Origin of the sequence: Stenotrophomonas sp. 2694 (genome assembly GCF_040548715.1) — a bacterium.
GTDB lineage: Bacteria > Pseudomonadota > Gammaproteobacteria > Xanthomonadales > Xanthomonadaceae > Stenotrophomonas > Stenotrophomonas indicatrix.
The window spans coordinates 339768-452510 of record NZ_JBEPSG010000002.1; the positions used below are offsets into that span (position 1 = coordinate 339768).

A 112743-nucleotide genomic window follows, 5' to 3' on the forward strand; every position below is an offset into this window, starting at 1 on the left:
CAGCAGCGACGGCCTGCCGCTGGGAACCCTGTGCGTGTTCGACGCGCGGCCGCAGCAGCTGGCGACCGACAAGGCCGAAGCGTTGGCCGCGCTGTCGCGGCAGGTGATGGTGGTGATGGAGCTGCGCCGTTTCGCCCTGGATATCCAGCGGCACATGCTTGAGCGCAACGATTACGAACGCCTGCTGTCGGAGTATCACGATGTGCTGCTGGCCCAGAATGCCGACCTGGCCGAACAGAGCCGTACCGACGCCCTGACCGGCCTGCCCAACCGGCGGGCACTGGCAGCGGCGCTGGACGAGGCGGTGATTGCCGTCGATGGCCGCGACCGGCAGACCTGCGTGGCCCTGCTGGACATCGATCATTTCAAGCACATCAATGATTTCCAGGGCCACGCGACCGGCGACCGGGTGCTGGCCGAACTGGGGGCGCTGCTGCGCTCGCACTTCGCTGGTGGGGGTCTGGCCGCGCGCTATGGCGGCGAGGAATTCGTGGCACTGATGCCGGACGCGGACCTGCGTACCGCCGAACTGCAATGCGAGTTCCTGCGGGTAGCCGTGTCCAACCTGCCGCTGGGCTTCCCGGTGACCATCAGCATCGGTGTGGCACAGCACCAGCCCGGTGAAACGTCTGACCAGACCCTGGCCCGTGCCGATGCCGCGCTGTACCGGGCCAAGGGCGCCGGCCGCAACCGGGTGGAAGTGGCGCCCTGACCGCCCGCGCGGCTGCGGTGGATCCACGCCATGCGTGGATGGCCCGGGCCTTTGCGTGCAGTCGCAGCCATTGCGATACCCATACGGCACCCTCAACGTCTCACCGCAAGGACGTCGACCATGCTGCAGACCCTGGCCATCGCCAATTACCGATCGCTGCATGCGCTGGTCCTGCCGATGCAGCGGCTCAACGTGGTCACCGGCGACAACGGCAGTGGCAAATCCAGCCTGTACCGCGCGCTGCGCCTGCTGGCGGAAACCGCCCAGGGCGGTGTTGCAGCGGTCCTGGCGCGGGAGGGTGGATTGGGCTCGGCGCTGTGGGCCGGTCCGGAAAAGATCGACCGCCGCGTGCTGGCCGGTGAGATCCCGCTGCAGGGCGGGCCGCGCCAGGAATCGGTGGGGCTCAAGCTGGGCTTCGCCACCGATGAATTCGGCTACGCCATCGACCTCGGATATCCGCCACCGAGCCGATCAGCTTTCGCGCTGGACCCACAGATCAAGGCTGAAGCGATCTGGGCAGGGCCGTTCCTGCGCAGCGCCAATCTGCTGGTCGACCGCCGCGGTGCGCTGGTGCGGCAGCGGCACGGGCATGGCTGGGATGTAGTGGATGATCGTCTTTCACTGTTCGACAGCCTGTTCACCCAGGTGGGCGATCCGCAGCGCATGCCGGAAGCCATCACCTTGCGCGAGTACATCCGCCGTTGGCGCTTCTACGACCACTTCCGCAGCGATGCCGATGCACCGGCGCGACAACCGGCGATGGCGACCCGCACCCCGGTGCTGCACCACGACGGCCGCGACCTCGCCGCCGCCTGGGTGACGATCCTCGAAATCGGCGATCCGCAGGCGCTGGCGCGGACGATCGAGGATGCATTCCCGGGGGCGACGGTCAGCTTCGAGGAACTGGATGGCCGACTCGCGCTGCGCTTCCACCAGCCCGGTCTGCTGCGGCCACTGTCGATGGCCGAGCTGTCCGACGGCACGCTGCGGTTCCTGTTGCTGGCCGCGGCCCTGCACACGCCACGGCCGCCGCCGCTGCTGGTGCTCAACGAGCCGGAGACCAGCCTGCATCCGGACCTGCTGCCGGCGCTTGCACGGTTGATCATCGCCGCCAGTGCACGCAGCCAGGTCTGGGTGGTATCGCACGCCACGCGCTTGATTGCCGCGCTGGAACAGGCACCGCAGTGCCATTCAATGCACCTGCACAAGGAATACGGGCGTACGCTGCTGAGCGGGCAGGGCCTGCTGGATGCACCGGCCTGGCATTGGCCGCAGCGCTGAGACGGGTGCCGGGAAGATCCACGCAATGCGCGGACGCGCTCAATCGGCGATGTTGCGCGCTTCGGATGTTCCGAGGATTTCCGGATGCTGCACGCGCTTGCGGCGGTTGAGCAGCGGATGCAGGAACACGGCACCGACGATGATCGCCACGCCCAGGTAGAACCACGGGGTGACTTCATGCTGCTCGCGCAGCAGCACCACGGCCAGCAACACGGCGTAGACCGGTTCCAGGTTGGTGACCAGCTGCACGGTGTAGGCGCTGAGGTGGCGCAGCGCGACCAGGGCCAGGGCGAACGGCAGCAGCGTGCAGACACCGGCCAGCACCAGCAGCAGGATGCCGTCGTGCAGGTCGGGAACGATCCACAACGGGCTGGCCAGCGCTGGCAGCAGGTACGGCATCAGCGGTGCCAGCAGGGTCAGGGTGAGCGTGCCCGCGCCAAGTTCCAGTGCGGTGACCGTCAGCGGATCGGCATGGCTGACCATGCGCTTGTTGAGCGAGCCGAACACTGCCACCAGCAGGGCCGAGAGCGCACCGATCAATACGCCCAGACGCATGCCGTCGGGCACGCCGCCCACCACCAGCGCCACACCGGGCAGCACGGCCAGGCCGAAGGCCAGTTCGCGCAGCTGGAAGGGACGCTTGGCCACCCAGGGCTCGATGATCGAGGTGAACACCGGTGCCAGGGCGATGCAGGTGGCGGCAACCGAGGCATTGGCCAGCTTCACCGCGCCGTAGAAGGTCAGCCAATGCAGGGCCACCAGCGCGCCGATACCGGCATAGCCGGCGACCAGCCGCAGCGGCAGCGTGCGCAGCCCGCGCCAGACCCGCGGCAGCAACGCCAGCATCGCCACCACCAGCAGCATCCGCCACCACACCAGCGGCAGCGCCGGCAGGGTGATCAACTTGCCGAGGATGGCGGTGACGCCCCACAGCAGGACACAGAAGTGGATCTGCCAAAGCGCTTTGCGGGTGTCGGGTGTGCTCATCGGCGTATTGTGAGGCAAGCCGCATCGGCGGGCGATGCCTGTGGCATGCTCGCGGCGTTGCCACGAGGGAGCCGTGCATGCCTGCTGCCCGTTTTCTTCTGCTGCGCGGCTGGGCGCTGTTGACCGCGCTGGTCGCGGCAGCATCGCTGCTGCTGCAGTTTGCCCTGCTGATGCGCGGCATCGGCGCCAGCCTGGGACCCGGCGTGGCGAGCCTGCGCTTCTTCAGCTACTTCACCATCCTCAGCAATCTGGCCGTGTGCCTGGGCTGCCTCTGGCTCTGCAGCGGCCGCGCACTGCGACCTACGGTAGCCGCCACCCTGGCACTGTGCATCGGCGTGACCGGCCTGATCTATCTGCTGGTGCTGCAGGGGCTGTGGCAGCCAACTGGCCTGCAATGGTGGGCCGATGCCGGCTTGCACTACGTGGTGCCGCTGCTGTATCTGGCCGGTTGGGCGGGGCTGCTGCCACATGGTGGCCTGCGCTGGCGTGCGTTGGGTGTGGTCCTGCTGGTGCCGCTGGCCTACCTGGGCTGGGCGATGCTCACGGCCTCGTGGCTGGGCAGCGCACCGTATCCGTTCCTGGAAGTACAGCGGATCGGTTCGCGTGCATTCGGCCTCAGCGTGCTGCGCGTCGGCGGGGTGTTCGTGCTGGGCTGGACACTGCTGTGGGCAGTGGACCGCTGGCGCCGTCGATGACCCGCTGCAGTGCCATCGCCGCCGCCGGATTGCGCACCTTGCCGGCGCCGATGCACAGCAGGTAGACCTCGCGCGGCGCGGCCGGGGACGGTGCGGCCAGGCAGGGCAGGTCGTCCACCGCCTCACCCCGGGCCCAGCACCGCGCGCGCGTGGCCCAGCGCTGCTGCATCGGCTGGGGAAGACCTTCGGCCAGTCGGGCCTGGCTGCGTTTGATCCGTGCATAGACGAAGCCCGCGGTGATGTCGCCATGCAATGGCGATTCGTCGCTGTCTTCGATCACCAGGGCCACGCCATGCCGGCGCGCCGCTTGCACCAGTTCCGGCCCATGGACGCTGGCGTTGCGCACCTCCAACGCATGCTGCAACCCCGTTCCATCCAGCTGCCTGGGCAGCTGTGCCATGAAGGCATCCAGTGCCGCGGCATCGGCCGGGTGCTGCGGGTCGAACTGCCAGAGCAACGGGCCCAGCCGGTCGCCCAGCGCGAGGGCCGCCTGCAGGAACGCGCTCGCCGCCTCGATCGTGGACGACAGGTCGCGACGCTGCACCAGATGACGCGGGGCCTTCATCGAGAACCGGAAACCTTCCGGCGTCTGCGCTGCCCATTGCGCGCACTGGGCCGCTGTCGGGGTGCGGTAGAAGGTGCCGTTGATCTCGATGCAGCGCAACGCACGACTGGCATAGGCCAGCTCTTCGCGCTGGATCAGCCCTGGCGGATAGAAGGCGCCACCACGCCATTGCGGGAACACCCAGCCGCCGATACCGCAGCGGACCGGCGCTGCAGACGCTTGCCGTGCCGTCATTGCGTGTGTTCCGCCCGCCACGGATCGTAACTGCCGAACCACCACAGGTAGCCTTCCGGGTCGGCGCAGGCATAGCCACGTCCACCGTAGGCCTGGTCGGCAATGTCGATGACGATGCGCGCACCGGCAGCCGTGGCCCGGGCATAGTGGGCGTCGACATCGGTGACGATCACGCAGGGACTCTGGGTCTGCCGGCCGCCGACTTCATCGGGCATCACCGCCAGCTTGGCCCATTCGCCGCTGTTGCTGGCAGATCCGAGCATGATCATGCCCTGGCCGAACACCAGCTGCGCGTGATGCACTGTATCGCCGTCGGCATGCACGGCCTGCGCGTGGAAACCGAACGCGCGCTGCAGCCAGTCGATGGCCGCCAGCGCATCGCGGTAGCGCAGGCACGGAATGATGGTGGAGCCGTTGTTGCTCTGGCCGTTCGCACCCATGGCACCCCTCCTATGGCACAGGGCAGGCTGCACCCGGGGCCGTTACCATCGCGCGAAACCCCGGTGACGGCCTGCACATGGCCGCTACCCCTGTTCGGAGATGGTGCTGGATGAAAACCTGGATCGGAGGAGCCGTGCTGCTTGCGTGCACGACCATGGCCAATGCGGCGACCCCGCAGCAGCTGCAGGACCTGGATGCGACCGTGGAGCGCGTGCGCGCGCAGTTCGACGTGCCCGGCATCGCCGTGGCCGTGGTCAAGGACGGGCAGGTGGTGCTGGAACGCGGCTGGGGCGTGCGTGAGCTGGGCAAGCCGGCGCCGGTCGAGGCCGATACCCTGTTCGCCATCGCCTCCAACACCAAGGCCTTCACTGCCACCTCGCTGAATCTGCTGGCCGAGGACGGCAAGCTGAAGATGGACGACAAGGTGATCGACCACCTGCCATCGTTCCGCATGTCCGATCCGTTCGTGACCGGGCAGATGACGATCCGCGACCTGCTTTCCCACCGCAGTGGCCTGAGCCTGGGCGCAGGCGACCTGCTGTTCTGGCCGACCACCTCCTACAGCAATGCCGAAGTCGTACAGCGCCTCGGCCAGGTGCCGCTGAAGGGCGGTTTCCGCGAGCGCTATGCCTACGACAACATCCTGTATGCAGTCGCCCAGCAGGTGATCGAGCACGTCTCGGGCATGAGCTACCAGCAGTTCCTGCAGACACGCATCTTCGACAAGGTCGGCATGGCCGGCACGCGCTACAACGCCGATCACCTCAAGGCCGGCGACAATGCTGCGGTCGGCCACGCCAAGTACGATTTCAAGGACCTGCGCACCGTTGCACCGTTGACCTGGTCGAACAATGCCGGTGCCGGTGGCATCTATTCCAGTGCCCACGACATGGCGCGCTGGATGCAGGTGCAGCTGGCCGAAGGCAAGCTGGCCGATGGCACTGCGCTGTTCACCGCCAAGAGCCAGCAGCAGATGTGGCAGATGATCACGCCGCAGACGATCCCGGCGCCGAGCGTGCCGGAGCTGGCACCGGCGCGGGCCAACTTCGCCGGCTATGGCGAGGGCTGGAGCCTGAGCGACTATCGCGGGCAGAAGCTGGTCTGGCACACCGGTGGCTGGCCGGGCATGGTTTCGCGGCTGACCCTGGTGCCGGGCGAGAAGCTGGGCGTGGTGGTGCTGACCAACCAGGAAGTGGGTGCGGCCTTCAATGCGATCACGCTGAGCGTGCTCGATGCCTACCTTGGCGGTGAAAAGCACGACTGGGTGGATGCCTATGCCAAGGGCGTGGCCAAGGGCCAGGACAAGGCCGACGAATCGTGGGCCAAGCACCAGGCCGAGCGTGACAAGGGCAGCAGGCCGTCGTTGCCGCTGGCCGGGTATGCGGCCACCTACCGCGACCGCTGGTATGGCGACATGGTGGTGACGGCGGAAGGCAAGGGCCTGCGCCTGCGCTTTGCGAAGACCGCACAGCTGAGCGGCCGCCTGGAGCACTGGCAGCACGACACCTTCATCGTGCGCTGGGACGACCGCTCGCTCAATGCCGATGCGTTCGTCAATTTCAGCCTGGACCCGGACGGAAAAGTGCGCGAGGTGCGCATGCAGCCGATCTCGGACCTGACCGATTTCAGCTTTGATTTCCAGGACCTGCTGTTCACGCCGGTGAAATGACGCCGCCGGGCGCGGCGCTACCGTTTGGCCGAGCGGACGGGTAGCGCCGGACCACGTCCGGCGAGCGCGTAGCGCGGTTGCAGGCGATCCGCCGGGCATGGCCCGGCGCTACGCGGAACCGGTGGTGATCGTCGGCCGGCGTACACACGCGGCGTGGGATACTCCGCCGGCTATCGATGGCGAGGGAATGCGATGTTCCGTTGGTTTGAATCCCTGATTCCGGTGTTTCCGCCCATTGACGGGCGCATGCCGCCGCGCACCGTGGTGCCGTTCTACCTGCACTACCTGCGGCCGGTGTGGCCGGTGCTGCTGGCCACCCTGGTCGCCGGCCTGCTGCTGGCGCTGGTGGAAGTGGCGATGTTCGATTTCCTCGGTCGCATCGTCGACATGGTTGCCGAGCAGCCCGGCGCGGACTTCTTCCAGCGCCATGCCGATACCCTCGGCTGGATGCTGTTCATCACCGTCATCGCGCGCCCGATCCTGGTCGGCCTGCACAACCTGCTGGTCAATCAGGCCATCGTGCCGGGGCTGAGCAATCGATCGCGCTGGCTGATGCACAACTACGTGGTGCGGCAGAGCCTGAGCTTCTTCCAGAACGACTTCGCCGGCAGCATGGCCAACCGGGTCATGCAGACCGGTACCTCGCTGCGCGAGTCGGCGGTGCAGATGGTCGATTCGCTGTGGTACATCGTGGTCTATACCGGCACCGCGCTGTACCTGTTCGCGCAGGCCGACTGGCGGTTGATGGTGCCGCTGATCCTGTGGCTGCTGGCCTACGTGGTGATCATGATCTACTTCGTGCCGCGCGCGAAGGAAAGGGCCTGGATCGCCTCGGAGGCGCGCTCCAAGGCGATGGGACGCATCGTCGATGGCTACACCAACATTCCCACGCTGAAGCTGTTCGCCCACGGCGGCCGCGAGCAGGCCTATGTCGCCGATTCGATCCAGGAGCTGGCGGTCAAGCACCGCGCGCAGACCCGGATCACCACCGGCATGGACCTGACCATCGCCATCGTCAATGGTTTCCTCATCGCCGGCACCTGTGGCCTGGCACTGTGGCTGTGGAACGGCGGACACATCACCGTCGGCGCGATCACCCTGGCAACCGGCCTGGTGATCCGAATCCACAACATGTCCGGCTGGATCATGTGGACCATCAACGGCATCTTCGAAGACATCGGTACCGTGCAGGATGGCATCACCACCATCGCCCAGCCGCTGACCGTGCAGGACCGCGAGGATGCGGTGCCGCTGCAGGTGACTCGTGGCGGTGTGCACTTCCAGGATGTCCATTTCCATTACGGCAAGAAGGGCGGCGTGATCGCCGGCCTGGACCTGGTGGTGAAGCCGGGCGAGAAGATCGGCCTGGTCGGCCCCTCCGGTGCCGGCAAGTCGACGCTGGTGAACGTACTGCTGCGGCTGTATGACCTGGAAAGCGGTCGCATCCTGATCGATGATCAGGACATCGCCTACGTCACCCAGGAAAGCCTGCGCCAGCAGATCGGCGTGGTCACCCAGGACACCTCGCTGCTGCACCGTTCGATCCGCGACAACCTGCTGTACGGCCGTCCCGATGCGACCGACGCGCAGCTGCGCGCGGCCGTGGCCAAGGCGCGCGCGGAGGCCTTCATCGACACGCTGGTCGACGGGGAAGGGCGTCGTGGCTACGACGCGCATGTCGGCGAGCGCGGGGTGAAGCTGTCCGGTGGCCAGCGCCAGCGCATCGCCATTGCCCGTGTGCTGCTGAAGGACGCCCCGATCCTGGTGCTGGACGAGGCGACCTCGGCACTGGACTCGGAAGTGGAAGCGGCCATCCAGGACAACCTGGACGAGCTGATGGGCGGCAAGACGGTGATCGCGATCGCCCATCGCCTGTCGACCATCGCGCGCATGGACCGGCTGGTGGTGATGGACCAGGGCCGCATCGTCGAGACCGGCAGCCATGCCGAGCTGATCGAGGCCGGTGGACTGTACGCGCGCTTGTGGGCACGGCAGACCGGTGGTTTTGTCGCGGCGGAGCAATGACCAACGCCGCACGGTGGATGCGCAACAGTAGATCCACGCCATGCGTGGATGCTGTGCCACACGGATAAAGAAACGGCCCGGGTCTCCCCGGGCCGTTTTCATTCAACTCACACCCGATCCATCACTCGATCGGCTGGTCCAGCATCAGCTGGCGTGCGAAGCGCACCGGCGGGGCACCGTAGGACAGCATCTGGTCGTGGTAGGCCTTGAGGTTGAACTTGTCACCCAGCTTGTCCTGCATCGCCTTGCGGGTGTCGAAGTGTTCCTGCGCACCGACGAAGTAGGTCGGCAGCTGAGCCGAGGTCAGCTGCGCACGCACCCACTTGCCCGAGGCTTCGCTTTCCTGCTGGAACGCGTCGTGGGTCATCAGGTGCATCGCCTTTTCGCGATCCCAGTTGTCCACGTGCACGCCCTGGTCGAGGATCGCGTTGGAGATCGTGCGCAGGTAGAACTTCAGCTGCACCAGGTGGAACAGCGGGTCGTTGTTGAGGTACCCCTGCTCCTGCATCATGCGCTCGGTGTAGACCGCCCAGCCTTCGGCGAACAGGCCCGAGCGCAGCACCGCGCGCAGGGTGGAGGGGAACTTGGCCGAATGCCAGCCTTCCAGATAGTGGCCCGGGGTGCCCTCGTGGATGCTCAGCAGGTGGATCATGCGCGAGTTGTACTCACGCAGGAACGAATCGACCTGCTTGTCGTTCCAGTCATCCGGAATCGGCGAAACCGCGTAGAAGGTCTTCAGGTTCTTGTCCAGCGGGCCAGGCGAATCGCAGTAGGCCACGGCCACGCCACGCTGGAATTCCGGCATCAGGATGATGTCCACCGGCGCGTCGGGCAGGGTCATCAGGTCGTGCTCGCGGACGAACGCAGTGGACTGCTCCAGTGCGGCCTTGGCGTCGTCGACCACCTTGTCGCGCGCCGGCTTGTCAGCGTAGGCCAGCTCCAGCGCGGCCTCGATCGCCTTCTGCTGCTGTTCGTCGGTCGGCTGCGCCGGCATTTCCGGTGCGCCCGGCTTGTCCTTCAGCACGGTCTGCGCGATGCCGTACATGTCCTCGCGCACGCGCTTGAGTTCGGCGCGTGCACGCTCACCGATCTCCTGCCGCGACAGCGAGGAATTCAGCGCGAACTTGAGCTTCTGGTCGTACTTTTCCGCACCGATGCGGAAGTCGCCCTTGGCGTTCGGCACCAGGGTCTTGTCCAGCCAGGTCTGCTGTTCGTCCACGGCCTTCTTCAGGCCGTCGATGGCGGCCTGCAGGCGCTGCTGGTCGGCCTGCGGCAGCTCGCCGATGTGCGGGGTGATGAAGGTATCGACGATGCTGAGGATGCCCTTGTTCTGCTTGGCCACGGTCTCGGCATGGATCTTCGGCACGCGCGCCGGATCCAGGTTTTCGCGGGCCTGGGCGAAGATCGCCGGCAGTTTCTCCATGCGCGCGGTGGCCGCCTTCAGGCGCTCGGGCAACGGCGCGAACTCGCGTGCCATCAGGCCGTAGATCGCGCTGCCGGCAACGCCGTTGTACAGCTGCGGATCCCACTTGCCGGACTGCATGACCTCGGCATTCCAGATTTCCGACTGCAGCTGGTTGCGCAGGATCGCTGCATCCACCTGGTTTTCGCGGCCCAGCTTGGCCACCTCGATCTTGTCCAGCTCGCCCAGCAGGCCCTTGTAGGCGTCCACGGTCTTCTGCTGGCCGGCCGCGCTCAGGTCGTCGATCTCGCTGTCATAGCGGTGGTCGCCGATCTGGGTGGCGCTGACCGGGGACAGCTGCATCCAGGTATCCAGGGCACGCTTGGACAGGTCGGCGAAGGCGGCGTCGACCGCCGCATCTCCGGCCTGCTGGCTGGCGGCCGGGGTGGAACCGCTGGTCGGGGCATCGGCCGGCTGGCAACCGGCGAGGGCGGCGACGAGGGCGAGGGCAAGAAGATGCGGGCGCATCGGCATTCCTGTACGGGGTCAATCCTCGAGCATAGGCCCCCGGGGCTGCTTTGTCCCCGTGCCATAGGATTACCATGGGCGCATACAAGGACTCTCCAGCGGAGCGCGGGACATGGAATACCAGGGAAGCTGCCATTGCGGCAGGATCGCATTCACCGTGCAGGCCGACGCCCCCATCAAGGACGTCATCGACTGCAACTGCTCGATGTGCCGCCGCCGCGGCAGCCTGCTCTGGTTCGCCCCGCGCGAGGCGTTCCAGCTGGGCACCGATATCGCCGACGTGGCGACCTACCAGTTCAATACCCATAACATCGATCACCATCACTGCCGCGAGTGCGGCACCGCGCCGTACAGCGAGGCGGTGGATCCGCGCAGCGGCCTGCCGATGGTGGCGATCAACGTGCGCTGCCTGCCACAGGTCGAGCTGGGTGGATTGTCGATCACCTCGTTCGACGGAGCCTCGCGATGACGGCGCCTCGCGTGTGGACGCGCGTGGTTATCGTGCCGGCATTGCTGCTGGCGCTGGCGGCCTGTGCCAAGAACGGTGAGCGAGCGCAGGAGGCCGGCGCAGTCGCTGCCGATGCCGATGCCGCTGTCGCTTCGCCGGAAGGCGCTTTCCTGGCCTACGAGCACGATGTGCAGGTGCAGCTGGAAGCAGCGCAGATCGCCCCGCGCATCCAGCAGGTCGCACAGGCGTGCCAGAACGCGAAGTTCGGTGAGTGCGCGGTGCTGCAGGTGGATCAGCGCAGTGGCGAACAGCCCAGTGGCGAAGTCAAGGTACGCATCGCGCCGAAGGGCGTGGAATCGCTGATCGGCCTGGCCGGCGAGGGCGGCAAGCTGCAGGCGCGCAACACGCGTGCCGAGGACCTGGCCCAGCAGGTGGCCGACACCGCGCTGACCAAGGCTCGGCTGGAGAAGGAGCACGCGCGGCTGCTGTCCTACCAGGACCGCAGCGATCTGAAGATCGAGGATCTGATGGCGATCACCACGCGCCTGTCGGAGATCGAGGCGGGTGTGGAGCAGGCCAACAAGGACGCCGCCCAGCAGCGCAGGCGCATCGATACCCAGCTGGTGACGATGCATTTCGACACCACCTCGGGCCAGCGCAGTCGCAGCGAGATCGGCGAAGCCCTGAGCGAGTCGGGCAGCATTCTCAGCACCAGCGTGGCATTTTTGATCCGTGCCGCGGCCGCTTTGCTGCCGGTGGGCGTGGTGGCGCTGGTGATGGCCTGGATCGTCCGTGCGCTGATCCGTCGCCGACGCCGCAAGCCCTGATCGAACCGCGCCGCGTATTCGCCGGGCATGGCCCGGCGCTACCGGAACAGACGGCGCATGGCCGACGCTACCGACGTGCCTCGAGCATCGGGTAGCGCCGGGCCATGCCCGGCGGACGCTCAGCCTTCGTCGGTCTCGTATTCGACGAACACATCCAGTTCCAGCGCCAGTTCCTGCACCGCATCGCGCACTTTCTGCGCGGTGCTCTCGTTGCCCACTTCCACTTCCAGTTCGTGGGTACCCGGGCCGATGTCGTCGGACAGCCCGGCCGAGCTGGAATCATCGTCATCCATGTGCGGCATCAGGTCGTCGGTCTCTTCGACGTGTTCGATGCCTTCCAGGCCGAGCAGCAGGTCGCTGATCGCGCGGGCATCATCTTCGGTTCCGGTAATTCTCAGTCGCAGCAGGGCCATGGCGGAAGCACGTTGTGGGGTTCGCCTGCAGCCTAGCCAGCGCTGGGCAAAGATCGGGTGAGGGCGCAGTCAGCCGGGTGTGCTCGGGCGGCCCAGCAGGCTGTCCGGCAACGCCGGCACCGGCGTGCGCTCATCCGCTGCCTGGCCCAGCAGCCAGTCGATGAACAGCCGTGCGGCGGGGCTGGGCGGTCGCCCTTCGGCATGCACCACGTAATAGGCATAGCGTGCCTTCAGTGCAGGGCCAGGCAGGCGTACCAGCTCATAGCGCTGCAGGTACGGCTGGGCGACGTGGGTGCGCGCCAGCACCGCGCCCATGCCGTACACCGCCGCGCGCATCGCATCGGTACTGTCGGCAAAGGTGTGCATTGCCGGCAGCGGTGACGGCGGACGCACGCCGGCATGGCGGAACCAATCGCGCCAGCCTTGTGGTGACAGATCGCTCAGCAGCGGCAGCTCGGCGATGCGTGCCGGGTCCTGCAGTGCTTCGACTCCCGGCAGCGCCGGGGACGCGACGGGAAACAGGTTGTCGTCCATCAGGTGCTGCGCATGCAGTCCGGGCCATTGGCCCAGTCCGTAGCGGATGCCGACCTCCGGGCCGTTCTCGTCGTAACGGTCCAGGCCACTGCCGGTGTGCAGCTCGATGCGGATGTGTGGATGGGCCTGGGTGAAACGCGGTAGCCGTGGCAGCAGCCAGCAGTACGACAGCGAGCGCAGCGTCGCGATCCGCAGCGGCACGCTGTCCGCGTCCGGCTGCAGATGGTGGGCGACGGCGGCGACATCGGTGAACGCCGCGCTGGCGGCGTCGGCCAACTGCCGGCCTTCGGCGGTCAGGCGTACCCCGCGTGCATGGCGCAGGAACAGGCGCGTGGCCAGCACCTCTTCCAGGCGTCGCACATGGTGGCTGACCGCGCTGGCGGTCAGATGCAGTTCCTGCGCGGCCTGGGCGAAGTTCTGATGGCGCGCAGCGACCGCGAAAACGGCCAGGGCGGGAAGCAGGGAAGGGCGTAGCAGCATGTCCAGCCTCAAACCATATTTGTGGCTGGCAGCGATACTACGCGCTTGTGCAGCGGGCGTCTGCGGCTGATCCTGTGTGGCCGGAACAGCGCCACGATGACGAACGGACAGAGCACATGAATGCGATACCCCAAGCGACCGAGCGTGATTGGCGCACACCGCTGGAATTGACCCTGCTCGGCGCGATCTGGGGCTGCTCGTTCCTGTTCATGCGGGTGGCGGTGCCTTCATTCGGGCCGTTCGCCCTGGTCGAGGTACGGCTGGTGCTGGGCGCACTGGTGTTGCTGCCGTTCCTGTGGCGCGCACGCGCGCAGTTCCCACCGCGCCGCTGGTTGTGGCTGGCGCCGATCGGCCTGGTCAATTCGGCGTTGCCGTTCGTGCTGTTCGCGTACGCCGCAGAGCGTGCGCCGGCTGCGATCGGTGCGATCTGCAATGCGATGACGGTGCTGTTTGCCGCACTGATCGCCTTCCTGTTCTTCGGCGAGAAGATAGGTGTACGCCGCGCCGGCGCGCTGCTGGTGGGTTTTGCCGGCGTGGTGGTGCTGGCCACGGCCAAGATCTCGGGGCTGAGCATCGGCACGGCCGTACTGGCCGGTGCCGCCGCCTCGCTGCTGTACGGCTTGGGCGTGAACCTGGTGAAGCGGCACATGACCGGTCTGCCTTCGGCTGCTGCCGCCGCTGCCACGTTGTCGTGCGCCTCATTGTGGTTGTTGCCGATGGCGCTCACGCATCTGCCGCAGGGTCCGATCCCAGGCAAGGCCTGGGGCGCGGCGATCGCGCTGGGCGTGGTCTGCACCGGATTCGCCTTCCTGATGTTCTATCGCCTGATCGGCCGCATCGGCCCGTCGCGCGCGTCAACGGTGACCTACCTTGTTCCGTTGTTCGGTGCTGCGTTCGCCTGGTTGTTCCTGGGCGAGCCGGTGACGCTGCAGATGCTGATTGCGGGTGCGTTGATTCTCGGTAGCGTGGCGGTGAGTCAGAAGGGCTGAGGGCGCCGACACACGGGTAGTGCCGGGCGATGCCCGGCAGCCTTTTCCCGCGCCTGCGGGGAGGCGTCACTTTCTTTGCTCGTGCAAAGAAAGTAACCAAAGAAACACGCCGCCAGGTCGCGAGCCGGTGCTGCGCACCGGTGCCCTGCGCTCCTCGGTCCGTCGAGAGACGGCGCGCAGAAGTCAGCCGACTAACAGTCGGCTCTACAGGACATCGGCGCCTCTTCGCCCTCGCCGGACCTGCGGTGCTCGGCTCGCTCAAGGCGGACTGGAAGGTCAAGACCAACAGCAAGAGCATCCACGCATGGCGTGGATCTACTGGGTGCAGCTGCGGCCTTTGATCTGGGTCCGCCTTGAGCGAGCCGAGCATCGCAGGGGACCGACGTGCGAAGCACGGCGGCTCGCGACCGGCGGAACGTTTCTTTTGGTTACTTTTCCTTGCGTACAAAGAAAAGTAACGCCCATGAACGGTGAAGCACCTTCAGCACGCGTCACGCGAGGAAAGCATCACCGCACCGGCACCGGAATATTGCACAGGTCGATATGCCCGGCCGGGCGCTTGTAGAAATCATCCACGCGGTTGCGCCGCGCTTCGACCGTATCGGCGAAGGTCTTCGAGTCGGTGCGCAGCACCTGGATCGGCGTGCGCTCGGCCGCGGGTACATCGCTGACGCGACGGATCGACACGATCGGTGTGCGCAGCTTCGGGTCGGCGTAGAAGCCCATCGGTGCCGGTCCGCGCGGGATCGCGCTGAGCAGTTCCATGCCCTTCAGCACGCGGCCGACCAGGGTGATGTTGCGGTCCAGCTGGCGCGGCGATTGGCCAGTCACCACGTAGAGTTCTGCACCGATGCTGCTGTCTTCCTCGTTGCTGCGGCCCGCACCCAGCATGCCGTAGCAGTGCGCCAGCCAGGCCTTGCCGGCCTGCGGGTCCTGGCCGACCGGGAAGCCGTCGACGAAGCCGGTCTGCGCTGCCCATCCATCGCGGTCGGGTAGCATGCTCACCTTCAGGCCGGCGCTGGCACGCTCGAACTCGGCCGGCAGCTTGCGCTGCGCGCTGCCGAACGGCTTGGCCTTGGCGGCATCGTCGGCGTCGGCATCGCCGAACTGCACCACGAAGTTGTCCTGCGAACGGTAGATGCTGGTGCCGTCCCAGAAGTGTTCGTGGGCGAAGGTCTGGATGTTGGCGACATGGCGCGGGGCGAACTGCGGCGCCAGCTCGATGATCACCCGCCCGGCCGGCAGATCCATGTACAGCAGGTTGGCCGGGTCCGGCGTGCGCCAGTCGCTGGCCGCGGAGGCATCGAGGATCTGCTGCGGGCTGCGGTAGGGCGTGGCTGCGCTGGCCATTGCGGGCAGCAGGCAGGCCAGGGCAAGGGCGGTCAGGGCAAGGCGTCGACGGTGCGGCATGGGATCCCCGGAACATGAACGAGGTCTCGATTCTGCGCGAGAGTGCGTGCCTGCGCCACGGTCGCGTGCTGGCCGTGTCCATGTACGTGCGGCACGATGGTCATTCTCCTTAATGGAAGCAGATGATGTTGATACCGCATCCGGAGGCCCCCGAAGCCGCACTGAGCGCCAGAATCGACCAGATCCTGAAGGCGTTCGTCGATGAAGGGGGGAATCGTGTGCATTGGTTGCAGACGTTGTCGCCACGTGGGCTGTTCGATCTTGATGAGCGTCGGCGCAGTTGGTGGGCTGCCAACGATGATGGCCTGCTCGCCTGCCTGAAAGCCTGTGCAGCGGCGCCGGTTACTGTGCAGACGGCGGCACTGTTCCTTGCGGGCTCCGATGGCAATGGCCGCACGCGTGAGGCCGCGTTGCAGATGATGCGCTCGGTGCCCAGCCATTTGACGTTGTCCTGTGCCTTGCTCCGCTGCAATGACTGGGTGGCTGAAGTGCGTGCGGCGGCGCAGGATTGCGTGATGTCCCTGCTCGGGCAGTGCGCGGTGCAGCACGTACTGGCGGCCTGGCCGGTCGCCGTGCGCCTGCGCCATTCCCAGCGCGTTGACCGGGCGTGGCTCGAGGGCACCCTGTTCGCCTGGTTGTCATCGCCCTCCAGCCGCATAGTGCTTGAAGGACTGCTGGGCCATCCCGACGCACGCACCCGGCTGATGGCCTACGCCGTCGCCCTGCACAGTCATCCGGATCGGGCAGCGTTGCGCGTGCGCGCGATTCTGGACAGTGATCCGCACATCTCGCACTTGGCACTTGCCGATCTTCTGCACCACGGTGAGCCTGCGGATGTCGAGGCGAAGTGCGCGCTGGCATTGTCCGCGCCTGCGAGCGGGGTACGTAGTGCCGCGTTGCGTGCGCTGGTCGAGCGCGAGGTGGCCGGCTTGGATGCGCACATCGAAACCGCGGCATTCGACCGTTCGAGAGGCGTGCGCCGGTTGGCGATGTGGCTGCTCCAGCAGCGGCAGGCCACGCCGGCCATCGCGTTGTGGCGAGACGAGCTCAAGCACCGTCGACGCGCGCGATGGCGCGAAGCATTGGAAGCGCTGGCCGATCACGCCGAGGCAGAGGATATGCCTGCATTGCGCGCCTTGTTGCCCCAGGTATCGGCGCGCCATCAGCGCAACTGCCTGCGCGGCTGGGTGCGGGCCGAGGGCGGTGCCCGTCTGGCATTGCTGCGCGAGGCACTGGAAAAGCCGGGGCGGACCGTGAATGCGTTGCTGGCCAGCGCCACCGTGCTATGGGCGGCAGAGCTGGACCCGCCGCGCCTGCTCGCCTTCTGCCACGACGGTCCTTCGCCGGTGGCACAGGCTGGCCTGCTCGGGCAGCTGACCCGGCTGCCCTTGTGGCAACACCTCGACCTGCTGCTGGATGCGGTACCGCAGCGCGAGGATGAACGTGCCTGGCACCTGCGGCTCGTGCATGGCTGGCTTCGGGTGAGCGGGCATTACTCGCCGCTCGGGGCCGACCGTCGGCAGGCCCTGCTCAGCCGGCTTGAAGAGGGCAGGCACGCTTTGCCGCAGAACGTTGCGGCCCAAGTGCGGACTGCCGTCCATCATGCCTGAAGGCCCCTTCCGCACGGCAGGATGACTAACGACACATTCGCTATACCGAACTTCGCACTACTGTGGACTTCAACGTAGTGGAGGGCCGGTCATGTCCGAGGACGATGTCCACCTGAAGAAGTTCCAGAAGGAGCTCAGCGCCGGCACCGTGTCGCTGGCCCTGCTCGCAGTGCTGGCCCGCGCCGGTGAGCCGCTGTACGGCTACCTGATCGCCAAGGAGCTGGAACGGGTGGGCGAGGGCGTGCTCAGTGGCAAGCAGAGCGCGCTGTACCCGGTGCTGCGCAACCTGGAGGGCGCCGGCCTGCTGGAGAGCCATGTGGAGCCGTCCAGCAGCGGGCCGCCGCGCCGCTACTACCGCATCAACGCGCGTGGACGGGAGGTGCTGCAGCAATGGCGCCAGGCCTGGCGCGACACCCGTGATTCCGTCGATTCCGTGTTGGAGGGGATACCGCAATGAACGACCTGGACCTGGCAGGCAACCGTCTGCCCAGCACCATCCCGCAGTACCTGGCGCAGCTGCGTGCCGCGCTGGACGGTGCCGATCCGGCGATGGTGCAGGACGCCCTGTACGACGCCGAGGAATACCTGCGCTCGGAACTGGCGGCGCAACCCGGCCGCAGCGAAGCCGAGGTCATCGCCGACGTCGCCGGCAGCTACGGCGCACCGGACGAGGTGGCGGAGATCTACCGCGAAACCGAGCTCACGGTGAACCGCGCGCTGCGCACGCCGCGGGCTGACACGGGCCCGGTGCTGCGTGCAGCGGCCGAGGCCAGCGGTGCTGCACCGGCGGCACAGCCCGCAGCGCCCGTGCAACGCTCGCTGCTGGCGCGTTTCTTCGGCGTAGTGACGGACCCGCACACCTACGGCGCGCTGTTCTACATGCTGTTGTCGCTGGCCACCGGCATCTTCTTCTTCACCTGGGTGGTCACCGGTCTGTCGCTGTCGCTGGGCCTGCTGATCCTGATCATCGGCGTCCCGTTGACCGTGCTGTTCTTCGGCTCGGTGCGTGGACTGGCGTTGCTGGAAGGGCGGCTGGTGGAAGCGCTGCTGGGCGAGCGCATGCCGCGCCGGCCGCAGTACACCGACCGCAGCCGCAGCTGGCTGCAGCGTATCGGCGACATGTTCACCGATGGCCGCACCTGGCTGACCCTGCTGTACTTCGTGCTGATGCTGCCGCTGGGCATCATCTACTTCACCATCGCGGTGACCCTGCTGTCGCTGTCGCTGGGCTTGATCTGGGCACCGGTGGCGGCGATCTTCAGCGGCGACATTCCCGGCATCTACATCAACGACGTGAACGTGCTGCCGATGGCAGCCTCACCGCTGGTGGCGATCGTGGTAGCAGCGGTGGGTGTGTTGCTGCTGCTGCTGACGATGCACCTGGCACGCGGCATCGGCAAGCTGCACGGCATGCTGGCCAAGAACCTGCTGGTGCGCCTGTAAGGCAGCGATTTTTTCTCTGGTGGGTGCCGACCTCGGTCGGCACTTCGCCATGGTAGGTGCCAACCTTGGTTGGCACGAACCATCAGGTGTCAGTACGCTTGAAAGAGCGCCAACCAAGGTTGGCATCTACCGAAAGCGCCAACCAAGGTTGGCATCCACCAGGGGCGTGCTACCCCGCCTTGCGGCGCAGCGGGGTGACGTTGCTCTTCTTCTTCGTGGCCTTCGCTGCCGGGGCTTCGGCATGCGCGGCGAAGAAGTCACGCACCTTCGGGTACACCACTTCGCGCCAGCGGCGGCCGCTGAAGATGCCGTAATGGCCTGCACCATCCACGATGAAGTGTTCACGGCGTTCGGCCGGTATACCGCTGCACAGTGCCTGCGCCGCTTCGGTCTGGCCGAGGCCGGCGATATCGTCCAGCTCGCCTTCGATGCTCAGCAGCGCGGTATCGCGGATTGCCGACGGGTCGACCTTTTCGCCGTTGACCACCCACTCGCCACGCGGCAGCAGGAAGTCCTGGAACACCACGGAGATGGTGTCCAGGTAGTACTTGGCCGGCATGTCCAGCACCGCGTTGTACTCGTCGTAGAAGCGACGGTGCGCGTCGGCATCTTCCAGGTCGCCCTTCACCAGGTCGGTGTAGAAATCCCAGTGCGAGCTGAAGTGGCGGCTGGGATTCATCGACAGGAAGCCGGCGTGCTGCAGGAAACCGGGATACACGCGGCGGCCGGCACCGGGATAGCTGGCCGGCACGGTGTGGATGACATTGTTCTCGAACCACGACAGCGGGTTCTGCGTCGCCAGGTTGTTGACCGCGGTCGGGCTGCAGCGCGCATCGATCGGCCCACCCATCATCACCAGCGTGCGCGGCGTCGGTTCGCCGCGGCTGGCCATCAATGAAACCGCGGCCAGCACCGGTACGGTCGGCTGGCAGACACTCACCACGTGCAGGCGCTCCACGCCAAGGTGGCGGATGAACTCCTGGATGTAGGCGATGTAGTCGTCCAGCCCGAACTCGCCCTCGCTGCCGGGCACCATGCGCGCGTCCACCCAGTCGGTCACATAGACGCGATGGTCGCGCAGCAGCGTGCGCACGGTGTCGCGCAGCAGCGTGGCGTGATGACCCGACAACGGCGCCACCACCAGCACGAACGGCTGGTTGAGCATGGTGTGCAGCTGGTCGGCTTCATTGCTGTGGCGCTTGAAGCGCAGCAGCTTGCAGAACGGCTTGCTGAGTTCCTCGTGCACCACGATCGGCACGCGCTCGCCCTCGACCTCGATTTCGTTGATGCCCCATTCGGGCTTCTCGTAATCCTTGCCGATGCGATGGAACAGCTCATTGACCGCCGCCAGACGATCAGCGCCGGGCATCTGCGACCACCAGTGCCCCTGGTTGGCGAAGAACTTGGCGTTGGCCTGGGCCTGGTGCACCCAGGGGGCGAGCAGGTTGCGGGTCAGTTCGTGCAGTTGATAGAGCATGCCGACCGAATATGTATGGTCTTATGTTGCCGCGCAGCATAGCGCATCCGACTGTCCCGGACGTTAAGCAGACGCACTGATCGTATTCAGCGGGCCGCCTGTTCCAGCGCAGTCGCTTCAGTGGCCAGCGCTGGCCCCAGCCAGAGGTGGGAGCCGACTGCCTGGAGGCCTTGCCGGGTCAGCTCGCGCCGGTACCAACGGGCCGGGCGCGACTGGAAGCCGTCATGGTCGCCCTCGAATTCATCTTCGGCGGCAAAGGTCTCCAGGAAGGCCACCCCTGCGGTCAGTTCGGCCAGCCCGGCCAGGCCCGCGCGCAGTTCGCGGTTGGGCACGTAATGCATCACGTCCGAACAGATCAGCAGGTCGACCGGGGCGCAGGGGCGCAGCCAGGCGAAATCGCCGAAGCTGGCCAAGTGCAGGTTGCGGGTCCGGCCGTAGCGGCGCACAGCGTACTCGCTGCTGTCGAAACCGAGGTATTCGACCTTCGGACGCAGTTTCAGCAGCGGCGCGCGCCAGGCGCCTTCGCCACAGCCGACGTCCAGCACGCTGCGGATAGGTCGTTCGAGGTAGTACTCGGCCGTCGCCACGGCGAGGGCGACCTTGCGCGCCAGGCGCGCGCTGCCGCCGATGTCGGCGTGCCGGTACCAGCGCTGGAAGTAGGCGGCGTCGTAGGTCTTGTCCATGGCGGTCCGGTGCAGTCGTGAAATCGGCGCCTATCGTACGGCGTTGCAGCACGTCATGCGTCGATGTGTCGCGGCGGTTGCACGTGAGGTGGCCTCGTCAGCGCATGCGAGAATGGCGGACATCCACGCCAGCCGCCGGAGCGAGCGCATGCAGAGCTATTACTGGGTCAAGACCTTCCACATCGTGTTCGTGGTGGCATGGATGGCCACGGTGTTCTACCTGCCGCGCATCCTGGTGAACCTGTCCGAGACGGCGGGGCAGCCGGCGGTGGTCGAGCGCCTGCAGCTGATGGGCATGCGCTTGTACCGCTTCGGCCATTCGATGTTCGGCCTGGCGTTCGTGCTCGGCCTGGTGCTGTGGCTGGGCTACAAGGTGATTCCGGATTTCCCGACCATGGTCGCCCCGGGTGGCGCGGGATGGCTGCACGCCAAACTGGGCCTGGTGGTGGTGCTGCTGGCGTACTTCATCTGGATCGGGCGGCTGCTGAAAGGCGTGGCCAAGGGCAGGGCCCTGCCATCCTCGCGCGCGCTGCGCTGGATCAACGAGATCCCGCTGCTGGCCTTCATCCCGATCGTCTGGCTGGTGCTGGCCAAGCCGTTCTGAGGGGGCGTCATTTGCCTCTGGTAGATCCACGCCATGCGTGGATGCCGCGCGAGGCACAAACAAAAAGAGCCGGGCATCTGCCCGGCTCTTTCGTTTCTGTAATCCCCTGCATGTTGCCGGCCAGCGGCCGGCACTACCAAGCTTGTCTAGCGGCTGGCAGCACGGGGCTTACGCCGCCTCGTAAGTACCGTAGCTGCGCAGGCGCTTGTAGCGCTGGTCCAGCAGCTCTTCGGTGGACAGCGCATCCAGCGCGTCCAGCTCGTTCAGCAGCACGGCCTTCAGTCGCTTGGCCATCTGCGTCGGGTTGCGGTGGGCGCCGCCGGTCGGCTCGCGCACGACCTTGTCGACCAGGCCCAGGCCCTTCAGGCGCGGCGCGGTCAGACCCAGCTGCTCGGCAGCATCCTTGGCCTTGCCGGCATCCTTCCACAGGATCGAAGCACAGCCTTCCGGGGTGATCGTCGAGTACACCGCGTATTCCAGCATCACGGTACGGTCGCCCACGCCCAGCGCCAGTGCGCCGCCCGAGCCGCCTTCACCGATCACGGTGCAGATGATCGGCACCTTCAGTTCGGCCATCTCGATCAGGTTGCGCGCGATCGCCTCGGACTGGCCGCGCGACTCGGCATCGATGCCCGGCCAGGCGCCGGCGGTATCGATCAGGGTCAGCACCGGCAGGCCGAAACGCTCGGCCATCTTCATCAGGCGCAGCGCCTTGCGGTAGCCCTCGGGCTTGGGCATGCCGAAGTTGCGCTTGATCTTTTCCTTGGTGTCGCGGCCCTTCTGGTGGCCGATGACCATCACCGAGCGGCCATTGATGCGGGCCAGGCCGCCCATGATCGCCTTGTCGTCGGCGAAGGCACGGTCGCCGGCCAGTTCCTGGAACTCATCGCAGATGATGCGGATGTAGTCGGCGGTGTACGGGCGCGACGGATGGCGGGCCAGCTGCAGCACCTGCCACGAGGTCAGGTTGCGGAAGATCTGTGCGGTGCGCACGCGCAGCTTGTCCTGCAGCGCATGCACTTCGGCCTCGACATTGACCGCCGGCCCGGCACTGGCGTTGCGCAGTTCCTGGATCTTGGCTTCCAGGTCGGCGATGGGTTGCTCGAAGTCGAGGTAGTTCGGATTCATCGGAAGCCGTCGTGTAAAGAAGAGGGGAATTCTAGCCGAATGCGCAGGAACGGCCCGTACGCCTTCGTCTGGAAGCCGACGGTAGCGCAGTGGGGGCCGGCGGCGCCAGTCGGTCCGCCGGCCGCCGGTTCAGGGCAGGACCAGCGCGCTGCGGGCCATTTCGGTACTGCGGATCGTCACGAAGTCGTTGTAGGCCTGGTTGGCTGCCACCGGCAGCTTCGCGCCCAGCGTCATGGTGGCTTGGGTGAAGGCCATCTGCGCCTGGAAGTCTTCCTTGCGCAGGGCCTTCTGCTCGCTGGCCGTGGTGGCCTTCAGCCAGCGGGCATAGATGTCGCGCACCGGACCGGCATGGGCCTCGAAGGCCGGGTCCAGCGCGGGCAGTGCCGGCGCGGGTTCCAGCGTGTAGGCCGGGGCCACGTAGCCGGCGGGCTGCTCGCGCTTGTAGGCACCGGGTTCGCCCATGCTGGCCTCGATGTAGGTGATGAATTCCGGCGCGGTGAAGATCTTGGTGCTGATCCGGCCGCCGGTCGAGTCCACGTGCGCAACCACCTGCTCCTCGGGGAACGGCTCGCGCACGCCGAAGTTCCAGGTCTTGTCGATGAACAGGCCGTGGTGCTTTTCGAACGGTCCCTTGAACTCGACGCCGCCCAGCTCGATACCCAGGCCGCTGACACCGAAGTTCTTCAGCTTGTCCTCGCCGGTCACATAGATCTCGCGCGCCGTCACGTACTCGCTGAGGCTGGGATTGATCAGGCCGCCGCGGCCGTCGGCGTAGACGATGAAGCGCACATCGCCCAGGCGGTCGGTATGCAGGTGATGCTCACCGGCAGCCAGGCTGATCGGTCGCGAGGCGTGCGCGGCCACCGGCAGGTCCTTGCCATCGATGCTGATCGCCAGCGGCGCATCGGTCGGGTTGTCGATCTCGAAATCGACCTTGGAGGAACAGCCGGCCAGCGCGAGCGCGGCCATCATCGGCAACAGCAGGTTCTTCATTACGGGCAATCGTCCTTGACGTATGCAGTGGGAAAACAGCAACGGATCCGGGGCCAGCCTCAGCTGGCCCATGGCGGGCTGTAGCGCACCTTCAGCGTGCGCACGGCCGGTTCGGCGCGCAGCGCCTCCATCAGCTTGGAATCGACGCGCACCGCGCTCTGCCCGGAAACATCGAGCATGCCGGCGATGCCGCCATCGGGGCCCTTCAGCAGCAGGTCCAGGCGCAGGGGCGTGCGGCCGGGGCGATGGCGGTCGAGCAGGGCGTCGATGCGCTCCCACACCGGCCGCTGATGGCGCAGGTCCAGCCGCAGCGACAGGCGCGTGGCGTAGTTCGCACAGACCTCGTCGAAGTCCCAGCACTGGCGGATGCGCAGTGCGAAGCCGCCATTGAATTCGTCTTCGCGCAGGCCGCCCTTGACCACCAGGATACGGTCCTTGGTCATCAGGTGGCCGAACTCGGCCATGGCATCGGAGAACGCGCTGCATTCGACGCGGCCACGGCCATCTTCCAGCTGGATGAAGATCTGGCTCTCGCCCTTGCGGCGCACGCCGACCACCTGGCCGGCCAGCACGGTCTGTACTTCCGGACGCCAGCGCTTCTCGCCGCCACCACTGTTGCTGTTGGCGCTCCAGATCTTTTCCACCGAGCCGAGGTCGGTACCGACCAGATCGCGCACGTCATCGCGCCATGGGTCGAACGGGTGGCCGCTGAGGTAGAAGCCCAGCGTGTCGCGCTCGCCGTTGAGGCGCTGCAGCAACGGCCATTCGTCGGTTTCCTGCAGCTCCAGGTGGATGGCCTGCACGCCCGGCTCGGGGCCGCCGAACAGCGAGTTCTGGCCGGACGCACGCTCGCGCGCCATCTGTTCGGTGGCCTTGATCACTTCCGGCAGCTGCAGCATCAGCGAGGCACGGTTGTGGCCCAACTCATCCAGCGCACCGCAGTTGATCATTGCTTCCAGCGTGCGCCGGTTGAGCTTGGCCGAACCGATGCGGGTGCAGAAGTCGAGCAGATCGGTGTAGTCGCCGTTGCGCAGGCGTTCGTCCACCACCGCTTCGCAGGCACCCTGGCCGACGCCCTTGATCGCCCCCAGGCCGTACTGGATCGTGTCTGGCGTAGACGCTTCAAACATGAAGGCGGACTGGTTCACCTTCGGCGGCAGCACGGTCAGGCCGAGGTTGCGTACCTCGTCCAGGAAGCCGACCACCTTTTCGGTGTTGTCCATGTCCGAAGACAGCGTCGCGGCCATGAACTCGGCCGGATAATGGCGCTTGAGCCAGGCCGTCTGGTAACTCACCAGCGCGTAGGCGGCGGCGTGCGACTTGTTGAAGCCGTAGCCGGCGAACTTCTCCATCAGGTCGAAGATCGCATCGGCCTTGGCTTCGCCGACGCCGTCCTTGGCCGCACCTTCGCGGAAGATCTCGCGGTGCTTGGCCATTTCCGCCGGCACCTTCTTGCCCATCGCACGGCGCAGCAGGTCGGCGCCGCCCAGCGAGTAGCCGCCGACGATCTGCGCCATCTGCATCACCTGCTCCTGGTACACCATGATGCCGTAGGTGTCGCGCAGGATGCGCTCGGTGCGCGGATCGGGATACTCCACGTCTTCGCGCCCGTGCTTGCGGTCGACGAAGGAGGGAATCAGGTCCATCGGGCCGGGTCGGTACAGCGACACCAGCGCGATCAGGTCTTCGAAACGGTCGGGCTTGGCGTCCTTCAGCAGGCGGCGCATGCCCGAGGATTCGAACTGGAACACCGCGCCGGTATTGCCCGAGGCGAAGATGTCCTTGTAGGTGGGCGCATCGTCCAGCGGCAGCTGGGTGATGTCCACCGGCGGAATGCCGGCGCGCTCGTGGCGCTTGTTGATCGCCTTCACCGCCCAGTCGATGATCGTCAGCGTGCGCAGGCCGAGGAAGTCGAACTTCACCAGGCCGACTTCTTCAACGTCGTTCTTGTCGAACTGGGTGACCGGATTCTTGCCGCGGCCATCTTCATCGTGTTCGGCAAACAGCGGGCAGAACTCGCTCAACGGCTCGGGCGCGATCACCACGCCACCGGCGTGCTTGCCGGCGTTGCGGGTCAGGTCCTCCAGCTGCCGTGCCAGGTCGATCAGGTCGCGGACGTCGTCCTCGCTCTGGTAGCGCTGGATCAGCTCGGGCGAAGCCATCTCGCTGTCCTTGCCCTCACCCATCGCATCCTTCAGCGAGATGCCGAGGATGTTCGGGATCAGCTTGGCGACACCGTCGACCAGGCCGTAGGGGAAGCCGAGCACGCGGCCGGAGTCGCGCACCACCGCCTTGGCCGCCATGGTGCCATAGGTGATGATCTGGCTGACCCGCTCGCGGCCATACTTGCGCGCAACGTAGTCGATGACTTCGTCGCGGCGGTCCATGCAGAAGTCGATGTCGAAGTCGGGCATCGACACGCGTTCGGGGTTGAGGAAGCGCTCGAACAGCAGGTTGTACGGCAGCGGGTCCAGATCGGTGATCTGCAGTGCCCACGCCACCAGCGAACCCGCACCCGAACCACGGCCCGGGCCGATCGGAATGCCCTGCGCCTTACCCCACTGGATGAAGTCGGCCACGATCAGGAAGTAGCCGGGGAAGCCCATCTTGATGATGGTGTCCAGCTCGAACTCGAGGCGGTCGCTGTAATCCTGCGCGGTCATGCCGGGCGCGATGGGATTCTTTTCCAGGCGTGCGGCCAGGCCCTTGCGCGACTCGCTGCGGATCCAGCTGTCCAGCGTCTCCTCGTCGGGCACCGGATAGTCGGGCAGGAAGTAGGTGCCCAGGCGCATCTCGATGTTGCAGCGCTCGGCCAGCGCCAGGGTGTTGTCGATCGCATCGGGGATGTCGGCGAACAGCGCGCACATCTCTTCGGCCGACTTCAGGTACTGCTGGTCGCTGTACTCGCGCGGGCGCTTGGGGTCATCCAGTACGCGGCCGGTGGAGATGCACACGCGGGCTTCGTGCGCGCTGAAATCGGACGGCGACAGGAAGCGTACGTCGTTGCTGGCGATCACCGGCAGGCCACGCTGGCCGGCGGCGATCAGCGCGAACTGGTTGAAGCTCTCTTCGCCATCGCGGCCGGTGCGGGTCAGCTCCAGGTGCAGGCCGTCGCCGAACACGCGCTGCCAGTCGGCCAGCTGCTGCTCGGCCAGATCGTGCTTGCCATCCAGGGCCAGGCGCCCGGCCAGACTCTCACGGCCGGCCAGGGCGAACAGGTTGGCGTTGCCGGCCTTCAGCCAGTCCGGATGCACCGCCACGCCGCCCTCGGGGCGATGGCCTTCCATCCATGCCCGGGTCAGCAGACGCGACAGGCTCAGGTAGCCCTCGCGGTCGCGGCACAGCAGGGTCATCCGCCACGGGTCCTGGCCTTCTTCGGCGATCATCACGTCGGCGCCGGCGATGGGCTTGATGCCCACGCCTTCGGCGGCCTTGTAGAACTTGACCAGGGCGAACAGGTTGTTGAGGTCGGTCACCGCCAGCGCAGGCAGGCCGAGTTCGACCGAGCGCGATAGCAGGTTGGCCTGCTTGGCCTTCTTCGGGTCAGCCTGGTCCGGCTTGGCCGGCACGCGGATGGTGGAGTCCGCCAGCGAGAACTCGGTGTGGACGTGGAGATGTACGAAGCGGGAGTTGGACATGCCGGACCAGGTTGGAGCGCGCAGGCCCCGGGTGCAGACGCGGGAATCGTCGCCGGGGTCGGGAAGCGCTGGAGTGCCCGGTCAGGGTAGCGAGGGCAGGGGGTTGCGACAAGGACTTGACGGTGCGCGATATCGCCAATGCCGCCGGGCATGGCACGGCGCTACCGGGGACGTTCATGTTGCCGTGGTAGCGCCGGGCCATGCCCGGCGAACGTTCAGGCGATCGCGATGGCGGCCGCCCCAGCCGGCGGCGCCTCCAGGCACTCGCGCACCGGGGCGAAGCTGCGCCGGTGCTCCGCGCACGGGCCGTGTTCACGCAGGGCGGCCAGATGCGCCGGGGTGCCGTAGCCCTTGTGCTGGTCGAAGCCGTACTGCGGGTGGCGTGCGTGCAGGTCCAGCATGTAGCGGTCGCGCGAGACCTTGGCCAGGATCGAGGCCGCCATGATCGCGCGGTCGATGCCATCGCCGCCGACCAGCGCCTGCGCCGGCAGCACCAGCCCCTTGGGCACCACGTTGCCGTCGATGCGGGCGAAGCCGGCCACGTGGGCCACCGCCGCGACGACATCGCGCATGCCCTGCAGGGTGGCCTGATAGATGTTCAGGCGGTCGATGGCTTCCACGTCCACCAGCACCACGTGCCAGGCCAGGGCGCGGTCGAGGATGCGGTCATGCAGCTGCTCGCGGCGGGCCGCGGTCAGCTGCTTGGAATCATCCAGGCCGTTCAGTCGTGGCCGCTGTGGATCGAACACCACCGCTGCCACCGCGACGGGGCCGGCCAGCGGTCCGCGTCCGGCTTCGTCGACACCGGCGATGCGGTGGCCGGGGTCGATCACCGCGGCACCATCGAACAGGGCCAGGCTGGCGGCTGCGGCGTGGCGGCGGCTCATGCCTTTTCCTGGCCGCGCACCAGCAGCTCGCCAACGGCATCGGCTGCGCGCGCCGATGCATTGCGGCGCAGGCGTTCATGCAGGCGCGCGTAGGTGCCCTGCAGGTCGGCGATCCGCTGCGGATGGTCGAACCACTGCTGGATGGCGGCGGCCAGTTTTTCCGGCGTGCAGTCGTGCTGCATCAGCTCTGGCGCCAGGTCCTGGCCGGCCAGGATGTTGGGCAGGGCGAAGCGGTCGACCTTGATCAACCCCAGCGCCTTCACCAGGCGGTACGTCAGTTCGTTGACCCGGTAGCCGACCACCATCGGGCGCTTCACCAGCATCGCCTCCAGGGTGGCGGTACCGGAGGCCAGCACCACCACGTCGGCGGCGATCATCGCGTTGCGTGCCTGGCCGTCCAATACATGCGAATAGGCCACCGGCAGCGCCGAGCGTGACAGCTGCTCTTCGATCAGGCGCCGGCAGGCCGCGTTGGCCGCCGGCACCACCACGTGCAGGCCGGGAATGCGCTCGGACACCTGCCAGGCGGCCTCGAAGAAGGCTTCGCCGAGCTTGGATATCTCGCCCAGGCGGCTGCCGGGAAGCACGGCCAGCACCTTGGCCGAGGCGGGCAGGCCGAGCTCGATCCGGGCCGCTTCCCGGTCGACGTGCAGCGGGATGTCATCGGCCATCGGATGGCCGACGAAGCGCGCGTCGATGCCGTGTTTGGCGTAGATCGGCGGTTCCATCGGGAACAGGCACAGCACCAGGTCGGCGCTGCTGCCGATCTTCTCGGCACGCTTCTCGCGCCATGCCCACACCGAAGGGCTGACGTAGTGCACGGTGCGCACGCCACGCTGTTTCAGCCAGCGTTCGATGCCCAGATTGAAGTCCGGAGCGTCGATGCCGATGAACACATCCGGTTGCCACTCCAGCGCACGCTGGCGGAAGGCCGAACGCAGCTTGAGCAGCCGCGGCAGATGGCGCAGGACTTCGGTCAGGCCCATCACCGCCAGTTCGCTGGCATCGTGCCAGGTCTGGCAGCCGGCGCTGCGCATGGCATCGCCGCCGATGCCGGCGAATTCGGCATGCGGGAAGCGGGCCTTCAGTTCGCGCACCAGGCCTGCGCCGAGCAGGTCGCCGGAGGCTTCGCCGGCGACCAGGGCGATCCGCAACGGGCGCTCGCTGAGCACCCGGTGTGCAGGCACGCTGCCGGCCATCGAGGCCAGCGAAATCACCTCGGCGCCGGCCGGCGCCTGGCCGGTCGCGCTGCTCATCGCAGCAGGTGCCTCTCGGTGTGCTCGATGAAGTCCAGCATCGACTTGACGTCGTCACTGTCGCGCGCCTGCTCGGCCAGCTGTGCCTTGGCTTCAGCCAGCGGCAGGCCCGCCACGTACAGCGTGCGGTAGGCACGCTTGATGGCGGTGATGCGTTCGGGATCGAAGCCGCGACGCTTCAGGCCCTCGCTGTTGATGCCGCGCGGGCGGCCCAGCGAGTCGGTGCCGACCATGGTGAACGGCGGGACGTCGCCATTGGTCAGCGCGCCCATGCCGAGGAAGGCATGTGCACCGATGCGGCAGAACTGGTGCGCACCGGCGAAGCCGCTGATGATCACGTAGTCACCCACGGTCACGTGCCCGGCCAGGGTGGTGTTGTTGGAGAACACGCAGAAGTTGCCGACGTGGCAATCGTGGGCCACGTGCGTGTAGGCCAGCATCCAGTTGTCATCGCCGATGGTGGTGATGCCACCGCCGCCGCCAGTGCCACGGTTGAGGGTGACGAACTCGCGGAACACGTTGCGGTCGCCGATCACCAGTTCGGTGCGTTCACCGCCGTACTTCTTGTCCTGCGGTTCGCCGCCGACCGCGACATGGCCGATGAAACGGTTGTCGCGGCCGATCCGGGTCGGGCCATGGATGCTGCAGTGCGGACCGACCTCGGTGCCGGCACCGATCTCGACGTCCGGCCCGATGATCGTGAACGCGCCCACGCGGACATCGTCGGCCAGGCGCGCCGACGGATCGATCACGGCAGTGGGGTGGATCAGGGGGGCGTTGTCGCTCATCTCGGACCTCCAGCCAGGGTCATTCGCGGGTGCCGGCGCACAGCACCTCGGCGCAGGCGACGACTTCGCCGTCGACCTTGGCCACGCAGTCGTACACGGCCATGTTGCGGATCACGCGCTTGATCTCCACGTGCATCTCCAGCACGTCACCGGGCACCACCTGCTTGGTGAAGCGGGCCTTGTCGACCTTGACCATGTAGAACAGCTTGGACTGCGCATCGCGGCCCAGCGTCAACTGGGTCAGCACGCCACCGGCCTGGGCCATGGCTTCGATGATCAGTACGCCGGGCATGATCGGCTGGCCCGGGAAGTGGCCCTGGAAGAACGGCTCGTTGATGCTGACGTTCTTGGTCGCGACGATCGTGCGCTTCTCGTAGTCGATCGACACCACCTTGTCCACCAGCAGGAACGGGTAGCGGTGCGGAAGCAGCGTCTGGATCTGCGCCATGTCCGGCAGGGTCTGGGTGTGGCTCATTCTTTCTCCTTGCTCACAGACAGGATGCGACGGGCCAGGGCATCGAGCTGCTTGAAGCGCGCGGCATTCTTGCGCCACGTGCGGTTGTCGGTCAGGGGCGTGCCGGAGGAATACTCGCCCGGCTCGGTGATGGAGTTGCGGACCACCGATTTGCCGGTGATCACGACCTTGTCGCAGATTTCAAGATGACCGACGACGCCAACGGCGCCGCCGAGCAGGCAGTAACGGCCGATCTTGGCGCTGCCGGCAATGCCGGTGCAGCCGGCGATGGCCGAGTGGGCGCCGATCTGCACGTTGTGTGCGATCTGCACCAGGTTGTCCAGGCGGACGTCCTCGGCCAGCACGGTGTCTTCCAGCGCGCCCCGGTCGACACAGGTGTTGGCGCCGATCTCGCAGTCGTCGCCGATGCGCACGCCGCCAAGCTGCGGCACCTTGATCCATTTGCCAGCGTCCATGGCCAGGCCGAAGCCATCGGCGCCCAGCACGGCGCCGGGATGGATGCGCACGCGCTTGCCCAGCTTGACGCGGGTGACCAGGGTGACGCGGGCGATCAGTTCACAGCCGCTGTCGAGGGTGCAGTCTTCGCCGATGATGCTGCCGGCGCCGATGATGCAGTTCTCGCCGATGACGCTGCGTGCGCCGATGGTGACGAACGGACCGACGTGGACGCTGGCGGCGACCTGCGCCTGCGGGTCGATCACTGCGCTGGGATGGATGCCCGGTGGGCGGGTCGGGGCGATGTCGAACAGCGCGCCGATCTTGGCAAAGGTGGTGTAAGGGTCCTTGGCAACCAGCGCGGTGCCGGGAGCTGCGTCGGCATCCTCGGCGCGCAGCACTACGATGCCGGCCTGGCTGTCGGCCAGCTGGGCGCGGTAGCGCGGATTGGCAAGGAAGGTCAGCTGGCCGGCACCGGCATGGGCGAGGGTGGCCACGCCATGGATGGCGGTGCCTGGGTCGCCATGGACCTGCAGGCCGAACTGATCGGCGAGTTGCTGGGCGGTGTAGGTAGGAGTATTCACGGCGGGAGTTTAACGTGTGACGCCATTGCGGTCATGCGGGAGCAAAAGCCGGCGCCTGGCTGATCCGTGGGGCGATGGCGCAGGGGGCTGCCCAGGACACGCCGTAAACCCATCCCTGGGGGCTCGATGGCGCCATCCATGGCGCCAACGGTCCTGGTCAACCCCCTGCGCCATCGCCGGATAGTCTTCCGCGCGCGAGCGGATCCAACGTCCACAGTCGCCTGCAGAACCGGGCCATACTCGGCTCACCGCGCGTCAGCGTGCGCTTCAATAACGAAAACGCCGGGCAATGCCCGGCGATTCGAGACCCGTCTGGTGGAAAGCCCCCCTTCTGTTAAGGGGGGCGCGCCAACGGCGCGGGGGATAGGGAGCAGGATAGGCCCCGCGGTTTGCATCGCAAACCGTGGGAACGTTTGGGGGCCAGTTAGAACTGGCCACCAAACGTAAATTGCAGACGTTCGATCTCGTCGCCGTCCTTCTTCTTCAGCGGGAACGCATAGCTGATCGAGATCGGGCCGACCGGGGCGCGCCACAGCAGGGCTACACCGGTGGAGACGCGCAGCTCGTTGGCCTTGAAGTTGTCGGTGCCGTTGTAGACGTTGCCGAAGTCGACGAAGGCCGACACACGGGCCGACGGGCTGTCGAACAGGCGCGGGAAGTAGGCTTCGACCGAGCCGACGGTCTTCAGCGAACCACCCAGCGGCTGGCCGTTCGGGTAGCCGTTGGTGACTTCGCGCGGGCCGAGGGTGTTGTCCTCGAAGCCACGAACCGAGTTGGTACCACCGGCGTAGAAGTTCTCGTAGAACGGCAGGCCCGACGCGGTCACCGAGCGCAGGTTGCCATCCTTGTCCGGCACCATCGCGGTCTTGTCATTGCCATAGCTGTCGCCGTAGCCAACTTCCGCGCGGGTGTTGATGACCAGCGAGGGGATGATCGGCCAGTATTTGCTGATCTGGTAGTTGAGCTTGTAGTACTCGACGGTCGAGCCGGGCAGCGTGGTTTCCAGGCCCACGCGCTGGTAGGTACCGCGGGTCGGCATGAAGTAGTCGTTGCGCGAGTCGCGGGCCCAGCCCAGCTCGGTGCGCCAGGAGTGGAACGTGCGGCGCCCGATCACATTGATGTAGTCGATGATGGACTGCGGGGTCGAGCCCGCGTACGTGGTGATCTGGTTGCTGTCGATGCCGAACATCAGCGAGACGGTGTCGGTCTCGGTGATCGGCACGCCGAATACCACCTGTGCCGAACCGTTGGTGCTGTTGTACTGCGCGGTGTTGAAGTCGGAGTAGTCCAGTTCGCGCCAGGACAGGTTGTAACCCAGCGAGACGCCGTCATCGGTGAAGTACGGGTTGGTGTAGCTGAAGCCGTAGCGCTGCAGGTAGCTGCTGCGCGAAGCTTCGACCGACACGCGGTTGCCGCCGCCCAGGAAGTTGTTCTGCGACAGCTGCACCGAGGTGGTCATGCCGTAGGACTGCGAATAGCCCAGGCCGAACACGAAGCTGCCCGAGGTGGTTTCCTTGACGTTGTAGACGACGTCGACCTGGTCGTTGCTGCCGCTGACGGGCGGGGTTTCCACTTCCACCGCCTCGAAGTAACCCAGGCGCTGCAGGCGGATCTTGGAACGGTCGATCGCGGCCTGCGAGTACCAGCTGTTCTCGAACTGGCGCATTTCGCGGCGCATCACCTCGTCGGAGGTGCGGGTGTTGCCCTTGAAGATGATGCGGCGGACGGTCACGCGCGGGCCGGGCACGACCTGCATGTTGACCGCCACGGTCTGCTCGGCGCGGTTGGTGGTCGGAATCGGGTTCACCTTGGCGAAGGCATAACCGATGTTGGACAGCGAGTTGGTGATCGAGTCGGAGCTGAATTCCAGCAGGGCACGCGAGAACGTGTCGCCGGACTTCTGCACGACCATGCGCTCGACGTCTTCCTGCGGCAGGATCGTATCGCCGCTGACCTTGATCTCGGAGATCTTGTACTGGTCGCCTTCGGTCACGCCGGCGGTGATGAACATGTCGCGCTTGTCGGGGCTGATCGACACCTGCGTCGAGTCGATGCTGAAGTCGACATAGCCGCGGTCCAGGTACCAGGAGTTGAGCTTCTCCAGGTCGCCGGACAGCTTTTCCTTGGAGTACTGGTCGTCACGGCGGTACCACGACGCCCAGTTGTGCTCCTTGGACTCCCAGTACTCCAGGATGTCCTTGCTGTCGTACTTCTCGGTGCCGACGATGTTGACGTGGCGGATCTTGGCCGCCTTGCCTTCCTTGATCGCGATGGCGATGTCGACGCGATTACGGTCCAGCGGGCTCACGGTCGGGGTGATGTCGACGGTGTATTTGCCACGATCGTTGTACTGGCGGCGAAGTTCCTGGGTCACGCGATCCAGGCTCAGGCGATCGAAGGTGCCGCCTTCGGTCAGGCCGATGTCGGACAGACCCTTGAGCAGCTGGTCGGACTTGATGTCCTTGTTGCCGGTGACGGTCAGCTTGTTGATCGCCGGACGTTCCTTGACGGTCACCACCAGGATGCTGCCCTGGCGATCCAGCTGCACGTCTTCGAAGAAGCCGGTCTTGTACAGGGCGCGGATGGTCTCGCCGACCTTGCTGTCGGTGACCGTCTCGCCACGCTCGACCGGCAGGTAGGTGAACACCGTACCGGAGCTGATGCGCTGCAGGCCGTCGACGCGGATGTCGCTGACAGTGAAGGGCTCGGCTGCCTGGGCCAGGGCGGGAGCGCCGGTGACGGCGGCGAGGGCGAGGGCCAGCAGGCGGCGATTGGGGAGTCGCGTCATGTCACGTCCGGTAGGAAGGTCGATTTCATTGGTAAGGGATGCCGACGCTGTAGACGGCAAAAACATGGAAAAGTTCATCGCGGGACCAGGCCGAGGATGTCGTTGTAGAACGCCAATCCCATCAGCCCGGCCAGCAACGCCAGGCCGATGTATTGGCCGGCGGCGACGGCACGCTCGCTCAGCGGGCTGCCCTTGACCAACTCGATAAGGTAATACAGCAGGTGGCCGCCGTCCAAGATGGGGATCGGCAGCAGGTTGATGATGCACAGGCTCAGCGACAGCAGGGCGAGGAACTGGATGAACCAGTCCACGCCGCGTTTGGCCGAAATATTGGCAACCCGGGCAATGGTGACCGGGCCGGAAACGTTCTGCAGCGAGGCTTTGCCGGTCACGATCCGGCCCATCATGGCCAGTGAGTCGGCCGCCATCCTGCCGGTTTCGCGCACCGCGACCGTGACCGACTGCAGCGGGCCGAACTTGAGCAGGGTGTCGTAGGCGGGGCTGTAGCTCTGGGCAAAGCCGGCGCCGATCTGCCAGATGGGCTGGCCCTTGCCGTCCTTGCCCTGACGCGGGGTGATCTCCAGCGCCAGGCGCTCGCCACCACGCAGCACCTCGATCATCGCCGGGCCACCCCGGCGGCCGAGGCTGCCCACTTCGCTGATGGCCTGCTCGACGCTGTCGATGCGCTGGCCGTCGATCGCCACGATCAGATCGCCGGCCTGCAGGTGACCCTCTGCAGCCGAACCTTTCACGATGTTGTCCACCAGCGGCGGCTGCAGCCACGCACGCCAGTACACGCCGGCCAGGATCGGAACCCGGCGTTCATCGAAACCGGCCGGCAGCTGCGACAGCGGCAGGGTGCGCGAGCGCAGCTGGTCTGCGGGGTCGAGCACCTGCAGGGTCACGTCGCGGCGGTCCATCGCCGCGGCGGTCAGGGCCATGCTGGCCTCACCCAGGGTGATCACATCGCGGCCGTCAACGCTCAGCAGGCGGTCGCCGCTGCCGAGCCCGGCCGTGGCGGCCATACCGGTAGCGCGGCCGACGGTTGCCGAATAGTCCTGCTTGCCGATCACGAACATCGCCCACAGCAGCAGGATGCACAGCAGCAGGTTGGCGATCGGGCCGGCCGCGACGATGGCGATGCGCTGCCACACGGTCTTGTGGTTGAAGGCCTGGCCGCGCTCGTGCGGATGGACCTCGACTTCGCGTTCGTCGAGGAATTTCACATAGCCGCCCAGCGGGATGGCGGCAATGGCGAACTCGGTGCCATGGCGGTCGCGGCGCGACCACAGCGGACGGCCGAAGCCGACCGAGAAGCGCAGCACCTTGACCCCGCACAGGCGCCCGACCCAGTAATGCCCGAATTCGTGGAAGGTGACCAGCAGCCCAAGGCTGACGATCATCCACCAGACCGATCCGATGAAGTCAGTCATGCAGGTTCACATTGGCGGACACGGGCGGCGGCGTCATACGGGATGGGTGCGCTGTTCAGGTGGCGGCGATGGCGTTCAGGGTCAGCTGGCGGGCCCGCTGGTCGGCGGACAACAGAACCTCAAGTGTATCGGCTGGTTCGGTCGGCAGTGTTGAAAGAGCGTTAGCAACCAGCGTCGGAATGGTCAGGAAGCCTATGCGGCCCTGAAGAAACGCTGAAACAGCCTCTTCGTTGGCGGCGTTCAGCACCGCCGGGGCGGTGCCGCCGGCGCGCATCGCTTGCCACGCCAAGGCCAGGCAGGGGAAGGCGTCGGTGTCGGGGGCCTCGAAATCCAGCCGGCCCTGGGCGAGCAGGTCCAGCCCGGACACGCCCGATTCGATCCGTTGCGGCCAGCCCAGGCCTACGGCCAGGGTGGTGCGCATGTCCGGCAGGCCCATCTGCGCCAGCGTGGAGCCATCAACGAACTCCACCAGCGAATGCACCAGGCTCTGCGGGTGTACCAGCACCTCGATGCGTTCGCCGGGGATGCCGAACAGGTGGTGGGCCTCGATGACCTCCAGGCCTTTGTTCATCAACGTCGCCGAATCGACCGAGATCTTCGGCCCCATCGACCACTTCGGATGCGCCACGGCCTGGGCCGGGGTGACCTGCTGCAGTTCGGCGCGGCTGCGCCCGCGGAATGGGCCACCCGAGGCGGTCAGCAGGATGCGGCGCACGCCGGCACCGTCGAGGCTGGCATCCCGTGAACGCAGGCACTGGAAGATCGCACTGTGCTCGCTGTCGATCGGGATGATCTCGGCGCCGGCACGTTCGGCGGTACGGGTCAGCAGTTCGCCGGCCAGTACCAGCGATTCCTTGTTGGCCAGCAGGATGCGCTTGCCGGCCGCGGCGGCGGCCAGGGTCGAGGACAGGCCGGCGGCGCCGACGATCGCGGCAACCACGGTGTCGCAGGCGTCGCTGGCCGCCAGCTGGTCCAGCGCGGCATGGCCGGCGTGGGCCTGGGTGGCCAGGCCGGCTTCGCGCAGGCCGTCGCGCAGTTCGGCATACAGGGTTTCATCGGCGATCACCGCATGCGCGGGCCGGTGCTGCCGGCACAGGGCCAGCAGCGCCTGTACCTGGCGGCCGGCGGCAAGCACGGTGGCCTGGTACCGCAGCGGATGGCGGGCGATCACGTCAAGCGTGGAGGCACCAATCGAGCCGGTGGCGCCGAATACGGCGACCCGGCGCAGGTCTGCAGCAGCTTCCATGGTCAGAACCCGAAGATTTCCTTGCCCAGTGCGAACACCGGGATGGCCGCCAGCACGCCGTCGACGCGGTCGAGCACGCCGCCGTGGCCGGGGATCAGGTGGCCTGAATCCTTGGCGCCGGCATGGCGCTTGATCAGGCTTTCGAACAGGTCGCCCAGTACCGAGGCGAATACGGCCACCACCGAGGTAACCAGCAGGCCGGGCAGGTGCGCGGCATCGATGCCGGCCAGCCAGCCCAGGCCGACGGCCACCGCAACGCCGGCGATCAGCCCGCCGACGAGGCCTTCCCAGGTCTTGTTCGGGCTGATCCGCGGTGCCAGCTTGTGCTTGCCGAAGTGACGGCCAGCGAAGTAGGCGCCCGAATCAGCGGCCCAGACCAGTGCCAGTGCGGCCAGCAGCCACAGGTGGCCCTGATGGCCGGGCGGGTCGCCGCCGGCATGGATCAGCACCAGCGCAGCCCACGCCGGCACGATGGCCAGGGTGCCGGCCAGCAGCTTGAGGATGCGCGCCGGACTGCCAGGCTGCGCGCCGAAGTTGAAGAAGCGCAGCCACACCAGCGCGCCCAGCCACCATGCCACGCCCACCAGGGTCGCGATCTGGAACAGCACCAGGGTGCCAGCATCGGCCCACACCAGCAGCACCATCAGCACCAGGTTGAGGACCAGCAGCACGGTGCGGGCGAGGGTGTCTTCGACGTCGGCCAGCTTCAGCCATTCCCACAGGCCGATCAGCAGCACGGCAGCGGCGGCGGCGGCCAGCCATTGCGTGGGCAGCAACAGGATCGCCGCAATGGCGACCGGCGCCATGATCAGCGCGGCGAGGACTCGGGTCTTGGTCATGGGCTGGACGTCTCGGTGGCCAGGGCGGCGATCTGGGCGCTGGTCAGGCCGAAGCGGCGCTCACGGCTGGCGTAGGCATCCAGCGCCAGCTGCAGCTGCGCGGCATCGAAATCCGGCCACAGCGCTTCGGTGAACCACAGCTCGGTATACGCCAGCTGCCACAGCAGGAAATTGCTGATGCGGGTATCGCCGCCGGTGCGGATGAACAGGTCCGGTGGCGGCAGGTCGGCCAGGGCCACCTGTCGCCCCAGCAGGGATTCGTCGATCTGCTCGGGAAGCAGGCGGCCGGCTGCAACTTCAACAGCCAGTGCGCGTGCGGCACGGGCGATGTCCTGACGGCCACCATAGCTGGCGGCGATCGACAGGGTCAGGGCGCGGTTGTCAGCGGTGCGCTGTTCGGCCAGCTGCATGCGGCTGACCAGGGCAGCACCGAAGCGCTCGCGTTCGCCGATGAAGCGCACGCGCACGCCGCGCCGATGCAGCTCGTCCACTTCGCGGTCGAGCGCGCCGAGGAACAGCTTCATCAACGCATCGACTTCTTCCTGCGGCCGGCCCCAGTTCTCGCTGGAGAACGCGAACAGGGTCAGCGCCGGAATGCCCAGTTCCAGGCAGCGCTCGATGGTGCGGTTTACCGCGCGCGCGCCGGCTCGATGGCCGATCACGCGGGGGCGACGGCGCTGCTGTGCCCAACGCCCGTTGCCATCCATGATGATGGCGACGTGGCGCGGGAGGGCGGACGGCAGGGGAGGCGGGACTGAAGGCATCGACTTCAGACCGACATCAGTTCCTTTTCCTTGTCGGCGACGACCTTGTCGATATCCTTGATGTTGGCATCGGTCAACTTCTGGATATCGTCTTCGCCGCGCTTCTTGTCGTCTTCGCTGATCGCCTTGTCCTTCAGCAGCTTGGCGATTTCCTTGTTCGCATCCTGGCGGATGTTGCGCACGGCGATCTTGGCGCCTTCGCCTTCCTTCTGTACCTGCTTGGCCAGTTCCTTGCGGCGCTCTTCGGTCGGCGGCGGCAGGTTGACGCGGATCGAGGTGCCGATGGTGTTCGGGGTCAGCTCGATGTTGTACAGGCCCTTTTCGATCTCCTTGATCATGCTCTTGTCGAAGGGCGTGACCAGCAGGGAGTGGGCGTCGGCGTTGGAGACGGACGCTACCTGGTTCAGCGGCGTGCTGGCGTTGCCGTAAGCATTGACCGTGACACGGTCCAGCAGGGCCGGCGTTGCGCGGCCGGTGCGGATCGAAGTGAGGGTGTGCTTAAGAGCGTCGATGCTCTTGGCCATGCGCGTCTGCGCGTTGTTCTTGATGTCGTTGAGCATCGCCAGGGTCCTGGATGTAACTGGAATCGGGCGATTATAGGCGAATACGGGACGCCGCCGGGCCTGAATCGGCCCGGAGGTCGCCTTGCGCTCAGCCTCAGGCCGGATCGCGGCCCTGGACGAGGGTGCCGATGTTCTCGCCGTGCAGGATCTTCAGCAGCTCGCCCGGCTGGCCCATGTCGAACACGCGCATCGGCAGGTCGCTGTCACGGGCCAAGGCGAAGGCGGCGGTATCCATCACTTCCAGGCCACGGCGGATCACTTCGTCGTAGCTCAGGCTGTCGAAGCGGACAGCGTCGCTGTACTTGTTCGGATCCTTGTCGTACACGCCATCGACCTTGGTTGCCTTCAGCAGCAGGTCGGCGCCGATCTCGATCGCGCGCAGGGCGGCGCCCGAGTCGGTGGTGAAGAACGGGCTGCCGACGCCAGCGGCGAAGATCACCAGGCGGCCCTTTTCCAGGTGGCGGATGGCGCGGCGGCGGATGTAGTCCTCGCACACGTCGTTGATCTTGATCGCGCTCATCACGCGGGCCTTTGCGCCCACTTTCTCCAGCGCATCCTGCATGGCCAGCGCGTTGATGACCGTGGCCAGCATGCCCATCTGGTCGCCGGTGACGCGGTCCATGCCGCCAGCGGCCAGGCCAGCACCGCGGAAGATGTTGCCACCACCGATGACCAGGGCGACTTCGGCGCCGGCCTGCTGGGCCTCGACGACTTCACGGGCCAGGCGGTTGATGATCTTGGGGTCGATGCCGTAGTCCTCATCTCCCATCAGCGCCTCCCCGGAAAGTTTCAACAGGATGCGGCGATAGGCGAGCTTGGACATAGGGACCTCGGGTGCGTGGAAATCGCGGGCGATTCTACGCGCAAGCGGCGCGCGGCCAAAGCGTTTTGTGCACTGCGGCGCAAAATACCGGTGTGCCCCGTGCATCCGGGGCGCACCATTCAGCCCAGCTCGGCGCCAGCGGTGGCAGACAGTTCATCATGCCCCAGTTCGCCGGGAGAGCGTGCGATGACCCGGTTGCGACCCAGGTTCTTGGAGCGGTAGAGCACGTCATCGGCGGCGCGCAGCAGGTCCTGCACGCCGGCAAAGCGCTCGTAGCCGCCCTGGGTGGCCACACCGGCCGAGAAGGTGATGAACAGCGGGCCACCTTCCAGTTCCGCCATCGGGGTGGCGACGATGTTCGCCAGTACCCGGCGGATCACGTCCAGGGCCACCGACTCACTGGTATTGGGCAGCAGCGCGACGAACTCCTCGCCGCCGAAGCGGGCCACGGTGTCGCTGTTGCGCAGCTGCCCCTGCAGCTTGCCGGCAAAGGCGCGCAGCACCTCGTCGCCGGTCAGGTGGCCGTGCGCATCGTTGATCTTCTTGAAATCGTCCAGGTCGATGAAGGCCACCGACAACGGCCAGCCATGGCGGCCGGCGCGCAGGAATTCCTGTTCCAGCACGGCTTCGAGCTGGCGGCGGTTGAGGACGCCGGTCAACGCGTCGCGATGGGCCTGGTCGGCCAGGCGCTTGGCGCGGGCCTCGAATTCATCGGCGCGGCGGCGGGCCTGGTCGGCATCCTGCAGTTCGCGCAGGTTGCGCAGGGTGGCCAGTTCCTGGGCGTGGTCGATCAGTTCACGCACGCGTGCCGGCGAGTTCAGGCCGTTCTCGAACAGGCTGGCGATGTCCGGCAGCGCTTCGCTGATCCGCGCCAGCACCTGGTCGAAGCGGGCGCTGTCCATCTGCAGGCGGTCGTGGACCTGCTGCAGGGCGCGTTCGCGTGCGCCATCGGCGTCTTCATCCAGCCAGATGTCGGCGACCGCGCCAGACAGCTGTACGCAGGCCTGGAACGGATTTTCGGCGGTGCCTTCGTCTTCGCTGTGGCGGATGCTGTCCACCAGGTAGCGCGGCAGGCCCCACTCCTCGGCCACCCATGCACCGACGTCGGCGTGGCTGCAGCCGAGTTCCTGGCGCTCGCGCGCGATCAGGTCGGGGTTGTCGCGCGCTTCGCGCAGCAAGGGCAGGTAGCGTTCGGATTCGGCCTGGGCCAGGCACAGCACGCCCATGTCCTGCAGCAGTCCGGCCAGCATCAGCTCCTCCAGCCTGCGCAGGCCGCGCGCTTGGCCGAGCTGGCTGGCCGCCAGCGCGCTGAGGATGCTGCGCTTCCAGGCGCGTTGGCGCAGGTCGTGGTCGGCGCCGCCTTTGCCGGTCAGGCCCTGAGTGACAGTGAAGCCCAGGGCGAGGCTGATCGTAGCGTTGAGCCCGAGCATGGTCAGCGCCTGGCCGAGGTTCTCGATCCGGCGCCGGCTGGCATACAGCGGTGAATTGGCGATACGCAGCATGCGCGCACTCAGCGCCATGTCGATGGCGATGATGTCCGCAGCGGTAGCGATGTCCGCCTCCGGGTCCTGGGCCAGTTCGATGATGCGCAGGGCAATACCGGGCGGCGAGGGGAGGTTGCGGCAAAGCGCCAGTGCAGCTGTCAGCTCGGGAGGCATGTCGGGTCGTTCAATTCCATTAGGACAAGAATACCTAGGAATGCATCACAGTCTGCGAATTTCGTTCCTGTTATGTGACTGCAGGTTCCCTTTGCCGAGTATCGGCTTGATTCGCGTGCAACGCAAAGGTGTCGGTGTGCGCACCAGCGGTGCGCACCCACAGATTCGGCCACCCACAGGTGAAGGGCACCCGCAGGCCCACCGGCATAAAAAAAGAGCCGCGGTTTCCCGCGGCTCCTTCTGGTTTCATTACAGCCGTGAGGCTGGAATCAGACCTGCATCGCCTTGGCAACTTCGGCGGCGTAGTCTTCCACCACCTTCTCGATGCCTTCGCCAACGACCAGCAGCTGGAAGCCAGCCACGTCGGCGCCGGCGGCCTTGACCACCTGCTCGACGGTCTTGTCGCCGTCCAGGACGTAGCTCTGGCCGTACAGGGTCACTTCGCTGACGATCTTGTTGATCTTGCCGCTGATGATCTTTTCCAGGATGTCGGCCGGCTTGGACTTGTCCTTCTCGGACATCTTGGCCAGTTCGATTTCCTTTTCCTTTTCCACGAACTCGGCCGGCACATCGGCAGCCTTGTTGTGCGGCGGCTTCAGCGCGGCCACATGCATGGCCAGGCCGCGAGCCAGTTCGGCGTCACCGCCGATCAGGTCGACCAGCACGCCGACCTTGCCGTTGGTGTGGACGTAGGAACCGACGTTGCCGGTGGTGTCCAGCTTGACCAGGCGACGGATCTGGATGTTCTCACCCAGGGTCTGCACGGCGGTCGCGCGGGTTTCTTCGACGGTCTGGCCGGTCGGCAGGGTGGCCGACTTCAGGGCTTCCACGTCGGCGGCGCCCGATGCCAGTGCAGCGGCAGCGACGGAATCGACGAAGTTCTTGAAGTTGATGTCGTTGGCGACGAAGTCGGTTTCCGAGTTGATCTCGACCAGCACGGCCTTGCCGCCGTCCTGGGCCAGGCCCAGACGACCTTCGGCGGCCACGCGGTCAGCCTTCTTGTCGGCCTTGGCAGCGCCGGACTTGCGCAGCGCTTCAGCAGCGGCGTCGATGTTGCCGCCGGCCTCGGTGAGCGCCTTCTTGCATTCCATCATGCCGGCGCCAGTGCGCTCGCGCAGTTCCTTGACCAGGGAAGCAGTGATTTCCACGGGATTACCTCACGAAAGAAAGGGGTTGGGCCGGCATGGTGGCCGGCCCGTGTGACAGTTTCCTGTCGTCGCGCCATCGGCAGCGGACAGGAAAGGTGGGCGCGTGGCGCCCACCGGGGCCTGGATCAGGCCTGGGCTTCGCCCTTGTCGGCAGCAGCCTTCTTGGCCGGAGCGCGGCGAGCCGGCTTGCCTTCTTCGGCCGGAGCGTCGGCGAACTCTTCTTCACGGACGGTGGCAGCGTGCGGTGCAGCAGCCTTGCCTTCCAGCACGGCGTCAGCAGCGGCGCGTGCGTACAGCTGCACGGCACGGATGGCGTCGTCGTTGCCCGGGATCGCGTAATCCACCAGCTCCGGGTTGTAGTTGGTATCGACGACGGCGATCACCGGGATGCCGAGCTTCTTGGCTTCCTTGATGGCGATGTCTTCGTGGCCGATATCGATGACGAAGATCGCGTCCGGCAGACGGTTCATGTCCTTGATGCCGCCCAGCGAGGCTTCCAGCTTGTCGCGCTCGCGACGCAGGCCCAGCACTTCGTGCTTGACCAGCTTCTCGAAGGTGCCGTCGGATTCACCGGCTTCCAGTTCCTTCAGGCGGGCAACCGACTGCTTGACGGTACGGAAGTTGGTCAGGGTGCCGCCCAGCCAACGCTGGTTCATGAACGGCATGCCGCAACGCTCGGCTTCTTCGCGGATCGACTCACGCGCGCTGCGCTTGGTGCCCAGGAACAGGATGGTGCCGCGCTTCTGGGCAACCGACGAGATGAAGTTCATCGCATCGTTGAACAGCGGGACGGTCTTTTCCAGGTTGATGATGTGGATCTTGCCGCGGGCGCCGAAGATGTACGGAGCCATTTTCGGGTTCCAGTAGCGGGTCTGGTGGCCGAAGTGGACGCCGGCTTCCAGCATCTGACGCATGGTGACCTGAGGCATTGCAGAACTCCTGATGGGGAACCTGCGATTCCGCCCGCGGGATAGGTATGCGGGACGCGTGGAAGCGCTGAAGGTTCCGGGGTTGGGCTTCCCTGTTGCCTCCGTGGCCGAACTCCTTGCGGAGCACCCCGGCACGGATGGGGGCAGCAGGTGTGGATTCACCGGTGACGTCCGGTGTGGACGGTGTCCCGCGCACGGGGCGGCAGGACATCCGGGCAATTATAGCCCGCTTGGCTGGCTCGCTGCAATTGCGGGTGCCCGCGCCGCCAGGATGACCTCCGTTCCGTCCTGCAGGCGGGCATGGAACCTGCCGCCTGCGTAGCCATCGGCGCGCGGCGGCAGCTGCCACTGGCGCTGGCGCGCCGCCAGTACGTAGCCGGCAAGACCGGGCAACAGCTGGCTGCGCTGGCCGCCAGCCGTCTCATAGGCAAGGTCGCTCAAGCGCGCGTGCCGGGTGCCACTGTTCAACAGTCTCAGCATGAATTGCGACCCGTTGACCGCCAGCTCTGCCTGCAGGCAGGGGGACGCTGGGCCGACCGGTTCGCTGCGGAACAGGGGCAGTGAATAGCGCGGCATGGCCGGTTCTGCCGGTGCCAGGATGATACGGAATGCCTGTTCAGCGGCCACAGGCGCGGACGACGCCGGCAGCAACCACACGCGCTGGCGGGCGCCGGCCGGCAGGTCCAGCAAGGTCGGACTGGCCAGCACCTGCCCGCTGCGCTGCAGGTGTTCCGCATCCTGTTGCTGGTCCCACGCCCAGATCTGCACCTGGCCGCGCCAATGCCCGGGGCCAGGATTGTGCAGCCACAGCTCGGTCCGCCCCTGCGCAGCCGGCAGGTGCAGGGTGGTCGGCATCAGGTCCAGCGCCTGCAAGGGCATGGGCAGCAGTGCCATCAACAGGGGCAGCAGCCGGTGCATCAGTAATAGGTGGTGGGCGGTTCGGGCAGCGAATGCCCCTGCTCGTCCTGCGCTGGCGGGGCCAGTTCACGGACCTGGGGCGGCAGGTGACTGCCGTCGCTGTGCTGCTGTGGCACCGGGCAACGTGGGCCGCCCTCCGTGCCGACGCAGCCTTCAACCACGGTCAGGCGGATCTGCATTGGGACGGGCGCCGGGTCGGCCCACGCTGTCGTGCTGGCGATGGACATCGCTCCGATCAGTACTGCCCGAACCACCTGCGATCCACCGTGTTGTCGACTTGATGCGCGGTATCGGCCGACAGGGGGGATTCTGTAGAGCGGGTTCCCCTCAGTAGGTGATCGTCACCTGCACCAGGTCGTTGTAGGTGCCCGCCGGAGGCTGTCCGGCAACGGGAGGCACACGCCCGAATATGTTCAGTGTCTGCGCGCTGCCAGTGCCGACGCCGCTGAAGGTGTCCACGGTGAGCGTATTGCCCCAGCGCTGGCTGCGCGCAGCGTCCCGGTACAGCTCGTAGGTCAGGTAATAGCTGTTGCCGCCGATGGTGGTGCGCATGCGCCGGGTGGTGGTAAGGGCCGGGTTGTTCTGACCGTTGTTCAGGCCGACCTGGTAGGCGGTGCGCTTGAGGCAGGTCAGGGTGAGGGTGGCGGTCTGGTCGATGTTGGCGGGAATGCCGCCGGTGACGTTGCCGAAATCCATGGTGGTGGTGAGGTAGCTGCCGCATTGCGGCAGCACGGTGGCAGTGGCATTGAAGGTGAAGGCATTGCTGGCGGTGTTGGTGCCGGTAGCGCCGCCATTGCAGGTGGCCGGCACGGTGGCGGTGCCCAGCAGCACCTCGTTCCAGGCCCAGGTGAGCACCACGTTGGCCCCGGTGAAGGTGCTGCTGTAGTTGCCGGAGGCCAGCACCTGGTTGGCCGGGATCTGTGCGAACAACTGCGTGGTACGGCTGCCGGAGCCGCCGATCAGCGGCACGTTGTAGGTCATCGTCAGCTCCTGTGCGGGAGGTGTGCCGCGCGGTGCCAGGCCGGTGACTTCGCTGTAGTTGGCGACGTTGTAGATCTGGAAATTGAGCGGATCACTGCTGCCGTTGACCATTGTCCGCCACGGCGAAGTACTGGTGCCGCCGGTGCCATTGCCCAGGCCGATGCAGACGCGGATGCCGGTGGTGGCGATCAGGCTGAGTGCGGCGGTGGAGCAGTTCACGGTGATGTTCAAGGTGCCGGTGGTGGCGCCTGCCGCACCGCTGCTGACGTTGCCGAAGGGCAGCAGCGCGTCGGCGGTGGCGGTGCAGGTCGCGGCCGCGCGTGTCGGTGCACTGGCGATCAGGCCGGCCAGAAGCAGCAGGCCGAGCAGCAGCATCCTCATGGCGCCACCTCCGGCACGCATTGCAGCGGGACCGGGCGCGCGCTGGCCCCGACGGCGACCACCTGCGGTGCCGGCACGCGGACCCGGCACTGGCCACCGCTGCTGGTGATGTACAGCACGCTGCCAGGTGCAACGTCCTCCAGGTACAGCAGGCCGTCGTAGCCGACGGTGGCCTGGCGGCCATCGGGCAGCTGCACTTCGCTGCCCACCTCCAGCGGTTGCCCCCGCATGTCCTGCAGGATCAGCCGCAATGACGCGCGCGAACGCAGGTTGAAGGTCAGGCCGGTGCCGGCGCGCTGGCGGGGTGTCACCCAGTCCTCGATGCGATCAGCGCGCATGTCCGCCGGCAGGTCCAGGGTGTCGATGGAGACGCGGTTGCGCTGCCAGGACAGCAGCGGGCTGATCAGCAGCAGGCCACGCTCGTCGGTGGCACCGATCAGGCGGTTCTCAAGCCGCACCGGCACACCGCCAACGCCATTCGTGCTGACCACGGCGAAGGCATCGGCGACTTCGCGGGCGGCGAAGGTGTGCCCGGCCATCCACACCAGGCTGCCGCTGGCGCTGCCATAGGCGTAGTTGAGGCCCGCCTGGCGGGAGGCACCGAAGGCGTAGCGGCCGACATCGTTGAGGATGCCGACTTCGGCCAGGCCGCCGCTGCCGCCGTCGCCGTGGCGGACCTGCGCGCGCCAACCGATACCGCCTGCGCTGCCGTCGCCCGGGACCGGCTGGGTGACATCGGCGACCCAGCTCTGGCGGTCGCCATTGCGCTGGCTGGACAGGCTGGCCTGGCGGTTGTTGCCCAGGCTTGCGGTCAGCGACAGGTAGACGCTGCGGTCATCACTGTCGTCCAGGTTCTGGTTGACCGACAGGTAGGCCGACCAGCGCGGGCTCCAGCTGCGTGACCAGAACAGGCTGGCATAACGGTTGTCATCGCCATCGGGGTAGCGCAGGCGAAGGTAACTGGCGCTGAGGGTGCCCAGGCGCAACAGGTCCAGGCCGACCGTGGCCTGCTCGCTGATGCTGGGCGGCAGGTTGGCCTGCAGCGCGCCCAGGTCGCGGTAGTCGCCGTGGCTGCGCACGCTGCGCAGGTTGAAATTGAAGCGCCGGTTGTTCCAGCTGTACCCCAGCGCCCACTGTCCGCCCTGCAGGCCCTGGTAGCGGCTGTGGGCATAGGCGGCATTGAGCACGCCGGCGCCGCCCAGCAGCCACCAGCCACCCACGCCGGCCTGGGCCAGGCCGCCGCCGCCCTCGGCATGTGCTTCACCGGTGAATGTGTCGCTGACGCCGCCGCGCCAGCTGGCGCTTGCCACGGTACGGTCGTCGTAGGCGAAGGAGCGTTCGCCGAACTGCTCGCGCAGCTGGCCGACGCCGAGCGACCAGTCCGACAGGCCCTTGGCCAGCAGCTGCTGGGTGCCGTAGAAGCTGAAATCCAGGGTCTGCATGCGTCCGAAGGCATCGGTAACCACCACCTGCGCGCTGCCGGTACCGCTGATGCCCGGCTGCGCCGCCAGCTGGAACGGCCCGACCGGTACCTGGCCGCTGTATTGGCGCAGGCCATCGACATACAGCTCGACCGTCGATGGCACCACCGCCTGGCCGAGGAAGGCCGGGGTGGGGGTGAGGACGCGATACGGCTGCAGCCCGTAATTGCGCCCGATCTGCAGGCCGCCCAGGCGTACCGGCCGGCTCCAGTCGACAAAGCCGCTGTAGAAGTCGCCAACCTCCAGGGTCAGCGCCTTGTCCGGGAAATCCAGTGTCCAGCGCGTATCAAGGCGTACGCTTTCGCTGCGCCAGTGGCGGTCTCCGGTCTGGTAGCGACGGCTGACGGCGGTGTTCTCGAAGGTGCCGGTACCGATGCCGAACACTCGCAGTTCAGAGCTCAGGGTAAGGTTGCCGAGGCTGTCGACACGGCTGCCGTACAGGTCGTAATTGAGCAGGACGCCGGGCGAGGCGCTGCCGCGGGAAGCGCGGACCTGCGGGCGGCTGAGCACGGTCGTGGGCAGGGTCAACTGGTCCAGTGGCACGTCCAGCGCGAGGGTCTGCAGGTGCGCGTCATAGCGCACCACCGCACCGCTGATCTGGTCGAGGTATACCGGGGCATCGCCGCTGGCGTTGAAGCCAAGCTGGCGCAGGATTTCGGGGCTGGCCTGCAGGCGGCCACGGTTGTCGGTGAAGGGCAGCAGGCCGCGCGGCGTGCTGTTGAGGGTCACGTCCAGGTACAGCGTCTGGTTGGCCGTGAGTGGGGTTGGTGGCGGCAGCAGGGCATCGGCGGAGACCCCGGAGACATCGGCTGCATGAGCCGCCGGGGACAGGGCCGCACCGAGCGCTGCGCTCATCAGCGCCTCAGCGAGCCGGTGGTGGCGGCAGCGACGTCTGTTCCGACTCGCCATTGAGCTTGGCCGTGATCTGGTCGTTGTCGCGGTCGATCGCCGTGCGCTCCAGCGGCCAGCGCATGACCTGGCCGGGCAGCACATAGCCCAGCAGGCCGGGATGGACGATGCGCGGCCGCTCCGGGCTGCCTAGGGCGAGGTCGGCGATCTGCGCATAGCTGTTGCCGGTATTGCCTACTTCCACGCCGTTGCGACCGTCGTCCAGCCGCACCAGGCGGGCGTGCAGCTGCGGTGCCAGCCGGCTGCCAGCGCCGGGTTGCACGAATACCGGGATGGAATAGCGCAGCACGAACTGCATGCCTTCGGTGCGCGTGGCCAGATCGGGCACCTCGTCGACGATCAACCGGTAGTACTGCTGCGCAGCCGGTGCGTCGGCCACGGCGCGCATGACCCGTACCAGCTGCTGCTGGCCGGCGGCCAACTCCTGCATCGGCGGCGTGGCCAGCAGGTCTTCGGTGGGCAGCAGCTGTTCGTTGCCGTCCTGCTGCACCCAACGGAATATCCGGACCTGCAGCTTCACCGGCGAGGTGCCGCTGTTGGTCAACCACAGTTCGCCGGCGCGCTGGCGTGCCTCCAGCTGCAGGCTGGTGGGCGCGACCTGCAGGCTGGTCGCCGAGGCCGCGGAAACCCAAAGCAGCAGGCTGAGAACGAGCAGCGCCACGCCGGTGGCGCGCCACGGGCGGGATCCGGCCATGCGGGCGTGCTCCATCAATAGGTGATCGTGGCGGTAACGGTATCCAGGTAGTTGCCGGTCGCAGCGTTGGCCGTGCTCAGGTTGAGGATCTGGCCGTAGACGATGTAGGGCACCGCCAGGCCGGTGCCGATACCGGCCTGGGTGTTGGTGCCCGTGGTGGCGCCCCACACCAGGGTATGCGCGGCATCCTGGTAGAGCTGGTAGCCCACGTAGTTGTTGGCCGTCACTGCTGCGTTGGTGTTCTTCATCCGCCGCGTGGTGACGTCATTGGCCGTACCGGCATTGGCACCGGCGTTGAGCGAGATGGTGTACGGGGTCAGCGCCGAACACTGTGCGGTTACGGTGCCCTGGCCCAGGGTCGGGGTGGCGGTGGTGGAGGCGGCGGTACCGAAATCGACGTTGGTGGCGGCGGCCGCAGTGATGGTGCAGGCCTTGGTGACCACCAGGGTGACGTTGAACGTAGTGGTGTCGGCGGCGGCGGCCGGGCCAGCCACCAGCAGGGCCAAGGCCCAAGCCCAGGGGGAACGAACGGTGGATCGCATGGACAACCTCCCTGACCCGAAGGTCCGTTGAACAGCGCGAAGTCGGCACGTTCGGCGCCGATTTGACGACAGTGGGACCAGCGTAGGCACCGCAAGTGTCTGTATTCCGTGAGAAACATGCGGTCGAAAGGGTGTGGCCCATCACGCTTTCACGTTCCTTGCCGGATCCGTGCATGCCCCGGATCGCCAGTTGGGTGGCGTTCGTTCAGATTGCGGCCGGATCGGCGATAATGGGAGCCATGAGCGTGAATATCAAAACCCCGCAGGAAATCGAGATGATGCGCATCGCCGGCCGCCTGGCCAGCGAAGTGCTCGACATCGTCACCCCCCACGTCAAGCCCGGTGTCACGACCGAGGAACTGGACCGCATCTGCCACGACCACATCGTGAACGTGCAGGGCGCCATTCCGGCCAACGTCGGCTACCGCGGCTTCCCCAAGACCGTGTGCACCTCGGTCAACAATGTCATCTGCCACGGCATTCCCAGCGAAGGGAAGGTCCTCAAGGATGGCGACATCATCAATATCGACGTCACCGTCATCAAGGACGGCTGGCATGGCGACACCAGCCGGATGTACTTCGTCGGCACCCCGTCGGTGATGGCCAAGCGCCTGGTCGACGCCACCTATGAAGCGATGTGGCGCGGCATCCGCGCGGTGCGTCCGGGCGCAACCCTGGGCGACGTCGGCCATGCGATCCAGAGCTACGCCGAAGGCGAGCGTTTCAGCGTGGTGCGCGAGTACTGCGGCCACGGCATCGGCAAGGTCTACCACGATGAACCGCAGGTGGTGCATTACGGCCGTCCGGGCCAGGGCCTGGTGCTGCAGCCGGGCATGACCTTCACCATCGAGCCGATGATCAACGAGGGCACCCGCTACAACAAGGTGCTGCCCGATGGCTGGACCGTGGTGACCAAGGATCGCAAGCTGTCGGCACAGTGGGAGCACATGATCGCCGTCACCGAGACCGGCGTGGACGTGCTGACCCTGTCGCCGGGCGAGTCGCAGGTCTCCTGACGATGCTGCCGGCGAGTTCGCTGCTGGACACGCCGGCCGCGTCGCTCAACGACCCGGACTGGGCTGCTGCCGCGCGCGACGCGCTGCAGCAGGCCGATACGCGCCTGTACCGCCGCTTCGACCAGGGCGACAACATCGAGCGCCTGCTGGCATTGCGCGCGCGCGCGGCCGATCACCTGATCCGCCATGCGTGGCAGCGCTGCCTGCCGGCCGACAGTGGCCTGTCGCTGTTTGCGGTCGGTGGCTATGGGCGCGGTGAACTGTTCCCGCGCTCGGACATCGACCTGCTGGTGTTCGGCGATCCGCAGGCGCAGCTGGCCCATGAGGAGGCGCTCGCGCGCCTGTTCGCGCTGCTGTGGGATTGCGGCCTGGCGGTCAGCCACGCGGTGCGTTCGGGCGGGCAGTGCAGCGAAGCTGCGGCCGACCAGACCGTGCTGACGGCGTTGATCGAAGCGCGCCCGCTGATGGCCGATGAGGCGGCGCGGCGTGCGCTGCGTGCGGCAGTGGATGACCGCGAACTGTGGCCGCCGCGTGCGTTCTTCCTGGCCAAGCTGGAGGAACTGCGCAACCGCCACCAGCGTTTCGGCGACACCGCCGACAACCTGGAGCCGGACCTGAAGGATGGCCCCGGCGGCCTGCGCGATCTCAACACGCTGGGCTGGATGGCGCTGCGTGCGTTTGGCGTGCGCGATCTGGAAGCGCTGGTCGGCCTGGGCCACCTGGGCGCTGACGAGGCCGCGGCGCTGAAGCGCGAACGTGCGGTGCTGGCGCGACTGCGCTTCGGCCTGCACCTGGTGGCGCGACGCCCGGAAGAGCGCCTGCGCTTCGATTACCAGAAGACCCTGGCCGCGCGCCTGGGCTTTGAGGACGATGCCGAGAGCCTGGGCGTCGAGAAGATGATGCAGGGCTTCTACCGCGCCGCTTCGGTGGTGCGGCGGATCAGTGATCGTCTGCTGCAGCGTTTCGAGGAACAGTTCGATGGCGAGGCACAGCCTGAGCCGCTGACCGTGGGGTTCGCGCTGCGCCGTGGCTACCTGGCGGCCAACGATGCCGACTGGCCGAATGCTGACATCGGCCAGGTCTTCGCGCTGTTCGCCAGCTGGGCGAACAATCCGCAGATCCGTGGCCTGCATTCGTTGACCGCGCGCGCGCTGGCCGAATCGCTGCCGTCGCTGCCTGCCTATGACCAGGCAGACCCTGACGCGCGCGAACAGTTCATGGCCCTGCTGCGTGGCCAGCGCCCGGTCGACACGCTTTCGCGCATGGCGCGGCTGGGCGTGCTCGGGCAGTGGATTCCTGCATTCGCCCAGGTCAGCGGGCGCATGCAGTTCGACCTGTTCCATGTCTACACCGTCGACCAGCACACGCTGATGGTCCTGCGCAACATGGGGCTGTTCGCCAGCAGTCGCGCCGATGAACGTTTCTCCATCGCCCACGAAGTCTGGCCGCGCCTGCGCAAGCCCGAACTGCTGCTGCTGGCCGGCCTGTTCCACGACATCGCCAAGGGGCGCGGCGGCGATCATTCCGAACTGGGCGCGGTCGATGCACGGGCGTTCTGCCACGCGCAGGGGCTGAGTGGTTCGGATACCGAACTGGTGGCCTGGCTGGTCGAACAGCACCTGCGGATGTCGGTGACCGCGCAGAAGCAGGACATCGCCGATGCCGACGTGATCCATCGCTTCGCGACCCTGGTCGGCAGCCGCGACCGCCTGGATTACCTCTATCTGCTGACCTGCGCAGACATCGCCGGCACCAGCCCGAAGTTGTGGAACGCGTGGAAGGACCGGCTGCTGGCCGATCTGTATTTCGCTACCCGCCGCGCGCTGCGCGAGGGCCTGGAGCATCCGGTGCCGGCCGCCGAGCGCGTGGCCGAAGCGCGCGACAGCGTGCGTGCGCTGGTGCGCGAGCAGGGCTACGACGATGCCACCATCGACCGCCAGTTCGCGGTGATGCCTGACGAAGGTTTCATCCGCCTGCGCCCGGAACAGTTGGCCTGGCAGGCTGCCGCACTGGTGCCGATCAAGCAGGGCCAGACGCTGGTGAAGGTACGCCGGATCAGCGTTGACGACCCGGCGCTGGAAGTGTTCGTGCACTCGCCGGACCGTGATGGCCTGTTTGCCGCGATCGTGATGACCCTGGACCGCAAGGGTTACGGCATCCACCGCGCACGCGTGCTGGATGGTCCGTCCGAGACGATTTTCGATAATTTTGAAGTCAGCCCGGCCGATACGTTTGCCGATGGCAGCAGCGCCAACCTGGAAGCTGCACTGCGCGAGGCGCTCAGTGGCGACCTTGCACGGCTGCGTCCCTCGCGCCGGGTGGTGCCACGTCAGCTGCGCCACTTCCGTTTCGCCCCACGCATCGAGTTCCGCGATGAACCCGGCGCGACCCGCTTTGCCCTGGTCGCGCCCGACCGCCCCGGCCTGCTGGCCGACGTGGCGTTCGTGCTGCGCAACCAGGGACTGCGCGTGCAGGACGCGCGCATTGCCACATTCGGCGAACGCGCCGAAGACACCTTCGTGATCAGTGACGAACACGACCTCCCCCTGACTGAATCCGCCCGGCAGCAGCTGCATGACGCAATGCTGGCCTGCCTGGACCCTGATCGAAACGCCGGAGACCCCGCCTGATGGCCACCAAGCCTGCAAAGAAGACTGCCGCGACTGCCAAGAGCGCAGCGGCCAGAAAGACTACTGCCGCTGCCCCGGCTGCGAAGAAAGCTGCACAACAGCCGAAGGCGGGCCAGACCGCAGCGGTGAAGAAGGCCGCCGTGCCGAAACAGGCTGCAGTGAAGAAGGCGCCGGCAAAGAAGGTCCCGGCCAAGACCGCCGAAGCTGCGCGCGCCGAGAACATCGCACGCAAGTCGCTGCGCAAGCCGGCCGGGCCGGGCGTGGAAGAACTGAAGTTCGGCATCGAAAGCGCCTTCGAGCGCCGCGCCACGCTGACCCTGCACGAACTGGAAGGCTCGACCCGGCCGCTGGTCAACCGCGTGATCGATGGCCTGGAAAGCGGCGAGTTCCGCGTCGCCGAACCCGATGGCCATGGTGGCTGGAAGGTCAACGAATGGCTGAAGAAGGCGGTGCTGCTGTATTTCCGCGTCAACGACATGGCCGTGGTCGATGCACGCCCGGCACCGTTCTGGGACAAGGTCGAATCGCGCTTTGCCGGCTATGACGAGGCGAAGTTCCGCCGTGGCGGCGTGCGCGTGGTGCCGGGGGCGATCGCCCGTCGCGGCACGTATTTCGGCAAGGACGTGGTGCTGATGCCGAGCTTCACCAACATCGGTGCCTACGTCGGTGAAGGCACCATGGTCGACACCTGGGCCACCGTCGGTTCCTGCGCGCAGATCGGCCAGCACTGCCACCTGTCCGGTGGTGCCGGCATCGGTGGCGTGCTCGAGCCGCTGCAGGCCAGCCCGACCATCATCGAAGACCATTGCTTCATCGGCGCGCGTTCGGAAGTGGTGGAAGGCGTGGTCGTCGGCCATCACAGCGTGATCGGCATGGGCGTGTTCCTCAGCCAGAGCACCCGCATCTACAACCGCGCCACCGGCGAAATCAGCTACGGCTACATTCCCCCGTACAGCGTGGTGGTGTCCGGCTCGCTGCCGAGCAAGGACGGTACCCACTCGCTGTACTGCGCGGTGATCGTCAAGCAGGTCGATGCCCGCACCCGCAGCAAGACCAGCGTCAACGACCTGCTGCGCGGCCTGGCCGACTGACGGGGCCGCACGCATGAGCACCACCGTCTACGGTCTGAAGAACTGCGATACCTGCAAGAAGGCGACCAAGTGGCTGGACCGCTTCGGCGTGCCGTACACCTTCGTCGACTACCGCGACAACAAACCCAGCCCGGAAACGCTGCTGGAATGGGCCGCCCAGCTGGGTGGCCTGGCGGCGATGGTCAACCGGTCCTCCACCACCTGGCGGCAGCTGCCGGACAACCGCAAGGCCGCCGATTCGGAGGCGGAATGGAAGCTGCTGCTGCGCGAGTACCCGCAGTTGATCAAGCGGCCGCTGGTGGTGACTGCCGACGGCAAGGTCAGCCAGGGTTTCAGCGACAACGGTTTCAAGGCGCGCTTCGGCGTGGGCGGCGCGTGAGCGCCGTCCTCGACCTGGCCTGCGATCTGATTGCACGGCCGTCGGTGACCCCGGACGATGCCGGTTGCCAGGCGCTGATTGGTGAACGTCTGCAGGCGGCCGGTTTCACTTGTGAGCACCTGCGGCTGGGCGAGGTCGACAACCTGTGGGCCACGCACGGCAGCGGCGCGCCGGTGCTGGTCCTGCTGGGCCATACCGACGTGGTGCCGCCGGGCCCGCGCGAGGCGTGGCAGAGCGATCCGTTCGCGCCACAGATCCGCGATGGCGTGCTGTACGGTCGCGGCACCGCCGACATGAAAGGCAGCGTGGCCGCGTTCGTGATCGCTGCCGAACAGTTCGTTGCGGCCCATCCGCAGCACGCCGGTACGCTGGCGGTGCTGCTGACCAGCGATGAGGAAGGCGATGCGATCGATGGTGTGCGCCATGTCGCGCGGCTGTTCGCCGAGCGTGGCCAGCGCATCGACTGGTGCATCACCGGCGAGCCGTCCTCCACCGCCACGCTGGGTGACCTGCTGCGCGTGGGACGTCGCGGCAGCCTGTCGGCCAAGCTGCGCGTGCAGGGCGTGCAGGGCCACGTGGCCTACCCGGACAAGGCGCGCAATCCGATTCATCTTGCCGCGCCCATGCTGGCCGAACTGAGCGCACGGCGCTGGGACGAGGGCTATGAGAGCTTCCCGTCGACCAGCCTGCAGATCTCCAACATCCATGCCGGCACCGGTGCCAACAACGTGATTCCCGGTGAGCTGGAGGTGGATTTCAACATCCGCTACAACCCGCACTGGGATGCAGCGAAGCTGGAAGCGGACATCACCGCGCTGCTGGACCGCCATGGCCTGCAGTACACGCTGAAGTGGCACCGCAGTGGCGAGCCGTTCTACACCCCGGAAGGTACGTTGCGTGCAGCGGCGCGCGCGGTACTGGCCGAGCACACCGGTCGCGCACCGGAAGAGAGCACCGGTGGCGGCACCTCCGATGCGCGCTTCATCGCACCCCTGGGCGCGCAGTGCATCGAAGTCGGCCCGGTCAACGCCAGCATCCACCAGGTGGATGAGAACGTGCGCGTGGACGAGCTGGAAGCACTGCCGGGGCTGTACCAGCGACTGGTGGAGCGGTTGCTGGTGTGATCCGCGTCGCCGGGCATGGCCCGGCGCTACCGGGTGAGCGTGCGGATGCTGGTGTGATCCGCGTCGCCGGGCATGGCCCGGCGCTACCGGGTGAGCGTGCGGTTGCTGGTGTGATCCGCGTCGCCGGGCATGGCCCGGCGCTACCGGGGTGAGCGTGCGGTTGCTGGTGTGATCCGCGTCGCCGGGCCATGCCCGGCGAGCGCAGCGGCGCGCGTTACTCCGAAAAACTGAAGAACGGCGGCTTGATCGCTTCGCGCCAGTAGCTCGGCGCCGCCATGTAGAACTGCTGTGCTTCCGCCTTGGCAAACCAGGCGGCAGCAGCGTCAGGGTTCTTGTCCAGGCCCGGCGCACCGCGGCCCAGCAGCAGCCCGGCGAAGTATTGGCCGAACACATTGCCCTTCTCGCCGGCGCGCTGGTACAGCTGCAGCGCACGCGCCGGATCGCGCGGCAGTCCCACGCCCTTCTCCAGCAGCGCGCCCAGGTCCACCTGCGCTTCGGCATCGCCGCGCTCGGCGCGACGCTGGATCTGCGCAACCAGCGGATGCACGCTGTCGCCCTGCGCGGCCACCGCATCCGGCAGTCGCGACGATGAACTCGGGTAGCGCTGGTAGATCATTCCGCGCAGGTCCCAGCGCAGCGCCTGTTGCGCGTCGCCACGCTGGCGATAGGCCTTGGCGAGTTCGTAGAACGCATAGGGATTGCCGTGGTAGGCCGCCGCCAGATAGGCGCGTTCGCCACGCCGCCAGGACGCGCGCAGCACCTGCCCAGGGTTGATGTGGGGGCTGTCGGCATACCGCAGCGTGCCGGAGATCCAGATCCGGCCCAGGGCTTCTTCCGCCTTGGTGTTGTGGAAGGTCCAGGGGGTGACCGCTGCGGCACGCTCGTAATAGGCGATGGCGCGCGGATCGTTGAAGCGCTCGAAGGTTTCCGCGGTATCAAAGGCCCCCTTGAAGCTGCCGTCGGTTCCGCGTTGTTCCAGGCTCTGCTGCTGAGCCGGCGGAAGGAGCGAGGGTGGGGGCAGGGTCTGGCAGGCGGCCAGGCCCAGGCAGATCAGGGCGGCCAGAGCCGCGTTGCGTCCGTTGCGGTGTTGCATTTCCATTGCACGTTTCACGGCGGGCCATTATGCGCTCTGCGGAGTGGTTGCCAACGCAACGGTTGCGCCGTGCCGGAAAGCGGGGTAGGGTCGATGCCATGTCGATCCGCCTGGCCACCGCCGTCAACAACACCAACCGCAATAATCTGCGTGCGAATAATCGTGCGCGGCCGATGCGGGACTGCGCCCTGGGTAGATAGACAGCAACATACGCCCGGACACCAGAAAACCCGCATCGGCCGATGCGGGTTTTTTTGTGCCCGGGCGCAGCCCCACCCGGGCCTGGATGGCCGGTCGAACACCTTCCCCCCGTGTACTTCCCCACAACAGGAGTTCCACCCATGTGTTCGATCTTCGGTATTTTCGGCCTGCAGGCCGGTGACGATCTTCCTTCCCTGCGCCGCCATGCGCTGGAGCTGTCGCAGCGCCAGCGTCATCGTGGCCCGGACTGGAGCGGTGTGTACCTGGACGAGGGCGCGCTGCTGGTGCACGAGCGCCTGGCCATCGTCGATCCGGCAGGCGGCTCGCAGCCGCTGCTGTCCGAAGACGGGCAGCTGGCGCTGGCGGTCAACGGCGAGATCTACAACCACCAGCAGCTCAAGGCCGGACTTGCCCAGGCCTATGCCTTCCAGACCGGCTCGGACTGCGAGGTGATCAACGCGCTGTACCGCCAGGGCGGGTCGCCGGCGCAGTGGCTGGAGCAGCTCAACGGCATCTTCGCTTTCGCTTTGTGGGATCGCAGTGCGGGTCGTGTACTGATCGCGCGCGACCCGGTCGGCGTAGTGCCGCTGTACTGGGGCCATGATGCGCAGGGGCGGTTGCGCGTCGCCTCTGAAATGAAGGCGTTGGTCGATACCTGTGCCGACGTTGCCCAGTTCCCGCCCGGCCACTACTACGACAGCGCCAGCGGTGAGCTGGTGCGCTACTACCAGCAGCCGTGGCGCGAGTACGACGACGTGCAGGGCCGCCCGGCCGATCTCGCCGAGCTGCGCCAGGCTTTCGAACATGCGGTCGAACGCCAGTTGATGAGTGACGTGCCGTACGGCGTGCTGCTGTCGGGCGGGCTGGATTCGTCGCTGGTTGCCGCCGTTGCAGCACGTTATGCGCGTCGTCGCATCGAAGATGGCGGGCAGAGCGAAGCGTGGTGGCCGCGCCTGCATTCGTTCGCCATCGGCCTGAAGGGCTCGCCGGATCTGGCCGCTGCTGCGGTGGCCGCCGAAGCACTGGGCACGGTCCACCACGGCTTCGAATACACCTTCGAAGAAGGCCTGGATGTGCTGCCGGAGGTGATCCGCCATATTGAAACCTACGACGTCACCACCATCCGCGCCTCCACGCCGATGTTCCTGCTGGCGCGCCGGATCAAGGCGATGGGGGTGAAGATGGTGCTGTCCGGCGAAGGCAGCGACGAGATCTTCGGCGGCTATCTGTACTTCCACAAGGCGCCGGACGCGCGCGAATTCCACCAGGAACTGGTGCGCAAGCTCGATGCCCTGCACAACTACGATTGCCTGCGCGCCAACAAGTCGATGATGGCCTGGGGCGTGGAGCCGCGCGTGCCGTTCCTGGACCGCGAGTTCCTCGACGTGGCGATGCGATTCGATGCCGCGCACAAGATGGTCGGCGCCGGTTTTGGTGGTCGCCGCATCGAGAAGGCGGTATTGCGCGAAGCCTTCCAGGGCTACCTGCCGGACAGCATCCTGTGGCGGCAGAAAGAGCAGTTCAGCGATGGCGTCGGCTACGGCTGGATCGATGGCCTGAAGGCGCACGCCGAAGCACAGGTCAGCGACCGCGTGTTGGCTGCGGCCGACAAGCGCTTCCCGCACAACCCGCCGCAGACCAAGGAGGCGTACTACTACCGTCACCTGTTCGAGCAGTTCTTCCCCAGCCATGCGGCGGCTGAAACCGTGCCGGGCGGCAAGTCGATCGCCTGTTCCTCGCCGGCAGCGATCGCCTGGGATGCCAGCTTCGCCGCCGCCGCCGACCCATCGGGCCGCGCCATTGCCGGCGTGCACGAGCAGGCCCTGGCCTGATCGGCCGCGCCGAGCGGCAGCCACACGGGTAGCGCCGGGCCATGCCCGGCGAGCCCTGCAGCGCATGGGCGGCGAGGGACGTATCATCAGCCCCCTGCACATTGGGGAATGTTCATGGACGTACAGACCGGAGGTCCCGTGAGGCCGACGAAGTGGGCTTGGCGCTACCTGGTGTGGGCCGGCGTGCCGCTGCTGGTCGGCCTGCTGCTGGCCCGCTATGCGGGCCCCGGGCTACCGACGGTGGCCAGCAAGGCCGAAGACGTGGTCGGCAGTGACTGGGCACATCACCTGGCCTCGCCGCTCGGCCTGTTCCTGCTGCAGCTGCTGGTGCTGCTGCTGGTCGCCAAGGGCGCCGGCGCGCTGTTGAAGCGTTTCGGCCAGCCGGCCGTGATCGGCGAAATGGCCGCCGGCCTGATGATGGGGCCGCTGTTGCTGGGCAGCCTGCTGCCGCAGGTGCACGGTGCACTGTTCCCGGCCGCTTCGCTCGGGCCGCTGGGCATGCTCAGCCAACTGGGTGTGCTGATGTTCCTGCTGGTGGCCGGTGCCGAACTGGATCTGGGCGCGCTGCGTGGGCGCCGTCGATTCGCCTTCACCGTCAGCCACGCAGGCATCGCGGTGCCGTTCGTGCTTGGTGTGGTCCTGGCCATCTGGCTGTACCCGCAGCATGGCCCGCAGGGCGTGGGTTTCACCGCGTTCGCGCTGTTCGTCGGTATTTCGATGAGCATCACCGCTTTCCCGGTGCTGCTGCGCATCCTCGCTGATCGCGGCATCACCCACACCCCGCTGGGGCAGACTGCCATCGCCTGCGCGGCGCTGGGCGATGCGACCGCGTGGTGCCTGCTGGCGCTGATCGTGGCGGCAGCGCAGGCCACCGGCTGGTTGCCGGCCAGCCTCAACCTGCTGTGCGTGGTGGCGTTCATCGCGCTGATGCTGGGACTGGTGAAGCCGTGGTTCGCCCGCCAGACCATCGCGCCGGGTCGCGAAGGGCGCTGGCTGCTGGGCATCCTGCTGCTGTCGCTGGCCAGTGCGCTGGTCACCGAAGTGCTCGGCATCCATGCGCTGTTCGGCGCCTTCGCTGCAGGCGTGGCGGTGTCGTCCAACGCGCAGCTGCGGCACCTGCTGGTGGCCAGGGTCGAACCGTTCGCGGTGACGCTGCTGCTGCCGCTGTTCTTCGCCATGACCGGCCTGCGCATGCGCGCCGACGCGTTGCAGACCAGTGACATCGCGTTGTGCGTGGTGGTGATCGCCGTGGCCACGGTGGGCAAGCTGTTGGGCACCTGGAGCGCGGCGCGCAGTACCGGCATGGCCTCGCGCGAAGCGTGGCGACTGGGTGCACTGATGAATACCCGCGGGTTGATGGAGCTGATCGTGCTCAACCTGGGCTACGAGCTGGGCCTGCTGGGCGACCGCCTGTTTGCGGTGCTGGTGATCATGGCACTGGTGACGACCGCGATGACCGGGCCGCTGTTGAACCTGATCGAGCGCCGCAAGGCCTGACGCGGTGAATCCCGCCGGGCATGGCCCGGCGCTACCATATCGTTCGGATCCACTGTGCGCGGGCTCGTTGCTCTGGTAGCGCCGGGCCATGCCCGGCGAGCAATTACCTGGCCGGTAGCAGCGTCAACGTGTGCTGCGCCTTGCCGGGCAGGAACGGGGTGGGACGGCCGTGCACCCAGTCCTCATGTCCGGCGCCCCAGTACGGCGACAGCGGATGGCCGCTCTGCCCACCCGGCATGTGCACGATGCCATCGGCCTCGTGGCCGGGCGAGACCACCATGCGCTGCGAGGCGCCGAACGCCGGCGTCTGTACACGCGGCATGTCACGGTCGCCGGGCAGGGGATCGGCCGGCATGCACAACCAGCGGCTGGCGAAGGCGGGCAGGGCGCGCGCGACCGGATGGCAGATCGCTGCGGTATTGCGCTCGCCCCAGCTGCGATGCGCCAGCGGCCCCTGCGCGGACAGCTCCGCTTCGGTACGGCGCGCCGCATCGGCCAGCAGCGCATCCCAGTTCGTGTACGCGGGCGGCAGCAGGTTGGCCGGGCGCTGCTGCAGCATCGGCCAGGCCACGCCTTCCAGCTGCGCCAGTCGCGGTGCCAGGAAATCCTCGCCCAGCGGTGCCCGGGCCGGTGCCAGCAGCGCATCGGTCAACGTGTCGAGTACCTGTGTGCGGAACTCGCGCACCACCCGGTAGCTGACCGAATCGATCGCGGCGCGACCCTCCCAATGGCTGCTGACCGTGCCCAACCGCTTCAGTGCCGGATCGTCGCTGTGCTCGACCACCTGGTGCAGCAGCACCCACCAGCGTTGCAGGAACACCGCGCGGTCGTCGAGCTGGATCGCCAGCAGGTCGTGCTCGTCGAAACGCTCCTGCGTGGCCAGCAGGTCGCGGATCTGCCGTCCGCGTGCGCCGAGGTCGTAGCCGCCATTGCCGACCGTGGCCAGCGTCGCCTCGTCCACCACGCGGCTGTTGGCCGTCCACAGCCGATGCGAGGCGGGGTCGACCAGGCTCGGCGCGGCGTCGCTGCGGATCGGCCACGGCGCGCAGCCCGGGTTGCGGTGATTGTCATTGAAGCCCAGCGGTGTACAGCCCGGGCCACGGTCAGGCCGCGCGCCGATCAGGCGCCACGCGATACGCCCGCTGCGGTCGCCGATCACCAGATTCTGCGCGGGAATGCCGGCATGGTCGGCAATCTGCAGGGCCTGGTCCAGATCGGCGGCCCGTGCCATGTCGGCGAAGTCCATGCGCACCGCGCCCGGCAACTGCGCGACCCAGCGCAGGGCGTCGCCGCTGCCATCGGCGTGGGTGTGCAGGATCGGTCCCCACGCGGTTTCGCGTACCGGGAAACGCACGTCGGCACCGCCGGCCACGACGATCCGTTCCTCGTGCACGGTCACTGCAGCGTCCGCTGGCTCGGTGCGGAAGTCGGCAGTGTCGATGTAGCTGTTGGTGAAGCCCCAGGCCACGTGGCCGTTGCTGCCGACGATCACCGCCGGCACGCCCGGCAGCGAGAATCCGCTGACGTCGACCTGGCCACCCGCGGCCTGTGGATCGGGGTAGCGCAGGCGCACACGGAACCACAGGCTGGGAGCGCGCAGGCCCAGGTGCATGTCGTCGGCGACGATCGCACGGCCATCGGCGGTCAGCGCGCCGGCCACGGCGAAATTGTTGCTGCCGACCGCGTCGGCATCCTCGGCAGCCGCGCCGGTCGCGGCCTTCAGCGTGCGCAGGTCCAGCTGGCTGGCATCAGGCAGGGGGGCGTTGCCACGGGCAGTGCCGGCCAGCGGCGCATCCCACTCGCTGCCGTCGTTTGCCAGCAGCGCATACAGTGCTGGCGGCACCACCGCGCGGATGCGCTCCAGGGCCAGTTCGGACTGGTTGCTGGGGTCCTGCAGGTCGGCGTACATGGCCAAGCCTGCCAGCACGCTGTCGCTGGCCTGCCACGGTTGGGGCGCCTGCCGCAGCAGCAGGTAGGCCCATGGCCGTACCGCCAGGCTGCCCAGGCCCTGGTTGACCCCGTCCACATAGGCGCGCACGGCCGCAGGGTCGCTGCCCAGTGCGTCCTGCAGATGGGCCTCGGTGCGCGCGCGCAGGCGGTGTACGCGCATGCGCTTGTCGGCTTCGATCGCCTTCGCCCCGAACAGGGCGGACAGTTCACCTGCGGCACTGCGCCGCATCAGGTCCATTTCGAAATAACGTTCCTGCGCGTGAACACGGCCGAGCGCCCGCAGGGCGTCAGTCTTGTTGCCGGCGGTGATGGTGACCACCCCCAGCGCATCGCGCTCCACGGTGACCTTGGTGGCCAGCCCGGGCAACGGGCGCTCGCCGTCCAGTTCGGCCAGGCTGCCGCGCAGCAGCAACCACAGGACCAGCACCGCGAGCAGCACGATTGCCAGCAGCACACCCAGAATCCACCGCCACGTACGACGCATTGCAGGTCCTTTCCGAGCAGGTCGGCCGATTGTAGCCGCAGGCGCAACTGCGACTGATTCCGATTAGATCACCGTATTTCCAGATGGGGCACCATGGGCGCCATCGATTCACAGGAGCTCCCCCCATGAAAGGCAACCCGGACGTCATCGCCTGCCTGAAGGAACTGCTGCGCGGCGAACTCGCCGCCCGCGACCAGTACTTCATCCACTCCCGCCGCTACGAGGACCAGGGCCTGTTCGCGCTGTACGAACGCCTGAACCACGAGATGGAGGAAGAGACCCAGCATGCCGACGCGCTGTTGCGCCGGATCCTGTTCCTGGGCGGCGACCCGGACATGCGCCCGCATGCCACCGAGCCCGGCAAGACCGTGGAGGAGATGCTGCGCAAGGACCTGGACACCGAATACGCGGTGCGCAACAACCTCGCCGCCGGCATGAAGCTGTGCGAGGAGAAGGGCGACTACGTGAGCCGCGACATGCTGCTGGCGCAGTTGAAGGACACCGAGGAAGACCACGCCTGGTGGCTGGAGCAGCAGCTGGGCCTGATCAAGCGCATCGGCCTGGAGCTGTACCAGCTGAGCAAGATCGACGGCAGCGGCGCCCCGGCGCACTGACCCCGATTGTCGTAGCGCCGGGTCATGCCCGGCTCTACCAGGAGCGCAAAGCAACGTCGCCCGCCAGCACCGGAGCACCGCCAGCCAGCCATCGCCCGCCAGCTGCTCCACCGCCCGCCAGCCGACAAACAAAGAAGCCGGGGAATGCCCCGGCTTTTTTGTGTCTGATGCTCCGATCCCGGTAGCGCCGGGCCATGCCCGGCGGGTTCCCGGTTGCCGGGCAAGGCGTGTCAATCAAGGTTGACACCTACCATCATTCGACCGACAACCCTTCCACCTTCTGCCAGCCACGCGGCAGCAGATGGCCACGGGTGGCGCGGGCGCCCAGATAGGCGTCGAGCTCGTTGAACTTCAGCCCCATGGTGCGCTGGCCGCTGCGGACCTGCAGGGTCTGGCCGGGGCTGATTGCCACGATGGCGACCACGCGTTCGGTGGCGAGCTTGGCCTTGGGGATCTCGATGATCTTGTTGCCCTTGCCCTTGTCCAGTTCCGGCAGGTCGTTGGCGGCGATCGCCAGCAGGTTGCCCGAACTGGTCACCGCGACGATGCGGTCGGTAGCGACGTTGGCCACCACCGATGGGGTCAGTACCGACGAGCCCGCCGACAGGTTCAGCATCGCCTTGCCGGCCTTGTTGCGACCGATCAGGTTCTCGAAACGGGTGACGAAACCATAGCCGTGGGTCGAGGCCAGCACGAAGCGGGTATCCGGTTCGGCGCTGGCCAGGGTCACGAAGCTGGTGCCTGCGGCCGGCGAGAAGCGGCCGGTCAGCGGCTCACCGTTGCCGCGTGCCGAGGGCAGGGTATGCACCGGCGTGGAGTAGGCGCGGCCTTCGCTGTCCAGGAACGCGACCTGCTGGGTGCTGCGCGCACGCACTGCACCCTGCAGCGCATCGCCATCGCGGTAGGAGAGGGTCGAGGCATCGATGTCGTGGCCCTTGGCGGCGCGGATCCAGCCCTTCTCGGACATCACCACCGTCATCGGCTCGCTCGGCACCAGCTCGGTCTCGTCGATGGCTTGGGCGGCCTGGCGCTGCACCAGCGGCGAGCGGCGCTCGTCGCCGAACTTCTTCGCATCGGCCTGCAGCTCGTCGCGGATCAGCTTCTTCAGCTTGGCCTTGCTGTCGAGGATGCTGAGGATCTTGTCGCGCTCCTTGGCCAGTTCGTCCTGCTCGCCGCGGATCTTCATTTCTTCCAGGCGGGCCAGCTGCTTCAGCTTGGTTTCCAGGATGTACTCGGCCTGGTCTTCGGACAGGCCGAAGCGTGCGATCAGCGCCGCCTTCGGTTCGTCCTCGGTACGGATGATGTGGATCACCTCGTCCAGGTTGAGGAACGCCACCAGCAGGCCTTCCAACAGGTGCAGGCGACGCTCGACCTTCTGCAGGCGGTGCTGCAGGCGGCGGGTGACGGTGCTGCTGCGGAATGCCAGCCATTCGCTGAGCAGCGTCTTCAGGTTCTTCACCTGCGGACGGCCGTCCAGCCCGATCACGTTGAGGTTGACGCGGTAGCTGCGCTCCATGTCGGTGGTGGCGAACAGGTGGCCCATCAACTGCTCGGCGTCGACGCGGTTCGAGCGCGGCACCAGCACCACGCGCACCGGGTTGGCGTGGTCGGACTCATCGCGGATGTCTTCCAGCCACGGCAGCTTCTTGGCGCGCATCTGTGCAGCGATCTGCTCGATCACCTTCGACGGCGACACCTGGAACGGCAACGCGGTGACCACCACGTTGTGCGCTTCCTTGATGTAGGTGGCACGCGCACGCACGCTGCCGTTGCCGGTCTCGTACATGTTCCGCAGGTCGTTGGCCGGGGTGATGATCTCGGCGTTGGACGGATAATCCGGACCCTTCACGTGCTCGCACAGGTCGCGCACGCTGGCATCCGGATCGTCCAGCAGGTGCAGCAGCGCGCTGACGATCTCGTTGAGGTTGTGCGGCGGCACATCGGTGGCCATGCCCACGGCGATGCCGGTGGTGCCGTTCAGCAGCAGATGCGGCAGGCGTGCCGGCATCCAGGTCGGTTCCTGCAGGGTGCCGTCAAAGTTCGGTGCCCAGTCGGTGGTGCCCTGGCCCAGTTCGCCCAGCAGTACTTCGGCGATCGGGGTCAGCTTGGATTCGGTGTAACGCATCGCCGCGAACGACTTCGGGTCGTCGCTGGAACCGAAGTTGCCCTGGCCTTCGATCAGCGGATAACGGTACGAGAACGGCTGTGCCATCAGCACCAGCGCTTCGTAGCACGCGCTGTCGCCATGCGGGTGGTACTTACCGATGACGTCACCGACGGTGCGCGCGGACTTCTTCGGCTTGGACGCGGCATTCAGGCCCAGCTCGCTCATCGAATAGATGATGCGGCGCTGCACGGGCTTCAGGCCGTCGCCAATGAACGGCAGGGCGCGATCCAGGACCACGTACATCGAGTAGTCGAGGTAGGCGCGTTCGGCGTACTCGCGCAGCGGCAGTTGTTCGAAACCGTGGAACACGGGGCGGGCAAGATCGGTCATGCGGCGTTGTTACCTATGTCGGGAGGCGGTGACGGCGGTCGCCGCTCTCAATCCAGTGATTATCCGGATGCGGCGGGGGATGCCAAGCCGCGTGCAGGGTCAAGGCCCGGTTCCAGGCCGTGGCCGGCCCGTGCCAGGTAGCGTCCGGGCGGTAGCCCGAAGTGTCGCCGGAACACGGTGACGAAGGCGCTGGCGCTGCTGAAGCCCAGTGCGTGGGCGATGTCGGCCACGCTGCGGCCCTCGCTGAGCTGCCGCAGCGCCTCGGCCAGCCGCGCCTGCTGGCGCCATTGCGCAAAGCTCAGGGTGGTCTCGTCGCGGAAATGGCGGGTCAGGCTGCGCGGCGACAGGCCGGCCCAATGCGCCCACTGCGCCAGGCCGCGCTCGTCGGCCGGGTCGGCCAGCAGCTGCGAGGCGATCTTCAGCAGGCGCCGGTCGCGCGGCATCGGCAGGTGCATGCGCTGGCGCGGCGCGGCGCGTATCTCGTCCAGCAGAACGTTGATGATGTGCTGCCGTTCGCTGGTGCTTTCGTAGTCCTGCGGCCAGTCACAGATGCGTTCGGCCACTGCCTGCGCCAACCGCGAGATGCCCAGCACGCATGGGTCGGCGGGCAGTTCGGCGCACAGCGGTGCGGCCAGCACCATGCCCCAGCCGCGCAGGGGGCCATCGATGTGGACCGTATGCGGCTCGGCCGGCGGCATCCAGCCCGCCGAACCTGGCGCCAGCGACCAGGTGCCATGGGAGGTGCGGGTGGTCAGCAGGCCGCGTTCGACGCAGATCAGCTGCGCGCGGACGTGGTGATGCCAGTCCACTTCGCGGGCCAGCCCCTGCGGGCTGTCGAAGCGGAAGGCGATGACCGGCGGGCCGTCATTGCGCTCGAACCAATCCAGTGCTTCTTCGCGCAGCAGGGTGGCAGGGCCGGGTTCGCCCGCCTTCACGTGGGCCGGGGGTGGCTTGAATGTGACATTCATTGGCTGGATTGTACTACCGGGCCAGTTGGGAGCGCTATTAAGGTGGCGCCTTCACCTGATCCAGCCCACTGCTGCAACACAGCATTTGATGCCAGATCGAATATTTCCATTGAGAAATATTTTTTTTGGAAGAGAATGCTCCCCCATGATCTGTCCTGCAACCACTCCCCCCAGCTTCGGCCTGCTGCTGCGCCAGGTGCGCGACGGCCTGGTCCGCCAGCTCGACGCGTCCATGGCCGAAGAAGACCTCGGCATCGGCTTCACCCACTACATCGGGCTGAAGGTGCTCTCGAACATGGCGCCGTGCACGGCCAACGAGCTGGCCCAGGCCATCGACCAGGTGCCCAGCGCGGTCACCCGCCTGCTGGACAAGCTGGAAGCGCTCGGTTGCGTGCGCCGTGAGCCGCATGCGCAGGACCGGCGTGCACTGCAGATCGTATTGACCGATGAAGGCCGCGCGCTGTGGGCGCGGTTGAAGCTGCGCGGCGACGCGGTGATGGATTACGCCCTGCGCGATCTGTCCGCCGACGAACGCACGCAGCTGCTGTCCCTCCTGACCCGAATCCGCGATTCCCTGACAACCCCATGAACCCGATCCCGCATCCCACTCTCCGCCGCTCCGGGCGCGCGCTGCTGCTGTCGGCGCTGGCCCTGGCGCTGGCCGCCTGCGCAAGCAGCCGTGGCCTTGACCCGCAGGGCCACGTGCTCGACGTGGACAGCCTGCACAGCGAACGTACCCTGGCCGACAGCGACCTGAGCGCAGCCGGTTTTCCTGCCCAGGACTGGTGGAAGGCACTGGGCGATGCGCAACTGGATGCGCTGATCGCCGAAGGCCTGGCCGGCCATCCGAGCCTGGACGCCGCCGACGCGCGCCTGCGCCAGGCACAGTCGCAGGTCGGCACCGCGCGCGCCGATCGCCTGCCCAGCCTCTCCGTGTCCGGTGGCTACACCGGCCTGCGCCTGCCCGAATCGATGGCTGGCGATGAAATCGGCGGCCACTACGCCGGCAGCAGCCAGATCGCGTTCGACTTCAGCTACGGCATCGACCTCTGGGGCGGCAAGCGCGCCGCCTGGGAGGCTGCCGTGGATGGCGCCCACGCCGCGACTGTCGAAGCCCAGGCCGCGCGCCTGAACCTGTCCACCGGCATCGCCCAGGCCTATACCGACCTGGCCTACGCCTGGCAGCTCAACGACGTGGCCGAAGAAGAACTGGCGCGCTCGCAGAAGTCGCTGCAGCTGACCCGGCAGCGTCGTAGTGCCGGCATCGACAGCGATCTGCAGGTGCGCCAGGCCGAAGCCCGCGTGCCAGCCGCACAGCAGCAGTTGCTGGCGGCGCAGCAGCGCATCGATGCCGGGCGCACGGCGCTGGCCGCGCTGGTCGGCAAGGGCCCGGACCGCGGCCTGTCGATCGAACGCCCGCGGGCGATGAACCCGCTGGCCCTGCAGCTGCCGGGCGTAGTGCCCAGTGAACTGCTCGGCCGTCGCCCCGACATCGTCGCCGCGCGCTGGCGGGTGGAAGCGGCCGACAAGCAGATCAAGGTCGCCAAGACCCGGTTCTACCCGAGCCTCAACCTGACCGCGCTGGCCGGCGTGGTCGCACCGAATGTCGGCGACCTGCTGCAGAGCAGTTCCAGCTTCGCCTACATCGGCCCGGCGTTGAGCCTGCCGATCTTCGAAGGCGGCAAGCTGCGGGCCAACCTGGCCAACACCGATGCGCAGTACGACCTGGCCGTGGCGAACTACAACCAGGCGGTGCTCGATGCACTGCGCGACGTGGCCGACCAGGTCAACGCGGTGCGCTCACTGGCGCAGCAGGCGCAGTCGCAGCAGCAGGCGGTGGATACCGCACGCGCTGCGTTCGACCTGGCCCAGCAGCGCTATCGCGCTGGCATCGGCAGCTACCTGGACGTGTTGACCGCGCAGTCCACCCTGCTGCAGTCGCAGCAGCAGCTGGCCGGCCTGCAGTCGCAGCAGCTGCAGACCTCGGTGCGCCTGAGCAAGGCGCTCGGCGGTGGTTTCCAGCCCAGTGACGCTGATGCCGCACCGCTTGCTTCCCATTCCGATTCCTCGCATTCCTGAAGACGCCTGCCATGAGCCAGACCCAAGACACTGCGGCCCCCGCCGCCCCCAACCGCCGCGGCAAGCTGTTGCGCGGCCTGTTCGTGATCGTCGTGCTGCTGCTGGCGGCACTGGCGCTGTGGTACTTCATGTTCGGCCGTTGGTTCGAAGAGACCGACGACGCCTACGTGCAGGGCAACCAGGTGCAGATCACCCCGCTGGTGGCCGGTACCGTGGTCGCCATCAACGCCGATGACGGCATGCGCGTGGAGCGCGGCCAGCTGCTGGTGCAGCTGGACCCGGCCGATACCTCGGTGGCCCTGCAGCAGGCCGAAGCCAACCTGGCCAAGACCGTGCGCCAGACCCGCGGCCTGTACCGCAGCGTCGAAGGTGCGCAGGCGGACTTGAACGCACGCCAGGTGACCCTGAAGCGCGTGCGCGACGACTTCGCACGCCGCAAGGGCCTGGCCGCCACCGGCGCCATCTCCAACGAAGAACTGGCCCACGCCCGCGACGAGCTGGCAGCTGCCGAAGCGGCCGTGGCCGGTTCGCGCGAGACCGTCGAGCGCAACCGCGCACTGGTCGATGACACCGTGATCGCCACCCAGCCGGATGTGCAGGCTGCCGCCGCGCAGCTGCGCCAGGCCTTCCTCAACAATGCACGTGCGGGCATCGTCGCGCCGGTCACCGGCTATGTCGCCCGTCGTTCGGTGCAGGTCGGCCAGCGCGTGCAGCCGGGCAATGCGCTGATGGCGGTGGTGCCGACCGAGCAGATGTGGGTCGAAGCCAACTTCAAGGAAACCCAGCTGCGGCACATGCGCCTGGGCCAGGAAGTGGAGCTGAAGTCGGACCTGTATGCCGGCGACGTCAAGTACAAGGGCCGCATCGACAGCCTGGGCCTGGGCACCGGCTCGGCGTTCTCGCTGCTGCCGGCGCAGAACGCCAGCGGCAACTGGATCAAGATCGTGCAGCGCGTGCCGGTGCGCATCGCCATCGATGCCAAGCAGCTGGCCGAACACCCGCTGCGCATCGGCCTGTCGATGAAGGCCGAGGTGAGCCTGCGCGACCAGAAGGGCGAAGTGCTGCCGAGCGCAGCCGCCAAGGGCACGGTGTTCGACACCGACGTGTACGCCAAGCAGCTGCACGATGCCGATGAGGTGATCCACACGATCATCCAGGGCAACCTGCCGCAGCAGTCCAAGGCGAGCTGAGGTCGGCCATGTCCGCACAAGCTCCAGCTGCGCCCGGCTCTCCGGGCGCACCGGCGGCGCCGGGTGCGGCCGCTGGATTCCTGCCACCCAGTGTGGCCCTGTGCACCGTGGGCCTGGCGATGGCCTCGTTCATGCAGGTGCTCGACACCACCATCGCCAACGTCTCGCTGCCGACCATCGCCGGTAATCTTGGCGCCAGTTCGCAGCAGGCGACGTGGGTCATCACCTCGTTCGCGGTCAGCACCGCGATCGCGCTGCCGCTGACCGGCTGGCTCAGCCGTCGCTTCGGCGAGCGCAAGCTGTTCGTGTGGGCCACGCTGGCCTTCGTGATCACCTCGCTGCTGTGCGGCCTGGCCCAGAGCATGGGCATGCTGGTGCTGTCGCGTGCGCTGCAGGGCTTCGTCGCCGGCCCGATGTACCCGATCACCCAGTCGCTGCTGGTCTCGATCTATCCACGGGAGAAACGCGGGCAGGCGCTGGCGCTGCTGGCGATGATCACCGTGGTGGCGCCGATCTGCGGGCCGATCCTCGGTGGCTGGATCACCGACAACTACAGCTGGGAATGGATCTTCCTGATCAACGTGCCGCTGGGCATCTTCGCTGCGCTGGTGGTGGGCAACCAGTTGAAGGGTCGCCCCGAGCACGTCGAGAAGCCGAAGATGGACTACGTCGGCCTGGTCACCCTGGTGATCGGCGTGGGCGCATTGCAGCTGGTACTCGACCTGGGCAACGACGAAGACTGGTTCTCGTCGATGAAGATCGTGGTACTGGCCTGCGTTGCCGTGGTGGCGCTGACCGTGTTCCTGATCTGGGAGCTGACCGACAAGGACCCGATCGTCGACCTGAAGCTGTTCCGGCACCGCAACTTCCGTGCCGGTACGCTGGCGATGGTGGTGGCCTACGCGGCGTTCTTCAGCGTGGCCCTGCTGATTCCGCAGTGGCTGCAGCGCGACATGGGCTACACCGCGATCTGGGCCGGTCTGGCAACAGCCCCGATCGGTGTACTGCCGGTGATCATGACCCCGTTCGTGGGCAAGTACGCATCGCGTTTCGACATGCGCATGCTGGCCACCATCGCGTTCGTGGTGCTGTCGATGACCAGCTTCCTGCGCTCGGGTTTCAACCTGCAGGTGGACTTCCACCATGTGGCCGGCGTACAGCTGATCATGGGCATCGGCGTGGCACTGTTCTTCATGCCGGTGCTGCAGATCCTGCTGTCGGACCTGGATGGTCGTGAGATCGCGGCCGGCTCGGGCCTGGCCACCTTCCTGCGTACGCTGGGCGGCAGCTTCGCGGCGTCGCTGACCACCTGGCTGTGGGCACGTCGCACGCAGGTGCATCACGCGGACCTGACCGAGCACATTTCGGCCTATCAGCCGGGCATGCAGGACCAGGTGGCGGCGATGGGGCAGGGCGACCTGCAACATGGCGCGGCGGTGCTGAACAACATGATCAACCACCAGGCATCGCAGATGGGCTTCAACGACATCTTCTTCCTGCTGGGCTGGATCTTCCTGGCGATCATCTCGTTCCTGTGGCTGGCCAAGCCGCCCTTCGGTGCGGGCGCGGGTGCCGCCGCCGGTGGCGGGCACTGATCGATCGCTGTTAGTGAAACGCAGAAACCCCGCCGGAAGGCGGGGTTTCTGTTTGAGGGATATCGTGGCGGCCGTCACACCTGAAATGCAGGCTACGGGCTATCGGTTTTGGCTCGCGCTGGCCGATGATTGCGACTGAAGGCCCAGTACGACCCGTTCCAGCAGTTCCGCCAGTCGTGAGAGTCTGGCAGCGAAGTAGGTTTGCAGGATCGCGCCCAGCATGAATCCGATGGCCAGTGCCACAGTGTAGGAGGGGACCTCGATCGGCACTTTGATCTGCATGAGCTTTTGCGCCGTATCCGACCCGGTGATGATCAAGCCCGCCATTGCGCCCAGTAGACCTCCAGTGTTGGCACGTGCCAAGCGGACGCGGCATTCCGACTGCAGGTGGCGGATCAATAGCTGCAAACGTGCGCATGCTTCGGCGGGCTCCATGGGCGTGGAAGCCTTGCCGTCTGCTGTTTGCTTCCGCGCACTGCACATCCGCTCCTGAAGTGCGGCAGCGACCCAATCGTCGCGGCGGAGTGCTTGATCGATACCTGTCAGTCGTGTGCGATACATCGTCAATGCCGAGTGAACGGCATCCAGTGCGAACCAGACTGCCCAGAACAGCGCGAGGACCACGAGGAAAATCATGAATCCCAGGCCCATGGGATTCCAGAAGGCTTGGTCGCCTTCATACGCGAATTGCTTGATGATGGCGGCCATTGCGATGACGGTCAGCAGGACGGCGAGCGCGATACCGAGGGCGACCAGTACCGTATCGCTGAGGACCGGGGCGGAGTGTGCCTTGCGCGCTTTCACATAAGCGTCGTCAAACTCCTTCATCTCGTTGAAGAGCGAGGCAACATCCAGTGTGATCGGGTCTTTTTTTGCCTTGTCCATAAGCGCAGATGTTCACAGTCCTGCCTTCCATATCGGTACCGGATGGGCGTACTTGAATCTGCTGAAGGCGCTCAGGATGGGCGCGCTGTCAATCCAGGTCGACGCGGGCTTAGAAATGAAAAAACCCGCTTGCGCGGGTTTGATCATTGTCTGAGTCATGGTGCCCAGGAGAGGACTCGAACCTCCACGAAGTTGCCCCCGCTAGCACCTGAAGCTAGTGCGTCTACCAATTCCGCCACCTGGGCGACTCAGGAGGAGAATTTTGCAGGAAGGCTGGATATGTGTCAACACCATTTCACACATTTTTTTCTGCACCGGCTTCCGCGTCCACATCCAGATGCAGCAGCAGGCTGCGCATCGGTGGCGAGAGCGATTTCCAGTCGGCGAACGCGGCGCACAGCCGGCGTTGTGCCCATGCGTTGCCGAGTGCAACGGCGACGATGCCGGTGGCCCGCCGATGTTGCCGCGCGATCGTGCGCGGCGCGATGCCCGCGCCGATGCCATGGCCCACCATCGTGCACAGGCCTTCAAAGGTCTTCATGCGGATGCGCACGTCGAGCGTGCGTCCGGCCTCTGCCGCCAGCTCTTCGATATAGGTCTGCAGCGCATTGCCGTCGGCCAGGGCAACGAAGGTCTCGCCCAGCACATGGCTGAAGTCGAGCGAGCGCCGCGCGGCGAAGCGGTGGCCGGCCGGCAGCAGCATCATCAGCGGGTCTTCGGCAACGACATGGCGGTGCAGACCATCGGCGGGAACGGCATCACTGATGATGCCGGCCTCTGCCTGGCCGGCGCGGATCGCGCGCACGACTTCATTGCTGGTGCGTTCGTGCAGTTCCACGCGCAGGCGAGGGCGCTCTGCCAGCCATGGGGCCAGCCGCGCGGGCAGGTAGTTGGTCAATGCGGCGGTGTTGGCGTACAGGTGCAGCGTGCCGCGCGCACCGTGGGCGAACGCCTGCAGTTCGCCGCGCAGCTGCGCCTGCTGCTGCAGGATCAGCCGCGCGTGATGGGCCAGAGCGGCACCCGCTTCGGTGAGGCTGATGCCGCGCGGGTGACGGGTCAACAGCGCGGTGCCAGCGTCGGTTTCGATGGCGCGCAGGCGTTCGCTGGCCGATCCCAGTGCCAGATTCGCCTCCACCGCGCCGGCGGTGATGCTGCCGGCTTCGGCCACCGCCAGGAACAGGCGCAGATCGGCAATGTCCAAGCGCATGTCGTTTGCTCCGCTCGGCCCTGCCTTCGGCTGGTCCGAAGGCGCAGGCGGGAAGACCGCATTGTGCGCGCCTGCGGCGCCGGCTCCAATGGCGGCATGAACGAGACGACATACTTCTATGGGTTGCTGGTGGTGGTGTTCGTGCTGGCCGGGGTGGTCAAGGGCGTGACCGGCATGGGCCTGCCGACGGTGGCGATGGGATTGCTGGGCGGCGCGTTGTCGCCGGTGGCGGCGGCCTCGATGCTGTTCATTCCCACCTTCGTCACCAATGCCTGGCAGTTGCTGTCCGGGCCATCACTGGGCCGCACCCTGCGGCGGCTGTGGCCGATGATGCTGGCCGTGGTGGTGGTGACGCTGGGCTCGGCCGCGCTGCTGGTACGGGTGGATCGTGATGCCTCGCGCGCCGCGTTGGGCGTGGCGCTGGTGGTGTATGCGCTGTACGCACTGGTGGCGCCGGTGTTCCGCGTACCGCAGCGGCGCGAGCGCTGGCTGGGGCCGCTGGTCGGGGCGGTGTCCGGCGTGGTCACCGGCGCCACCGGCGTGTTCGTCATGCCGGCGGTGCCGTACCTGCAGTCGCTGGGCTTGCAGCGCGAGGAGCTGGTGCAGGCACTGGGCCTGGCGTTCACCGTCTCGACGATCTCGCTGACCACCGGGCTGGTGCTCAACGGTGCGTTTGGCGTGCAGCAACTGGGATTGAGCGCGCTGGCGGTGCTGCCGGCGCTGCTGGGCATGTGGCTGGGGCAGGTGATCCGCCAGCGCATCAGTGCGCGCGTGTTCCGTGCCTGCTTCCTCGGCTTCCTGCTGCTGCTGGGCCTGGAGCTGATGCTGCGTTCGTGGTGGTGATGCCGACCGGACGCCAGACAAGAAAAAACCCGCTTTCGCGGGTGTTTTTCATTCTCGACATGGTGCCCAGGAGAGGACTCGAACCTCCACGAAGTTGCCCCCGCTAGCACCTGAAGCTAGTGCGTCTACCAATTCCGCCACCTGGGCGTCGAGGAGGAGAATTATGGGGTGCCGTGACGGAGGTGTCAACACCCTTTGCGGATCCGGGGTCGGATCCTGTTTCGCATGCGAAACGGGCTCTGACCCCATGGGTCTCGCGCTGGGGTCAGAGCCCTTTCCCGTGGAAAGGGATCCGACCCCACTGCCGGCCCGTCCCCCGATTTCAGGCAAAAAAAATCCCCGCCGAAGCGAGGAGTTTTTTCGTTGGTGCCCAGAAGAGGACTCGAACCTCCACGGTTTTACCCGCTAGTACCTGAAACTAGTGCGTCTACCAATTCCGCCATCTGGGCGTTCCAGAGGCGCAATTGTGAAGATGAACACGCAGGCTGTCAACGATTTTGTGAACGTTTTTCACCCGATTGTTCAAAGACGGGCGCTGACCCGTTCTGCACGCCCACAGCGGCTACCATGGAGGGCGATGACTACCAAAAAACCAAGCAAGGGCGGGAGCAAGTCCCGCAGTGAAGCCCCCAACAAGGGCACCAAGCAGGGCACTGCCCGCAACAACAAGCCGGGCAAGCCGTTGCCGGGCTGGCTCCCCGCACTGGCCGAAGGCGGTGCACCGCCTCCGGGGCGTGGCCGCCGCAACGCCGAGCCGCCGGGCCCGGCAATGGGTCGCAAGCTGCCACCGGCGGGCAAGGTGATCGATGATCCCTACGCTTCCCGCGAAGCGGAAAAGTACGAACAACCCATTGCCAGCCGCGAGGCCATCCTGGCCCTGCTGGAACGCTGCGAAGGGCCGCAGACGGCTGAGGAACTCGGCGCACGCCTGGGCCTGACCGCACCGGACCGTGCCGAAGCGCTGTCGCGCCGGCTCGGCGCCATGGTCCGCGACGGCCAGCTGGTGCAGAACCGCCGCGGCGGCTTCGCGCCCATCCAGACGTTGAACCTGGTCACCGGCGTGGTGATCGCCAATCCGGAAGGGTTCGGCTTCCTGCGCCCGGTCGAGGGCGGTGACGATCTGTTCCTGCCGCCCTATGAAATGCGCAAGGTGATGCACGGCGACAAGGTGCTGGCACGTGTCACCGGCATTGACCACCGCGGCCGTCGCGAAGGCAGCATCGCCCGCGTGCTCGAGCGCGGCATGACGCGCCTGATCGGCCGCTTCAGCGTCGAGATGGGCATCAATTACGTAGTGCCCGATGACAAGCGCATCCAGCGCAACGTGCAGGTACCGCCGGACCAGACCGGCGGCGCGAACGATGGCCAGCTGGTCGTCTGCGAACTGACCCAGGCGCCGGACAGCCGCCGTCCGCCGATCGGCCGCATCATCGCCGTGCTCGGCGACAAACTGACTGCCTCGCTGGTGGTGGAAACCGCGATCCACGGCCACGAGCTGCCGTTCGAGTTCCCGCAGGAGGTGCTGGACGAAGCCGCCTCGGTACCGCTGGTGGTCGAGCCGGCGATGATCGGCGGCCGCGTCGACCTGCGCAGCACGCCGCTGGTGACCATCGATGGCGAGGACGCCAAGGACTTCGACGACGCGGTGTACTGCGAACCGAACGCCGATGGCTTCCGCCTGGTGGTGGCCATTGCCGATGTCTCCAACTATGTCCGTCCGGGCACGCCGCTGGACGATGAAGCACAGAAGCGCGCCACCTCGGTGTACTTCCCGGGCTTCGTGGTGCCGATGCTGCCCGAAACGCTGTCCAACGGCATCTGCTCGCTGATGCCGAAGGTCGACCGCATGTGCTTCGTCTGCGACATGCAGATCGACCGCGAGGGCCAGGTGACCGGCTCGCGCTTCTACGAAGCGGTGATGAATTCGCATGCGCGCCTGACCTACACCCAGGTGTGGCAGGCGGTGGGCGAGGACGATGCCGGTGCGAAGGCCTTCATCGGCGACCTGCTGCCGCAGGTGCAGCGCCTGCACCAGCTGTACAAGGTGCTGTCGAAGGCGCGCAGCAAGCGTGGCGCGATCGAGTTTGAAAGCAGCGAAGTCCGCTTCGTGCTCGACAACCGCGGTGAAGTCACCCAGGCCGGCATGCTGGTGCGCAACGATGCGCACAAGCTGATCGAGGAATGCATGATCGCGGCCAACGTGGAGGCGGCCAAGTACCTGCTGTCGCGCCACGTGCCCGCGCCTTACCGCGTGCACGAGAAGCCGCCGGAGACCAAGTACGCCGATCTGCTGGAATTCCTCAAGGAGTTCAAGCTGAGCCTGCCGCCGTGGTCGAAGGTGCGCCCGGGTGATTACACCAAGCTGCTGAAGAAGATCCGCGACCGTCCCGATGCCACGCTGCTGGAATCGGTGCTGCTGCGCAGCCAGAGCCTGGCCGTGTACAGCCCCGACAACAACGGCCACTTCGGCCTGGCGCTGGAAGCGTATGCGCACTTCACCTCGCCGATCCGTCGTTACCCGGATCTGCTGGTGCACCGGGCGATCAAGCATGCGCTGTCGGGCAAGCCGCTGGACAAGTTCACCTACACCGCCCGCGAGATGGCAGCACTGGCACTGCAGTGTTCCGAGCGTGAGCGTCGCGCCGATGAGGCCGAACGCGAAGTGGATGAGCGTTACCGCGCGGCGTGGATGGAAAAACACGTCGGTGGCCAGTTCGACGGCGTGATCAGCGGCGTGACCAGCTTTGGCCTGTTCGTGGAGTTGGCCGACTCGAAGGTGCAGGGCCTGGTGCACGTGACCCAGTTGCCGCAGGACTATTACAAGTTCGACGCGACCCGCAAGACGCTGACCGGCGAGCGTCGCGGCAGCAGTTACCGGCTGGGTGACCAAGTGCGCATCCTGGTGCTGAAGGCCAGCATGGAAGAACGCAAGATCGACTTCCGCCTGGTCGAGCACAAGGGCGAGGAAGAGGAAGCAGGCCCGGCCCCGCTGCCCGAGCGCGGCAAGCCGGCCAAGCGCACGAAGAAGAAGTACTGAAAGGTGTGCCGACCAACGGTCGGCACCCACCTCGCCCGGTAGGTGCCAACCGTTGGTTGGCACGACGTTTCGGAGGAAAGCAGCAATGCAGGGCCAACCCGAATACAGCGGCGGCTGCCAGTGCGGCGCGATCCGCTTCCAGGCGCGGGGCGAGCTGACCGACAGCTCGATCTGCCACTGCCGGATGTGCCAGAAGGCCTTCGGCGCCTACTACGCGCCGCTGGTGTCGGTGCGCGGTGTGCAGTTCAGCTGGACCCGTGGCCAACCGCGCTATTTCCAGTCGTCCAACGTAGTGCGGCGCGGCTTCTGCGCCGACTGCGGCACGCCGTTGACCTATGAAGCCCCCGATGGCGTGGCGGTGGCCGCCGGTGCGTTCGACCAGCCTGAACGACTGCCGCCAACCCTTCAGTACGGCGTCGAGCGCAAGCTGCCCTTCGTCGATGGGCTGGGCCGGCTGCCGGCACGCCGTACGGAACAGGACATGGCCGCGCTGGAATTCCTGGCCACGGTCGTTTCCCACCAGCATCCCGACCACGACACCCCGCACTGGCCGCCGCGCACGCGCGGGTAGCGCCGGGCCTTGCCCGGCGGGGGCGACGGACAACGGTCGCCGGGCATGGCCCGGCGCTACCGGCCAGCCGCCGCAGCGCCGCGTCCGCCGATGCTCTACCATAGCCACCCCCTTTCCGGTCCTGCCCGCATGAGCAAGAACAGCCAGTGGATCGTCGGCGTCAACGCCGTCGCCTCCTCCATCGAGAACGACGCCGAGAACGTCCGCGAAGTGCTGGTCGAGGCCGGTGCGAAGAACCCGCGCCTGGTCGAAATCGAGGAAAACGCCCGCCGCAAGGGCATCGACGTGCGCAAGGTCAACAGCCAGGCGCTGGACGGCGTGGGCGGTTCGGTGCGCCACCAGGGCGTGGCCGCACGCTATGCCGCCGCCCGCACCTACAACGAGAACGAGCTGGAAGGGCTGGTCACGGCTGCGGAAGGCAAGGCCCTGCTGCTGGTGCTGGACGAGGTGCAGGACCCGCACAATCTCGGCGCCTGCCTGCGCTCGGCCGCCGCTGCCGGCGCCACCGCCGTGATCATTCCCAAGGACAAGTCGGCCACGGTCAACGCCACCGTGCGCAAGACCTCGGCCGGCGCTGCCGACCTTATTCCGGTGGTGGCGGTGACCAACCTGTCGCGCTGCCTGAAAGACCTGCAGAAGCAGGGCGTGTGGATCTACGGCCTGGCCGGTGAGGCGACTGCGTCGCTGTACCAGCTGGACCTGAAGGGCAACATCGCCCTGGTGCTGGGCGGCGAAGCCGACGGCCTGCGCCGCCTGACCCGCGAAAACTGCGATGGCCTGGTCAAGATTCCGATGCCGGGCGAGATCGAGAGCCTGAACGTCTCGGTTGCTGCCGGTGTCAGCCTGTTCGAGGCCGTGCGCCAGCGCGGTTGATCGACAGCTGCGGAGACCCGATCGGGGTCAGATCCCTTTCCCACGGGAAAGGGATCTGACCCTTTTTTCTGATCTGCCGTGTCGACCAAGGTCGACACCTACCGGGCAGGCGGTGGTCGCCAACCTTGGTTGGCGCTCCGGATGCCTTACCCCGCACTGCCTCCCAGTGCCTTGAACAGCGTCACGTCGTTGTTCAACTGGCTCTGCCGCACCCGTGCCAGTGACAGTTCCGCGTCGCGCCGGGTCTGCTGCGCTTCCAGCCAGGTGCGCAGATCGGTGGCGCCCACGCGATAGCGCACTTCCTGCGCACGTTCCACTTCCACCGCTTCATCGTAGGACGCCTGCGACGCGGTTACCTGGCGCAGCAGCTGCTCGCGTGCGGACAGGGCGTTGTCCACCTCCGACAGCGCGGTGTACAGCGTCTTGCGGAAGTTGGTGGCGGCGATCTGGTAGTTGGTGCCGGCCACGTCCGTATCCAGCTGCGCGCGCTGCAGGTTGAGGAAGGGCAGCGACAGCCCAGCTCCCAGCGTCGCCACCGGATTGCGCAGCACATCGCCCAGCGAGGTGGCGCTGGAACCCAGGCTGCCGGTAAGACTCAGTGCCGGGTAGTACTGGGTGGCGGTCACCCGGATCGTCTTCAGGCTGTTGCGCAGCCGCAGTTCGGCCGCGCGCAGGTCGGGCCGGCGGCCGAGCAGGTCGGCGGGCAGGCCTTCGGCAATGCTCGGGCTCTGCGCCTCCAGCAGGTTCTGCGGTTCGTCGTGCTGCGGCCACGGCGTGCCATCCAGCAGCACGGTCAGCGCGTTGCGCACTTCCACCCGCTGTTGTTCCAGCGCGCTCTGCGCCGAACGCTGCGACTGCAGGTTCTGCAGGGCCTGGCGTACTTCCAGGCGCGAAACCGCACCGGCATCGAACCGCGCCTGTACCAGTTCGTGCGTGCGCTGCAGCCGCTCAAGGTTGGCCTGGCCGGTGGCGATGGACTGGTTGAGGTAGGCCAGTGCCCAGTACTGGTTGATGACATCGCCGATCACCAGCAGGGCGGTGTTCTGCCGGTCTTCTTCGCTGGCGTCGGCCTCCCAGCGGGCGATGTCGCGCTGGCTGCGCAGGCGGCCCCACAGATCGATCTCCCACCCCAGCGACACGCCGGTGGAATAGCTGCGGCGCCAGTCGTCGGCCTGGTCGGTGGCGCGGCTGCCACTGCCGCTCACGCCGGACGACGAAGGCTGCGGCCACAGCGCGTTGCTGGCCAGCCCGGCCTGCAGGCGTGCACGTTGCACCGCCAGCCCGGCCGCACCGAGGTCGCTGTTGGCGGCAAGCGCCTGCGCGACGAGGCGGTCGAGGCGCTCATCGCCGAAGCCGGTCCACCAGTTGTCCTGGCGGATGTCGCGGGCCGGGGTGTCCAGGCCACTGCGTGGGTCGTCGGCCGGTGCGTTGAGGGTCGCATCGCCACGACCATAGGTGGCGGCAACGCTGGGGTCTTCGACCGGATAGCGGCCCACGGAAGCGCAGGCGGAGAGTGCAAGCAGCACGGCGCCGGACAGCAGCAGGCGCGAGGGAGCGGGGAAGGGCAGTCGGGTCATCATCTTCATTCGCGGGCCAGGGCCTCCACCGGGTCGAGCTGGGCGGCACTGCGTGCCGGCAGGAAGCCGAACGCCACGCCGATCAGGGTCGAGCAGGCGAAGGCGGCAATGATGGAAGCGGTGGAGAACAGCACCTGGAAATCACTGGCGAACCGGCCGATCAACACGCCCATCAGCAGTGCCAGGCCGATGCCGAGCAATCCGCCGAGCAGGCACACCAGCACCGCTTCGATCAGGAACTGCTGGCGGATGTCGCTCTGCCGCGCCCCCACCGCCATGCGCACGCCGATCTCGCGGGTGCGCTCGGTCACCGAGACCAGCATGATGTTCATCACGCCGATGCCACCGACCAGCAGCGCGATGGCGGCAATGGCGCCGATCAGCAGGGTCATCGTGCGCGTGGTCTGTTCGATGGTGTCGCGGATCTCGGCGCTGTTGCTGAGGAAGAAGTCCTCGGTGCCGTGGCGCATGGTCAGCAGCCGGGTGATCGCTTCCTGCGCCGCATCCATCGGCGTTTCATCGTTCACCCGCACGGTGATGCTGGAAACGTGGCTCTGCCCGAGCATGCGCGACATCACCGTGGTGTAGGGCACGAACACGCTCAGGCTGGTGCTGCCGCCGAAACCGAAGCTCTGCTTCTTGGCCACGCCGACCACCCGCACTGGCACGTTGCCAAGCAGGATCACCTGGCCGATCGGGTCGCTGTCGGGGAAGAACTGGGTCCGGGTGTTCTCATCGATCACCGCCACCTGGCCCAGCCCCTTCACCGCGTCGGTGTCGAAGAAGCTGCCGCTGAGCAGGCTCACGCCCTTCACCCGGAAGTACTGCTCGCCGACGCCGCTGATCTGCGCGGTGGCCGACTGGTTGCGGTAGCGCGCGGTGACCGAACTGGACACGCTGGGGGTGGCGCTGTCGACGTAGCTCTGCCGTGACAGGGCATCGGCATCGCTGGCCTTGAGGGTCTGCACCCGCGCCGAACGCATGTCGCCGAAGCCGCGACCGGGGTAGACGTCGATGGTGTTGGTACCCAGCGCGCTGATGTTCTGCAGGATCTGCTGCTGCGAACCGTTGCCCAGTGCCACCACCGAGACCACCGAAGCGATGCCGATGATGATGCCGAGCATAGTCAGGAAGGTGCGCAGGCGATGGGCGTTCATCGCCAGCAGGGCCATCCGGAACGCTTCGGTGAAGCGGTCGCGGGCGGCCTGCCAGCTGCTGCCATGGGCCACGCCGGTGCTCGGCTCGCGTTGCGCACGGTAGCTGGGCGCGGCCGGATTGGCACGGTCGGCGATGATCTCGCCGTCGCGGATCTCGATGATGCGCTGTGCGTGCTCGGCCACGCTCATGTCGTGGGTGACGATGATGATGGTGTGGCCTTCGGCATGCAGTTCGCCGAGGATGGCCATCACCTCTTCGCCGGATTTCGTGTCCAGGGCGCCGGTCGGTTCGTCGGCCAGGATCACCTCGCCACCGTTCATCAACGCGCGCGCGATCGACACGCGCTGCTGCTGGCCACCGGACAGCTGCCCGGGTTTGTGGTGCATGCGGTCGGCCAGGCCCAGCCGTTGCAGCAGCTGCTCGGCACGCGCGGTGCGCACCGGGCCGGGGCTGCCGGCATACACCGCCGGCACGGCCACATTGCCGCGTGCGTCGAGATCACCCAGCAGGTGGTAGCGCTGGAAGATGAAACCGAAGTGCTCGCGGCGCAGCTCGGCCAGCTCGTCGGGCGCCATTTTCCCGGTCTCGCGGCCCGCCACCTGGTAGCTGCCACGGGTCGGGCGGTCCAGGCAGCCGAGGATGTTCATCAACGTGGACTTGCCCGACCCGGATTGGCCGACGATCGCCACCATCTCCCCGGCATGGATGTCCAGGTTGACGTCGCGCAGCACGGCGATGACATCTTCACCGGCCGGGAATTCGCGTCGCAGGTCGCGCAGGCGCAGCAGTGGCGCCGTCATGCTCATCGGCGCCCCATGCCCGGGCCGCCGACCCGCATCTGCATGCCGCCACGGTTGCCGCCGCCAGCGGCTGCCGCAGCGCCGCCTTCGCCGACCACCACGCGCTCGCCTTCCTTCAGGCCGGACAGGACCTCGACGTTGGCGCCGTTGTTGATGCCGACCTTGATCTTGCGCGGCTGCGGTTGGCCCTTGTCATCGACCACCCGCACGATGCGCTCGCCATCGCGCGACTTCGGTCCCAGTGCAACGGCCGGCACCATCAGCACGCCCTTGGCCTGCTTGAGCAGCACCGATACCTGTGCGGTCATGTCGATGCGCAGGGTGCCATCGGGGTTTTCGACGTCGAACAACGCGTTGTAGTAGACCGCGCTGCTGGAGCTGGAACTGGACGAGCTGCTGGAACTGGACGAGCTTTCGTTGGCGATCGACGCCGGTGCCGGATTGATCTGCCGCAGCGTGGCGTGGTACTTGCGGTCCGGGTCACCCAGCGTGGTGAAGTACACCGGCATGCCGGCCTTGATCTTGACCACGTCGGCCTCGGACACCTCGGCATTGACGGTCACCACGTCCAGCCGTGCCAGCATCACGATGGTCGGCGCGGTCTGGTTGGCGTTCACCGTGCGGCCTTCCTCGGCCACTACCGCCACCACGGTGCCGTCCATCGGCGCGACGATGCGGGTATAGGCCAGGTTGGCACGGGCAGTGCCCAGTTCGGTTTCGCGGCCCTTGATCTGCGCCTCGTAGGACTGCAGCTGCGCACGCGCAGTCTTCAGCTGGGCCTCGGCGGCGTCGTATTCCTGACGCGAGGTGGCTTCGGCAGCCAGCATCTGCTGCTGGCGTGCGAACTCCAGTTCGGCCTGGCGCAGGGTGGCCTGCTGCACTGCGCGCTGCGCGGTCACCTGGTCCAGCGAGGCCTGCGCGTTGAGCACCTGGTTCTGCTGGGTGGTGGCGTCGATCTCGGCGATCAGGTCGCCTTCCTTCACCGTATCGCCCAGCTGCACCTTCAGCGACTTGATCTGGCCGGAGGCCTGCGCGCCGACGCTGACCAGCTTGTAGGCGTCGATCACGCCGGTAGCTTCCACCGTCTGCTCGATGTCGCCGCGGCTGACCGGGGTGGTCGCCAGCGCCGGTGCGGCAGGCTTGCGCAGCAGCCACCAGGCGGATACAGCGGCGATCAGGACAATCAGGGCGATCAACATCAGGCGACCCTTGCGGGTCGCGGGCAACAGGCGGGAGATCACGTGGCGGCTTCACTCTGGGGGCCGCAGTGGCGGCGTTGGTGGGCATTGTGAAGATCGAGCGACGCTGTGCTCAATCCTCGGGGTGTGTCTCTATGTAACACTGTCTGCGAGACTGCGTATCGGCAGGTATCCCGCACTGCAGGGGATACAGTGGTACGCATTGGCCTGGATGCGGTTCAGCTGCCGACACGGGATGATTCGCGACATGGAGACTGAAAACCCGATGCACCGTTTGCTGATCGTCGATGACGACAACGATATCCGCACCCTGCTGGCCGAGCAGCTCGGCCGTGCTGGCTACCAGGTCAGCACCGCCGCCGATGGCACCAGCATGCGCCAGCTGCTGGAACGCGAACACGTGGACCTGATCGTGCTCGACCTCAACCTGCCGCGCGAGGATGGCCTGACCCTGTGTCGCGACCTTCGCGCGCGCTCGAACACGCCGGTGATCATGCTCACCGCGCGCGCCGAGCCGATCGACCGCGTACTCGGCCTGGAAATGGGCGCCGACGACTACCTGGCCAAGCCGTTCGAGCCGCGTGAACTGCTGGCGCGCATCCGCAACGTGCTGCGCCGTACCGAAGCGCTGCCGGCCAACCTGGAACCGTTGGCGGTGCGCCGTGCGCGTTTCTCACGCTGGATCTTCGACCTGGAGCATCGCCACCTGGTCGATCCGGACGGGCGCGTGGTGGTGCTGTCCGGCGCCGAATTCCGCCTGCTGCGGGTGTTCATCGCCCATGCCAACAAGGTGCTCTCGCGCGAGCAGCTGGTGGCCCTCAGCAGCGGCCGCAACTACGAAGCGCAGGACCGGGCGATCGACCTGCAGGTCAGCCGGCTGCGCAACAAGCTGGCCGATGATGGTGGCCCCGATGGCCTGATCAAGACCGTGCGCAACGAAGGCTACGTGCTGGCCTCGGCCGTCAACCTGGAATAAGCCGCGATGAAGCGCCTGCGCCACTTCCTGTCCTCGATGGTCGGACGGCTGTTCGTGATCCTGCTGCTGGGCATGAGCGTGGCCGCGATCGGCGCGACCATGCTGGCCAGTTCCAAGCGGCAGCAGGAATTCGAGCGGCAGAACCTGAACCGCATCGCCGACCGCCTGCAGGGCTACATCAACCTGCTCGACGGCAACCCGGAGCTGCGCGAGCGGCTGCTGGAGATCGGTGGCCCCAGCGTGCGGGCACTGCAGCCCGGCGCGCGCATCGGGCGGGCCGACAAGGCGCTGATGGAAGTACTGGAAGACCGCCCGGGCCCGGTATCGCGGGCGCATGTGCACTTCGCCTCGTTCCGTTCGTGCATTCCCAAGCTGCAGGACCTGCTGCCGCCACCGCCGCCGGGCCACCGCAAGCCGCCACACGAACGCGATCCCACCTTCATCCCGCCCAAGTGCCGGGCGGTGGACGTGGTGCTCAACGACGGCACGTTGCTGAAGCTCGCCCTGGATTCGCCAGCGATCGCGCACAACGGCATCCTCGCCGTGGACCCGCTGTTCCTGACCCTGCTGGTACTGGCCATTGCCGTGCTGGCCTACGTGGTTGCACGCATGGCCAGTGCGCCGCTGCAGGAGCTGGCGGCCGCCGCCGAGGACCTGGGCGATGACCTGCAGCGGGCACCTTTGCCGCTGCGCGGGCCGCGTGAGGTGCAGCGCGCCGCCGAAGCCTTCAATGCCATGCAGCATCGGCTGCAGCGCCACCTGGCCGAACGTACGCAGATGCTGGCGGCGATCACCCACGACCTGCAGACGCCGCTGACCCGGCTGCGCCTGCGCCTGGAAAACGTGACCGACGAGACGCTGCGCGAGCGCCTGATCGGCGACCTGGCTGCGATGCAGGCACTGGTACGCGAGGGCCTTGAACTTGCCCGAAGTGCGGAGAGTGCCGAACAGCGCGCCGCGCTGGACCTGGATTCACTGCTGGGGAGCATCGTCGAGGACACTGCCGAGGACGGCGCCGACGTCGTCTTTGAAGGCCGCAGCGGCGCGGTGCTGATGCTGCGCCCGCTGGCGATGCATCGCTTGTTCTCCAACCTGGTGGACAACGCGGTGATGTATGCGCAACGCGCCCGGGTACGTGTCGAGCGCGGCGAGGGCACGATCACGGTGGTCATCGCCGATGATGGCCCCGGGCTGGCCGATGACCAGCTGGAAGCGGTGTTCGACCCGTTCGTGCGCGTGGAGACATCCCGTTCGCGCGAGACCGGCGGTGCCGGCCTGGGCCTGACCATCGCCCGCGCGCTGGCCGAGAAGGACGGGGGCCGACTGTGGTTGCGCAACCGCCCCGAAGGTGGGCTGGAAGCGGTGGTGCAGTGGTCGACCAGCGCCGAGGCGCGGTAGCGGCACCGATCCCGGACCCGGCCCGGTTGCGCCGGGCTGCCCGGGCGCGGTGACGCCGGTGACAGGGTTTGCCCTATCATCTGCGTACTTCCCCATTCTTCGTCCGATGAGCCTGCCTGTTCCTGCCGGCATGCCGCCCTGCGCGGTGCGGCTGTCCCTGTTCGCGTCTGCTGCCGCCACCGGCATCCGCAGCTGGCCGCCGCCGCTGCGCTGATGGGCGGGCAGGGGGCGGGCAGGCGCCGGGCGGGGCGCCACGCGGAGAACATCGGTCGCCTGCTGCAGGTGGGTGTGCTGTGGCTGTTGCTGGCGATTGCCACGCCACTGGCCGCGCAGAGTGGCGCGCCGCCGTTGCGCGACTACGCCATCGACGTGTGGACCTCGCGCAATGGTCTGCCGCACAACTCGCTGCGCGACATCGCGCAGACGCCGGAAGGCCACCTGTGGTTCGCCACCTGGGAAGGCCTGGTGCGCTACAACGGCCTGGATTTCACCGTGTTCGACCGCAGCACCCGGCCGGGGCTGCGCGACAACGGCATCGGCGCGCTGCTGGTCGACCCGCAGGGCGGTCTGTGGATCAGCGATTCGCGCGGCAATGTCAGCCACCGCGGCAGCGACGGCCAGTGGCGGGTCTGGGAACATCAACCGGATACGCCGCAGGTGCTGATCCAGTCCATGCAGATGGACAGCCAAGGGCGCCTGTGGCTGTTGTACGAGGGCAAGGGCATTGGCTATCTGACCCCGGACAAGGGCATCGTCTACCAGCGCCCGCCGCCGGACCTGCCGCTGGCGATGAGTTTCACCAAGATGGCGGTCGACGCGCAGGACCGGGTCTGGATCGGCACCCTCGACGGCCTGGTGCTGCGCGACACCGACGGCGTACTGCAGCGCGCGCCAGCAGCGTGGGGCGTGAACAAGGGCCTGTCGTGGCCTTATCGCGCACCCGATGGCACGCTGTGGATCGTCGCGGGCGAGCGCCTGTACCGGGTGGAGGATGATCGCCTGGTGCTGGTGCACCGGCTGCCTGGCCAGCTGCATTTGACCGCCATGCTGCAGGACCGCCATGGCGACCTGTGGCTGGGCACCGAGAACCAGGGCCTGCTGCGCATCTCGGCGCATGGCCTGGAGCGCCTGCCAGCGGGCCTGAACCTGCCCGGCGGGCGCGTGGTCAGCCTGCGCGAAGACGCCGAGGGCAGCATCTGGGTGGGTGCCAATGGCGGCCTGTACCGCCTGCGCGAAACCCTGTTCAGCAGTTACACCGAACGCGATGGCCTCAGCGGCGACTACGTGCGCACGGTGCTCGAAGACCGTGACCGCCATCTGTGGGTGGGCAGCGCCAGCGGCCTGGACCTGCAGACCGCCGACGGTCGATTCCGCGCGATACCGCTGCACAACCGCGGTGGCAAGGCGCCTTCGGTGCTGAGCCTGGCGCAGGATGCCGGCGGCGATCTGTGGGTGGGCACCTTCGGCGACGGCATCTACCGCTTGCACGCCGATGGACGGCTTCGCCACAACTACGCGGCGGCCGATGGCTTGCCCGGCGGCAACATCCGTGCGATCAGCATCGCGCCTGACGGCGTGGTCTGGGCGGGGACGCAGAAGGGCGTGGTCCGCATCGAGGGTGACCAGGTAACCGTGCCCACCGTTCCTGGCATGCCGGGAGGCCTGACCACCGCGCTGGAACACGATCACCAGGGAAATCTGTGGATCGGCACCATTGAAGGCGTCCGCGTGCTGCGCGGTGACCAGGTGCAGTCGATCGACCTGGCGCCGCTGGGCGGTGGCCGCAGCGTGTTCGGCTTCCACCAGATCGGCGATGCGATGTGGATCAGCAGTGACCGTGGGCTGTACCGCTGGCAGGCGGGGACGCTGGCACGGGTGGGCCTGGAGCAGGGCATGCCGGTGGACGCGGTGTTCCAGCTGGTGCCCGACCGACTGGGCAACGTGTGGATCAGCAGCAACCGCGGAGTACTGCGCACCGACATGGCCACGCTCAACGCCGTGGCCGACGGACGCGCGCCGCGGGTCACGGTGGAGCGTTACAACGAGATCGACGGCATGGCCAATGCGCAGGCCAACGGCAGCTCCGGTCCCTCGGCGATCCTGCGCCAGGACGGCACGTTCTGGGTGGTGACCGCCGGTGGCTTGAGCACGGTCGATCCGCAGCGGCTGCAGCGTTTCCGTGAACGCCCGGCACCGCCTGCGGCAATCGAGAACGTACAGGTCGACGGTGCGCCGGTGCACTGGGAAGGCCCCGAGCGCAACCTGATTCCCGGTGGGCGACGGCTTGCGGTGAGCTACGTGGGCCTGAGCTACCTGATGTCCGACCGCATCCGCTACCGCACACGGCTGGAGGGGTTGGACAACGGCTGGGTGGAACGTGGCCCGCAGCGCAGCGTGGAATTCGTCGGCCTGCCGCCGGGTGATTACACGCTGCACGTGGCCGCCGCGCACCCGGGTGGCAGTTGGGGGCATCAGGAAGCAGTGTGGAGCTTTACTGTCGAGCCGTTCTGGTGGCAGCGGCACAGCGTGCAGGCGCTGATCGGGCTGGTGCTGCTGTCCGCGCTGGTGGCGCTGTACCGCTTCCTGCTGCAGCAGTACAAGGCCAGCAACCTGCGCCTGGCACGGCGCGTGGACGAGGCCACCTTCGACCTGCAGGCGCAGACCGTGCACCTGCAGGCGCTGAACCAGGAGAAGACCGAGCTGGCCGAGCGCCTGGCGCGGCAGGCCGAGGCGTTCGAACGGCAGGCCCGCGAAGACGCGCTGACCCGGCTGGCCAACCGTCGCGGCTTCGACGAGGCGCTGGCCCGCGACTTCGCCCGCGCCCAGCGCAGCGGCCATCCGCTGTGCCTGGTGGTGCTGGACATCGACCACTTCAAGGACGTCAACGACCAGCACAGCCACAGCATCGGTGATGCGGTACTGGTGGAAGTGGCCCAGGTGATCGCTGCCGCCAGCCGCGATTCGGATCTGCCGGCACGCACCGGTGGCGAAGAATTCGCGTTGCTGCTCAATGACACCCGGCTGGAGGAAGCGGCGCAGCTGTGCGCGCGCCTGCGTGGCTTGTTCCATGACCATCCGGACTGGGCCGGCATCCCCGGCCTGCGGGTGACCTTCAGCGCCGGCCTGGTGGAACTGGACGGCGACGACCGCACCCCGGCACTGCTGTACCAGCGCGCCGACCGCGCGTTGTACCGCGCGAAGAGTGACGGCAGGGATCGCACGAGCATCGGTTGATCCACTGCAAAGCATCCACGCATGGCGTGGATCTACTGGCATTGCCGTACCAACAGTCGGCACCCATTGAGCGCAGCGACCCGCTGTTGCTCCCGCTTTTCTGATCTTCCCGTGGCGCCCGGGAAACTGTCAAAGGCCGGGCAGGGTGGGTTCGCGGGGGTATCCGCGCCATGGATGGCGCGGCTAAGCCCCCAAGGATGGGTTTACGGCGTCCCCCGCGAATCCATCCTGCCCGGCCTCACCCGCAATGCCGATTCGCCACGAGGGGCTTCGCCGTTGGCTGCTTCACCGCGGCCAGGCGTTGGCGATCGTGCAGAACAACCGCGCCGTCTGCTCGGTGTCATACACCGCGCTGTGCGCCTCGTTGGCATCCCAGCCCAGCCCGGCCGCCGTGGCCGCGCGTGCCAGCACCGTCTGGCCATAGGCAATGCCCGCCAGGGTGACCGTGTCGAACACGCTGAAGGGGTGGAACGGGTTGCGCTTGTGCCCGGTACGGGCCACCGCGGCGTTGACGAAGCCGAGATCGAAATGCGCGTTGTGGCCGACCAGGATCGCGCGCTGGCAGCCGTACTTCTTCATCGCTGCACGCACCGGAGTGAAGACGTGGTCCAACGCCGCCTTCTCTTCCTTGGCCAGCCGGAACGGGTGGTCGAGGATGATGCCGGTCACTTCCAGCGACTTCGGGTCGATCTCCAGTCCCTCGGCCGGCACCACGTGGGCGCTGGCGGTCTGGCCGGGGTAGAGCAGGCCGTTCTCGTCCATCTCGATCGGCACGGCGGCGATTTCCAGCAGCGCGTTGCGCTGGCTGTCGAAGCCGCCGGTTTCAACATCCACCACCACCGGCAGGAAGCCGCGGAAGCGTTGTGACATCGCGCGCTGCGCCTGGGGTACGTCGGAAACAGGGAGGGCGGCAGGTGCGGAAGTGGGGTCGGTCATGTACGGATTCTAGCAGAGCGACCCTGAGCGCCCGGGATCCCGGTAGGTGCCAGCCTTGGTTGGTACCCTGCGCGCCGACCAAGGTCGGCATCTACCGGACCGCGCGGCGTGCGCCGACCAGGGCGCTGGGATCCTGGTAGGTGCCAACCTTGGTTGGCACCCTGGGCGCCGACCAAGGTCGGCATCTACCGGACGGCGCGACGTGCGCCGGCCAGGGCGCTGGGATCCTGGTAGGTGCCAGCCTTGGTTGGTACCCTGCGCGCCGACCAAGGTCGGCATCTACCGGACGGTGCGACGTGCGCCGACCAGGGCGCCCGGGATCCTGGTAGGTGCCAACCTTGGTTGGCACACTGCGCGCCGACCAGGGACGGCGTCTACCGGAGCGCAGGCCGCGCCGTGGGGCCCGACGGATACCAGCGCGCCAGCACCGCATCCACGCTCAGGCGCCCAGCACCGGTGAACAGCAGCGGCAACAGCATCGCCATGAACAGCAGCGGCAGTTTGAAGTTGCCAAAGCCCTGATCGCTGATCGCATAGCCCATCGCCAGATCGCCCAGCGAGCTCCATTCGGCCGGCCAGTGCACCGCGTACGTTGCCACAGCCGTCAGCACCAGCAGGCTGGCGGCGGCAACGCGGGTGCCGAAGCCCAACAGCAGGCACGCTGCGCCCACCAGTTCGAACCAGGTGGCCAATTGCCAGTTCAGCGCAGCGGGCAGCTGGTCGAACGGAAACGGGAAAGCATCCTGCAGATCGGCGAACCAGTTCTGCCCGTGCAGCTTCTCGCGCCCGGATTCGAAGAATTCCCAGGCAAGCAGCAGGCGCAGGCCAAGCGGGGCCAACCACGGGGCGAAACGGTCCAGCTGGCCGCGTGCGGCGGCCAGGGTCGGGGTCTTCATCGGTGTATCTCCTGGAAGGGGCGTCAGGGTGAAGCGGGGAGCGGACCGATCACGCCAGCACGCAGGAACTGCTGCAGCAGGTGCGCGCCAGGGGCGGCCAACGTCCCAGGATCGAGGTGGTGCAGGGCGGCCAGTTGCTGCAGCTGTTGTTGGCCGGTGGCTGCGGGGGACTCGCCGATCAGGGTCAGCAGATGCACTGCGAGGCTGGTCAGGGTGGCAAATCGCACCGCGCCATCGGCATCGCGCCGCACCAGCAGGCCGGTGGGCTCTGCCGGTGGTTGCGACGGTGCATCTTCGCTACCCAGCTGATGCACCGGCCAGCGGTACAGCAGCGGCCAGGCCAGCGGTGAGCGGCGCAGCGGCACCTGCAGCGGATCGATGTCGCCCGGTTCCGGCAGCGGATCGGCCTGCAGCTGGTACAGCGCGGTCTCCACCCACTCGTAGTGGGCCAGTTCGGCAAGCGCCGGATGCGGCAGCTCCGGCTGCACCTGCAGCCACTGCACGAACTCGGCAGCCAGTTCGGTGAACAACGGGGTGTGGCAATGGTGGCTGGCGAAATAGTGGCGCACCAGTGCACGCCAGTCCGGTTCGCCCAGCAGGCGCACGCAGACCGGGAAGCCATTGCTCAACAACCCCAGCAGATTGTTGAACAGCAGGCGTTCGTACACGGCCACCCGACGCGGGTCCATGCCGGGCGGCGCCGGTACCTGTGCCGGGTCGCGCAGGTGCGCGGTGAACGCGTGCTGCTGCGCACGCAGGCGTTCGGGGGCGTCAGCCATGGGCGGCTCCGGCATGCGCGGCCTGCAGGCGGTGGATGGTCTGCAGTTCGCCCCGCAGCTCGGCGTAGGGCGGGAAATTGAAGTCGCGTTCGAGCAGGGTAGGGCGTGGGCCGATGCGGGCGTAGGTGCGTGCCAGCAGGTCCCACACCGGGTCGATCACCGGGCTGCCGTGGGTGTCGATCTTCAGGTCCGGCGCCTCGTCCAGGTGCCCGGCCACGTGCAGGCAGACGATGCGTTGTGCGGGCAGGCCGGCGATGAAGGCATCGGCGTCGTAGCCATGGTTGCAGGCATTGACGTAGACGTTGTTGACGTCCAGCAGCAGATCGCAGTCGGCCTCGGCCAGCACGGCAGTGGTGAAGGTCAGTTCGTCCATCGTCGGGTCCGGCGCCAGGTAGTACGACACGTTTTCCACGGCGATGCGGCGGCCGAGAATGTCCTGCACCCGCGCGATGCGGGCAGCGGTGTGGCGTACCGCTTCATCGGTGAATGGAATCGGCAGCAGGTCGTACAGGTGGCCCTCGTCGCTGCAGTAGCTCAGGTGTTCGCTGTACAGCGGCACTTGATGCTGGTGCAGAAACGCACCCACCTGCGCCAGCAGCTGGGTATCCAGGGGCGCACTGCCGCCCAGCGACAACGACAGGCCGTGGCAGCTCAACGTATGGCGCGCCGCCAGTTCGGCCAACGCGTCACCTGCGGGACCACCGACACCGATCCAGTTCTCCGGCGCGCATTCGAGGAAATCGAAATCGCCGGCCGGTGCATCGCGCAGGTCCTGCAGCAGGGCACGGCGCAGGCCCAGGCCCACGGCCGCCGCAGGAAGCGGCGACCGCGGGTGGACGACGCCGGCGCGGACGTCAGTGCTTGCCACCGCACTTGCCTTCGCCGCACTTGCCTTCGGCCGACTTCTTGTCACCGCCGGTCTTGGCCTTGGTGTCCGCACCGGCCGCTGCCTTGCCCTTGTCGCCGCCGCACTTGCCTTCAGCACTCTTGCCGTCGGCGCCACACTTGCCTTCGGCATGCTTGGCCGCATCGGCGGATTTTGCATCGGTCGCCTTCGCATCGGTGGCCTTGGCCGCCTGGCCGGCCACCAGGTAGCCCTGGGCGAGGTCGGTCATGCTCAGGGCTGAGGCGGAGGCGGTCATGCCGAGGCCTGCGGCCAGGGCGGTGGCGGTCAGCAGGGACAGCGTCTTGTTGGAGGTGCTCATCGGTCGTGCTCCTGGGTGGTGGGCGGGTGCCCGTGGTGAAGCGATGGTGCAGCGATCCTACTCAACGAATCCTCGCCGGGAATTCAAATTTTCGTGAGAAGTATTGCAGCGCCAACAAAAAGGCCGCTGTCACGAGGACAGCGGCCACCCTGGAGTCGAATCCGGTGTTGCAGTGCAGTATCAGATATCGCCCGCGCTGGAGGTCTCGTCGCGCTTCTGGCGCGGCGGCAGCGGCTGTTCGCCGTGCACCAGGAACCACACGTTCTCGGCGATGTTGGTGGCATGGTCGCCCACGCGCTCCAGATTCTTGGCCATGAACAGCAGGTGGGTGCACGGGGTGATGTTGCGCGGGTCTTCCATCATGTAGGTCAGCAGCTCGCGGAACAGCGCGGTGTACTGCGCATCCAGGCGGGCGTCGTCCTCGCGCAGTTCCAGCGCGGCATCGGCGTCGTTGTCGCGGTAGGCGGCGATGGCGCGGCGGACCTGCTGTGCGGCCAGGCGGCCGAGGGCGCGCAGGCCCTGGATCTGCGGCAGCGGCGGCACCTTACCCAGCGCGATCGAGCGCTTGGCGACGTTGGCCGCGTAGTCGCCGATGCGTTCGATATCGGCCGGAATGCGCAGGCCGGCGAGGATCTCGCGCAGGTCGCGGGCCATCGGGCCACGCAGCGCCAGGCGCATCACGTCGTGGCTGATCTGCTGTTCCAGCGAATCGATCGCTTCGTCGTTGGCGATGATGCGATGGGCGGCGTTCTCATCGCGCTTCTCGATGACGTCCATCGACGCCTCCAGTTGGGCGACGGCCATCTCGCCCATGCGCACGATCTCGGCCACCAGGCGCTGCTGCTCTTCGTCGTAGCTTTTGACGATGTGGTCGTTGGGAAGGTTCATGTTCTGCAATCCAGGTAGAGCCAGGCGCGCCTGGCTGGGACAGGTGGCGAAGCGTCAGCGCCGATCAGCCGAACCGGCCGGTGATGTAATCCTCGGTCTGCTGCTTGGACGGCTGCGAGAAGATCACTTCGGTGCGGTCGTGCTCGATCAGGTCGCCCAGGTACATGAAGGCGGTGTAATCGGACACGCGCGCGGCCTGCTGCATGTTGTGGGTGACGATCACGATGGTGTACTCGTGCTTGAGCTCTTCCACCAGCTGCTCGATGCGGCTGGTGGAAATCGGGTCCAGCGCCGAGGTCGGCTCGTCCAGCAGCAGCACCGACGGGCGCAGGGCCACGGCACGGGCGATGCACAGACGTTGCTGCTGGCCACCGGACAGGCCCAGCGCGCTCTGGTTGAGCTTGTCCTTCACTTCGTCCCACAGCGCGCCCTGGCGCAGCGCGTGCTCGACACGGTCGGCCATGTCCGCCTTGGACAGCTTCTCGTGGTGGCGGATGCCGTAGGCCACGTTCTCGAAGATGGTCATCGGGAACGGCACCGGCTTCTGGAACACCATGCCGACCTTGCTGCGCAGGCGGTTCATCGGGTACTTCGGCGACAGGATGTTCTCGCCGTCGAGGATCACCTCACCGCGCGCTTCCAGCTTCGGATACAGCGCGTAGATGCGGTTGAAGATGCGCAGCAGGGTCGACTTGCCGCAACCGGAGGGACCGATCAGCGCGGTCACGCGCTTTTCCGGGATCTCCAGGTTGATGCCCTTCAGGGCGTGGAACTTGTCGTAGTAGAAGTCCAGTCCACGCGCGGCGAGCTTGACCGGGGCCGGAGCGTGCAGGTTCTCGTGCGAGGCCGGCACGACGATGCGCTGCATCGGCACGGCGTTGGAAAGGTCGTTCATGGCGGTATCCACGGAAAGGTCAGTCATGGGAGATACGGTTGCGCAGCAGGATGCCGCGCGCAGAGAGGCTGACCAGCAGCACGAACACGGTCAGCACCAGCGCGCCGGCCCAGGCCAGCACCTGCCAGGATTCGTACGGGCTGCCGGCGAACTGGTTCATCACCACCGGCACCGAAGCCATCGGCTGGAACACGTTGCTGTTCCAGTACTGGTTGCCGAAGGCGGTGAACAGCAGCGGTGCGGTCTCGCCGGAAATGCGGGCCAGCGCCAGCAGGATGCCGGTGATGATGCCGGCCGAGGCACTGCGGTACAGCACCTGCACGATCACCTTCCACTGCGGAATGCCCAGCGAAAGCGCGGCTTCGCGCATCTGCGAAGGCACCAGGCGCAGCATCTCGTCGGTGGTACGCACCACCACCGGCAGCACGATGAAGGCCAGCGACAGTGCACCGGCGAAGGCGGAGAAGCTGCCGCCGGTCTGCATCACGTACAGGGTGTAGACGAACAGGCCCAGCACGATGGACGGGGCCGACAGCAGGATGTCGTTGACGAAGCGGACCACGGTGCCGGCCTTGCGGGCGTTGCCGTACTCGGCCAGCCAGGTGCCGGCCAGCACACCCAGCGGGGTGCCGATGCCGATCGCCAGCGCACACATCACCGCACTGCCGAAGAAGGCGTTGGCCAGGCCGCCTTCCTGCATCGGCGGCGGTGTCATCTTGGTGAACAGATCCAGGTTGATGCCGGCCAGGCCCTTGGAGGCCAGGGTGAACAGGATCCAGCCGAGGAAGAACAGGCCGAACAGCGCGGTGGCGCAGGACATCGCGATGGCGATGACATTGCCGATGCGGCGGCGCAGGTACAGGGAGTCAGCGGTGCTGGACATCAGTTGCCCTCCTTGCGGGACAGGCGCATCAGCATCAGGCGGGCGATGGCGAGCACCACGAAGGTGACGATGAAGAGGACGAAGCCGAGCAGCAGCAACGCCGAGCGGTAGGTTTCAGTGGCTTCGCCGAAGTCGTTGGCGATCAGTGCGGCGATGGTGGTGCCCGGTTCCAGCAGCGACGGCGACAGGCGCACGCTGTTGCCGATCACGAAGGCCACTGCCATCGTCTCGCCCAGAGCGCGGCCGAGGCCGAGGAACACGCCACCGATCACCGCCGAGCGGGTGTAGGGCAGCACGATGTCCCAGCTCACTTCCCACTTGGTGGAACCCAGCGCGTAGGCCGATTCCTTCAGGCGGGTCGGCACGGTCAGGAACACTTCGCGCATCACCGAGGAGATGAACGGGATGACCATGATCGCAAGCACGAAGCCGGCGGTGAGCATGCCGATGCCCAGCGGCGGGCCCTGGAACACCGGGCCGATGATCGGCCATTCGCCCAGGGTTTCGTTGAGGAACGGGGTGACGTACTCGGTCATCACCGGCACCAGCACGAACAGGCCCCACATGCCGTAGATGATCGAGGGAATGCCCGCCAGCAGTTCGATGGCGGTGCCGACCGGACCACGCAGCCAGCGCGGTGCCACTTCGGTGAGGAAGAAGGCGATGCCGAAGCTGACCGGTACGGCGATGACCATCGCGATCAGCGCGGTGACCAGGGTGCCGTAGATCGGGGCGAGGGCGCCGAACTTGTTTTCGACCGGATTCCAGTCGGAGGAGAAGAAGAAGCTCAGGCCCTGCACCTGCAGGGCATGGCGACCGCCCCACAGCATCGACAGTGCGGCGCAGGCCAGCGCGATCAGGACGAAGATGACGGTGCCGACCAGCACCCATCGGAACAGTTTGTCGTTGCGGGCATCACGCGTGTCACGCGTGGACGGGGCGGCTACAGGCTGGGCGATGGCATTCATGGGGACGGCAGGGCCAGGAAGGGGCGGGGCAGCACGATGTGCAGGAGACGGTGCCCGCACGTGGCGGGCACCGTCGGGTCCATCACTTCAGTTCGGTCGCCCAGTAGGCTTCGATCTGCTTGACCAGCTCGGCCGGCAGCGGCACGTAGTGCAGTTCGTTGGCCTGGGTCTGGCCGCTTTCGAAGGCCCATTTGAAGAAGGCCAGGGCATCCTGGTTGCGCTTGGCATCCTTCGGCTTCTTCTGCATCAGCATGAAGTTGGTGGCGGTGATCGGCCACGCCTGCTCGCCCGGGGCGTTGGTGATGACCAGGTTGAAGTCCTTGGCGCTGGCCCAGTCGGCGCTGGCGGCAGCGGCGGCGAAGGTTTCAGCGTTCGGCTGCACCCAGGTGCCGGCGGCGTTCTGCAGCGAGGTGTACGGCATCGCGTTCTGCAGGGCATAGGCCAGTTCGACGTAGCCGATCGAGCCCTTGATCTGCTTCACGTAGGAAGCAACGCCTTCATTGCCCTTGCCACCCACGCCGTCCGGCCACTGCACCGAGGTGCCTTCGCCGACCTTGCTCTTCCACTCCGGGCTGACCTTGGACAGGTAGTTGGAGAAGTTGAAGGTGGTGCCCGAACCATCCGAACGGTGGACGATGGTGATCTTGCCGTCCGGCAGGGTCACGCCCGGGTTGGCGGCGACGATGGCCGGGTCGTTCCAGGTCTTGACCTTGCCCAGGAAGATGTCGGCGAGCAGGGCGCCACTGAGGCGCAGCTTGCCGGCTTCCAGGCCGTCGATGTTGACCACCGGCACCACGCCGCCGATGGCCGACGGGAACTGGGCCAGGCCGGCCTGGGCTAGCTCGTCGCTGCTCAGCGGCTTGTCGGACGAACCGAAATCAACGGTGCCGGCCTTGATCTGGGCGATGCCACCACCGGAACCGATCGACTGGTAGTTGATCTTGGCGCCGGTGGCGGTGTTGTAGTCGGCCGACCACTTGGACACCAGCGGGAAGATGAAGGAGGCGCCGGCACCGGAGACCTCAGCGGTCACCTTGTCGCCGGCAGCGGCCGGAGCAGCGGCGCCGTCAGCGGCCGGCTGCTGTGCGGCCTGCTTGTCGCCACCGCAGGCAGACAGGCCCAGGGCGATGGCCAGGGAAAGGGCGGCAAGGCTGGCCGAGTGCAGTTTCATGGTCACTCCATAGCGGGGTAGAGCCGACGGTGTCGGCGGATGCGGCTATGAAATGATGTTTTTGTTACAGCCGTATGACGTCCATGACAGAGGTGTCCTGGATCACGTTCTGGCAAGGGTTTCGCGGGATTCACGGTTGGCTGCCGGGTCGGCTGACAGCCCCAACTGCGCTTCTGCGCGGTCCCCGGCGTGGCGGAGGGCCGGGTAACCGTTGCCCCCGCTCCTGCCTTCCATGACCCCACCGCGCCCCGATGAACCATCAGGCGGCGGTGGGCCGGGCTGCGCAGGACCGTCCACGGCATGGATGCCGTGGCCGAGCCTACAAGGACGTACTTGCGGCGTGTCCTGCGCAGCCCGGCCCATCGCCGCAGCAACTCATCAACGGAAGCGCAGCGCCTTTCACGACCAACCCTACAAAAAAGAAGAGCGCCGGACCCCGAAGGATCCAGCGCCCGGTGGGGCCGGCGGGGGAGAGAGGACCCGCCGGCCCCGTTCCTGCGGGGGAACGCCTTGCAACGAACTCAGTACTTCAGGTTCTGCGTCCAGTAGGTCTCGATCTGGCGCACCAGCGCGTCCGGCAGCGGCACGTAGTCCAGCTGCTTGGCCTGCGCATCGCCGTTCTTGTAGACCCAGCGGAAGAACTCCTGCGTGGCCTTGGCGCCCGCCACGTTCTTCGGCTGCTTGCGCACCAGGATGAAGTTGGTGGCGGTGATCGGCCATGCATCGGCGCCCGGGGCGTTGGTCATCACCAGGTAGAAGTCACGGGCGTTGGCCCAGTCGGCGCTGGCCGCAGCGGCCGAGAACGAGGCGTCCGACGGCTGCACGATCTTGCCGGCCGCGTTCTTCATCGCCGCGTAGGACATCTTGTTCTGCAGCGCGTAGGACAGTTCGACGTAGCCGATGCCGCCCTTGATCTGCTTCACGTAGGCAGCAACGCCTTCGTTGCCCTTGCCGCCGATGCCGGCCGGCCACTGTACCGAAGTGCCTTCACCGACCTTGCTCTTCCACTCCGGGCTGACCTTGGACAGGTAGTTGACGAAGTTGAAGGTGGTGCCCGAGCCGTCCGAACGATGAACGATCGTGATCTTGCCGCTGGGCAGGGTCAGGCCACTGTTGAGGGCGGCGATGGCCGGGTCGTTCCAGGTGGTGATCTTGCCCAGGAAAATGTTGGCCAGGGTCGGGCCGTCCAGCTTCAGCGCGCCGGGGGCGACGCCAGCAACGTTGATCACCGGCACCACGCCACCGATCACCGACGGGAACTGGGCCAGGCCGGCGGCAGCCAGCTCTTCCGGCTTCAGCGGCGCGTCGGACGAACCGAAGTCCACGGTCGCTGCCTTGATCTGGGCGATACCACCGCCGGAACCGATCGACTGGTAGTTGACCTTCTTGCCGGTGGCGGTGCTGTAGTCGGCCGACCACTTGGACATCACCGGGTAGATGAACGAGGCGCCCGCGCCGGTGACATCGGCGGCGTTGGCGGCGAACACGGACGACGCGGCCAGAATGGCGACGGCGGCGCGCGACTTGAAGGCGTGGATCACGGGAGAGACTCCTGGGGTGGTCGAGGGGCGGCTGCCCGACGTTTCGGTGCACATTCCATAACGGTTCCATGACACGCCCGCGTCTGTCATATGACGCGAACGTGACAGCCGTCATGGCGGTGCCCAAGCCCGCCCTTCAGAGCCCGCGCAGCGCCTCCGGAACGGCATAGCGACCGTCGCGGGGCTGCAGTGTCCAGCGCTGTGCGGGTGCCGTCGTGTCGGTGGCATGGCAGTCGTCACCGGCGGCGACGCTGATCGTATCGGTGCGTTTTTCGCGCACCACGATCGGCGCCAGGCCAGCGGCATTGGCACTGCCCATCTCCAGCGTGCGCTCGAAGCGGCTGAACTCGCCGGCGCAACGCGTATCCCATTCGCCGCGACTGCCACTGACGGCCAGCGGGGCAAGCACCCGGCGCAGCTGCCGGCCCTCGCGTACGAACAACTGCAGTTCGGTCTGCGCGAACGGGTTGGGGCCTGAGCTGCCGCTGTAGTCCATGCGCACGCCGAACGCGCGGGTGGTGGGGTCCAACTGCCAGCGTGCCGTGTCCAGGCGAAGTCCGGTAAAGCGCAGCGCATCACTGCTGACCGCGTCGGCCACGCGGGTCCAGGCCAGTGGCCTGCCACTGGCGGTATCGATCAGCAACAGGTCCAGGTCGCCACCGCGCACGTCTTCCGAGGCGGGGGCGGTCCATTGCGCGACGGCCAGCAGGGTCGTGCCGGGCTGCGCGGGCCACGCGCGGCAGGCCGTGCTGTCCGCATCGGTGAAACGTGCCGTGACCGGCAGCGCGCCGGCCGGCAACTGCCGATACGCGGCCTCGCGCACGGCATCCGCATCGTCACAGGCGAACGCAGTGGCGGGCAGGGCAGCGAGCAGGACACCGCCAAGCAGGCGGCGCAGGCGGAGCGAAGAAGGCATCCCGAAGGTCCTTGTCGACAGGGCAGGGCATCATCGCGCGGCCACCGCCTGCCCACAACGACGAAGGCACGGCCTGGGCCGTGCCTTCGTTCGAACGCGTGCTTCCGGTATTACCAGAAGAACTGCGCGCGGGCTTCCAGGATGTTCGGATCGTCGTTGACGAAGCCGCGGGCGGTCGAGCTGTACTTCTTGCTGTCGACCATCACGTAGTTGAGCATCAGCTTGAAGTTCGAGCGCCAGTACCAGTTCGCGCCGACGGTCCAGATGTCCATCTTGCCGCCGAGCACGCCATCGACGATCGGCGGCCGGCCGGCCACCGGATTGGCGGCGAGATTGCCGTCGTTCAGATCCATGTGGTCATAGCGCACGCCCAGCTGCCACTGGCCGCCGGCCGGGTTGTTCGGCAGGCCGGTGCCCGGGGTGCCGCCCTTGTAGCTCCAGCTTTCGCCGGTGACATTCCACACGCCGCTGACGTAGTAGCCGTCGGTGGTGTAGTTGTCATGGGCGTAACGCTTGGCCTTGCTGGTGTAGTACTCGGCCTGCGCCTTGAACGGGCCCTGGAAGTACATCGCTTCGGCGCCGATGGTGCTGACGCGGTCGGTGTCGGTCATGTTGCCGCCATCGACCAGGCGCGCGGTGGCCAGGTCGGCGTTCGGGCGGGCACGGACGCGCAGGGTGTCTGCGTCGGTGTCGTAGTCGACGTAGCTCAGGCCGAAGTGCAGGACCTGGCCCTTCTCGTTGATCGGGGCCCAGGTGCCACGCGCGCCGTAGCCGCTGCCGTGGGCCAGGTTGCGGGTCAGTTCGCGGCCGAAGGCGCTGGCGGTGACCGACCAGTTGTCCTGGCCGTAGCTGTAGGCACCGCCCAGGCGACGGGCGACAGCGTAGGTGTTGGTGACTGCAGCCTTGGAGATGAAGTCGTTGTTCTTGGTGCTGGACAGTTCTTCCAGGCTGTTGGGCTGCTTGAACTGGCCGACCTGGATGAAGTGGTTGGCGTTGCCCAGCAGCTTGTACTTCACGTTGGTGTCGAGGAACTTGTCGGCCTTGGCGTCGTAGCCCACGACCCATTCCACGTTGCCCGGGCCCTTGCCCTTCAGCACCAGCTCGGCGCGACGCAGTTCGAATTCGCTGTTCTTGCCGTTGCCGGCGTCACCGCCGTTGAGGTCCACGACGTCATTGTCGTACCAGTTGCCGTCGGCCTGGACCAGGCCTTCGAAGGTGATTTCCGAACCGCCGATCACATCGATGGCGACTTCGGCGTGGGCGGCCGGCACGTACAGCGCAGCAGCCACGGCGATCGTCAGGAGCTGGTGATGCAGTTTCATGGAGAGGAGCCTTGCAGGCAGGTGGGAAGATGCGCGCAGGCTAAAACGTGAAGATTGCGTAAATGTGACAGTTCGCGCACGGCGGCGATCCGCCGCAGGCCCCGTCACGGCTGGGCCTGCCATTGAAACCGGTTACGTATGACGCGCGGATTGCGCCCCGGTTGCAGTAGATCCACGCCATGCGTGGATGGATTTTCCAGCCGATCCACGCCATGCGTGGATGGCGCCGTCACTCCGCGGGGGTCTTGTCCTTGAACCGGCACAGGTCGGCAATCACGCAACCCGGGCAATCCGGTTTGCGCGCTTTGCACACGTACCGGCCGTGCAGGATCAGCCAGTGGTGCGCGTCGAGCAGGAACTCGGCGGGAATCGCTTTGACCAGTCGATCTTCGACTTCGCGCACGTTCTTTCCGGGCGCAAGTCCAGTGCGGTTGGCGACACGGAAGATGTGCGTGTCCACTGCCATCACCGGTTCGCCGAAGGCGGTGTTGAGCACCACGTTGGCGGTCTTGCGGCCGACACCGGGCAGTGCCTCCAGTGCGTCGCGATCGCGTGGCACTTCGCCACCGTGCTTCTCCAGAAGCAGCGCGCAGGTGGCGATCACGTTCTTCGCCTTGGCGTTGAACAGACCGATGGTGGCGATGTACTTCTTCAGTCCCTCTTCGCCCAGCGCGAGGATCTTCGCCGGCGTGTTGGCAACCGGGAACAGGCGTCGGGTGGCCTTGTTGACGCCGACGTCGGTGGCCTGTGCAGACAGCGCGACCGCCACCAGCAGTTCGAACGGCGAGCTGTATTCCAGCTCGGTCTTCGGATGCGGGTTGAGCTCGCGCAGGCGGGTGAACATTTCCACCACGTCGGCACGCGGCATGGTACCGCCGCGGCGCGCAGGTGCGCGCGCGGTCTTCTTCGCGGTCGCCATTACTGCTCCTTGCCGGCGGCGCGGGCCTTGGCCCGGGCGAGGATGGCGGCCGCGGCGGCAGGCAGGGCGGGTTTGACGTCCGGTGCCGGCGCGGGCGTCCGGCGCGCATCACGCTCGGCCTCGCGGCGGGCAAGGCGCACGGCGCGTGCGCGGAAGCGTTCGCGCGCCGCCCATGCACGCTGCAGTTGCAACTGCATCTGGCACAGGCGGTCGGGCAGGTCCGGATGATCGGGCAGCAGCCGTTCATCGCCAGCGCGCACGACGTAGTCCATCAGTCCAGCCTGCAGCGCACCATCGGGATCGTCTGCCTGGACCCGGGCGAACAGCAGCACGGGGTTGGGTCGGGATGCCATGGCGTCAGCGGTTCTGGAAGGCGGGGGGGCGGCGCTGCAGGAAGGCGCTGGTGCCTTCGCGCATGTCCTCGGTGGCGAACAGCAGGCCGAACTGCGCACTTTCGTATTCCAGGCCGGCTTCCAGGCTGCATTCGCCGCCCACGTGCACCGCGTCGAGCAGGCCACGCAGCGCCAGCGGCGCCGACTGTGCCAGCTGCCGGGCCAGGGCCTGCACGCGGGCGTCGAGCTCGGCGGCGGGTACCACTTCGTTGACGATGCCCAGGGCCAGTGCGCGTGCGGCGTCGATCGGGGTGCCCAGCAGGCACAATTCCAGCGTGGCCGCACGGCCACACAGGCGCAGCAGGCGCTGGCTGCCGCCGAAGCCGGGAATCAGGCCGAGATTGATCTCCGGCTGGCCGACTTTGGCCGAATCGGCGGCGATGCGCAGATGGCAGGCCATGGCCAGTTCCAGCCCGCCGCCCAGCGCAAATCCGTTCACCCGGGCGATCACCGGCTTGGGCATGCGTTCGATGCGGCGCATCAGGGCCTGGCCGAGCAGGGAGAAATCACGTCCCTGAACCGCGCTCAAGGTGTTCATTTCCGCGATGTCGGCCCCGGCCACGAACGCCTTGGGGCCAGCCCCGGTCAGCACCACCACCCGTACCGCCGGGTCGGCGGCGGCGTCGCCAAACACCTCGGCCAGGGCCTGCAGGGTGGCGGCGTTGAGGGCGTTGAGCTTGTCCGGGCGTTGCACGGTAATGGTGCGGACGGCGCCATCATCGCTGACGTCGACCGGGTGGGGAGCGGGGGCCTCGACCACGGGAAACTCCTGGAACGTTAAAAAAAAGTGAGATTGAACTCTGTAAACGCAGACAGGTCATAGCCTGCGTGGTGAGTAGCGGTTACACGTTGTGGCCGTTATCCTAACCCGTCGCCTCAGGGCGGCGCAGAACGTCCCTGAGTTACCACCCCTGGAGAACTGTTTGATGAAGTTGCGTTCTATCGCGGTCGCCGTCGCGGCCCTGGCCCTGACGGGCAATGCCTTCGCCCAGGACATCGCGTCCGAGAAGGGCAAGCTGAGCTACTACTTCGGTTACGACTACGGCAACAACCTGGCGGAGCTGACCGGTCGCGGTGAGCAGCTGGACATCAACTCGGTGGTGAAGGGCCTGCAGGACGCCTACGCCAAGAAGCAGCCGGCCATTACCGCCGAGCAGCTGAAGCCGGCCGTTGAAGCGTTCCAGAAGCGCGAGCAGGGCCGTGCCCAGGCCGCCAAGGCCGAGTACGAAAAGGCTGCTGCCGAAAACAAGACCAAGAGCGATCAGTTCATGGCGCAGAACAAGGCAAAGGCGGGCGTGCAGACCCTGCCGAGCGGCGTTCAGTACCGTGTGATCGAAGCCGGCAAGGGTGCCAAGCCGACCCAGGCCAGCACCGTGCAGCTGGAAGTGGCCGGTCCGTTCCCGTACGGCCAGCGCCCGACCGAAGCCCGCCCGGCCCAGCAGATTCCGTCGATCAAGGTCAGCGAAGTCGAAATGAAGGCCATGCGTGAGACCCTGCTGCAGATGCCGGCAGGCTCGAAGTGGGAAGTCTCGCTGCCGCCGGATCAGGCCTACGGCGCCGACCCGCGCACCCCGTTCCCGCCGAACGTGGCTGTGCAGTTCGAGATCAAGCTGATCAGCGTCAAGTAAGAAGAAACAGCGTCAACATCAACGCGCCGGTGAACCCACCGGCGCGTTTTTGTTTCTGCACCACGCTGCAGCTGTGCGGGGCCCATCCCAAATTCAGCCCATTCGCGCTACTGTTGACCGGTGCAAATAATGGAAGAAACGGCGCGTGCTGTCGCAAGCCCCTGCATCAACGTCTGCAAGCTGGATCGCAACCGGCTCTGCGCCGGGTGCGGGCGGCATATCGACGAAATCGCACGGTGGTCGTCGATGAGCGACAGCGAACGCAGCCACATCCTGCAGCGTGTGCTGCCCCTGCGCCAACAGCTGCAGCAGTCGCTGCGAGGGTCGTTGGCCGATCATGAGCGGCTGCTGCGCGCGCTGCATCCGCTGGCCGAGCCGCCGGCAGGTGACGGCTGGAACCGCAGTGAACTGGATGACCTGCTGCCTCCGGGCCCACCGGTCGAGGCGGCGGTGTTGGCTGGCATCGTGCCGCGCGCCAACGGTGCGCAGGTGATCCTGACCCGGCGTACCGAAACCCTGCGGCAACATGGTGGCCAGGTTGGCTTCCCCGGTGGCCGTACCGAGCCCGATGATCGCGATGCGCTGGCTGCCGCACTGCGCGAAAGCCAGGAAGAAATCGCGTTGGCGCCGACACAGGTGCAGGCACTGGGATATCTCGATCCGTTCGTGACCATCACCGGCTACCGGGTGACCCCGGTGGTGGCAGTGATCGATCCGGATTTCGTGGCGGTCCCGCAGCCCAGCGAAGTGGCCGAGGTGTTCGAAGTGCCGCTGGACTATCTGATGGCCGCCGACAACCTGCGCCAGGTAGAAATCAACCATCGCGGCCGCGTCCGCCATGTCCTTGAATATGGCTGGCCCGGCCAGCGCATCTGGGGCGCCACCGCGGCCATCCTGTACAACCTGCGTCGCCGCCTGGAGCAAGTGCAATGAAGCCGATCGACCCACCGTGGACCACCCTTGTCGATGTTGCGACCCTGGCTGCGGCCTTGGGCAATGGGGTACGCGTGGTCGATGCCCGCGCGACCGCCAGTACCGTGCGCGTGGTCGACGCGCGTGCATCGCTGGCCGACCCGCAGGCGGGCAACAGCCTCTACGCGCAGGGACACATTCCCGGCGCAGTGCATGCCGATCTCAACCGCGACCTGTCCGATCTGACGCGGGTGGGTCATGGCCGCCATCCGTTGCCCGACAGCGATGCGTTCGCCGCACGACTGGGGCAATGGGGCATCGGCACCGACACGCAGGTGGTGGTGTATGACGGCAGCGATGGCAGCATGGCCGCCGCGCGCCTGTGGTGGCTGCTGCGCCTGATCGGGCATGCGAACGTGGCCGTACTCGATGGCGGCATCGCCGCCTGGCAGGCCGCCGGCCAGCCGCTGGCGACCGGCAGCAGCCAGGTCACCGCGTTGCCCGCGTATCCGGGGCGCTTCGATGGCAGCCAGGTTGCCAGCGCGGACGAGATCGAATCACGCCTCAAGCATGCACCGGGCTGGCTGGTCGATGCCCGCGCGGGCGAGCGGTTCCGCGGTGAGGTGGAGCCGCTGGACCCGGTCGCCGGCCATGTGCCGGGCGCGGTCAATCGCCCGTTTGCGTTGAACGTGCTGGACGGCCGCCTGCGCGATGCACAGGAACTGCGTGCCGAACTGCAGGGCGTGATCGGCAACCAGGACCCGCAACGCGTGGTGCTGATGTGCGGCTCGGGCGTGACCGCCTGCCACCTGCTGCTGGCGATGGAAAGCGCGGGCCTGTCCGGCGCACGCATCTACGCGGACTCATGGAGTGGCTGGGTCAGCGACAGCAGCCGCCCGGTCGCCACCGGCGCCTGAGCAAAGCGGGTTGGTCGATTTGTCGTTCATCCACGCATGGCGTGGGTCTACGTGTCGACCAAGGTCGACACCTACCAACAGCCGCGGGACCCACCCCGCCATCCCACGGACACCCAGCGTTTGCTGTTGCTTCGGCTGTTGCCTCTGCGGGTGCAGGGCGCAGCCCTGCCCATCATCCCAACCCCTGCAACGGCACCTTCGCCAGCACCCGCGCCCACGGGAACAACGGGCCCGGATCACGCTTGCGCGCCACGGTCACCGCCGGGTCATCACTGGCCGGCACCTGCTCCAGGTCCAACTGGTCATGTCCGGCAATCCGCCGCAGCGACGGGTAACGAGCCACCAGTGCCTGCAGCAACCGTTCCAGCGCCAGCAGCTGCGCTTCGGTGTACGGCTCGTCCATCGCCTGGTGGCGGCTGTCGAGCCAGTTCGGGTAGCGCCCCGAATTGACCAGTTCGATGCCCACGGTATTGGCATTCATGCCGCGCACGTGGTGGGCGATGCGCTCCGGCGCCACGTACTGCACCACGCTGCCGTCGCGGTCGACGTAGAAATGCCCGCTGTTGCCTGCGCCGCTGTCGTACAGCACGCGCTCGCCGTACTCCCGGGCGGTCGCCAGGTCGGGCAGTTCGGTGCAGTGGATCACCACCATCGCCAGGCTGGATGGATCGCGCAGTGGCAGGCGGTCGTGGTAGGGCAACGGCTGCAGCTGCAGGCCGGGCAGGAGCGGTTTGGGCATGCGGCGATGCTAGCATTGCCGGATGAAACTGCCTTCCCTTCTGCTGTCGATCCGCTCCGTGGGAGCGCACGCATGAGCCGCGGTCACTGCATCCTGTCCCACGGCTTCGAGAGCGGCCCGGAGGCGACCAAGGTCACCGCGCTGGCCGAAGTCGCCGAGCGACTGGGCTGGACCCATGAGCGCCCCGATTACACCGACCTGGACGCGATGAGCCAGGTCAGCCGCGTTGGCGATGTGCGCACCCGCCTGCAACGCCTGATCGAGCGCACGGCCGCTGCCGCTGCGCAGGGGCCGGTGGTGCTGGCCGGCTCCAGCCTGGGCGCCTACATCTCTGCCATCGCCTCGCTGCAGGTGCCGGTGGCCGGCCTGTTCCTGATGGTGCCGCCCACCACCATGGGCCCGATGCCGGCGCTGGATGCCGCGCCGGTGCCGACCACGGTGGTGCAGGCCTGGCATGACGAGGTGGTGCCGGCCGCCGGAGTCATCGCCTGGGCGCAGGCGCGCTCGGCGCAGCTGCTGCTGGTGGACGATGGCCATCGCCTGGAGCACCACGTGGAAGCCTCTGCGCAGGCCTTCGAGCGCCTGCTGCGGCAGCTGTGAAGCCCGGGCGCACGGCGCGCCCGCCCGCATTGACTACAATGGCAGCCCCGCCGCCCCCGGCGCGGGCCTGCCGGCCGTGTCCACGGCCCTCCCTTCCGAATGGCCCGGCCCCCTGCCGTGCCTGACCACCTGCGAACCGATCCCGTGAAATTTTTTGTCTCCTGCGCCAAGGGCCTGGAATACCTGCTTGCCGATGAGCTGTCGGCCCTGGGCCTGGAAAAGGCCACCGCCACCATCGCCGGCGTCAACGCCGATGGCGAACTGGAGCAGGCGCTGCGGATCGTGATGTGGTCGCGGCTGGCCAGCCGCGTGCTGTGGCCGATCGACGAATTCGAATGCCCGGACGAGCAGGCGCTGTACGACGGCGTGCGTGCGCTGCCGTGGCACGAACACATCAAGCCGGAGATGACCCTGGCGGTGGACGCGCATGTGTCCGGCGACAAGATCACCCATGCCCGTTTCGCCGCGCAGCGGATCAAGGACGCCATCGTCGACCGCATGCGTGACGAAGGCCTGGAGCGCCCTTCGGTCAACACCGACCTGCCGGACGTGCGCGTCAACCTGTCGCTGCGCAAGGGCCGCGCCTCGCTGTCGATCGACCTCGGCGGCGGCCCGCTGCATCGCCGCGGCTGGCGCGGTGCGGCGCATGACGCGCCGTTGAAGGAAAACCTGGCTGCCGCGCTGCTGATGCGCGCGCAGTGGCCGCGCCTGCACGCTGCCGGTGGCGGCCTGCTGGACCCGATGTGCGGCAGCGGCACCCTGCTGATCGAAGGCGCGCTGATGGCGGCCGATGTCGCCCCCGGCCTGATGCGCCATGGCAGCCTGCCGCCGAGCCGCTGGCTGGGCTTCGACAAGGCTGCCTGGAAAACCATCCAGAGCGAAGCGCGTGATCGCGAAGCGGCCGGCCTTGCCGCGCTGAAGCCGGTCATCCACGGCAGCGACATCGACCCGGTGGCGATCCAGGCCGCGCGCGAGAACGCCGAAGTTGCCGGCGTCGCCCATGCCATCCGCTTCACCCGCGCCGATGTGGCTGACCTGCCCACCCCGGAGCAGGAGATCGGCGCGGTGGTCTGCAACCCGCCGTATGACGAGCGCCTGGCCGCCGATCCGGCGCTGTACCGCAAGCTGGGCAATGCCCTGCAGAAGGCCGTGCCGCAGTGGCGCGCCAGCCTGCTGTGCGGCAATGACGAACTGGCCTTCGCCACCGGCCTGCGTGCGGGCAAGAAGTACCAGATGTTCAATGGTGCGCTGGAATGCGCACTGATCGTCTGCGATCCGATCGCGGTGCCGGGCCGCGACCCGGCACAGGTGCGCGAGCTGAGCGAAGGCGCGCAGATGGTGGCCAACCGCCTGCGCAAGAATCTGAAGAAGTTCAAGAGCTGGCGCGCGCGCGAAGGCATCACCTGTTTCCGTGCCTACGATGCCGATCTGCCGGAATACGCAGCGGCCATCGACGTGTACGAGGAAGATGGCGGCCAGCGCCGCACGTTCCTGCATGTGCAGGAATACGCTGCACCGGCCGCGATTCCCGAGAACGACGTGCGCCGCCGCCGCAATGAACTGCTGGCCGCTGCGCGCGAGGTGTTCAGCGTGCCGCCGGAACAGGTATCGATGAAATCGCGTGAACGTGGCAAGGGCGGCAGCAAGTACGGCCGTTTCGAGCAGCGCGATGAGTTCCTCGTGGTACGCGAGAACAACGCGCTGCTGCAGGTGAACCTGTTCGACTATCTCGATACCGGTCTGTTCCTCGACCATCGCCCGCTGCGCCGGCTGATGGCCGAGCAGGCGCGCGGCAAGCGCTTCCTCAACCTGTTCTGCTACACCGGCGTGGCCAGCGTGCAGGCGGCGGTGGCCGGTGCGGCCAGCACCACCAGCGTCGACCTGTCGGCCACCTACCTGCAGTGGTGCTACGACAACCTGGCCCTGAACGGGCAGGGCGGCAATCAGCACCTGCTGGTGCAGGCCGATGCGATGGCCTGGTTGGAAGGCGATCGCGGCCAGTACGACGTGATCTTCTGCGACCCGCCGACGTTCTCCAACTCGGCCCGCGCCGAGGACTTCGACGTACAGCGCGAGCAGGTGAAGATGCTGCGTGCGGCCGTCGCGCGACTGGCGCCGGGTGGCGTGCTGTACTTCTCCAACAACTTCCGCCGCTTCAAGCTGGAAGAGAACGCCATCGCCGAATTCGCCCAGTGCCGCGAGATCAGCGCCAGCACCATCGGCCCGGATTTCGAGCGCAACGCGCGCATCCATCGTGCGTGGGAGCTGAAGCGCCTGGCGTGACGCGTCGCCGGGCATGGCCCGGCGCTACCCACGTGCGCGCAGAACGGTAGCGCCGGGCCATGCCCGGCGAGCATGGGTCCGGTAGATCCACGCCATGCGTGGATGCGGTCCACCGCACGGGTTACAACAGCGCCACCACCAGCCCGATCACCGGCAACGCGATCGCCAGCGGCGCGATCCATTTCGGCCGGTACGGGTACAGCGCGAACGCCAGCACGATTCCACCCAGGGTGAGCGCGCCTAGCCACAGCACCGGGCCCATCGCCCAGCCGTGGTCGACCACGCACAGTGCGAAAGCCACCGTCAGCAGTACCCAGCCCAGCACCCGCCATTGCGTGCGCCGTGCCGGTGATGCCGCGGATTTGCCGTGCAGTTCCTGCTGGTGCTTTTCCATCGCCAGCGACAGCGCGGTGAACGCCGTGAACGACAACCCCAGTACCAGCAGCATCATGCGCTGGCCTCCGCTTCCACTGCATCGGCCGGTGCCCTCGTCGCTGCAGCGGCCGCCGCGCGCTTCTTCTTCTCGGCGGCAGTCAGCGGCGGCGTCCAGCGTTGCATGCGCCAGCCGCACAGGGCCAGCATGACGCCGAAGGCGACCATCGACAGGTCGAAACCGGCCAATGCCCAGTCACCGTTGAACAGCGTCACGCCCAGGTGCGCGTGGGTGGTCAGCGCGTTCACTACCGGAATCAGCGCGAACGCGGCCGCGCCGATGTACAGCTGCCAGGCCCACATCATCCGCTTGGGCCAGATGAAGGCTGCCAGCAGCGAGGCGCCCCACGCGTAGAAGAACACGTTCGCTTCGGCGTTGGAGCGCTCGGCCAGGCCCAGCGGCAGCAGCCGGTTGCCCCAGAAATAGGCGGCAAAGGCGATCGGCAGACCGGCCACGGCGCCGATGTTCAGTGCATCGACCAGGCGCAGGCCGAAGCCGGTGCGACCGCTCTTGGCATGCTTCGGCCGCTCCTTCACCGCCCACAGCACCACGCCGCTGGCCACCATCAGGCAGCCGGTCAGGCCGGACAGGAAGAACAACGCGCGCAGGCCCCAATCGGCAAAGCGGGCCAGGTGCAGGCCATACAGCACGCCACGGGTGGCGGTGGCGCCACCGGAGGGCGGCGTTTCCTGCAGCAGCGCGCCAGTGACCATGTCATAGCGCAGCGCCGGGGTATCGATGGACAGGCGTTTGCCATCGCGCTGGCGGATGTCGATCACTGCATTGGCGGCACCGGGATTGGCAACGCTGAAACCGGCGACCTCGGTGCCGTGCCAATGCGTGCGGGCACTGTCCAGCAGCTGCCGCAGCGGCAGGGGGGCAGCCTTGCCTTCGGCGGGCGCGGTGACCTCGGGCAGGCCACCAAAGGCCTCCGCATAGAACGCATCCTGGTCGGTGCCGTAGGCCACGTTCACTCCCCACGGCAGGTACATGATCATCAACGTGACGATGCCGGTGTAGGTGATCATCGCGTGGTAAGGCAGGGCCATCACCGCGCTGACGTTGTGGAAGTCCAGCCAGGAACGCAGGCCCTTGTCCTTCCGGAAAGTGAAGAAGTCCTTGAAGATCTTCTTGTGGGTGATCACGCCGGTGATGATGGCCACCAGCATGAACATCGCGCAGAAGCCCACCAGGTAGCGCGCCCACAGCACGGGAATGTAGTGCAGGTCGAAATGCAGGCGGTAGAAGAAGTCGCCGCCACGGGTCTCGCGGGCCTTCAGCTCGGTGCCGGTGTTCGGGTCCAGGGTGGCATCACCGAAGGCGCCGCGTCGGCCCTTGCTGGGGTCGGCCAGCTCGGCCGGCAACCGCCAGAACATCTGCATGGCCGGATTGCGTGGCTGCGGCAGGGTGACGAACCAGCTCTGGGCCTGTGGTGCGTTGGCCAGCAGGTAGTCGGCCGCGCGCTGCGCCGCTTCGTCGGTGCTTACCGTGCTGCGCGGCAGCTCCGGGCGCATCCAGCGGCTGATTTCCTCGCGGTAGTAGCTGGCGGTGCCGGCCATGAAGATCAGCAGCAGCAGCCAGCCGACCAGCAGGCCGGTCCAGGTATGCAGCCAGGCCATGGATTGGCGGAATCCATTCTTCATGCCCACGCTCCCAGCAGGCGCGAAATGCCGGCCAACAGCAGGGTGGGGGCGAGAATGCCGACCCAGGCACGCAGCGCACTGCGCGTGGCGAACGCCCACAGCGCGGCGCAGGCGGCGACCAGGATCGCCAGCAGCATGCCG

General features: G+C 67.1%; 98 protein-coding genes and 3 tRNA genes (2 of these 101 running past the window's edge). 36 read left to right on the forward strand and 65 right to left on the reverse strand.

Features of this window, described 5'->3' with window-relative positions; all coding sequences use genetic code 11:
* Both ABIA73_RS04275 and ABIA73_RS04280 read left to right on the forward strand, forming a co-directional pair.
* On the forward strand, window positions 1-712 hold the 3' portion of the coding sequence (locus ABIA73_RS04275; protein WP_025877715.1) for a sensor domain-containing diguanylate cyclase. It extends 359 nt beyond the left edge of the window; only the last 712 of its 1071 coding nucleotides appear in the window; its start codon lies beyond the left edge, outside the window; its stop codon occupies window positions 710-712.
* A gap of 120 nt (window positions 713-832) precedes the next feature.
* Window positions 833-1993, forward strand: a complete 1161-nt coding sequence (locus ABIA73_RS04280) for an AAA family ATPase (protein ID WP_218789007.1) — start codon at window positions 833-835, stop codon at window positions 1991-1993.
* A gap of 39 nt (window positions 1994-2032) precedes the next feature.
* On the opposite strand, the gene ABIA73_RS04285 is transcribed toward ABIA73_RS04280, so the two are convergent.
* The gene (locus tag ABIA73_RS04285) at window positions 2033-2980 is read right to left on the reverse strand and encodes a DMT family transporter (protein WP_025877711.1); all 948 of its coding nucleotides are present in this window, start codon (window positions 2978-2980) and stop codon (window positions 2033-2035) included.
* Between the two features lie 77 nt (window positions 2981-3057).
* Between ABIA73_RS04285 and ABIA73_RS04290 the strand changes: the two genes are divergently transcribed.
* On the forward strand, window positions 3058-3675 hold the full coding sequence (locus ABIA73_RS04290; RefSeq protein ID WP_223482165.1) for a Pr6Pr family membrane protein: 618 nt from the start codon (window positions 3058-3060) through the stop codon (window positions 3673-3675).
* Here the strand turns inward: ABIA73_RS04290 and ABIA73_RS04295 are convergent.
* A complete protein-coding gene (locus ABIA73_RS04295; RefSeq protein ID WP_279208518.1) occupies window positions 3596-4474 on the reverse strand; it encodes a DUF72 domain-containing protein in 879 nt (292 codons plus the stop codon). The two genes, ABIA73_RS04290 and ABIA73_RS04295, sit on opposite strands and share 80 nt — an antisense overlap.
* On the reverse strand, window positions 4471-4914 hold the full coding sequence (locus tag ABIA73_RS04300) for a VOC family protein (RefSeq protein ID WP_025877706.1): 444 nt from the start codon (window positions 4912-4914) through the stop codon (window positions 4471-4473). Before ABIA73_RS04300 ends, ABIA73_RS04295 begins: the two co-directional genes overlap by 4 nt.
* Window positions 4915-5024: 110 nt before the next feature.
* On the opposite strand from ABIA73_RS04300, the gene ABIA73_RS04305 reads away from it, so the two are divergent.
* On the forward strand, window positions 5025-6584 hold the full coding sequence (locus ABIA73_RS04305; protein ID WP_105163757.1) for a serine hydrolase: 1560 nt from the start codon (window positions 5025-5027) through the stop codon (window positions 6582-6584).
* A 192-nt stretch (window positions 6585-6776) separates the two neighbouring features.
* Entirely contained in the window at window positions 6777-8609 is a 1833-nt protein-coding gene (gene smrA, locus ABIA73_RS04310; protein WP_025877703.1) for a multidrug efflux ABC transporter SmrA, read from the forward strand.
* Between the two features lie 121 nt (window positions 8610-8730).
* Here smrA and ABIA73_RS04315 read toward each other — a convergent pair whose 3' ends face one another.
* On the reverse strand, window positions 8731-10539 hold the full coding sequence (locus ABIA73_RS04315) for a DUF885 domain-containing protein (protein WP_033830704.1): 1809 nt from the start codon (window positions 10537-10539) through the stop codon (window positions 8731-8733).
* Window positions 10540-10651: 112 nt separating this feature from the next.
* Between ABIA73_RS04315 and ABIA73_RS04320 the strand changes: the two genes are divergently transcribed.
* On the forward strand, window positions 10652-11008 hold the full coding sequence (locus ABIA73_RS04320) for a GFA family protein (RefSeq protein WP_093817734.1): 357 nt from the start codon (window positions 10652-10654) through the stop codon (window positions 11006-11008).
* Window positions 11005-11814: a DUF4349 domain-containing protein gene (locus tag ABIA73_RS04325; protein WP_263930164.1), complete on the forward strand. Its 810-nt coding sequence runs from the start codon at window positions 11005-11007 to the stop codon at window positions 11812-11814. The genes ABIA73_RS04320 and ABIA73_RS04325 overlap by 4 nt, the downstream gene beginning before the upstream one ends.
* Before the next feature lie 119 nt (window positions 11815-11933).
* Here the strand turns inward: ABIA73_RS04325 and ABIA73_RS04330 are convergent, their stop codons facing one another.
* Window positions 11934-12227, reverse strand: coding sequence for a hypothetical protein (locus tag ABIA73_RS04330; protein WP_025877698.1), 294 nt, complete (start codon window positions 12225-12227; stop codon window positions 11934-11936).
* 69 nt (window positions 12228-12296) lie between these two features.
* Window positions 12297-13241 carry a LysR substrate-binding domain-containing protein gene (locus ABIA73_RS04335; protein WP_025877697.1) on the reverse strand — a complete coding sequence of 315 codons (945 nt, stop codon included), beginning with the start codon at window positions 13239-13241 and terminating at the stop codon, window positions 12297-12299.
* Between the two features lie 116 nt (window positions 13242-13357).
* Here ABIA73_RS04335 and ABIA73_RS04340 point away from each other — a divergent pair, with 116 nt between their 5' ends.
* On the forward strand, window positions 13358-14230 hold the full coding sequence (locus tag ABIA73_RS04340; RefSeq protein WP_025877696.1) for a DMT family transporter: 873 nt from the start codon (window positions 13358-13360) through the stop codon (window positions 14228-14230).
* Window positions 14231-14737: 507 nt separating this feature from the next.
* Here the strand turns inward: ABIA73_RS04340 and ABIA73_RS04345 are convergent.
* On the reverse strand, window positions 14738-15640 hold the full coding sequence (locus tag ABIA73_RS04345) for a peptidylprolyl isomerase (protein WP_354275475.1): 903 nt from the start codon (window positions 15638-15640) through the stop codon (window positions 14738-14740).
* A 410-nt stretch (window positions 15641-16050) separates the two neighbouring features.
* Here ABIA73_RS04345 and ABIA73_RS04350 point away from each other — a divergent pair, with 410 nt between their 5' ends.
* The 3 genes from ABIA73_RS04350 (at window position 16051) to ABIA73_RS04360 (ending at window position 18693) form a co-directional block, all read left to right on the forward strand.
* Window positions 16051-17250 (forward strand): hypothetical protein, encoded by a 1200-nt coding sequence (locus tag ABIA73_RS04350; RefSeq protein ID WP_279208513.1) that lies wholly within the window; start codon window positions 16051-16053, stop codon window positions 17248-17250.
* Window positions 17251-17341: 91 nt separating this feature from the next.
* Window positions 17342-17707, forward strand: coding sequence for a PadR family transcriptional regulator (locus ABIA73_RS04355; RefSeq protein ID WP_033830706.1), 366 nt, complete (start codon window positions 17342-17344; stop codon window positions 17705-17707).
* Complete coding sequence (locus ABIA73_RS04360; protein WP_033830707.1) at window positions 17704-18693, forward strand: sensor domain-containing protein; 990 nt, start codon at window positions 17704-17706, stop codon at window positions 18691-18693. The genes ABIA73_RS04355 and ABIA73_RS04360 overlap by 4 nt, the downstream gene beginning before the upstream one ends.
* A 169-nt stretch (window positions 18694-18862) precedes the next feature.
* On the opposite strand, the gene ABIA73_RS04365 is transcribed toward ABIA73_RS04360, so the two are convergent.
* Together ABIA73_RS04365 and ABIA73_RS04370 are read right to left on the reverse strand one after the other, a co-directional pair.
* A complete protein-coding gene (locus ABIA73_RS04365; RefSeq protein WP_025877691.1) occupies window positions 18863-20170 on the reverse strand; it encodes a polyhydroxyalkanoate depolymerase in 1308 nt (435 codons plus the stop codon).
* 86 nt (window positions 20171-20256) lie between these two features.
* A complete protein-coding gene (locus tag ABIA73_RS04370) occupies window positions 20257-20853 on the reverse strand; it encodes a class I SAM-dependent DNA methyltransferase (RefSeq protein ID WP_346602238.1) in 597 nt (198 codons plus the stop codon).
* Between the two features lie 148 nt (window positions 20854-21001).
* Between ABIA73_RS04370 and ABIA73_RS04375 the strand changes: the two genes are divergently transcribed.
* Window positions 21002-21457 (forward strand): CopD family protein, encoded by a 456-nt coding sequence (locus ABIA73_RS04375; RefSeq protein ID WP_025877688.1) that lies wholly within the window; start codon window positions 21002-21004, stop codon window positions 21455-21457.
* Window positions 21458-21625: 168 nt separating this feature from the next.
* Here the strand turns inward: ABIA73_RS04375 and ABIA73_RS04380 are convergent, their stop codons facing one another.
* From ABIA73_RS04380 to ABIA73_RS04495, 24 genes are all read right to left on the reverse strand, one after another.
* Window positions 21626-22585, reverse strand: coding sequence for an acetyl-CoA carboxylase carboxyltransferase subunit alpha (locus ABIA73_RS04380; protein WP_025877686.1), 960 nt, complete (start codon window positions 22583-22585; stop codon window positions 21626-21628).
* Window positions 22586-22714: 129 nt separating this feature from the next.
* On the reverse strand, window positions 22715-23578 hold the full coding sequence (locus ABIA73_RS04385) for a hypothetical protein (protein ID WP_080149343.1): 864 nt from the start codon (window positions 23576-23578) through the stop codon (window positions 22715-22717).
* A gap of 59 nt (window positions 23579-23637) precedes the next feature.
* Window positions 23638-27216 carry a DNA polymerase III subunit alpha gene (dnaE, locus tag ABIA73_RS04390; RefSeq protein WP_354275476.1) on the reverse strand — a complete coding sequence of 1193 codons (3579 nt, stop codon included), beginning with the start codon at window positions 27214-27216 and terminating at the stop codon, window positions 23638-23640.
* Between the two features lie 215 nt (window positions 27217-27431).
* Window positions 27432-28103, reverse strand: coding sequence for a ribonuclease HII (gene rnhB, locus ABIA73_RS04395; RefSeq protein ID WP_032975781.1), 672 nt, complete (start codon window positions 28101-28103; stop codon window positions 27432-27434).
* A complete protein-coding gene (lpxB, locus tag ABIA73_RS04400; RefSeq protein ID WP_223482669.1) occupies window positions 28100-29302 on the reverse strand; it encodes a lipid-A-disaccharide synthase in 1203 nt (400 codons plus the stop codon). Before lpxB ends, rnhB begins: the two co-directional genes overlap by 4 nt.
* A 53-nt stretch (window positions 29303-29355) precedes the next feature.
* Window positions 29356-30147: an acyl-ACP--UDP-N-acetylglucosamine O-acyltransferase gene (lpxA, locus tag ABIA73_RS04405; RefSeq protein WP_025877677.1), complete on the reverse strand. Its 792-nt coding sequence runs from the start codon at window positions 30145-30147 to the stop codon at window positions 29356-29358.
* 19 nt (window positions 30148-30166) lie between these two features.
* Entirely contained in the window at window positions 30167-30622 is a 456-nt protein-coding gene (gene fabZ / locus ABIA73_RS04410; RefSeq protein ID WP_025877675.1) for a 3-hydroxyacyl-ACP dehydratase FabZ, read from the reverse strand.
* On the reverse strand, window positions 30619-31641 hold the full coding sequence (gene lpxD / locus ABIA73_RS04415) for a UDP-3-O-(3-hydroxymyristoyl)glucosamine N-acyltransferase (protein ID WP_354275477.1): 1023 nt from the start codon (window positions 31639-31641) through the stop codon (window positions 30619-30621). The genes fabZ and lpxD overlap by 4 nt, the downstream gene beginning before the upstream one ends.
* 424 nt (window positions 31642-32065) lie before the next feature.
* Window positions 32066-34429: an outer membrane protein assembly factor BamA gene (gene bamA / locus ABIA73_RS04420; RefSeq protein WP_025877671.1), complete on the reverse strand. Its 2364-nt coding sequence runs from the start codon at window positions 34427-34429 to the stop codon at window positions 32066-32068.
* A gap of 74 nt (window positions 34430-34503) precedes the next feature.
* Window positions 34504-35862, reverse strand: coding sequence for an RIP metalloprotease RseP (rseP, locus tag ABIA73_RS04425; RefSeq protein WP_218789015.1), 1359 nt, complete (start codon window positions 35860-35862; stop codon window positions 34504-34506).
* A 55-nt stretch (window positions 35863-35917) separates the two neighbouring features.
* Entirely contained in the window at window positions 35918-37108 is a 1191-nt protein-coding gene (locus tag ABIA73_RS04430; protein ID WP_033830714.1) for a 1-deoxy-D-xylulose-5-phosphate reductoisomerase, read from the reverse strand.
* A 2-nt stretch (window positions 37109-37110) separates the two neighbouring features.
* Complete coding sequence (locus ABIA73_RS04435) at window positions 37111-37947, reverse strand: phosphatidate cytidylyltransferase (RefSeq protein ID WP_025877667.1); 837 nt, start codon at window positions 37945-37947, stop codon at window positions 37111-37113.
* Complete coding sequence (gene uppS, locus ABIA73_RS04440) at window positions 37944-38711, reverse strand: polyprenyl diphosphate synthase (protein ID WP_025877665.1); 768 nt, start codon at window positions 38709-38711, stop codon at window positions 37944-37946. The genes ABIA73_RS04435 and uppS overlap by 4 nt, the downstream gene beginning before the upstream one ends.
* Before the next feature lie 5 nt (window positions 38712-38716).
* On the reverse strand, window positions 38717-39271 hold the full coding sequence (gene frr, locus ABIA73_RS04445) for a ribosome recycling factor (RefSeq protein WP_025877664.1): 555 nt from the start codon (window positions 39269-39271) through the stop codon (window positions 38717-38719).
* Window positions 39272-39368: 97 nt separating this feature from the next.
* On the reverse strand, window positions 39369-40097 hold the full coding sequence (gene pyrH, locus ABIA73_RS04450) for a UMP kinase (protein WP_025877663.1): 729 nt from the start codon (window positions 40095-40097) through the stop codon (window positions 39369-39371).
* Between the two features lie 119 nt (window positions 40098-40216).
* Complete coding sequence (locus tag ABIA73_RS04455) at window positions 40217-41755, reverse strand: sensor domain-containing diguanylate cyclase (protein ID WP_025877660.1); 1539 nt, start codon at window positions 41753-41755, stop codon at window positions 40217-40219.
* Window positions 41756-42024: 269 nt separating this feature from the next.
* Window positions 42025-42903, reverse strand: a complete 879-nt coding sequence (tsf, locus tag ABIA73_RS04460) for a translation elongation factor Ts (RefSeq protein ID WP_032975792.1) — start codon at window positions 42901-42903, stop codon at window positions 42025-42027.
* 125 nt (window positions 42904-43028) lie between these two features.
* Window positions 43029-43832: a 30S ribosomal protein S2 gene (gene rpsB, locus ABIA73_RS04465; protein ID WP_025877657.1), complete on the reverse strand. Its 804-nt coding sequence runs from the start codon at window positions 43830-43832 to the stop codon at window positions 43029-43031.
* A gap of 219 nt (window positions 43833-44051) precedes the next feature.
* Window positions 44052-44750: a fimbrial biogenesis chaperone gene (locus tag ABIA73_RS04470; RefSeq protein ID WP_354275478.1), complete on the reverse strand. Its 699-nt coding sequence runs from the start codon at window positions 44748-44750 to the stop codon at window positions 44052-44054.
* Window positions 44750-44929: a hypothetical protein gene (locus ABIA73_RS04475; RefSeq protein ID WP_279208508.1), complete on the reverse strand. Its 180-nt coding sequence runs from the start codon at window positions 44927-44929 to the stop codon at window positions 44750-44752. Before ABIA73_RS04475 ends, ABIA73_RS04470 begins: the two co-directional genes overlap by 1 nt.
* A gap of 148 nt (window positions 44930-45077) precedes the next feature.
* Window positions 45078-46112, reverse strand: coding sequence for a Csu type fimbrial protein (locus tag ABIA73_RS04480; RefSeq protein WP_354275479.1), 1035 nt, complete (start codon window positions 46110-46112; stop codon window positions 45078-45080).
* Window positions 46109-48448, reverse strand: a complete 2340-nt coding sequence (locus tag ABIA73_RS04485) for a fimbria/pilus outer membrane usher protein (protein ID WP_033830720.1) — start codon at window positions 48446-48448, stop codon at window positions 46109-46111. Before ABIA73_RS04485 ends, ABIA73_RS04480 begins: the two co-directional genes overlap by 4 nt.
* Before the next feature lie 7 nt (window positions 48449-48455).
* Window positions 48456-49211 (reverse strand): fimbrial biogenesis chaperone, encoded by a 756-nt coding sequence (locus ABIA73_RS04490; RefSeq protein ID WP_354275480.1) that lies wholly within the window; start codon window positions 49209-49211, stop codon window positions 48456-48458.
* Window positions 49211-49738: a Csu type fimbrial protein gene (locus tag ABIA73_RS04495; protein WP_025877648.1), complete on the reverse strand. Its 528-nt coding sequence runs from the start codon at window positions 49736-49738 to the stop codon at window positions 49211-49213. The genes ABIA73_RS04490 and ABIA73_RS04495 overlap by 1 nt, the downstream gene beginning before the upstream one ends.
* 173 nt (window positions 49739-49911) lie before the next feature.
* Here ABIA73_RS04495 and map point away from each other — a divergent pair, with 173 nt between their 5' ends.
* Genes map through dapE form a run of 5 tightly spaced genes read left to right on the forward strand, consistent with a single transcriptional unit; the run spans window position 49912 to window position 55978 of the window.
* A complete protein-coding gene (gene map, locus ABIA73_RS04500; RefSeq protein ID WP_080277585.1) occupies window positions 49912-50754 on the forward strand; it encodes a type I methionyl aminopeptidase in 843 nt (280 codons plus the stop codon).
* A 20-nt stretch (window positions 50755-50774) separates the two neighbouring features.
* The gene (locus tag ABIA73_RS04505) at window positions 50775-53384 is read left to right on the forward strand and encodes a [protein-PII] uridylyltransferase (RefSeq protein ID WP_484600462.1); all 2610 of its coding nucleotides are present in this window, start codon (window positions 50775-50777) and stop codon (window positions 53382-53384) included.
* Window positions 53384-54475 carry a 2,3,4,5-tetrahydropyridine-2,6-dicarboxylate N-succinyltransferase gene (gene dapD, locus ABIA73_RS04510; RefSeq protein WP_354275481.1) on the forward strand — a complete coding sequence of 364 codons (1092 nt, stop codon included), beginning with the start codon at window positions 53384-53386 and terminating at the stop codon, window positions 54473-54475. Before ABIA73_RS04505 ends, dapD begins: the two co-directional genes overlap by 1 nt.
* Before the next feature lie 13 nt (window positions 54476-54488).
* Complete coding sequence (locus ABIA73_RS04515) at window positions 54489-54854, forward strand: arsenate reductase (RefSeq protein ID WP_025877641.1); 366 nt, start codon at window positions 54489-54491, stop codon at window positions 54852-54854.
* Window positions 54851-55978 carry a succinyl-diaminopimelate desuccinylase gene (dapE, locus tag ABIA73_RS04520; RefSeq protein WP_025877640.1) on the forward strand — a complete coding sequence of 376 codons (1128 nt, stop codon included), beginning with the start codon at window positions 54851-54853 and terminating at the stop codon, window positions 55976-55978. Before ABIA73_RS04515 ends, dapE begins: the two co-directional genes overlap by 4 nt.
* A 214-nt stretch (window positions 55979-56192) precedes the next feature.
* On the opposite strand, the gene ABIA73_RS04525 is transcribed toward dapE, so the two are convergent.
* The gene (locus ABIA73_RS04525) at window positions 56193-57071 is read right to left on the reverse strand and encodes a tetratricopeptide repeat protein (protein WP_354275501.1); all 879 of its coding nucleotides are present in this window, start codon (window positions 57069-57071) and stop codon (window positions 56193-56195) included.
* 341 nt (window positions 57072-57412) lie between these two features.
* On the opposite strand from ABIA73_RS04525, the gene asnB reads away from it, so the two are divergent.
* Together asnB and ABIA73_RS04535 are read left to right on the forward strand one after the other, a co-directional pair.
* Window positions 57413-59104 (forward strand): asparagine synthase B, encoded by a 1692-nt coding sequence (gene asnB / locus ABIA73_RS04530; protein WP_088100417.1) that lies wholly within the window; start codon window positions 57413-57415, stop codon window positions 59102-59104.
* Between the two features lie 108 nt (window positions 59105-59212).
* Entirely contained in the window at window positions 59213-60601 is a 1389-nt protein-coding gene (locus ABIA73_RS04535; protein ID WP_354275482.1) for a cation:proton antiporter, read from the forward strand.
* 103 nt (window positions 60602-60704) lie between these two features.
* On the opposite strand, the gene ABIA73_RS04540 is transcribed toward ABIA73_RS04535, so the two are convergent.
* Window positions 60705-63035 (reverse strand): penicillin acylase family protein, encoded by a 2331-nt coding sequence (locus tag ABIA73_RS04540; RefSeq protein ID WP_354275483.1) that lies wholly within the window; start codon window positions 63033-63035, stop codon window positions 60705-60707.
* 125 nt (window positions 63036-63160) lie between these two features.
* On the opposite strand from ABIA73_RS04540, the gene bfr reads away from it, so the two are divergent.
* Window positions 63161-63649 carry a bacterioferritin gene (bfr, locus tag ABIA73_RS04545; protein ID WP_025877631.1) on the forward strand — a complete coding sequence of 163 codons (489 nt, stop codon included), beginning with the start codon at window positions 63161-63163 and terminating at the stop codon, window positions 63647-63649.
* A gap of 253 nt (window positions 63650-63902) precedes the next feature.
* Here the strand turns inward: bfr and parC are convergent, their stop codons facing one another.
* Both parC and ABIA73_RS04555 read right to left on the reverse strand, forming a co-directional pair.
* Entirely contained in the window at window positions 63903-66146 is a 2244-nt protein-coding gene (parC, locus tag ABIA73_RS04550) for a DNA topoisomerase IV subunit A (protein ID WP_032975808.1), read from the reverse strand.
* A 59-nt stretch (window positions 66147-66205) separates the two neighbouring features.
* Window positions 66206-67114 (reverse strand): AraC family transcriptional regulator, encoded by a 909-nt coding sequence (locus ABIA73_RS04555; RefSeq protein ID WP_032975809.1) that lies wholly within the window; start codon window positions 67112-67114, stop codon window positions 66206-66208.
* A 145-nt stretch (window positions 67115-67259) separates the two neighbouring features.
* On the opposite strand from ABIA73_RS04555, the gene emrR reads away from it, so the two are divergent.
* Genes emrR through emrB form a run of 4 tightly spaced genes read left to right on the forward strand, consistent with a single transcriptional unit; the run spans window position 67260 to window position 71978 of the window.
* Window positions 67260-67703: a multidrug efflux system transcriptional regulator EmrR gene (gene emrR / locus ABIA73_RS04560; protein WP_025877626.1), complete on the forward strand. Its 444-nt coding sequence runs from the start codon at window positions 67260-67262 to the stop codon at window positions 67701-67703.
* Window positions 67700-69193, forward strand: a complete 1494-nt coding sequence (gene emrC / locus ABIA73_RS04565; protein ID WP_025877625.1) for a multidrug efflux transporter outer membrane subunit EmrC — start codon at window positions 67700-67702, stop codon at window positions 69191-69193. The genes emrR and emrC overlap by 4 nt, the downstream gene beginning before the upstream one ends.
* Window positions 69194-69204: 11 nt before the next feature.
* Window positions 69205-70383, forward strand: coding sequence for a multidrug efflux MFS transporter periplasmic adaptor subunit EmrA (emrA, locus tag ABIA73_RS04570; RefSeq protein ID WP_354275484.1), 1179 nt, complete (start codon window positions 69205-69207; stop codon window positions 70381-70383).
* Window positions 70384-70391: 8 nt separating this feature from the next.
* Entirely contained in the window at window positions 70392-71978 is a 1587-nt protein-coding gene (gene emrB, locus ABIA73_RS04575) for a multidrug efflux MFS transporter permease subunit EmrB (protein WP_025877622.1), read from the forward strand.
* Window positions 71979-72077: 99 nt separating this feature from the next.
* Here the strand turns inward: emrB and ABIA73_RS04580 are convergent, their stop codons facing one another.
* The 3 genes from ABIA73_RS04580 to ABIA73_RS04590 form a co-directional block, all read right to left on the reverse strand.
* Window positions 72078-72863, reverse strand: coding sequence for a hypothetical protein (locus tag ABIA73_RS04580; RefSeq protein WP_218789024.1), 786 nt, complete (start codon window positions 72861-72863; stop codon window positions 72078-72080).
* Window positions 72864-73021: 158 nt separating this feature from the next.
* Window positions 73022-73108 (reverse strand) — tRNA-Leu (locus ABIA73_RS04585).
* Between the two features lie 50 nt (window positions 73109-73158).
* Window positions 73159-74070: a LysR family transcriptional regulator gene (locus ABIA73_RS04590; RefSeq protein WP_354275485.1), complete on the reverse strand. Its 912-nt coding sequence runs from the start codon at window positions 74068-74070 to the stop codon at window positions 73159-73161.
* 96 nt (window positions 74071-74166) lie between these two features.
* Here ABIA73_RS04590 and ABIA73_RS04595 point away from each other — a divergent pair, with 96 nt between their 5' ends.
* On the forward strand, window positions 74167-74913 hold the full coding sequence (locus tag ABIA73_RS04595; protein ID WP_025877620.1) for a sulfite exporter TauE/SafE family protein: 747 nt from the start codon (window positions 74167-74169) through the stop codon (window positions 74911-74913).
* A 60-nt stretch (window positions 74914-74973) separates the two neighbouring features.
* On the opposite strand, the gene ABIA73_RS04600 is transcribed toward ABIA73_RS04595, so the two are convergent.
* A tRNA-Leu gene (locus tag ABIA73_RS04600) sits at window positions 74974-75060 on the reverse strand.
* A gap of 217 nt (window positions 75061-75277) precedes the next feature.
* Window positions 75278-75362: transfer RNA gene (locus ABIA73_RS04605), tRNA-Leu, on the reverse strand.
* Between the two features lie 128 nt (window positions 75363-75490).
* Here ABIA73_RS04605 and rnr point away from each other — a divergent pair.
* The 3 genes from rnr (at window position 75491) to rlmB (ending at window position 79394) form a co-directional block, all read left to right on the forward strand.
* Window positions 75491-77950: a ribonuclease R gene (rnr, locus tag ABIA73_RS04610; RefSeq protein ID WP_354275486.1), complete on the forward strand. Its 2460-nt coding sequence runs from the start codon at window positions 75491-75493 to the stop codon at window positions 77948-77950.
* Between the two features lie 85 nt (window positions 77951-78035).
* The gene (locus tag ABIA73_RS04615) at window positions 78036-78521 is read left to right on the forward strand and encodes a GFA family protein (RefSeq protein WP_025875409.1); all 486 of its coding nucleotides are present in this window, start codon (window positions 78036-78038) and stop codon (window positions 78519-78521) included.
* Window positions 78522-78650: 129 nt separating this feature from the next.
* Window positions 78651-79394, forward strand: a complete 744-nt coding sequence (gene rlmB, locus ABIA73_RS04620; protein WP_025875407.1) for a 23S rRNA (guanosine(2251)-2'-O)-methyltransferase RlmB — start codon at window positions 78651-78653, stop codon at window positions 79392-79394.
* Between the two features lie 146 nt (window positions 79395-79540).
* On the opposite strand, the gene ABIA73_RS04625 is transcribed toward rlmB, so the two are convergent.
* From ABIA73_RS04625 to ABIA73_RS04635, 3 genes are read right to left on the reverse strand one after another with little or no spacing between them, the layout of a single operon-like run.
* Window positions 79541-80980: an efflux transporter outer membrane subunit gene (locus ABIA73_RS04625; RefSeq protein WP_354275487.1), complete on the reverse strand. Its 1440-nt coding sequence runs from the start codon at window positions 80978-80980 to the stop codon at window positions 79541-79543.
* The gene (locus ABIA73_RS04630) at window positions 80977-82935 is read right to left on the reverse strand and encodes a MacB family efflux pump subunit (protein ID WP_025875403.1); all 1959 of its coding nucleotides are present in this window, start codon (window positions 82933-82935) and stop codon (window positions 80977-80979) included. The genes ABIA73_RS04625 and ABIA73_RS04630 overlap by 4 nt, the downstream gene beginning before the upstream one ends.
* Window positions 82932-84170 carry an efflux RND transporter periplasmic adaptor subunit gene (locus ABIA73_RS04635; RefSeq protein WP_025875401.1) on the reverse strand — a complete coding sequence of 413 codons (1239 nt, stop codon included), beginning with the start codon at window positions 84168-84170 and terminating at the stop codon, window positions 82932-82934. Before ABIA73_RS04635 ends, ABIA73_RS04630 begins: the two co-directional genes overlap by 4 nt.
* A 205-nt stretch (window positions 84171-84375) precedes the next feature.
* Here ABIA73_RS04635 and ABIA73_RS04640 point away from each other — a divergent pair, with 205 nt between their 5' ends.
* From ABIA73_RS04640 to ABIA73_RS04650, 3 genes are all read left to right on the forward strand, one after another.
* A complete protein-coding gene (locus ABIA73_RS04640; RefSeq protein ID WP_025875399.1) occupies window positions 84376-85104 on the forward strand; it encodes a response regulator in 729 nt (242 codons plus the stop codon).
* A 6-nt stretch (window positions 85105-85110) separates the two neighbouring features.
* Entirely contained in the window at window positions 85111-86502 is a 1392-nt protein-coding gene (locus tag ABIA73_RS04645; RefSeq protein ID WP_100436029.1) for an ATP-binding protein, read from the forward strand.
* A gap of 213 nt (window positions 86503-86715) precedes the next feature.
* Window positions 86716-89736, forward strand: a complete 3021-nt coding sequence (locus ABIA73_RS04650; RefSeq protein ID WP_279208498.1) for a ligand-binding sensor domain-containing diguanylate cyclase — start codon at window positions 86716-86718, stop codon at window positions 89734-89736.
* A 285-nt stretch (window positions 89737-90021) separates the two neighbouring features.
* Here the strand turns inward: ABIA73_RS04650 and rnt are convergent, their stop codons facing one another.
* The 16 genes from rnt to ABIA73_RS04730 form a co-directional block, all read right to left on the reverse strand.
* Window positions 90022-90606, reverse strand: coding sequence for a ribonuclease T (gene rnt / locus ABIA73_RS04655; RefSeq protein WP_032951815.1), 585 nt, complete (start codon window positions 90604-90606; stop codon window positions 90022-90024).
* A gap of 440 nt (window positions 90607-91046) precedes the next feature.
* Window positions 91047-91568 carry an HvfX family Cu-binding RiPP maturation protein gene (locus tag ABIA73_RS04660; RefSeq protein WP_080149320.1) on the reverse strand — a complete coding sequence of 174 codons (522 nt, stop codon included), beginning with the start codon at window positions 91566-91568 and terminating at the stop codon, window positions 91047-91049.
* A gap of 23 nt (window positions 91569-91591) precedes the next feature.
* Window positions 91592-92347 (reverse strand): HvfC family RiPP maturation protein, encoded by a 756-nt coding sequence (locus ABIA73_RS04665; RefSeq protein ID WP_279208496.1) that lies wholly within the window; start codon window positions 92345-92347, stop codon window positions 91592-91594.
* Window positions 92340-93215: an HvfB family MNIO-type RiPP peptide maturase gene (locus tag ABIA73_RS04670; protein ID WP_279208495.1), complete on the reverse strand. Its 876-nt coding sequence runs from the start codon at window positions 93213-93215 to the stop codon at window positions 92340-92342. Before ABIA73_RS04670 ends, ABIA73_RS04665 begins: the two co-directional genes overlap by 8 nt.
* Window positions 93202-93552, reverse strand: coding sequence for an HvfA family oxazolone/thioamide-modified RiPP metallophore (locus ABIA73_RS04675; RefSeq protein WP_025875386.1), 351 nt, complete (start codon window positions 93550-93552; stop codon window positions 93202-93204). Before ABIA73_RS04675 ends, ABIA73_RS04670 begins: the two co-directional genes overlap by 14 nt.
* Before the next feature lie 180 nt (window positions 93553-93732).
* Complete coding sequence (gene phoU / locus ABIA73_RS04680) at window positions 93733-94440, reverse strand: phosphate signaling complex protein PhoU (protein ID WP_025875384.1); 708 nt, start codon at window positions 94438-94440, stop codon at window positions 93733-93735.
* Between the two features lie 64 nt (window positions 94441-94504).
* Complete coding sequence (gene pstB, locus ABIA73_RS04685; RefSeq protein ID WP_025875381.1) at window positions 94505-95335, reverse strand: phosphate ABC transporter ATP-binding protein PstB; 831 nt, start codon at window positions 95333-95335, stop codon at window positions 94505-94507.
* A 19-nt stretch (window positions 95336-95354) separates the two neighbouring features.
* Window positions 95355-96218 (reverse strand): phosphate ABC transporter permease PstA, encoded by an 864-nt coding sequence (gene pstA, locus ABIA73_RS04690; RefSeq protein ID WP_032951813.1) that lies wholly within the window; start codon window positions 96216-96218, stop codon window positions 95355-95357.
* Complete coding sequence (gene pstC, locus ABIA73_RS04695) at window positions 96218-97186, reverse strand: phosphate ABC transporter permease subunit PstC (protein ID WP_033830733.1); 969 nt, start codon at window positions 97184-97186, stop codon at window positions 96218-96220. The genes pstA and pstC overlap by 1 nt, the downstream gene beginning before the upstream one ends.
* Before the next feature lie 82 nt (window positions 97187-97268).
* The gene (gene pstS, locus ABIA73_RS04700) at window positions 97269-98357 is read right to left on the reverse strand and encodes a phosphate ABC transporter substrate-binding protein PstS (protein ID WP_025875376.1); all 1089 of its coding nucleotides are present in this window, start codon (window positions 98355-98357) and stop codon (window positions 97269-97271) included.
* Between the two features lie 521 nt (window positions 98358-98878).
* The gene (gene pstS, locus ABIA73_RS04705) at window positions 98879-99898 is read right to left on the reverse strand and encodes a phosphate ABC transporter substrate-binding protein PstS (RefSeq protein ID WP_025875374.1); all 1020 of its coding nucleotides are present in this window, start codon (window positions 99896-99898) and stop codon (window positions 98879-98881) included.
* Between the two features lie 136 nt (window positions 99899-100034).
* Window positions 100035-100814, reverse strand: coding sequence for a PA3715 family protein (locus ABIA73_RS04710; RefSeq protein WP_354275488.1), 780 nt, complete (start codon window positions 100812-100814; stop codon window positions 100035-100037).
* A gap of 110 nt (window positions 100815-100924) precedes the next feature.
* Window positions 100925-102136, reverse strand: a complete 1212-nt coding sequence (locus tag ABIA73_RS04715) for an OprO/OprP family phosphate-selective porin (protein WP_025875370.1) — start codon at window positions 102134-102136, stop codon at window positions 100925-100927.
* 229 nt (window positions 102137-102365) lie between these two features.
* Window positions 102366-103055, reverse strand: coding sequence for an endonuclease III (gene nth / locus ABIA73_RS04720; RefSeq protein WP_025875369.1), 690 nt, complete (start codon window positions 103053-103055; stop codon window positions 102366-102368).
* Complete coding sequence (locus tag ABIA73_RS04725) at window positions 103055-103408, reverse strand: hypothetical protein (protein ID WP_032975654.1); 354 nt, start codon at window positions 103406-103408, stop codon at window positions 103055-103057. The genes nth and ABIA73_RS04725 overlap by 1 nt, the downstream gene beginning before the upstream one ends.
* A gap of 4 nt (window positions 103409-103412) precedes the next feature.
* Entirely contained in the window at window positions 103413-104207 is a 795-nt protein-coding gene (locus tag ABIA73_RS04730) for an enoyl-CoA hydratase/isomerase family protein (protein WP_218789033.1), read from the reverse strand.
* Between the two features lie 166 nt (window positions 104208-104373).
* Between ABIA73_RS04730 and ABIA73_RS04735 the strand changes: the two genes are divergently transcribed.
* The 3 genes from ABIA73_RS04735 (at window position 104374) to ABIA73_RS04745 (ending at window position 106904) form a co-directional block, all read left to right on the forward strand.
* Entirely contained in the window at window positions 104374-105075 is a 702-nt protein-coding gene (locus ABIA73_RS04735) for an FKBP-type peptidyl-prolyl cis-trans isomerase (protein WP_025875366.1), read from the forward strand.
* Between the two features lie 129 nt (window positions 105076-105204).
* The gene (locus ABIA73_RS04740) at window positions 105205-106008 is read left to right on the forward strand and encodes a CoA pyrophosphatase (protein ID WP_025875365.1); all 804 of its coding nucleotides are present in this window, start codon (window positions 105205-105207) and stop codon (window positions 106006-106008) included.
* Window positions 106005-106904, forward strand: coding sequence for a sulfurtransferase (locus ABIA73_RS04745; RefSeq protein WP_025875364.1), 900 nt, complete (start codon window positions 106005-106007; stop codon window positions 106902-106904). The genes ABIA73_RS04740 and ABIA73_RS04745 overlap by 4 nt, the downstream gene beginning before the upstream one ends.
* 172 nt (window positions 106905-107076) lie before the next feature.
* On the opposite strand, the gene ABIA73_RS04750 is transcribed toward ABIA73_RS04745, so the two are convergent.
* Window positions 107077-107643, reverse strand: coding sequence for an N-acetylmuramoyl-L-alanine amidase (locus ABIA73_RS04750; RefSeq protein WP_354275489.1), 567 nt, complete (start codon window positions 107641-107643; stop codon window positions 107077-107079).
* Between the two features lie 72 nt (window positions 107644-107715).
* Between ABIA73_RS04750 and ABIA73_RS04755 the strand changes: the two genes are divergently transcribed.
* Together ABIA73_RS04755 and rlmKL are read left to right on the forward strand one after the other, a co-directional pair.
* The gene (locus tag ABIA73_RS04755; protein WP_025875362.1) at window positions 107716-108243 is read left to right on the forward strand and encodes an alpha/beta hydrolase; all 528 of its coding nucleotides are present in this window, start codon (window positions 107716-107718) and stop codon (window positions 108241-108243) included.
* A 144-nt stretch (window positions 108244-108387) separates the two neighbouring features.
* Window positions 108388-110526 (forward strand): bifunctional 23S rRNA (guanine(2069)-N(7))-methyltransferase RlmK/23S rRNA (guanine(2445)-N(2))-methyltransferase RlmL, encoded by a 2139-nt coding sequence (gene rlmKL / locus ABIA73_RS04760; protein ID WP_354275490.1) that lies wholly within the window; start codon window positions 108388-108390, stop codon window positions 110524-110526.
* Between the two features lie 121 nt (window positions 110527-110647).
* Here the strand turns inward: rlmKL and ABIA73_RS04765 are convergent, their stop codons facing one another.
* The 3 genes in view from ABIA73_RS04765 to ABIA73_RS04775 are tightly spaced (each overlapping or abutting the next) and all read right to left on the reverse strand, a layout consistent with a single transcriptional unit that may run on beyond the window.
* Window positions 110648-110977 (reverse strand): DUF3325 domain-containing protein, encoded by a 330-nt coding sequence (locus ABIA73_RS04765; protein WP_032975662.1) that lies wholly within the window; start codon window positions 110975-110977, stop codon window positions 110648-110650.
* Entirely contained in the window at window positions 110974-112602 is a 1629-nt protein-coding gene (locus tag ABIA73_RS04770; protein ID WP_354275491.1) for a PepSY-associated TM helix domain-containing protein, read from the reverse strand. Before ABIA73_RS04770 ends, ABIA73_RS04765 begins: the two co-directional genes overlap by 4 nt.
* Window positions 112599-112743, reverse strand: partial view of a DUF3649 domain-containing protein gene (locus ABIA73_RS04775; RefSeq protein ID WP_032975664.1) — the 3' end only. Its footprint extends 176 nt past the window's final position; only the last 145 of its 321 coding nucleotides appear in the window; its start codon lies beyond the right edge, outside the window; the stop codon is at window positions 112599-112601. The genes ABIA73_RS04770 and ABIA73_RS04775 overlap by 4 nt, the downstream gene beginning before the upstream one ends.

What these genes read in the sequence shown, in the direction of transcription:
- rlmB (WP_025875407.1), top strand. Translation starts at nt 78,651, where the DNA reads ATGAGCAAGAACAGCCAGTGGATCGTCGGCGTCAACGCCGTCGCCTCC.
- ABIA73_RS04380 (WP_025877686.1), bottom strand. Translation starts at nt 22,585, where the DNA reads ATGAATCCGAACTACCTCGACTTCGAGCAACCCATCGCCGACCTGGAA.
- ABIA73_RS04325 (WP_263930164.1), top strand. Translation starts at nt 11,005, where the DNA reads ATGACGGCGCCTCGCGTGTGGACGCGCGTGGTTATCGTGCCGGCATTG.
- ABIA73_RS04385 (WP_080149343.1), bottom strand. Translation starts at nt 23,578, where the DNA reads ATGAAGAACCTGCTGTTGCCGATGATGGCCGCGCTCGCGCTGGCCGGC.
- ABIA73_RS04475 (WP_279208508.1), bottom strand. Translation starts at nt 44,929, where the DNA reads ATGCAGATCCGCCTGACCGTGGTTGAAGGCTGCGTCGGCACGGAGGGC.
- dapD (WP_354275481.1), top strand. Translation starts at nt 53,384, where the DNA reads ATGGCCACCAAGCCTGCAAAGAAGACTGCCGCGACTGCCAAGAGCGCA.
- rseP (WP_218789015.1), bottom strand. Translation starts at nt 35,862, where the DNA reads ATGACTGACTTCATCGGATCGGTCTGGTGGATGATCGTCAGCCTTGGG.
- lpxB (WP_223482669.1), bottom strand. Translation starts at nt 29,302, where the DNA reads ATGGCCGGCAGCGTGCCTGCACACCGGGTGCTCAGCGAGCGCCCGTTG.
- parC (WP_032975808.1), bottom strand. Translation starts at nt 66,146, where the DNA reads ATGACCGATCTTGCCCGCCCCGTGTTCCACGGTTTCGAACAACTGCCG.
- ABIA73_RS04770 (WP_354275491.1), bottom strand. Translation starts at nt 112,602, where the DNA reads ATGAAGAATGGATTCCGCCAATCCATGGCCTGGCTGCATACCTGGACC.
- asnB (WP_088100417.1), top strand. Translation starts at nt 57,413, where the DNA reads ATGTGTTCGATCTTCGGTATTTTCGGCCTGCAGGCCGGTGACGATCTT.
- fabZ (WP_025877675.1), bottom strand. Translation starts at nt 30,622, where the DNA reads ATGAGCCACACCCAGACCCTGCCGGACATGGCGCAGATCCAGACGCTG.
- ABIA73_RS04300 (WP_025877706.1), bottom strand. Translation starts at nt 4,914, where the DNA reads ATGGGTGCGAACGGCCAGAGCAACAACGGCTCCACCATCATTCCGTGC.
- ABIA73_RS04765 (WP_032975662.1), bottom strand. Translation starts at nt 110,977, where the DNA reads ATGATGCTGCTGGTACTGGGGTTGTCGTTCACGGCGTTCACCGCGCTG.
- ABIA73_RS04485 (WP_033830720.1), bottom strand. Translation starts at nt 48,448, where the DNA reads ATGAGCGCAGCGCTCGGTGCGGCCCTGTCCCCGGCGGCTCATGCAGCC.
- pyrH (WP_025877663.1), bottom strand. Translation starts at nt 40,097, where the DNA reads ATGTCCAAGCTCGCCTATCGCCGCATCCTGTTGAAACTTTCCGGGGAG.
- ABIA73_RS04365 (WP_025877691.1), bottom strand. Translation starts at nt 20,170, where the DNA reads ATGCTCTATCAACTGCACGAACTGACCCGCAACCTGCTCGCCCCCTGG.
- ABIA73_RS04740 (WP_025875365.1), top strand. Translation starts at nt 105,205, where the DNA reads ATGGAAGAAACGGCGCGTGCTGTCGCAAGCCCCTGCATCAACGTCTGC.
- ABIA73_RS04640 (WP_025875399.1), top strand. Translation starts at nt 84,376, where the DNA reads ATGGAGACTGAAAACCCGATGCACCGTTTGCTGATCGTCGATGACGAC.
- ABIA73_RS04495 (WP_025877648.1), bottom strand. Translation starts at nt 49,738, where the DNA reads ATGCGATCCACCGTTCGTTCCCCCTGGGCTTGGGCCTTGGCCCTGCTG.
- ABIA73_RS04345 (WP_354275475.1), bottom strand. Translation starts at nt 15,640, where the DNA reads ATGCCGCACCGTCGACGCCTTGCCCTGACCGCCCTTGCCCTGGCCTGC.
- rpsB (WP_025877657.1), bottom strand. Translation starts at nt 43,832, where the DNA reads ATGCCTCAGGTCACCATGCGTCAGATGCTGGAAGCCGGCGTCCACTTC.
- ABIA73_RS04735 (WP_025875366.1), top strand. Translation starts at nt 104,374, where the DNA reads ATGAAGTTGCGTTCTATCGCGGTCGCCGTCGCGGCCCTGGCCCTGACG.
- ABIA73_RS04435 (WP_025877667.1), bottom strand. Translation starts at nt 37,947, where the DNA reads ATGACCAAGACCCGAGTCCTCGCCGCGCTGATCATGGCGCCGGTCGCC.
- ABIA73_RS04580 (WP_218789024.1), bottom strand. Translation starts at nt 72,863, where the DNA reads ATGGACAAGGCAAAAAAAGACCCGATCACACTGGATGTTGCCTCGCTC.
- map (WP_080277585.1), top strand. Translation starts at nt 49,912, where the DNA reads ATGCCCCGGATCGCCAGTTGGGTGGCGTTCGTTCAGATTGCGGCCGGA.
- ABIA73_RS04335 (WP_025877697.1), bottom strand. Translation starts at nt 13,241, where the DNA reads ATGCTGCTACGCCCTTCCCTGCTTCCCGCCCTGGCCGTTTTCGCGGTC.
- pstC (WP_033830733.1), bottom strand. Translation starts at nt 97,186, where the DNA reads ATGAATGCCATCGCCCAGCCTGTAGCCGCCCCGTCCACGCGTGACACG.
- emrA (WP_354275484.1), top strand. Translation starts at nt 69,205, where the DNA reads ATGAGCCAGACCCAAGACACTGCGGCCCCCGCCGCCCCCAACCGCCGC.
- ABIA73_RS04290 (WP_223482165.1), top strand. Translation starts at nt 3,058, where the DNA reads ATGCCTGCTGCCCGTTTTCTTCTGCTGCGCGGCTGGGCGCTGTTGACC.
- ABIA73_RS04315 (WP_033830704.1), bottom strand. Translation starts at nt 10,539, where the DNA reads ATGCGCCCGCATCTTCTTGCCCTCGCCCTCGTCGCCGCCCTCGCCGGT.
- ABIA73_RS04525 (WP_354275501.1), bottom strand. Translation starts at nt 57,071, where the DNA reads ATGCAACACCGCAACGGACGCAACGCGGCTCTGGCCGCCCTGATCTGC.
- ABIA73_RS04285 (WP_025877711.1), bottom strand. Translation starts at nt 2,980, where the DNA reads ATGAGCACACCCGACACCCGCAAAGCGCTTTGGCAGATCCACTTCTGT.
- ABIA73_RS04725 (WP_032975654.1), bottom strand. Translation starts at nt 103,408, where the DNA reads ATGGCATCCCGACCCAACCCCGTGCTGCTGTTCGCCCGGGTCCAGGCA.
- nth (WP_025875369.1), bottom strand. Translation starts at nt 103,055, where the DNA reads ATGGCGACCGCGAAGAAGACCGCGCGCGCACCTGCGCGCCGCGGCGGT.
- ABIA73_RS04375 (WP_025877688.1), top strand. Translation starts at nt 21,002, where the DNA reads ATGCAGAGCTATTACTGGGTCAAGACCTTCCACATCGTGTTCGTGGTG.
- ABIA73_RS04630 (WP_025875403.1), bottom strand. Translation starts at nt 82,935, where the DNA reads ATGAGCATGACGGCGCCACTGCTGCGCCTGCGCGACCTGCGACGCGAA.
- ABIA73_RS04650 (WP_279208498.1), top strand. Translation starts at nt 86,716, where the DNA reads ATGGGCGGGCAGGGGGCGGGCAGGCGCCGGGCGGGGCGCCACGCGGAG.
- ABIA73_RS04590 (WP_354275485.1), bottom strand. Translation starts at nt 74,070, where the DNA reads ATGCGCTTGGACATTGCCGATCTGCGCCTGTTCCTGGCGGTGGCCGAA.
- ABIA73_RS04455 (WP_025877660.1), bottom strand. Translation starts at nt 41,755, where the DNA reads ATGCCTCCCGAGCTGACAGCTGCACTGGCGCTTTGCCGCAACCTCCCC.
- ABIA73_RS04710 (WP_354275488.1), bottom strand. Translation starts at nt 100,814, where the DNA reads ATGCCTTCTTCGCTCCGCCTGCGCCGCCTGCTTGGCGGTGTCCTGCTC.
- lpxA (WP_025877677.1), bottom strand. Translation starts at nt 30,147, where the DNA reads ATGAGCGACAACGCCCCCCTGATCCACCCCACTGCCGTGATCGATCCG.
- uppS (WP_025877665.1), bottom strand. Translation starts at nt 38,711, where the DNA reads ATGCCTTCAGTCCCGCCTCCCCTGCCGTCCGCCCTCCCGCGCCACGTC.
- ABIA73_RS04660 (WP_080149320.1), bottom strand. Translation starts at nt 91,568, where the DNA reads ATGAAGACCCCGACCCTGGCCGCCGCACGCGGCCAGCTGGACCGTTTC.
- ABIA73_RS04490 (WP_354275480.1), bottom strand. Translation starts at nt 49,211, where the DNA reads ATGGAGCACGCCCGCATGGCCGGATCCCGCCCGTGGCGCGCCACCGGC.
- ABIA73_RS04595 (WP_025877620.1), top strand. Translation starts at nt 74,167, where the DNA reads ATGAACGAGACGACATACTTCTATGGGTTGCTGGTGGTGGTGTTCGTG.
- ABIA73_RS04355 (WP_033830706.1), top strand. Translation starts at nt 17,342, where the DNA reads ATGTCCGAGGACGATGTCCACCTGAAGAAGTTCCAGAAGGAGCTCAGC.
- bamA (WP_025877671.1), bottom strand. Translation starts at nt 34,429, where the DNA reads ATGACGCGACTCCCCAATCGCCGCCTGCTGGCCCTCGCCCTCGCCGCC.
- ABIA73_RS04625 (WP_354275487.1), bottom strand. Translation starts at nt 80,980, where the DNA reads ATGAAGATGATGACCCGACTGCCCTTCCCCGCTCCCTCGCGCCTGCTG.
- smrA (WP_025877703.1), top strand. Translation starts at nt 6,777, where the DNA reads ATGTTCCGTTGGTTTGAATCCCTGATTCCGGTGTTTCCGCCCATTGAC.
- ABIA73_RS04555 (WP_032975809.1), bottom strand. Translation starts at nt 67,114, where the DNA reads ATGAATGTCACATTCAAGCCACCCCCGGCCCACGTGAAGGCGGGCGAA.
- rnt (WP_032951815.1), bottom strand. Translation starts at nt 90,606, where the DNA reads ATGTCACAACGCTTCCGCGGCTTCCTGCCGGTGGTGGTGGATGTTGAA.
- frr (WP_025877664.1), bottom strand. Translation starts at nt 39,271, where the DNA reads ATGCTCAACGACATCAAGAACAACGCGCAGACGCGCATGGCCAAGAGC.
- phoU (WP_025875384.1), bottom strand. Translation starts at nt 94,440, where the DNA reads ATGAACCTTCCCAACGACCACATCGTCAAAAGCTACGACGAAGAGCAG.
- ABIA73_RS04665 (WP_279208496.1), bottom strand. Translation starts at nt 92,347, where the DNA reads ATGGCTGACGCCCCCGAACGCCTGCGTGCGCAGCAGCACGCGTTCACC.
- ABIA73_RS04645 (WP_100436029.1), top strand. Translation starts at nt 85,111, where the DNA reads ATGAAGCGCCTGCGCCACTTCCTGTCCTCGATGGTCGGACGGCTGTTC.
- ABIA73_RS04745 (WP_025875364.1), top strand. Translation starts at nt 106,005, where the DNA reads ATGAAGCCGATCGACCCACCGTGGACCACCCTTGTCGATGTTGCGACC.
- rnr (WP_354275486.1), top strand. Translation starts at nt 75,491, where the DNA reads ATGACTACCAAAAAACCAAGCAAGGGCGGGAGCAAGTCCCGCAGTGAA.
- ABIA73_RS04540 (WP_354275483.1), bottom strand. Translation starts at nt 63,035, where the DNA reads ATGCGTCGTACGTGGCGGTGGATTCTGGGTGTGCTGCTGGCAATCGTG.
- emrR (WP_025877626.1), top strand. Translation starts at nt 67,260, where the DNA reads ATGATCTGTCCTGCAACCACTCCCCCCAGCTTCGGCCTGCTGCTGCGC.
- ABIA73_RS04715 (WP_025875370.1), bottom strand. Translation starts at nt 102,136, where the DNA reads ATGAAACTGCATCACCAGCTCCTGACGATCGCCGTGGCTGCTGCGCTG.
- pstA (WP_032951813.1), bottom strand. Translation starts at nt 96,218, where the DNA reads ATGTCCAGCACCGCTGACTCCCTGTACCTGCGCCGCCGCATCGGCAAT.
- pstS (WP_025875376.1), bottom strand. Translation starts at nt 98,357, where the DNA reads ATGAAACTGCACTCGGCCAGCCTTGCCGCCCTTTCCCTGGCCATCGCC.
- ABIA73_RS04340 (WP_025877696.1), top strand. Translation starts at nt 13,358, where the DNA reads ATGAATGCGATACCCCAAGCGACCGAGCGTGATTGGCGCACACCGCTG.
- ABIA73_RS04750 (WP_354275489.1), bottom strand. Translation starts at nt 107,643, where the DNA reads ATGCCCAAACCGCTCCTGCCCGGCCTGCAGCTGCAGCCGTTGCCCTAC.
- ABIA73_RS04280 (WP_218789007.1), top strand. Translation starts at nt 833, where the DNA reads ATGCTGCAGACCCTGGCCATCGCCAATTACCGATCGCTGCATGCGCTG.
- ABIA73_RS04360 (WP_033830707.1), top strand. Translation starts at nt 17,704, where the DNA reads ATGAACGACCTGGACCTGGCAGGCAACCGTCTGCCCAGCACCATCCCG.
- ABIA73_RS04470 (WP_354275478.1), bottom strand. Translation starts at nt 44,750, where the DNA reads ATGCACCGGCTGCTGCCCCTGTTGATGGCACTGCTGCCCATGCCCTTG.
- emrB (WP_025877622.1), top strand. Translation starts at nt 70,392, where the DNA reads ATGTCCGCACAAGCTCCAGCTGCGCCCGGCTCTCCGGGCGCACCGGCG.
- ABIA73_RS04480 (WP_354275479.1), bottom strand. Translation starts at nt 46,112, where the DNA reads ATGAGGATGCTGCTGCTCGGCCTGCTGCTTCTGGCCGGCCTGATCGCC.
- ABIA73_RS04430 (WP_033830714.1), bottom strand. Translation starts at nt 37,108, where the DNA reads ATGGAAGCTGCTGCAGACCTGCGCCGGGTCGCCGTATTCGGCGCCACC.
- ABIA73_RS04370 (WP_346602238.1), bottom strand. Translation starts at nt 20,853, where the DNA reads ATGGACAAGACCTACGACGCCGCCTACTTCCAGCGCTGGTACCGGCAC.
- ABIA73_RS04515 (WP_025877641.1), top strand. Translation starts at nt 54,489, where the DNA reads ATGAGCACCACCGTCTACGGTCTGAAGAACTGCGATACCTGCAAGAAG.
- ABIA73_RS04535 (WP_354275482.1), top strand. Translation starts at nt 59,213, where the DNA reads ATGTTCATGGACGTACAGACCGGAGGTCCCGTGAGGCCGACGAAGTGG.
- pstB (WP_025875381.1), bottom strand. Translation starts at nt 95,335, where the DNA reads ATGAACGACCTTTCCAACGCCGTGCCGATGCAGCGCATCGTCGTGCCG.
- ABIA73_RS04330 (WP_025877698.1), bottom strand. Translation starts at nt 12,227, where the DNA reads ATGGCCCTGCTGCGACTGAGAATTACCGGAACCGAAGATGATGCCCGC.
- ABIA73_RS04320 (WP_093817734.1), top strand. Translation starts at nt 10,652, where the DNA reads ATGGAATACCAGGGAAGCTGCCATTGCGGCAGGATCGCATTCACCGTG.
- ABIA73_RS04675 (WP_025875386.1), bottom strand. Translation starts at nt 93,552, where the DNA reads ATGAGCACCTCCAACAAGACGCTGTCCCTGCTGACCGCCACCGCCCTG.
- ABIA73_RS04615 (WP_025875409.1), top strand. Translation starts at nt 78,036, where the DNA reads ATGCAGGGCCAACCCGAATACAGCGGCGGCTGCCAGTGCGGCGCGATC.
- ABIA73_RS04755 (WP_025875362.1), top strand. Translation starts at nt 107,716, where the DNA reads ATGAGCCGCGGTCACTGCATCCTGTCCCACGGCTTCGAGAGCGGCCCG.
- emrC (WP_025877625.1), top strand. Translation starts at nt 67,700, where the DNA reads ATGAACCCGATCCCGCATCCCACTCTCCGCCGCTCCGGGCGCGCGCTG.
- dnaE (WP_354275476.1), bottom strand. Translation starts at nt 27,216, where the DNA reads ATGTCCAACTCCCGCTTCGTACATCTCCACGTCCACACCGAGTTCTCG.
- ABIA73_RS04305 (WP_105163757.1), top strand. Translation starts at nt 5,025, where the DNA reads ATGAAAACCTGGATCGGAGGAGCCGTGCTGCTTGCGTGCACGACCATG.
- ABIA73_RS04295 (WP_279208518.1), bottom strand. Translation starts at nt 4,474, where the DNA reads ATGACGGCACGGCAAGCGTCTGCAGCGCCGGTCCGCTGCGGTATCGGC.
- bfr (WP_025877631.1), top strand. Translation starts at nt 63,161, where the DNA reads ATGAAAGGCAACCCGGACGTCATCGCCTGCCTGAAGGAACTGCTGCGC.
- rnhB (WP_032975781.1), bottom strand. Translation starts at nt 28,103, where the DNA reads ATGAGCCGCCGCCACGCCGCAGCCGCCAGCCTGGCCCTGTTCGATGGT.